The organism is Vibrio mediterranei (assembly GCF_900088415.1).
GTDB classification, from domain to species: domain Bacteria; phylum Pseudomonadota; class Gammaproteobacteria; order Enterobacterales; family Vibrionaceae; genus Vibrio; species Vibrio mediterranei.
This window is the reverse complement of sequence record NZ_FLLQ01000003.1, coordinates 1-113078: the sequence shown is the minus strand read 5'-3', so window position 1 is coordinate 113078 and position 113078 is coordinate 1. Positions and strand designations below refer to the sequence as shown.

Below are 113078 nucleotides of genomic sequence, written 5' to 3'. Positions count from 1 at the left end.
CAACTTATACTGCTTGAGAATCTCTACGGTCCCATGGGAAAGAGCGATCGAACGAGCGTCAAAGCCAGGGTGTGATTGGCTGTCCGAAAGAAATGGTTCGATAACAGCAATCTTCAACGCATGATTACTGCAGTAGTCGAGAGCCATAGCTAGAGTCGCCCCTGCCATTGCTCCTCCTGCAATTACAACATCATACTTATTTGACACTGCCTTTCTCCTTGATAAGACGGACGAACTAATTAGTGAATAGTCGGTGTTTCTGACGGTTTACTTGGTTTTACGCCAAACTCAGCATGAATGGTCAATGCACACGCTTTTACGTGCTCGATTACCTGCTCTAAAAGCTGAGCTTGTTCTTCTAGATCATCATCTTCATCGATGCCCAGTCTTGCGATTTCTTCCAAATCAGCAAGCGCTTCTTTGGCATCAGCAGATGCCTTTTTTAGAGGCGCATTAATTAAGCCCAGTCCGGAAATAAAGTGGTTTACCCATTCACTTAAACCATCGGCAATTTCAAAGACACTTGCTTCAACCTCTTCTCCAGGAATAAACAATGAAAGTTCAAAGCCCTGTTCTGCCGTCAGTTCTTTGATTGAAAAAGCGAGTAGAGATTTCGCCGTCGCCAGATTGGATTGCGGCCACCCCATACCATCATTGGTGTAATCGAAAATAAGTGGCTGCCAGCTGTCATCGCTCAGCCCTAATCCACCACTTACCATACCCACAAGCAAGCCATGAAGTTCCGCTGGCGATACCGCCAACCCTGCCTGTTGCAGCTCAGTAGCAATCGTAATGTAATTAGGTAGTGTTGTTTCACTCATAGCAATACTCGTTTCAATGAATTAGCACCATGTTTATGAATAAGCTCGCTATTCATAACATAGATTTTTGAATCTGACCTGCAATGCTATCACTTCCCACCTCTGGCGAAAACGCCATCCCACACGTTTCTGAGTAGCTTTTGTGCGAATTGTCGATTTCGTGTGTTGTTAGCCACGCAATTGGCACCGACACTACAGAAAAGCTTGAATCTTAATGCTCGTTTACCTATAGTTTCTTCCTCAACATTACCTAATGTGGTGATACTTAAAAGAGTTCTTGTCATTATGGAAAATCAAGCTGTCGAAGTCGAAATCTTGGGAAAACTGACACGGGTGAATTGCCCCCCAGATCAGAGAGAAACCCTGATTAAAGCAGCCCAAGACCTAGATAATCGATTGCAAGAAATGTCCCAAAGGACTAAAGTAACCAACGAGCTTAAACTGCTTACCATTGCTGCATTGAACATGTCGTATGAACTCAATAATCGTAGCGATGAGTCACAACAAGAAGTGGCACAAATGAACGAGCGTATGGAACAGCTCGCCGCATCTCTAGAAGATGCAATTAGTAAAGTAAAGCAAGGACAGCAAACCTAATTTTACCCTGGGGTGTACGTCAGTGGATTTAAGTCCCTGAGCCGATAAGCAATACCAAAGGGTTAGTATTTGATAACTATTGAGCAAGCTCGGCTCGTACCGAGAAGCCTACGGTTAACATTGCTGATCCGCCTTGAACCAGCTGGTTCAAGGGCCACAATCCTCAACGGCACTCTGGGGTATTCCTAATGTCTCTTTCTACAAGGCAACAAATACGTACTCTCGTACGCTCTCGTCGCCAATCGATAAACCAAGATCAACAAACCATCTACGCCAATAACTTAATGACAAGAGTTGGCGAATTGAGCATCCTTAGTACCGCCAGAAAAGTCGCGTTGTACCTAGCCACAGATGGTGAACTGGATACGTTACCGACCATTCAATGGTTTTGGCAACAGGGTATCGAAACCTATTTGCCAGTGATTCACCCCTTCTCAAAAGGTCAGTTACTTTTCCTTCGCTACGCTCAAGATACGCCTTTAGTCCTCAATCAATATAAGATTTTAGAGCCCAAGCTTGATCAGCGAGCTATTTGTCCAGTGTCCGAGTTGGATATTATCTTTACCCCTTTGGTCGCCTTTGATGATTCAGGTCAACGCTTAGGCATGGGAGGTGGATACTATGATCGAACGTTAGCTCCTTGGGAAAACACTGATTTAGGGCCGACTGCTATTGGCCTTGCGCATGATTGCCAACGAGTAGACACACTGCCTAGCGAGTCATGGGACATTCCACTAGCCACCATAGTCACACCAAGTAAGATCTGGCACTGGAACAAATAGCTTCCTACTTCACCTCCAAAGAGAAATAGAGCAATCGATTGCTGTTTTTCGCAGTTTTTTGTCATATCGCTATTTTTTCAGCGCATTTGTCGTCGAAATTGATATATAATTCGCCCGCATTTTCACCTTAAATCAAAACTGGGATTCAACCATGACTCAAGACGAGATGAAGAAAGCTGCTGGTTGGGCGGCACTAAAGTATGTCGAAAAAGATAGCATTGTTGGTGTTGGTACAGGCTCAACTGTAAACCACTTCATTGATGCACTAGGCACAATCAAAGAAGATATCAAAGGTGCAGTATCCAGTTCGATTGCTTCAACAGAGAAGCTAGAAGCGCTAGGCATTGAAGTCTTCGACTGCAACGATGTGGCTTATCTTGATGTTTACGTTGATGGCGCAGATGAAATCAACCCAACTCGTGACATGATCAAGGGCGGTGGTGCAGCACTAACACGTGAGAAGATCGTAGCCGCTATCTCAGACAAGTTTGTATGTATCGTTGATGGTACTAAGGCCGTTGATGTTCTTGGCCAGTTCCCACTACCTGTAGAAGTTATCCCAATGGCACGTTCTTACGTGGCTCGCGAACTAGTGAAACTTGGTGGTGACCCGGTTTACCGTGAAGGTGTGATTACAGACAACGGTAACGTCATTTTAGACGTACACGGTATGCAAATCACTGATGCTAAAGATATGGAAGACAAGATCAACGCTCTAGCAGGCGTGGTAACAGTAGGTTTATTTGCACACCGTGGCGCTGATGTGATCATTACTGGCACTCCAGAAGGTGCAAAAATCGAAGAATAAAGACTAAACGGGTTCTAATAGTACCTAGCAAAGCTGGTCAATATATTAAACGCGATTACGTCATTAGACTACAAACGGCACCTTGGGTGCCGTTTTTTCGTTTTTCTATAAGAAAATTATGCCTTATTCCGTAATTTTCTTACCCAACGTACAACTTTTTTGTTACTTTATTGGTCACAAGACGCACAAGGAAAACGTTTGCCTCAAGCAGTTGGAAGCTCCCTCCTCGATATTCTCACTGTCAAATGTGCGCTAATTAAGCCCGAATTTCCCATGTTAAGGATGAGTTAAATGGCCAAAGTTTCACTGGAAAAAGATAAGATAAAAATTCTGCTACTTGAAGGTTTACATCCATCTTCAGTAGAAGTTTTGCAAGCGGCTGGATACACCAATATCACCTATCATAAAGGCTCCTTACCAGAAGAAGAGCTGATTGAAGCCGTTAAAGACGTTCACTTTATCGGGATTCGTTCACGAACTAACCTGACTGAAGAAGTGATTAATGCCGCAGACAAATTAGTCGCAGTCGGTTGTTTCTGTATTGGTACCAACCAGGTTAACCTTGATGCTGCTGCGAAACGTGGCGTTCCTGTTTTCAACGCACCATTTTCTAACACGCGAAGTGTTGCAGAATTGGTTCTTGGTCAAATCCTGTTACTACTGCGCGGTATTCCTGAGAAAAACGCACTTGCCCATCGTGGAATTTGGAAGAAGAGTGCCGATAACTCATACGAAGCGCGTGGTAAGCGACTCGGTATCATTGGCTACGGTCACATCGGTACCCAACTTGGCATTATTGCTGAGAACTTAGGTATGCGTGTGTACTTCTACGATATTGAGAACAAACTATCACTTGGTAATGCAACTCAGGTTCATACCATGACTGAGCTACTCAATAAGTGTGATGTTATCTCTCTGCATGTGCCAGAGACCCCAGGAACCAAGAATATGATGGGAGCCGCTGAGTTTGAAAGAATGAAGCCGGGTGCCATCTTCATTAACGCTGCTCGTGGCACAGTAGTGGATATCCCTGCTCTTTGCGATTCCCTCGAAGCAGGTCACCTTGCAGGGGCTGCAATTGACGTATTCCCTGAAGAACCAAAGACCAATGCAGACCCATTTGAGTCTCCATTGATGAAATTCGATAATGTGATCCTAACGCCGCACGTCGGTGGCTCTACGCAAGAAGCTCAGGAGAACATCGGTGTAGAAGTGGCTGGAAAACTGGCGAAATATTCTGACAATGGCTCAACGCTTTCAAGTGTGAACTTCCCAGAAGTATCACTGCCAGAGCACACCGAGTGTTCACGACTATTGCACATTCACAAAAACCGCCCTGGTATTCTAACTCAGATAAACACCATCTTTGCGGATGAAGGTATCAACATCGCAGGTCAATATTTACAGACAGCTTCAGATATCGGTTATGTGGTTATTGATGTCGAAACAGCACGCTCTGAAGAAGCGCTGGCTAAGCTAAAGTTGATTGAAGGCACACTACGATCTCGTATTCTGCACTAAGCGAACAACAGCTAAAAAAACGCCCTGACTAGTCAGGGCGTTTTTTTATTTTCCAATTTGATAGGTAACATCCACTCGGTCACGAATAGTAATTACCGAATCTTGATAGCTATTAGACTCCATTTTACTATCCATCGCCATACTGCGCATCACTACGGGTTGGTTCATCGGTTGACGATATTCAATGCGCCATACTTTGCCAAGATTTTGATCAAATCCTTTCGCTAAAGAAGCAGCTTTGCTTTGCGCATCTTTAATGGCCGCCATGCGTGCCGCTTCCTGATATTGACCTTGGTCTTTCACTTTAAGTTGAATGTTGTCAACTTGGTTAATCCCTGATTCAAGCGCAAGATCGAGATAGTTATTAAGATTCTCTAAGTCCATCACCTGAACAGTCACTGTACGCGATGCACGATAGCCAACCAACTCAGGTTTACCTTTTTCTGGATAATGGTACTGAGGCGATAAGTACAGGTTTGAGCTCTGAATATCTTTCTTTTCGATGCCTTCAGACATCAAGCCAGAAAGAAACTTGTCTACCACAGAGTCAACACCTTGTTTTGCTTGGTCAGCATTCATTTGAGACTGTACAACTCGCACTGAAAACTCTGCCATATCTGGTGTTGCCTCTATCTCACCATAACCCGTGGTCGAGATATGAGGGAAATCCGGTTGGTTAGCAAAAACTGGCGCAGCAAACAGGGCAACCACTAATGTACCTAGTGCAAATGAGCGTTTCATTGAAGAGTCCTCGTTCTGTTTTTAACCTTTATACTCAAGATTAGGCATAAGTTGAGAATATAGGTTCCCTAAAAAGTAAACACTGACACAAACATGACGTTCCACTACTGAGGCAAGTACTGTCTCGCGTGACTAATAATGGCGTCTGAAACCTCACCAAGCACCCCACTTTCAAGTTGCCAGTGGTGCCAATAAATTTGATGAGACAGCAAAATATTCGGCGTAAGCTCAATTAACGCCCCCGATGCCAGTTCATCTTGAATTTGTAACTTGGGGATAAGACAGTAAGCCACACCGGCGACCGCAAGCTTCACAAAGGCTTCTGAGCTGCGCACCGTATGTTTGAGTATGCTGCCCGGCATAATATTAAAGTGTTGATTAACAAATCGCTGATGCATCTTATCATGTTGGTCAAAAGCCACTGCTGGCGCTTTAATTAAACTTTCTCGGTTCACTCCTTGGCTGAAGTAGCGTTTAATAAAGCTTGGGCTTGCCACACAAAGATAATCGACTCGCCCTAAATAGTCAGCCACACACCCAGGGATAGATTGCGACTCTAAACTTATTGCGCCGACCACTTCACCGTTTTTGAGCTTTTCGATGGTGCGACCTTCATCATCAACAATGAGATTGAGCTCAACTCGTTTCGCTTCCAAAAGCGGAAACAAACTCGGAAGCAGCCACGTCGCTAAGCTATCAGCGTTGGTTGCTAATGACACAGAAAGCGGTTTATCCCCCAAGTCAGCCGCGAGTTCTGGCACCAGTTCTTGCTCAAGTAGCCGCACTCGACGATATAAGCCTAAGAGCTTTTTCCCTACAGCGGTCGGTCTTGGTGGCTGCTCTCGAACAAGGACAGGCTGAGCCAGCCATTTTTCTAATTGCTTAACTCGCTGAGACACGGCAGACTGAGAAATATACAGGTGTTCTGCCGCTTTATCGAAGCTTCGTTGCTCAACAATTGCGTCCAACGCTTCGATCCATTTGTAATCTAATCCGCGCATAAATCGCCCTCTTTTTCATCGCTTTGATTACAAATCACACATCATAAGTATGACTTATTTCTCATTAATATTATTAACTATCCTAATCATAAACGAATCGCTATTCTCACGCTCTCTTTTATGCTGCGGTGAGGAAATTAAAGTGAATTTTTGGGTGCTTCTTCAAGGTTTCGGATTGGGCGCGACAATGATTATCCCAATTGGCGCTCAGAACGCTTACGTTTTAAATCAGGGAATTAGGCGTAATCATCATCTTACGACGGCAACGGTTTGTAGCCTGCTAGATATGACGTTTATCTCTTTGGGGATCTTCGGTGGCGGTGCGATATTATCGCAAAATGAATTGTTGCTTACCGGGGTAACGTTAGGCGGCATTGCATTTTTAACTGGCTATGGTCTGCTCTCTCTAAAGAGCGCTTTTAAAAAGCCATCGGCTCAAGAGTCTTCAGGTGAAGTCTTAGCTCGCGGTCGCCGCACTGTCGTTCTAGGAGCATTAGCGGTTACGGTATTAAATCCTCACCTGTATCTGGATACCGTGGTCATTCTTGGCTCCATTGGTGGTCAGTTTGAAGGAAATGATCGTATCGCTTTTGCAATTGGTACTGTACTCGCATCGTTTGTTTGGTTTTATTCCTTATCACTTGGCGCCGCAAAACTGGGACCAACCTTGTCTAAACCAAAAGTGAAGAAAGGTATCGACTTGGCAGTGGCCGCTATGATGTTTACTATCGCCTTGCTACTGACTAAAGGGTTGATGGCCTAACGATGGATAATACCCAGCAGATATATTTGACCAATGTCGCCCTACTCAATGAGCATGCTATTTCATTTAATCAATGGCAACATGAGCCTATTCTCGACTTTGCCACTGATGAACGAATTGCCAAAGAGCTAGGATGGACAGGCACTCATAGTAAGAGTCTATTTTTGAAGAAGAAAGGAGGCGGGTTTGCACTCTTTCTCACCGATAAAGATACCCGACTCGACAAAGCTCTATTGAAGCAAGCGGTGGGGAAGCGCACTTCAATTTGCAGCAACGAAGATATGACTGAACAAATAGGTTGTGTACCAGGAGCGGTCTGTCCTATTGGGTTACCAGACGAGATAATGATTGTCGTTGATAAGGCTTTGTTTTCAGCTCAGGAAGTCTTATACACCCCGGGGTTACCTGAATGGACTTTCGGTTTGTCAGGAACAGATTTACAACGAGTACTGTCTCTGCTGCCCAATGACATCATAGAAATAGACATGAAAAAAGGTGAAGCATAATGCTTCACCTTTTGCTTTTTTGACAATAAAACGCTGATTAGCTCTCAACTTTGTTCAAATGAACATCCATCTGAGGGAATGGAATTTCGATGCCTTCTGCGTCTAATGCTTCTTTGATCGCTTGGAGCGAATCAAAATATACATCCCAGTACTGCTCGGTACGAACCCAAGGACGTACAACAAAGTTCACTGAAGAGTCTGCAAGGGCTACAACGCCAATCGTAGTACCTGGCTCTTTTAGAATGCGCTCATCTGCCTCTAGTGTTCTACGAATCACTTCTTGAGTCTTCTTCAGATCTGCACCGTAAGAGACACCGATAACATGGTCGATACGACGCGTGGCATGGCGAGAGTAGTTCGTGATTGGTGAGCCAATAACCGAGGCATTAGGTACAACAACCATCTTATTGTCTGGCGTGGTAAGAATCGTTTGGAAGATTTGAATAGAGTCAACTGAACCAGCCACTCCACCGATCTCAACATAGTCACCTGACTTAAAAGGACGGAAACCCACAATCAAGACACCTGCGGCAAAGTTTGATAGTGAACCTTGCAGTGCTAGACCTATAGCTAAACCAGCGGCACCAATTACCGCTACCACTGACGCAGTTTGAACACCAATTCGGCTTAATGCGGCAATTAAAACAATAACGAATAATGTGTAACGAACAATACCGTGGATAAATTCAACAACGGCCTTATCCATTTTCTTCTTATGTAGCAATTTAGAAACGCTATTAGCCACCGCTTTTACAACGATGTTACCAATAAACAGAATCAGAATAGCTGAAATGATATTCACGCCATATTGAACAAGTAAATCGGAGTTGTTGGTTAACCACTGCTCCGCTTTCGACAATCCATCCACAATAGGTGCTTGGATATCAACTGACTCATTGGCCATATTGTTTTACCTCTTGAAAATATAAATAGTGCGTAGCGAACCTTAGCTAATACCACTGTACTATTAGCAAAGGCGCACTTGGTGAGATGCATTGAGAGTATGAATACCAATACACATTACTTAACAAAAGGTTACGCAAACATATGCGTTTATGCCAGTTTTTTTAAGCACAATCACATAATTTTCATCAGGCACAAAAAAAGCCGCTCTAAAGAGCGACTTTTTTCATCTTACTATCAGTTAAATCTTATACGATTTAATCTTATAGTACGTCGATAGCGTTTAGGTCAGCGAATGCTTTCTCTAGACGAGCAACCATTGAAGATTGACCAGCACGTAGCCATACGCGTGGGTCGTAGTACTTCTTGTTTGGCGCATCTTCACCAGTTGGGTTACCGATTTGACCTTGTAGGTAATCGTGGTTCTCAGCTTCGTAAGAACGGATACCGTCCCAAGTTGCCCACTGTGTATCAGTATCGATGTTCATTTTGATAACACCGTAGCCGATAGACTCTTGGATTTCTGCTTCAGTAGAACCAGAACCACCGTGGAATACGAAGTTTAGAGCGTTAGGTGCAATACCGAACTTCTCTGCACAGTATGCTTGAGAGTCACGTAGGATAGTTGGAGTTAGAACAACGTTACCTGGCTTGTAAACACCGTGTACGTTACCGAAAGAAGCAGCGATAGTGAAACGTGGGCTAACAGCGTGTAGTTTCTCGTATGCGTATGCTACGTCTTCTGGAGAAGTGTAAAGCTCAGATGCGTCCATGTGAGAGTTATCAACGCCATCTTCTTCACCACCAGTACAACCTAGTTCGATCTCAAGAGTCATACCCATTTTCGCCATGCGAGCTAGGTACTTAGCAGAGATTTCGATGTTCTCTTCTAGAGACTCTTCAGAAAGGTCGATCATGTGAGAAGAGAATAGTGGCTTACCAGTTTGAGCGAAGAACTCTTCACCCGCATCTAGAAGACCGTCGATCCAAGGTAGAAGTTTCTTAGCTGCGTGGTCAGTGTGAAGGATTACTGGGATACCGTAAGATTCAGCAACTGCGTGAACGTATTTTGCACCAGCAACTGCACCTAGGATTTGTGCGCCTTGACCTTCAAGCTTAACGCCTTTACCAGCGAAGAAGCCAGCACCGCCGTTAGAGAACTGAACAACAACTGGAGCTTTAACTTTAGCTGCTGCTTCAAGAACACCGTTGATAGAGTCAGTGTTAACTACGTTTACTGCAGGAAGAGCGAAGTTGTTCTCTTTAGCAACTTCAAATACTTTTTGAACGTCATCGCCAGAGATAACACCTGGTTTTACGAAGTCGAAGATCTTAGACATGGAATAAGTCCTATTTTCTGTCGTTTTAAATAAAAATTGGCAATCGTTTGCTCACAATGGGCGGCATTGTATCAAAGTTAATCACCCATTGCAGCATAGATAAAAGCGGACCAATAAGCCCGCTCTATAAAGATGATTATGCTTTAGCACGCTCTTCAAGCATTGCTACTGCTGGTAGTACTTTACCTTCAACGAACTCAAGGAATGCACCGCCACCTGTAGAGATGTAAGAAACGTCAGCTTTGATACCGAACTTGTCGATAGCCGCTAGCGTGTCACCACCACCTGCTACAGAGAAACCGTCTGATTCAGCGATCGCTTTAGAAATGCCTTCAGTACCTGCTTCGAAGTTCTTGAACTCGAATACACCTACAGGGCCGTTCCATAGGATAGTTTTAGCATCTTTTAGGATTTTCGCTAGTTCAGCTGTTGAATCTGGACCTAGGTCGAAAATCATATCGTCGTCTTGAACTTCAGAAACGTGTTTGATTTCTGCTTCAGCGTTCTCGTCGAATGCTTTTGCACATGCAACGTCAGTTGCCACTGGAATTGCACACTCATCCATTAGCTTCTTAGCAGTGTCTACTAGGTCTGCTTCGTAAAGAGACTTACCTACGTTGTGACCCGCAGCTGCGATGAACGTGTTCGCAATACCACCGCCAACAACAAGTTGGTCAGCGATTTTAGATAGAGATTCAAGAACCGTTAGCTTAGTCGAAACTTTAGAACCGCCTACGATAGCAACCATTGGACGAGCTGGCTTATCCATTGCTTTACCTAGCGCTTCTAGTTCGTTAGCTAGTAGAGGACCTGCACACGCAACTGGTGCGTTCATGCCAACGCCGTGAGTAGATGCTTGTGCACGGTGAGCTGTACCGAATGCATCCATAACGAAGATGTCACATAGTGCTGCGTATTTCTTAGATAGTTCTTCTTCGTTCTTCTTCTCGCCTTTGTTGAAGCGAACGTTTTCAAGAACAACAAGTTCACCTGTGTTTAGCTCAAGGCCTTCAAGGTAGTCTTTTGCTAGCTTAACTTCGCAATCAAGAGCGTCGTTTAGGTAGTTTACAACTGGTTGTAGAGAGAACTCTTCTGCGTACTCGCCTTCAGTAGGACGACCTAGGTGAGACGTAACCATTACTTTAGCGCCAGCTTCTAGGCAGTGCTTGATGGTTGGTAGAGACGCTAGGATACGCGCGTCAGAAGTTACTTTACCGTCTTTTACAGGTACGTTCAGATCCGCACGGATAAATACGCGTTTACCTGCTAGTTCCAGGTCAGTCATCTTGATTACAGACATGTTTAGTCCTCTCAACTAAAAAATAAATAAAGTTTTTGAAAACCCGGCTTCTTGCCAAGTTTTGGAAATCATCAACTGCTTACTTATATTGGGCTTATGAATATTAATTTCAAGCATCGAAATTAATATTTTCCCAAATTGCGCCCTTGATACTACTTGGACGCCTGCATTGCTAAAGCAGTGTCTAACATACGATTAGCAAAGCCCCACTCGTTGTCACACCAAACCAACATCTTGACCAAGCGACCATCGCTTACTCGGGTCTGTGTCCCATCGACAATGGCACTGTGTGGGTCATGGTTAAAGTCTATCGAAACCAGCGGTGCTTCAGTATAGTCAACAATGCCGTCTAATGTACACCGAGATGCGTTAATAATGACTTGATTTACGTCATTAACTTTCACATTCGTATTTATAGTTACACTTAAATCCATAGCGGTGACGTTAATTGTTGGCACTCTGACAGAAATTGCTTCAAATTTGTTAGAAAATTTCGGAAAAATGCGCTCAATACCTTTATGCAATTTAGTATCAACTGGAATGATAGAATGGCTCGCAGCACGCGTTCTTCGTAAGTCACTATGATAAGCATCAATAACTTGTTGGTCATTCATCGCCGAGTGAATAGTGGTAATGGTACCGGAATCGATGCCGAATGCTTCGTCTAACGCTTGAATGACAGGAACAATACAGTTAGTGGTGCAAGAGCCGTTAGAAACAATAACCTGCTCTTGTGTCAAGGAGTCATGATTCACACCATAAATAATAGTGTTATCAAGATCGTGTGAACCAGGGTGAGAAAATAGTACTTTTTTAGCACCCGCAGCGATATGTTCTAGGCCATCGGCACGGCAACCAAATACCCCAGTGCAATCCAAGACGATATCAACGTCCAAATTACGCCAAGGCAGCAAATTTATCTCAGCAGAGTGTAAAATTCGAATCGTATCGAACTTGCCATCGCAGTGATTAACATACAGGTGCTCTTGATCGTGAGAGATCTTCTTGGCAAATCGACCATGACTAGTATCGTATTGAAGCAAATGTGCCATTGCTTCAGGTTGAGCAAGCTCGTTGACCGCGACGACTTGTATTTTATCGTTTTTGCCGCTTTCATAGATTGCTCGAAGTACATTTCGTCCAATGCGACCAAAGCCATTAATAGCCACTTTTAACATCGCACTACATCCTTAGTTCACGTTATGAAGGTATGCATAGTAACCGATCAACTGTCATTTCGCATTAACAGTTGCGAGGCAAGTCTCCAAAACACGCCATCCGCTAAAAGTTCACTCTGCTACCATGATTAAAGGGGGCATCTCTCGTGCCATTTAACGACCTCGTTTTCACTGCACAGGAGGTGTCCCATGTTTACTGGTCAGCATTACTGCCAATCATGTAATAAAGAAACTGTTCATAACGAAGTCTTGATACGTAAACCAAGTCGCTATGACAAAGACCCAAAGATCCTTGGTCGAATTAAGTTATTGCTGCACGCGTTTATCAATGGCGGGCACTACTATGATATGGACCGCTATGTCACCTGCCAAATCTGTGGCAGACGCGAGTTGGATAACAAAGGTAGTGAATTTGAATAGCCATAAAAAAGCCGAGCTCTAAGGCTCGGCTTTTCATGTACTAACGGTGCTTATTGAGTCTTCTAATTAAGCAAGTAGCTCTTTTGCTGTGTTTACAACGTTTTCAGTTGTGAAGCCAAACATCTTAAACAGCTCACCCGCTGGCGCAGATTCACCGAATGTTGTCATGCCGATGATCTTGCCACCGAAGCCAACATACTTGTACCAGTAATCCGCAATACCTGCTTCAACAGCAATACGCTTAGTCACTGCCGCTGGAAGAACTGCTTCACGGTATGCTTCATCTTGCGCATCAAATACGTCAGTAGAAGGAAGAGACACTACACGTACCTTCTTACCTTCAGCCGTCAGTTCAGCGTAAGCGTTTGTTGCTAGCTCAACTTCAGAGCCAGTAGCGATAAGGATCAGCTCAGGTGTACCTTCACAGTCTTTCAGGATGTAACCACCCTTAGCAACATTGGCTAGCTGCTCTGCGTCACGATCTTGTTGTGCAAGATTTTGACGAGAGAAGATTAGCGATGTTGGACCGTCTTTACGCTCAATCGCGTATTTCCAAGCAACCGCAGACTCTACTTGGTCACATGGGCGCCATGTGCTCATGTTTGGCGTTACGCGTAGTGATGCGATTTGCTCAACCGGTTGGTGTGTCGGGCCATCTTCACCCAGACCGATAGAATCGTGAGTGTAAACTTGGATGTTTTGCACTTTCATCAGTGCAGCCATGCGCATTGCGTTACGAGCGTATTCCATGAACATTAGGAAGGTTGCACCGTAAGGGACGAAACCACCGTGCAGAGCGATACCATTGATGATCGCCGTCATACCGAATTCACGTACACCGTAGTGGATGTAGTTACCAGACGCATCGTCAGCCGTTAGCGACTGAGAGCCAGACCACATAGTGAGGTTTGATGGTGCAAGGTCAGCAGAGCCGCCCATGAATTCTGGAAGCATCTTACCGAACGCTTCTAGAGCATTTTGAGACGCTTTACGAGACGCAATGTTTGCTGGGTTCGCTTGAAGATCAGCAATGATCTTGCTTGCTTCTTGTTCCCATTGAGCAGGAAGCTCACCGTTCACACGACGCTTAAACTCAGCCGCTAGTTCTGGGTAAGCCGCTTCATAAGCCGCTAGCTTCTCGTTCCAAGCTGCTTCTTTTGCGCTACCCGCTTCGTTTGCATCCCACTCTGCTTTGATGTCAGCAGGGATTTCGAATGGACCGTGTTCCCAACCCAGGAATTCACGTGCTGCTGCAATTTCGTCGTGACCTAGTGGTGCACCGTGACAGTCGTGAGAGCCCGCTTTATTTGGTGAACCAAAACCGATGATGGTTTTAGTACAAATTAGTGTTGGACGAGGATCCGCTTTTGCCGCTTCAATCGCTGCATTGATTGCATCAGCATCGTGACCGTCTACTGCAGGAATTACGTGCCAGCCGTATGCTTCGAAGCGCTTAGGTGTGTCATCAGAGAACCAACCTTCCACTTCACCATCGATAGAGATGCCGTTGTCGTCCCAGAAAGCGATCAGCTTACCCAGACCTAGGGTACCCGCTAGTGAACACGCTTCGTGAGAGATACCTTCCATCAGACAGCCATCACCCATGAAGACATAAGTGAAGTGGTCAACGATATCGTGACCTTCTTTGTTGAACTGAGCTGCAAGAGATTTCTCAGCAATCGCCATACCAACCGCGTTAGTGATGCCTTGACCTAGAGGGCCAGTCGTCGTCTCGATACCTGGTGCGTAGCCGTACTCTGGATGACCTGGTGTTTTTGAGTGCAGTTGACGGAAGTTTTTAAGATCGTCAATTGATAGCTCGTAACCGCTTAGGTGAAGCAGAGAGTAAATCAGCATTGAGCCGTGGCCGTTTGACAGTACGAAACGGTCGCGGTCAGCCCACTCTGGGTTTGACGGGTTGTGATTTAGGTGAGAACGCCAAAGAACTTCAGCGATATCTGCCATACCCATTGGTGCACCTGGGTGACCTGAGTTAGCTTGTTGAACACCATCCATGCTTAGCGCGCGGATTGCATTAGCGAGTTGTTTACGAGAAGACATGTAGGCTCCTGAGTGCATTAAGCGAATTCCAAGTTTTTCATAAGCTGAACGAATAATCAGCGGCGCTATTGTCGCAAAGCCCCATACTCTCTGCAAACGTTTTACCGTCATTTTTTGGCTTTTTGCCGCGATAATGTCGTACTAAAGCGCGTTTCTTTGACAAAAACAGGCAAACGATTGGCTATAACTTAAAAGCAAAAATCGCTTGCTAATCGAACATTGATGAATAGAATAGACGTCTAGATGTAGATACACCTACAATATATCATTGAATTTTCTATAAGTGAGTACGATATTCTCACTTTAAAATGTAATTGGAGCTCTCATGGCTAAGCACCTGTTTACTTCTGAATCTGTATCAGAAGGTCATCCAGATAAAATCGCTGACCAAATTTCTGATGCGGTACTTGATGCAATCCTAGAACAAGACCCAAAAGCACGTGTTGCTTGTGAAACGTACGTTAAGACTGGCATGGTGATGGTAGGTGGTGAGATCACTACTTCAGCATGGGTTGATATCGAAGAATTGACTCGTGAAACTGTTCGTGAGATCGGTTACGTTCATTCAGATATGGGCTTTGACGCTGATTCTTGTGCGGTACTAAACACTATCGGTAAACAGTCTCCAGACATCAACCAAGGCGTTGATAAAGCAGATCCTAAAGAGCAAGGCGCTGGTGACCAAGGCATCATGTTCGGTTATGCAACTAACGAAACTGACATTCTAATGCCAGCTCCTATTACTTACTCTCACCGTCTTGTTCAAAAACAAGCGGAAGTGCGTAAGAACGGTACTCTACCTTGGTTGCGCCCAGACGCTAAATCTCAGGTAACGTTCCAGTACGATCAAGGTAAGATCGTTGGTATCGATGCCGTTGTTCTTTCAACTCAGCACTGTGATTCAATCTCTACACCAGACCTACGCGAAGCAGTGATGGAAGAGATCATCAAACCAGTACTACCATCAGAGTGGATCAACAAAGAAACTAACTTCTTCATCAACCCAACCGGTCGTTTCGTAATCGGTGGTCCAATGGGTGACTGTGGTCTAACAGGTCGTAAGATCATCGTTGATACATACGGCGGCGCAGCTCGTCACGGTGGTGGTGCATTCTCTGGTAAAGATCCATCAAAAGTAGACCGCTCTGCAGCATATGCAGCACGTTATGTAGCGAAAAACATTGTTGCTGCTGGCATGGCAGATCGTTGTGAAATCCAACTTTCTTACGCTATCGGTGTTGCTGATCCAACCTCTATCATGGTGGAAACATTCGGTACTGAAAAAGTATCTCACGACATCATCGTCGAAGCAGTACGTCAAAACTTCGACCTACGTCCATATGGTCTGCAAGAGATGCTAAACCTTCTTCAGCCAATCTATAAGAAGACAGCAGCATACGGTCACTTCGGTCGTGAAGAGTTCCCATGGGAAGCGACAGACAAAGCAGCAATCCTACGCGACTTTGCTGGTTTATAATCTGCCAACTCTGAACTAATACTCTAAAAAGCCTTCAAAATATTTTTTGAAGGCTTTTTTGTATTTATTGCTAACCATTTCAAACACTTTGTTGCAACATTGTTAAAAGTGGATATTGCAGCACGCGATTTATACCCTTCTAAAAATTGTGTTTTCTCACAACTCGGTTAATAGTTAATCAAAAGTGCCCTTGCAAACAGACCTTTTCAGGTCTGAGGTTCGTACTGTAAACAGAGCACTTATGAGGGGAAGACGCTAAACAACGACACTTTGCTAGATCTGTTCGTGCTGAATAACCAGCATCGTTAGCGCCATGCCCTGAGAAACGTAGGCCAGTTTGTCAAATCAGGGAGGACATATGCCTCGAACTGTAAATACCGACGACTTCCACAAGAAACACGAAGTCAGGGATCAAGATTACGCTAAAACTATTCCTTGCAATCAACTGAGTGTGTCAGCACCATTTCACTGGTTAGCACTTGGTTTGCATGACCTTATTCGGATGCCAATTATCAGCGCATTTTATGGCTTATGCTTTACTGCTGCCGCTGTCGCGATTGTGCTATTAGTACAATGGCAAGGAACTCATCTGGTCATCATGCCGAGTTTGGTGGTTTATATGCTCATAGGGCCATTTTTGGCACTTGGATTGTATGACGCTGCTTGGGAAAGAGAAAAAGGACACAAACCCAGTCTGTTCCACTCCATGAAAGCCATCGGTAGAAATTCCACCTCACAGTGGGCATTTGCTGTTTTACTCGCTGTAGCGATGATTTTCTGGATGAGAATCGCAGCCTTGTTGCACGCTCTCTACCCTTCTGTGCAAGGCGCCCCCTTGACTGATTTTGCACCATTTTTGATTACGGGTAGTGTTATTGGAGCTGTGATTGCTTCGATTATCTTCAGCATTTCAGCGTTCTCGATTCCACTCATGATGGAGAGACGCGTCGATGTGATGACCGCCGTGTTTACTAGCTTCAATGCGGTCAAATCGAATATACCAGCCATGATTGTTTGGGCGTTGGTAATCTGTGGCGGTATCTTGATTGGCTTCGCTACCTATGGCATTGGGATGATCATTACTATGCCAATCCTAGGCTATGGTACATGGCACGCTTATCACGAGACCATTAAGAAAAAACATCATCCTTAAGCCATCGAGCAATATATTGCAAACATAACCAATGTCTCTAGAATAACGCCCTCATTTGGGCGTTATTTTTTGATTGAGTTAAATGAAATCATCTCCATCCGAAGAGCTGCACTACCTCGCAGTAAAAAAGCTAGCACAATGTATCGAACAGGCTCGCCACTACTTAGAGCGAGACTTTCCTATGCCCGCCCTAAACTATCAACTTCGTGGCAAAGCGGCGGGAAAAGCCTACTTGCAAGCGTGGGAGATACGATTAAACCCTGTCTTGTTTGCCGAGAACCAACAAGCTTTTATCAACGAAGTGATTCCACATGAAGTCGCTCATCTCATTACGTTTGCGTGCTTTGGTCGAGTGCGCCCACATGGAGCGGAGTGGCAAATGGTTATGAGCCAAGTCTTTTCGTTAACACCGAAGACCACACATTCTATGAATGTTCAATCCGTTCAAGGTCGTACCTTCGAATACCGCTGTCAGTGCGACACTTTCCCCGTCTCCATAAGAAGACACAACAAAGTGATGCGTCAGCAGGCCAGTTATCGTTGCCGAAAATGTGGCAGCCAAATTGAATTCACGGGCAAACAATTCAGTTAAATTGAGGGTCTTTGCCGAGTAATCTACATATCTATCGGTAGATTAGGCACTTTTTGCGAGTTAAACTAGGTTATCTCAACCTTTTTAAAGACTTGCAATGAATCGTTATTTATCTTTTGTCTTGGCGCTATTCATCGGTTTAACCTCATTCTCAGCGCTTAGTGCTCCACCTAGTAGCTTTAGCAAAGCGAAGAAAGAAGCCGTCAAAATCTATGCGGATCACCCTATCAGTTTTTACTGTGGGTGTGATATTCAATGGCAAGGCAAAAGAGGCGTTCCAGACCTGTCATCTTGTGGTTATCAAGTCCGCAAACAGCAGAAACGTGCAAGTCGTATTGAATGGGAACATGTCGTACCCGCATGGCAATTTGGCCACCAGCGTCAATGCTGGCAAGAAGGTGGCCGGAAGAACTGCACTCGAAACGATAAAGCTTTCAAATTAATGGAGGCAGATTTACACAATCTCACACCGGCTATCGGTGAAGTCAATGGCGACCGCTCCAATTACAACTTCTCTCAGTGGAATGGTATTGATGGCGTCAGCTATGGCCGTTGCGAAATGCAAGTCAACTTCAAACAACGCAAAGTCATGCCACCAGACCGAGCTAAAGGTTCCATCGCTCGTACCTACTTATATATGAGTAAAGAGTACGGGTTTAAGCTATCCAAACAACAAACACAGTTAATGCAAGCTTGGAATAAAACTTACCCTGTCGACACTTGGGAGTGCACTCGCAATGAGCGCATCAAGCGTATTCAAGGCAACGATAACCCATTTGTGGCAGAAGCCTGTAAAAATCCTAGCTAAATCGAGACGCCAGCCCTTGTAATTTTAAGGGCGGGCATCCATCTTATACCTCTATACAGTTTTGTTCTTTGGAAGTTTTTATGCGTATACCTCGTATCTATCACCCTGAACTAATCCACGCTTTAGGGACTCTTGCACTAAGTGAAGATGCCGCTGGCCATGTGGGCCGCGTATTGCGCATGAAAGAAGGTCAAGAAGTGTTGTTATTTGATGGCTCGGGCCATGAATTTCCAGCCACTATTACTCAGATTGGCAAAAAGAATGTGGACGTCGACATACAAGAAAAAGTGTCGGCCAGCATAGAATCACCTTTGGATCTGCATTTAGGTCAGGTCATTTCTCGTGGTGACAAAATGGAGTTCACTATTCAAAAGTCGGTTGAGTTAGGCGTCAATACCATCACCCCGCTTATCTCAGAGCGCTGCGGCGTTAAGCTCGATGCTAAACGCTTTGAAAAGAAACTGCAGCAATGGCAAAAGATTGCTATCAGTGCTTGCGAACAATGCGGGCGTAACACCATTCCTGAAATTCGACCGATTATGTCGTTAGAGCAATGGTGTGCAGAGCCATCGGAAGCCCTTAAGCTCAACCTACATCCAAGAGCGAAATATTCAATCAATACCTTGCCAGAACCTGTTACTAAGGTTCGCCTGCTTATAGGCCCTGAAGGAGGTCTATCGGCGCAAGAAATTGAAATGACAGAACAATATCAATTCGAAGAAACCCTGCTTGGTCCTCGTGTTTTGCGAACAGAAACGGCGGCATTAACAGCCATCACTGCACTGCAAGTACGCTTTGGCGATTTAGGTTAACGGGAGAAAAATAATGCTCAAACTCGGTATCGTGATGGATCCAATTTCATCCATCAACATTAAGAAAGATTCTAGTTTCGCAATGATGTTGGAAGCCCAACGTCGTGGTTATGAAATCCATTATATGGAAATGAACGATCTGCATTTAGATCAAGGTACAGCCGTTGCCGATACCAAGATTGTCACGCTGAAAGAAGACCCAAATGGTTGGTATGAATTCACTTCTGAGCAAACTATTGAGCTGTCAGAACTTGATGCCGTATTGATGCGCAAGGATCCACCATTTGATACTGAATATATTTACGCCACATATATCCTTGAGCGCGCAGAGGAGAAAGGCACATTAATCGTTAACAAGCCACAAAGTCTACGTGACTGCAACGAAAAGCTGTTCACAGCTTGGTTCCCGGAGCTTACTCCAACGACGATTGTGACTCGCAAAGCCGAGAAGATTAAGCAGTTCCGTGACCAGCATGGTGACGTTATTCTTAAACCACTAGATGGTATGGGCGGAGCCTCCATTTTCCGCGTTAAGCAAGATGACCCTAACGTGTCCGTTATTATTGAAACATTGACCAATCATGGTCAAAACTACGCGATGGCACAGACTTTTGTTCCTGACATCAGCAATGGTGACAAGCGCATCCTTGTCGTTGATGGAGAGCCTATGCCATATTGCTTAGCTCGCATTCCAGCGAAAGGTGAAACGCGTGGTAACCTGGCTGCAGGTGGTCGCGGTGAAGCTCGTCCCTTAAGTGAGACAGACAAGCAAATAGCCGAAGCCGTTGCTCCAACTTTAAAAGAGAAAGGCCTAATATTTGTAGGTCTGGATGTGATTGGCGACAAACTAACTGAAATCAATGTAACCAGCCCAACTTGCATTCGTGAGATTGAGGCAGCCTTTGACATCTCTATTACTGGCAAGCTGATGGATGCCATCGAGCGCCGTTTAGGGAAGTAACCGTGGGAGAGGCCATGATGAACCTAGCCAACCATTTTCTTGTTGCTATGCCAGGGATGCAAGACCCCTACTTTCAGCGCAGTGTCATTTATGTGTGTGAACATAATGAAGAAGGCGCAATGGGGATTATGATCAATACCCCTATTGATGTCACCGTTGCCAACATGCTCAAGCAAGTGCAGGCCGAGTTGCCCATTGCCTCTCAAACTACTCACAGTAAGAGCCTAGATGAACCGGTGCTAAATGGAGGGCCGGTGTCTGAAGATCGAGGTTTTATCCTCCATAAACCCAAAGATAAATATCAATCAAGCATACAGATCACGGACAAGGTTTCCGTCACGACCTCAAAGGATATTCTGGCGGTACTCGGTACTGATGCACAGCCTGATAACTACCTGGTCGCTCTCGGCTACTCTGGATGGAGTGCCGGCCAACTTGAATCTGAGTTGGCTGAGAACTCTTGGTTAACCATTGAAGCTGATCCGAGCATCATTTTCGATACTCCAGTCGAAGAAAGATGGAGCACCGCCGTTGCTATGCTTGGCATTGATATTGCCCAGTTATCCACGCAAGTCGGGCATGCCTAACCTCCCGAACCGTTTACTGCACGACGTAAGAGACAAAACACTATGACATCCAGAACCATTATCGCCTTCGATTATGGAACCAAGAGTATTGGTAGCGCCATTGGTCAAGAAGTCACTGGCACTGCAAGTCCACTGAAAGCCTTCAAAGCCAAAGACGGCATTCCAAACTGGGATGATATTGAGGCTATGCTCAAAGAGTGGCAACCAGATCTGATCGTTGTTGGTTTACCAACGGATCTGCATGGCAAAGCACTGGAGGAAATTACCGCACGAGCGAAAAAGTTTGCTAATCGAGTTCATGGCCGGTTTGGGCTTCAAGTAGAGTTGCACGATGAACGTCTGTCCACCGCGGAAGCGCGAGCAGAATTATTTGAGATGGGCGGTTATAAAGCTCTGTCGAAAGGCAATGTCGACTGTCAGTCAGCGGTAGTTATTTTAGAAAGCTGGTTTGAAGCGCAATGGGCTTAAGCTTAGTAACAAAAAAGGATGACCAGTGAGTCATCCTTTTTAATCAATTATGTCTACTCAACCTACTAAGGTCGTTAATTAAACATGTAATTAATCGACTTTCAATTCTTGAAGCATTGACTCTGGCAGAGCCAGTTCGTCGTTTTTGTTTACTTGAATACCCGCTGCAATAATCGCTTCTGCGATGGCTTTTGCCTCTTCTAAAGAGTGCATAGCCGCTGTACCACACTGATACTCATTCAACTCAGGAATCTTGTTCTGGCTTTCTACTTTCAGAACGTCTTGCATCGCGCTTAACCAAGCGTCCGCTACTTGTTGCTCTGAAGGTGTACCTATTAAGCTCATGTAGAAACCTGTACGACAGCCCATTGGAGAAATATCGATGATTTCAACAGCATCACCATTTAGGTGTGCACGCATAAAGCCAGCGTATAGGTGCTCAAGCGTGTGGATGCCTTTCTCAGAAAGGATATCTTTGTTTGGCGCTGTGAAGCGTAGGTCAAACACAGTGATAGTGTCGCCTTTTGGGGTTTGCATTGTTTTCGCTACACGTACGGCTGGTGCGTGCATCTTTGTGTGGTCTACCGTGAAGCTATCCAGTAGTGGCATGATTGATTCTCCTTAGCGTTACTCACCGCAAAAGCCGTGAGTAAGTGATTAGTGGCTCGATTGTAAGGGGCTACACCAAGAGGTGCAACCTCGCTTACTTGTGAATCGCCTGCATACGTTCTGGGGTGAGATACGCAAAATAGTTCGTTAAGAAATCATCGAAGCTTTCTTTGTCTGAAGCTTCAATCACTTTCTGAACTTCAACCGACCGAATCACTTCCGTTTCCATAAGGTCAGACGAATAAGCATGATATTGATGATCTAAGTTCTTCTGGCGGTATTCTTTACCAAGCTCGCAACCCACTTTACCTAGACCACCTAATGCCTTTGTTTTCTCGAGTAAACGGCCAGAAATGGACAGTTCAGGGTCGTCGTTCCAAGCTTCCAGTGTGTCACACACTTTTTGATATTCGTTGCCACCGTGAGCAGCATCCATATGTTTAGCGATTTCTCGAAGGTCGACAAACACACGTTTTACCCATGATTGGCTATCAAGCACTTCACCGTCACAACCGATTTTCAGTTCAAGACCAACTTGTCGGCCTTCAACAATCACTTTGTTCCAGTTTTCACGCCAGCATTCAAGTTCACAATTGTCCATAGGCTCAGAGTCTTTCAAAACGCACCAGGTTAAGAAGAGATCTAAGAAACGAATCTGATCCGCAGTAATTCCAATTGGACTAAATGGATTCACATCTAAAGAGCGAACTTCAATATACTCAACACCTGCGCGTGATAACGCTTCCGATGGTTTTTCACCGCTTTGAGCCACACGTTTAGGACGAATCGGAGCATACAGCTCATTCTCAATCTGCAACACATAGTCGTTAAGCTGGCGATACTCACCTTCTACTTTTACGCCAATCTTAGCGAAATCTTCAGAAGGTGTGTGGATCGCTTGGTTTAGCCCTTCAAGATACTGGTCAAGGCTGTTAAAACCAATTTTAAGTGCACTTTGTGCGCTATTGGTATAACCCAAATCACTCAGTCTCAGCGACGTTGCTTTTGGCAAATAGAGCGTGCCGCCCACTTTCTCAAATGGCAGTTTAGTCTCCTTTCCTTGCAGGAAAGACGAGCAAATGGCCGGTGACGCACCAAAGAAATAAGGAATTAACCAGCCAAAACGGTAATAGTTTCGGATAAGACCGAAGTAGGCTTCCGATTTCGCATCTTGGCGTGCTTTTTCGTCTTGCTCACCAAATAGCGCATCCCAGAATGACTCTGGGAATGAGAAGTTAAAATGCACGCCGGAAATGATCTGCATTAAGCTACCGTAGCGATGCTTTAGTCCTTGACGATAAAGTGTCTTCATACGTCCAGAGTTCGAGCTGCCATATTGAGCTAAGGCGATATCATCTTCACTGCCCACATAACAAGGCATAGACAGTGGCCACAATTTCTCGTTGCCTAATTTTGTCTGAGTAAAATGATGGATATCAGATAACTGATTGATCAGCGTATCAACATCACGAGAAACTGGAGTAATAAACTCCAGTAGTGACTCGGAGAAATCCGTCGTAATGTATTCGTTCGTTAGGGCTGAGCCTAGCGCCTCTGGATGTGGCGTTGTCGCTAAGTGGCCATCGTCGGTATAACGCAACGATTCCCTTTCCACACCTCGTCCAAACTGTTTAAAAATGGCTTGGTCTTTAGCAACTTGATCCAGTCGCGCAGCAAATTTAGTCACAATGCGATTCGCTTATAGTTTGTTATTCCAATTGAAAGCTGGGGACACCATACACGCTATCTTATTGAATAAACAAGAGCCGATGCCACCCATCCCTTCTATATGGTCACTCTATTGTGAGATTTCAAGTTCTTCAATTGGAATATTCAGTTTCTCAAGTTGCGGTTTTAGACTCTTCGCATCTCCCACAACTATGATTTGGTATTGGTTCGGATCGAACCACTTCGCAGCTAGCTCGTTAAGCACCGATTTGTCGACCGATTCTACAATGTCATTGCGCTGCTTGAGGTAATCCTTATCCAAACTATAGGTTAAAATTGACGACAACAAACTGGCTTTTTGACTTGGTGTTTCGTAAGTCAATGCATCTTGTTGTCCCACAGCTAGGCGCATAAACTCTAGCTCTTCATCGGTCATACCATTTTGGCTATAGTCTTTTAACTCTTTAATGAGCTCCTCAATAGAAGGAATCGTCGCGTTGGCTCTCACTTGAGCACTAAAGACAATCGCACCTATTTCACGATTACTCGCGAAATAGCCACTCGCACCATAGGTGTAGCCTTTGTCCTCTCGCAAATTCTGATTGATCCTGCTGTTGAAGTTACCCGCCAAATTAAAGTTAGCCAGTCGACTCAAATACAGCTCGCCCGTTGCGTCAAACGGCAACCCTCGGCGCACCAAACGTACAATACTTTGTGGTGCTGCTGGCTTATCTACCAAGAAGATATGTTGACCAGTTAAAGGCGCTACAGCTTCCGGACGAATCAGTGGTGCCGCTTCTCCGTTCCAAGACTGCCAAAATGCCAATTGCTTCTTGATCTGTTTCTGGGAAATATCGCCGACCACAACTATTTGAGCCCCTTGTGGTGTGTAGTGCTTGCGATAGAAGCGCTTCACGTCATCAAGCGTAATTGAAGCAATCGACGCTTCAGTACCATCAGATGAGCGGCCAAATACAGAGTCTCCAAACAACACCTCTCTTGTCGCTTGTGATGCCATCCAGCTTGGTTTCTGATGTTGGTAAACCAAGCCTTCTAGCATTTGTGCTTTCAAGCGGTCAAAGTCTTGCTGTTTCATGGCAGGGTGGAATAGCGCATCCTCGAGCAGCGCTAAGGTCTCTGGCAAGTTCTTCGCTAGAGCCGAGACCGACACGCGTGTGGTGTAAGCTCCTGCGCTAAACCCAATTCGGCTACCTAATCGATCGAGTTCTGCTTGCAGTTCTTCCACGCTACGTGTTGTGGTTCCTTCCTCCATCATCGAAGCTGTTAGCCCCGCTAAGCCTTCTTTTCCTCTCGCAACATAGCGATCGCCTGCAGGCAATTGGAAGTGAATCTCCACCGTTGGTGTTTCTCGTGTTTCTGTACCTAGTAGCTCACTGCCATTATCAAACTGCAAGCTGTAAAGTGCTGGCATCTTAGCTTTAACCCCTTCAGCTACTTTAGGCATAACGCTGCGATCAAAGGTGTCAACAGGTCGTCGGAATACCAATTGCTCTTCCGTCACTTTGCTATATTTCGGTAATGTTCTCGGCGGAGTCACGAAGTTAGCAGGCTCTACCGCCATATCTTTACGGCCTTTAGGCACCACACTCAAGGTGACTTTATGCTTATCGTTGATGAAGGTGTTGTAAGCATTAGCTACATCCTGAGGAGTAACCGCACGTATCTGCTTTAATTGCTGTTCTAAGCGATCTGGTTGACCAAAGAAGGTTTCGTTAGAGGCTAACTGTGAGACCTTACCTTTGACACTTTGCAGTGCGAAAACAGCGCCTGATTCAGAAAGGCCCGTGATCTGTTTCAGCCTCTCTTCACTGATGCCTTGTTTTTCAAACTCACTTAACGTCGCTAACAACTCGTTGTATAGCGCTTTTAGACCATCTTTATCTGTTGAAGCACCCATGGCGTACACGTAGAAGTTACAAGCTAGCTCATTACAATCGTTGAATGCCCCAGCATCGAGTGCCTTTTGCGTTTTGATCAGTTTTTGATACAACAAGCTATTGGTGCCACCACCGATGGCGTCAGCCATTGCCTCAAGCACGGCTTGATCTTTTGCGCCTCGATAGCTCGTCGTAGGCCAACCAATCACTACCATCGGCTGACGAATACGATCTTCTAACGTCACGTAACGATCGTTTGGCAACACAGCTGGCTGTTTTGGATCTTTGTCGACTTCAGGTCCTCTCGGAATAGAACCGAAGTATTTTTCTACCCATGCCAATGTTTGTGCATTATCGATGTCACCACCAATGGTGAGCACGGCATTATTTGGTCCATACCAACGTAGGAAAAATGCTTTAAGATCATTCACGTCAACACGATCAAGATCTTCAACATATCCAATTGGCTGCCAAGAATAGGGGTGCCCTTCAGGGAACATGGCTTCACCCATTTTCTCCCATATCAGGCCATAAGGACGGTTATCGTAGTTTTGAGCACGTTCGTTCTTCACCGTATCACGCTGAATTTCAAATTTTTTCTGAGAAACTGCCCCAAGCAAAAAGCCCATACGATCCGCTTCAAGCCACAACATTTTCTCTAATTGATTAGATGGCACGGTTTCAAAATAATTAGTGCGATCGCGCGTGGTCGTACCGTTTAAAGTGCCACCCGCTTCAGTAATGATCTTAAAATGTTGCTGATCACCGACGTGTTCTGAACCTTGAAACATCATATGTTCAAAGAAGTGTGCGAAACCGGACTTTCCGACCTCTTCACGAGCCGATCCCACATGGTAGGTGACATCCACATGTACTAAAGGATCCGAGTCATCGGGTGCTAAGATAACAGTGAGGCCATTTTCCAAACGGTATTTAGAATAAGGAATCATGACCTTATCTGGGTCAGCTTTGGCCTCTTCAATTAAAGTGACACCTTTAGGTAAAGCACTACTGGCTTGATTTGACGGTTCGTTACTACTGCAACCGTATAGAAAGACCAGCGATAGAACGCCGAGCCAGATCTTTTTCATAAATGCTCCTTAGAAAAGACCGTAAAAGATAGCGGTCAGCGCGATATAACGTAGCGCTTTACCAATCGCAATAAGCACAACACATGGCAGAAACTTCATCCGCAGCCAACCTGCTGCTAAACACAAAGGGTCGCCAATGACGGGTAACCAACTCAACAATAACGTCCAGTAGCCATATTTCTGTATCCATGCCATGGCTTTATGACCATGTTTCTCTTCCTGAGTTCGATTTGGCAACCAAATACCAATCCAGTAGTTGGTTAATCCCCCAAGAGTATTACCTATGGTAGCAACCAAAATCACCATGGCCGGTGTGTATTGTTGCAAACTTAAGGTTGCCACTAGCCCGGCTTCTGAACCACCTGGAAGTAAGGTCGCACTTAAAAACCCAGAAATAAAAAGAACCGCGAGTGCGGAGTCGGCAAACCATGACTCCGCTAGGTATTGAGAAAATGTTTCTAGCATTGCATATCAAGTAGGACTTTGCCGCGAGTGCGACTGGTTTCGACTTGTTGATGAGCCTCAACCACTTGTGAATAAGGGAAAACGTGCTGAATTTCGGTTTTTAACAGTCCAACACCTACCATGTACAGTAAGGTTTCCATTTGTTTGGTATCGGGAGACACTAGCATTCCACTCGCTTCAAAGCTAAGAAGTTTGGCTTTTTCGCATACTAGCTCTGCCGTAATCGTCGGAATGGTGATAACTCTAGCATTATCTTTAAGACACTTAAGTGCATCTAACGCGACATCACCACCGACTAGGTCAATCAGTACATCGACATCGCTTAGTCGCTCTGAAGCTGGCGCGAATTCATAATTGATAGCATGAGCGCCTAATGTAGCCAAATAATCGAGATTGCGCTCACTGCAAGTGGTGTACACCTCTGCTTTAGTCGCCACTGCTAGTTGAACCGCGATGTGACCAACGCCACCTGCACCCGCTAGGATTAACACTCGCTCGCCCTCTTGCACCTGAGCTTTATTAATTGCTTGTGCTGCTGTTTGCCCAGCCAATGGCAACGCTGCTGCTGCCTCTAAGGTAACCGTGTTAGGCAACGCAGTAAGCTCTGTTTCGGGTACACACACATATTGACTATAACCACCCGCACGAAGAGGAAACCCAATAAATCCCACGACCTCTTGACCTACTTCAAACGCCTGTGCGCCTTCACCTAAACCAGCAATTGAGCCCGAGATATCATAACCCGGTACCCAAGGTAAGTTATCTTTGTTTTCAGCTGCCGCCCACCCCAATCCAGCACGCGTCTTCACATCAATAGGATTAATGCCAGCATAGGCGACTTTTACCAGCACCTCACCGGCTTTTGGTTGAGGAATATCGACCTCCTGAAATGCCAATACTTCTGCTGAACCAAATTCTGGGATGACTATTTGTTTACACTTCATCGCGGCTTCCTCTTCCAATTTGAGATTCCATAGTAACGAAATACCTGTTTGAGTCTAGATTATCTTTTCATCAACCCACATCCAGTATGTAATAAATTCAATCACTTTTGTGACTCATTATCTTGGCCTGATAACCAAAGATAAAAAAAGGGGGAGCCTAAGCTCCCCCGATTAATACAATATGGATTCGCATTTAGCCTACCAGAGCTAACAAGATACCTGCAGCTACTGCGGAGCCTAATACGCCAGCTACGTTAGGACCCATTGCATGCATCAAAAGGAAGTTTTGTGGGTTAGCTTGTAAGCCCACCTTATTTACGACACGCGCAGCCATAGGTACCGCAGAAACACCAGCTGCACCAATCAACGGGTTAATATCTTCTTTAGAGTATTTGTTAAGCAGCTTCGCCATTAACACCCCAGCCCCAGTACCGATACTAAAGGCAACAGCGCCGAGAGCGAGAATACCCAAGGTCTCAAAATTTAGGAACTCTTCTGCTTGAAGCTTCGAGCCCACACCAAGACCTAAGAAGATCGTCACAATATTGATGAGCTCATTTTGTGCCGTTTTCGATAATCGGTCGACAACGCCGGCCTCTCGCATCAAGTTACCCAGACAGAACATACCCACTAAAGGTGTTGCTGAAGGGAGGAACAAGATAGTCATCAACAAGACGGCCAATGGGAATAATATCTTTTCACCTTTACTAACATGGCGAAGTTGCGCCATCTTAATAGTACGCTCTTCTGGCGTGGTCAGTGCTTTCATAATCGGTGGCTGGATAATAGGAACCAATGCCATGTAGCTATATGCAGCGACCGCAATTGCACCGAGAAGATCCGGTGAAAGTCGGCTTGCTAAGAAGATAGCTGTTGGACCATCCGCACCACCGATGATGGCAATGGAAGCAGCATCTTGCATCGAGAACTCCATACCCGGTACATAGTTCAGCAAAATTGCACCAAACAAGGTAGCGAAGATACCAAACTGAGCCGCAGCCCCTAACCATAAGGTTTTCGGGTTAGCGATTAATGCTCCAAAGTCAGTCATTGCTCCGACACCCATAAAGATGAGTAATGGGAACACGCCAGACTCGATACCGATATAATAGACGTAGTACAGCAAACCACCCGGCTCGGTAAAACCAGCATTTGGAATGTTCGCTAAAATAGCGCCAAAGCCAATAGGTAAAAGTAGTAGTGGTTCAAAGCCCTTACGAATCGCTAAGAACAGCAAGGTGCATCCGACCAAGATCATGCAGATTTGGCCGAATTCAAAGTTAGCGATCCCTGTTTCTGACCATAAGGTCATCAATCCTTCCATGGTGCTCCCTTACGCTAAGCTAACAAGAGGTGCGCCTACAACAACAGCATCACCTTCTTTCACGTGTACATCTTGAACCACGCCGCTTTGCGCAGCACGCACTTCTGTTTCCATCTTCATCGCTTCTAAGATAAGTAGCACATCACCTTCTTGAACCTGAGCACCAGATGCAACATTAACTTTAAAGATATTCCCCGCTAACGGAGCAGAAACCGCTTCAACATTCGTTGCAGCTGCAGGAGCTGTAGTGGTGGCAGGTGCTGCGGACGCTGGAGTCACTGAAGTAAGCTCACCTTTGGGACCCACTTCAACATCATAAACCTGACCATCGACTTTCACGCTATAAGACTCAATACCCGCGGCACTTGCTGCTGGAGCTGCAACAGGGGCAGCAGGTTTTGCTTCTTCTTTACCTGGAGCTGGCTCAAACGCATCAGGATTATGGCGATTCTTCAGGAACTTAAGGCCCACTTGAGGGAAGAGCGCATAAGTAAGTACATCATCCACTGTATCTTCTGCAAGAGAAATACCATCGGATTTTGCTTTTTGCAGCAGATCTTCCGTCAATGTGTCGAGTTCCGCTTCCAATAAATCAGCTGGACGACAGGTAATCGCGTGGGCACCATCAAGCACTTTTGCTTGAAGTTCAGCGTTAACTTCTGCTGGTGCCTTACCGTATTCCCCTTTAAGTACACCAGCTGTCTCTTTAGTAATGCTCTTATAGCGCTCACCCGTTAATACGTTGATCACCGCTTGAGTACCAACGATCTGTGATGTTGGCGTCACCAAAGGAATAAAGCCAAGATCTTCACGAACTCTTGGGATTTCTTCGAGAACTTCATCAATACGATCCGCTGCACCTTGTTCTTTTAGCTGCCCTTCCATATTGGTCAGCATGCCACCTGGAACTTGCGCAATAAGGATACGTGAATCAACACCTTTCAGTTGCCCCTCCCATTTCGCATACTTCTTACGAACTTCACGGAAATACGCTGCGATAGGTTCAATCTGCTCGAGCTTAAGATTAGTATCACGTTCAGTGCCTTGCAGCATTGCCACAACGGTCTCTGTAGGCGTGTGGCCATAAGTCTGACTCATTGAAGAGATAGCCGTATCTAGAATATCTATCCCAGCTTCGACTGCTTTAACCGCCGTTGCCGTTGATAGCCCGGTTGTTGCATGGCAATGCAGCGCCAGTGGCACTTCACATGATGATTTTATGCGTGAGATTAGTTCTTCGGCTTCATAAGGTTTAAGTAAACCAGACATGTCTTTGATACATAAAGAATGGCAACCTAAATCTTCTAAGCGCTTGGCTAAATCAACCCATGTATCCGTGTTATGTACAGGGCTTGTCGTATAAGACAGTGTACCTTGCGCGTGAGCACCAACATCTACAGCAGCTTTTACCGCTTTTTCGAAGTTGCGTACATCATTCATCGCGTCAAAAATACGAAACACGTCCATACCATTGGCATGGGCACGTTCAACAAATTTTTCGACCACATCATCAGCATAGTGGCGGTAACCCAATAGGTTTTGTCCGCGCAATAGCATCTGCATTGGTGTGTTTGGCATGGCTTTTTTAAGTTCGCGTAAGCGCTCCCAAGGATCTTCACCCAAGAAACGAATACACGCATCAAAGGTGGCTCCCCCCCACGTTTCTAAAGACCAATACCCCACTTTATCGAGCTCGGCTGCGATAGGTAACATATCTTCAATACGCATCCGCGTTGCGAACAGAGACTGGTGGGCGTCACGAAGTACCACGTCCGTGATAGCTAGTGGTTTAGACATGCTCATTAACTCCTTTTAAGCTTTAACTCAATCTATTTAGCGGCCGAAGTGCGGTATTGATGAACAGCGGCAGAAATCGCTGCAACAACACTTGGGCTAACACCATTTGAGGGGGATTGTTGTGTTTTAATTTTTGTAGGAACTGCGATCGGTTCGGGCACTTCTTCTGGTACCAATTTCGACATTAACCGAACGAGATAAACGAGGATTGTTAGGAATACAAATACAACAGCCATACCCGTGAACATTAGGGCGGCTGCGTCTCCTAGCAGGCTTCCAATATTAGTCATGTTGCGTCCTTTCTTTGTCATCCTGACAAGTTACTCAATCATAAAACGTGGCGTCACTGCACACAGATTGACAAGCAATGGTTCTTGCATTGATCCATTGCAAGAGGTCTAGGATTATCTCGATTGGTGAAAGTTTGTCAATTTTGTTTAATCTACAGTCGTCATTAAAACGTCATTCAAATGAAAAACTATGATGAGCACGACAATTTATGGTGTATTTGTACTTACACAGAACTTCATACTATGACTCAACCATAGATTTCAACATAAACAAACTGGGGTTGGAAAACTGAGACAGGCTTAAAATTACCGCGATTTATCCTTAAAAAACATCACGTTGTAATCATAAGGTTATTGATATGATAAATTTTTGTTAATAAAAAACCCCGCCTAAGCGAGGTTTCTAAATAATGGCGCGCTCGGAAGGATTCGAACCTTCGACCGCCTGGTTCGTAGCCAGGTACTCTATCCAGCTGAGCTACGAGCGCGCAACAGGTCTTTGTACAGCTTATGCTATAACAGGCGTTGAATTAAGTTCTCACTTAAGTCTTTTACCTAAATAAATGGCGCGCTCGGAAGGATTCGAACCTTCGACCGCCTGGTTCGTAGCCAGGTACTCTATCCAGCTGAGCTACGAGCGCGCAACAAGTCTTTGTACAGCTTATGCTATAACAGGTGTTGAATTAAGTTCTCACTTAAGTCTTTTACCTAAATAAATGGCGCGCTCGGAAGGATTCGAACCTTCGACCGCCTGGTTCGTAGCCAGGTACTCTATCCAGCTGAGCTACGAGCGCGCAACAAGTCTTTGTACAGCTTATGCTATAACAGGTGTTGAATTAAGTTCTCACTTAAGTCTTTTACCTAAATAAATGGCGCGCTCGGAAGGATTCGAACCTTCGACCGCCTGGTTCGTAGCCAGGTACTCTATCCAGCTGAGCTACGAGCGCGCAACAAGTCTTTGTACAGCTTATGCCGTAACAGGTGTTGAATTAAGTTCTCACTTAAATCTTTTACCTAACCTATCATTCGAAAAGAATGGCGCGCTCGGAAGGATTCGAACCTTCGACCGCCTGGTTCGTAGCCAGGTACTCTATCCAGCTGAGCTACGAGCGCGCAAGGTTGTGAAGCATATCACATTTAATTTCTTTTTGAACAAAAAAATTGACTGAAACAGTCAATAAATGGCGGTGAGGGAGGGATTCGAACCCTCGATACGGCTACAAACCGTATACTCCCTTAGCAGGGGAGCGCCTTCAGCCTCTCGGCCACCTCACCGCAGTATTTCTTTCCGAAGAGAGAAATGGCGCGCTCGGAAGGATTCGAACCTTCGACCGCCTGGTTCGTAGCCAGGTACTCTATCCAGCTGAGCTACGAGCGCGCAATATGTTCAATAAGAACAGTGTTATACAACACTTCGCAAGAATGGCGGTGAGGGAGGGATTCGAACCCTCGATACGGCTACAAACCGTATACTCCCTTAGCAGGGGAGCGCCTTCAGCCTCTCGGCCACCTCACCGTCTTGCGGAGGCACATATTACGATTTACCAAAAATAAGTCAAACATTTTCTTGGTAAAATTAGGAAAAAACAGACTAAGCGTTGGCAAATTAACCAAACCACCATTTAATCGTAGCTTTCCTACACAAAATCCGACTTAGTGCCTCTATTAAGCGACGAATTTTGTGCAACAAAAAGGCCGGCATAACGCCAGCCCTCTCAGTTTGGATTAGTAGTTGCCTGAAGCAACGTTACCATTTCCTTTTTCCGCCTGAATGCGCATGTAAATTTCTTCACGATGCACTGAAACTTCTTTGGGAGCGTTAACACCAATGCGAACTTGGTTACCTTTAACACCTAGTACAGTAACAGTGACTTCATCACCAATCATCAACGTTTCGCCAACACGGCGAGTCAGAATCAGCATTCTTTGCTCCTTGAGTATTCTCTAATTATCTTGCTACGAAACTTATTATCCAACAAAAGTTATATTTTCGTAAACTATCTTATGAAAAGTATTTACCCCAAATGTACCTGTTTTTCTTCTCTCATAACGGATTCACTGGTGATAATGTAGTTATCATGCAGTACGTTAGCCGCTTTGTCGATAGCTCCCGGTTCCATTACTAACGTAATTGAGTGCTTATCCTCACAAAAGTGTAGAACAGATATGTCTGATAAGTTGAGAAGTTGTTGATATTGTGATGCTTGCGCCTTTGCATCGGCGCCAACAAGCGTCAATAACGCAACCTCTTGAGTCGCTACCACTTTCTCATCAATAACCAGTCGAAGCTTATCGCAACACTCTTGGCCCACTAACAATTGCTTGTAGGTGGAATCTGTCACCCAATGGCAATCATCAACCCCTAGCATTTGGCGCTGTTTATCAACGATATCAGCGTGCTCTGCCATCATACATAGAGCCATTATTTGTTTTCGTATTGCTAAGCCGCTAATTCCAGGCCTCGATTCCATGCCAGCTACTAAGGTCCCTTCGCCCGGTTCGAAACTCGACAACACACGAAGCGGCACTTGATGTTTCCATGCATAAGCAACACAAGGCAAATGTAAGACTTTCGCCCCTTTGTGTGCCATTTCATGCATGGTAGGAAAATCAATGGTATCAAGCCTTTCTGCTTTACTGACAATTCTTGGGTCGCAACTGTAAACGCCATCAACGTCTGTGAATATCTGACACTCTTGAGCTTCAAGCGCTCCGGCTAACGCGACCGCCGTCGTATCAGAGCCACCTCGACCTAGAGTCGTAATGTCACCAATTTCATTCACGCCTTGAAAGCCCGCCACAATGACAATTTTGTCCTGAGCCAAATAGTCATCAATCACACTGGTATCAATACTACTAATCGTTGCGTTGTTGTGGTTGTTGTTAGTGGTAATTCTTGCCTGTCCGCCAGTGAGAGAAACCGCAGCGTGTCCAAGTTTACTTAACGTCATGGATAGCAATGCCATAGAAATTTGCTCACCGGCAGATAACAAGACATCCAGTTCACGAACATTGGGTACTTTGTCGATCTGTTTAGCCAGATCAACCAATCGATTGGTTTCTCCTGACATCGCAGATACGACAACAACAACTTGTTTGCCCGACGCTTTAGCTCGAATTACGTGCTCTGCAACATTGTGAATGCGTTCTACAGAGCCAACAGAAGTTCCACCGAACTTTTGCACGATTAGTGGTCTTTTCACCAGTCTTCACCTTCCCAAGACAACTTTACGTTGTCGATTTTTGAAATTACGGCCAATTTAGCCGCTCCCTTATATTAAGCGACGTCCACACGCACACTTATTAAATCAGCTCTTCAGCAGAGTATTATGCAATTCGTACTTTAAATGCACCGAGACCAAAAGCAACAATGCCCAATCAACGTACATTGATTGGGCATTTTATGATGTCGATTAAAGAGTTATAGACGCTCTTCTAACCAGCTACGAATCGATTTTAACGCTTCAGGTAGCGCTTCAACATCAGAGCCCCCTGCTTGCGCCATATCAGGACGACCACCGCCCTTACCGCCAACTTGCTCGGCAACCATCTTAACAAGGTCGCCTGCTTTTACTTTGCCTGTAAGGTCTTTCGTCACACCTGCAATCAAACCAATTTTGCCATCTGCTACGTTCGCAATAAACGCAATACCGCTGCCCATTTGGTTTTTCGCATTGTCCATCATAGTACGAAGGTTCTTGCTATCAGCACCTTCTAGAGCTGCAACAAGAACTTGCGTACCCGCAATCTCTTCTACTTTGCCCATAATGTTGGCACTTTCAACCGCTGCAAGTTTATCTTTCAGTTGCTGAATCTCTTTTTCTAATGACTTAGCTTTACTTGCCGCATCAGTTAGTTTCTCTTCATATTGAGAAGCTTGAGCTTCGATAGCGTCTAGTGCCGCTTCACCAGTGACGGCTTCGATACGACGAATACCAGCAGCAATACCACCTTCCGATGTAATCTTGAACAGACCAATATCACCTGTATTGCTTGCGTGAATACCACCACAAAGCTCAGTTGAGAAGTCACCCATAGATAGAACACGAACTTCGTCATCGTACTTCTCACCAAACAGAGCCATCGCTCCTTTGGCTTTCGCTGATTCGATATCCATCACGTTAGTTTCAATAACGTGGTTAGTGCGAATCTGCGCGTTAACCAGACGTTCAACTTCTTTGATCTCTGCTTTCGTCATCGCTTCTAAGTGAGAGAAGTCGAAACGTAAGTTATCAGGCTTCACCAAAGAACCTTTCTGTGTAACGTGCTCACCAAGTACTTGGCGCAGTGCAGCGTGCAACAAGTGAGTTGCAGAGTGATTCAATGAAATAGCAGCACGACGCTGTGCATCAACAATCGCCTCGACTTCATCACCTTTTGCTAGAACACCTTCGACAAGCTCACCATGGTGTGCAATCGCGTTGCCCAGTTTTTGGGTATCTTCTACTTTGAATAGACCTGCCGCTGTTTTCAGTACACCTGCATCACCACACTGACCACCTGACTCTGCATAGAACGGCGTTTGTTCTAGCACCACAATTGCTTTGTCGCCCGCTGATAGCGCATCAACTTCTGCGCCTTCAACAAACATAGCAGCAACAGAACTTGAACCTTCTGTGCCTGTGTAACCGCAGAATTCAGTGTCGGTATCGACTTTAATCGCAGCATTGTAGTCCGTGCCAAACTGACCGGCTTCACGAGCACGCTGACGCTGTGCTTCCATCGCTTTCTCAAAGCCTTCTTCATCGATAGTAAACTCACGTTCACGAGCCACATCGTTAGTTAGATCTGCTGGGAAGCCGTAAGTGTCATAGAGCTTGAATACTGTCTCGCCATCAAGAACCTTTTCATCACCAAGGTTATCAAGAGCTTCTGTCAGGATTGTCATACCACGTTCAAGAGTACGCCCGAAGTTCTCTTCCTCGATGCGAAGTACTTTTTCAACAACGGCTTGTTGCTTCTTAAGTTCTTCGCCCGCACTCCCCATAACAGAGGCAAGAGTACCAACAAGCTTGTGGAAGAATGCACCTTGCGCACCGAGCTTGTTACCGTGACGAACTGCACGGCGAATGATACGACGTAGTACGTAACCACGACCTTCGTTAGATGGCATCACACCGTCAACGATTAGGAATGAACATGAACGGATATGATCTGCAATTACACGTAGAGATTGGTTTGATAAATCTTGGTAACCAATAACTTCAGCTGCTGCTTTGATCAATGTTTGGAACACATCGATTTCGTAGTTTGAGTGAACGCCTTGCATGATGGCAGAAATACGCTCAATACCCATACCAGTATCAACCGATGGTTTAGGTAGCGGTTCCATAGTACCGTCTGCATGACGGTTGAACTGCATAAATACGTTGTTCCAGATCTCGATGAATCGGTCACCATCTTCTTCAGGAGTACCAGGACGACCACCCCAGATGTGCTCACCGTGATCATAGAAAATTTCTGTACATGGACCACAAGGACCAGTATCACCCATTTGCCAGAAGTTGTCTGACTCGTATGGCTTGCCGCCTTTCTTGTCGCCAATGCGAACAATGCGATCCGCTGGCACGCCAATTTGCTTGTTCCAGATTTCAAACGCTTCATCGTCGGTTTCATAAACCGTTACAAGTAGGCGATCTTTTGGCAGTTTCAACGTTTCTGTTAAGAACTCCCAAGCAAAGCTGATAGCATCTTCTTTGAAGTAGTCACCAAAGCTGAAGTTACCCAGCATCTCAAAGAAAGTATGGTGACGAGCAGTGAAGCCAACGTTCTCAAGGTCGTTGTGCTTACCACCAGCGCGAACACAACGCTGGGCCGTAGTGGCACGAGTGTAGTTACGCTTTTCTAAGCCAAGGAAACAGTCTTTAAACTGGTTCATACCGGCGTTGGTGAAAAGCAGAGTTGGGTCATCGTGTGGAACCAACGATGAACTGTCTACGATTTGGTGCCCTTTGCTCTCAAAGAACTTAAGGAACGCGTTGCGAACCTCGTCTGTGCTCATGTACATGCAGCTCTTCCTGAAATAATTCGAGTTAGATTTTGGGGACGTATTGTAACCCCATGAGTAAGGATTCGCCTAGTATTCTGGTAAAAAAGGCAGGAAACTGGAAGAAATTAGAGATTAATCGCGTTAGGACAAGTGGTTGCAGGTGAACTAAGGATTCTCAAGAGCATTTAGTGCATAGTTAATCTGTTCAAATGTGTAACCTCGATACTGCAAAAAGCGCACTTGTTTGGCGTATTCTTTCGGATCTTTTGATTTTCCGAGTCGAAACTTTTTCTCCGCCGTTGTTTTAGCCAACTCAAACCAGTCCACTTGCTCCTCTAACATCGCTTCATCAACGACAGAATCTGAGACGCGCTTTTGGTTTAATTCTTGGCGAATTCTACGCTCACCATGACCCTTGTATACATGCTGACGAATTTGGCTCTTGGCAAAACGCAAGTCATCCAAATAGCGACAATCACGACAAAAATCTAACGCCGCTTCTACTTCAGATTCTTCGTAGCCTTTAAAAGCAAGTTTTTGATAAAGCTCATACTCACCATGATCTCGACGACTCAACAATTGAATCGCGGCTTCTTTCGCTGACAATGATGGTGGTTTTCGTTGAAACATAGTCACTCGACGAACAAAGTACAGATACAACAAAGCCCTGCTCTGCAGGGCTTATCTCAATGAGGTTGTTAACGCTTACAACTCTTCAGCTGGCGCTTCACCTTGCTCTGGAGCTTCTTCCAGTGCTGGTGTTAGTAGCATTTCACGAAGCTTCGCATCAATCGTTTGTGCCGCTTCTGGGTTTTCGCGAAGGAATTTACATGCGTTCGCTTTACCTTGACCAATCTTATCGCCGTTGTAGCTGTACCATGCACCCGCTTTTTCAACAAGCTTGTGCTTAACGCCTAGGTCAATAAGCTCGCCATAACGGTTGAAACCTTGGCCGTATAGAATTTGAGTCTCAGCTTGTTTAAATGGTGCTGCAATCTTGTTCTTAACAACTTTGATGCGAGTTTCGTTACCAACAACCTCGTCACCTTCTTTGATAGAACCAGTACGACGAATATCAAGACGAACAGACGCGTAGAACTTAAGTGCGTTACCACCTGTTGTCGTTTCTGGGTTACCAAACATAACACCAATCTTCATACGGATTTGGTTGATGAAGATACACATACAGTTAGACTGCTTAAGGTTACCAGTTAGCTTGCGCATCGCTTGAGAAAGCATACGCGCTTGAAGACCCATGTGGCTATCGCCCATTTCACCTTCAATCTCTGCTTTTGGCGTTAGAGCCGCAACAGAGTCGACTACCATCACGTCAATAGCACCAGAGCGTGCTAGTGCATCACAGATTTCTAGAGCTTGCTCACCTGTATCTGGTTGAGAGACAAGTAACGAATCAATATCAACACCAAGCTTCTTCGCGTAGATTGGGTCTAGGGCATGTTCTGCATCGATAAACGCACATGTTTTACCTTGCTTCTGTGCCGCGGCAATACACTCTAGCGTTAACGTTGTTTTACCTGATGATTCAGGACCGTAGATTTCTACGATACGACCCATAGGAAGACCACCAGCACCTAGAGCGATATCTAGAGAAAGTGAACCTGTTGAAATGGTTTCAACGTCCATGGTGCGGTTATCACCAAGGCGCATAATCGAGCCTTTACCAAATTGCTTTTCAATCTGACCTAATGCAGCGGCTAACGCCTTTTGTTTATTCTCGTCCATTACTTTCTCCACAACTATCCTTTACGGATATAGGCTCTACGCAAGTTACTTGCTTTGGCAGTTTTCTAATTAGTGAGCGATGCATAAAAGCATCGCGATATGGTTTTATTATACTGTTGATTCATACAGTGTCTATACCTGTATGAAAATTTTTCCGACACAAACAGCAAATCGTTGATGCCGCGAGTGTTATTTTGTTAACAGTAAGGCTCGTCTTCCAATACGTGACGATACAATATCAATAGCGCATGCATTACAGCTTGCTGACGTACTGCGGCTCGGTCACCTTCAAACAAACAGGTTTCGACCTTGAGCCAACCTTGTTGTGAAGCCCACGCAAAGCAAACGGTTCCTACCGGTTTGTCTTCACTCCCCCCTCCAGGACCAGCAATTCCACTAATGGCAACGCTAAGCGTCCCTTTAGAATGCTGCAGCGCACCCTGTGCCATTTCAACAACAACGGCTTCACTCACCGCTCCATTCTGTCCAAGGGTTTCAGTTGCGACGCCAAGCATATCGATTTTTGCGTCGTTGCTGTAAGTAACAAATGCTCGATCAAACCACGCAGAGCTACCAGCAATATCAGTGATTGCCGTCGCCACACCGCCACCAGTACAAGACTCCGCGGTCACAAGGATATGATTTTTCTGTTCGAGTAACGCGCCTAGGTTGAAACTTAACTCTTCAATAGTGTTCATCTAGCAAACTCCTAAACAACTCAATGTTTGACAACGACCCCAAGCCATAGAGCCACTTTTTTATATTCCCTTTTCGCTCACGTCGGTTTCACGTATCCTAAGCAGCAATTGAAACAAGCAGCTAAAGATGTGACAGTGAAAGCGGAACAAAAACATACGCCAATGATGCAGCAATATCTGAAACTCAAAGCCGAGAATCCAGATATCCTGCTTTTCTACCGAATGGGTGATTTTTACGAGCTCTTTTATGACGACGCGAAACGTGCGTCTCAACTGCTCGATATTTCTCTAACCAAACGGGGCGCATCCGCGGGCGAGCCTATTCCAATGGCCGGTGTCCCTTTCCATGCCGTGGAAGGCTACTTAGCAAAACTGGTTCAACTGGGCGAATCTGTCGCTATCTGCGAGCAAGTTGGCGACCCTGCTACCAGTAAAGGTCCAGTAGAGCGTCGCGTGGTTCGAATTGTCACGCCAGGAACCGTTTCAGATGAAGCCTTACTATCGGAACGATTGGATAACCTAATTGCCGCAATCTACCACCAAAACGGTAAATTTGGCTATGCCACGCTAGATATTACCTCAGGTCGCTTTCAACTTTGTGAACCTAGTACCGAAGAAGCGATGTTGGCAGAACTGCAACGCACGGCACCTAAAGAGTTGTTATTCCCTGAGGATTTTGAACCCGTTGAACTGATGGCTAACCGCAATGGTAATCGCCGTCGTCCAATTTGGGAGTTTGAGATTGATACGGCAAGGCAGCAACTGAATCAGCAGTTTGGTACCAAAGATCTTATTGGGTTTGGGGTCGAGAAATGCGAACTTGGACTCTGCGCTGCAGGTTGTTTAATTCAGTATGTTAAAGATACTCAGCGCACGGCTCTACCACACATCCGTTCATTGACGCTAGTGAGCCAAGACCAATCTGTAGTACTTGATGCAGCCACGCGTCGCAACCTTGAGCTAACTCAGAATTTGTCGGGCGGACAAGACAACACGTTAGCCGAAGTCTTGGATCACACCGCAACAGCAATGGGTAGCCGAATGCTGAAGCGCTGGATCCATCAACCGATGCGCTGTATTAAGACTTTGAACTATCGCCTTGATGCTATCTCAGAACTCAAACAAGATGCGTTGTATACCGAGCTTTCGCCTACGTTGAAACAAATTGGTGATATCGAGCGTATCTTGGCACGTTTGGCACTTCGCTCTGCAAGGCCACGAGATATGGCTCGATTACGCAGTGCTCTGAACCTCTTGCCCGAGCTGGCACTAAGTCTTGAAACCGTTGCTCACCCATACTTGCTGCAACTGGCTCAATACTCCGCACCTATTGACAGCATGGCAGAACTGCTTGAGCGCGCTATCAAAGAAAACCCACCCGTAGTAATTCGCGATGGTGGCGTCATTGCTGATGGCTACAATGCCGAATTGGACGAGTGGCGTGATTTAGCTAATGGTGCGACGGCTTACCTTGAGAAACTGGAGCATGATGAACGAGATCGCCACGGTATCGACACCCTGAAGGTTGGTTACAACAATGTACACGGCTTCTACATTCAAGTCAGTCGCGGTCAAAGTCACCTAGTACCACCGCACTATGTGCGCCGCCAAACCTTGAAGAATGCCGAACGCTATATTATTCCAGAGTTAAAAGAGCATGAAGATAAAGTGCTTAACTCTAAGTCTAAAGCGTTGGCAATTGAGAAGAAGCTATGGGAAGAGCTGTTTGATTTGTTGCTGCCACAGTTGGAGCAACTGCAAAATCTAGCTTCAGCGCTATCGCAATTAGACGTTTTGCAAAACCTAGCTGAGCGTGCTGAAAGTCTCGATTATTGTCGCCCAGTCCTCAGTGACAATGCCGGTATTCTGATTCAAGGTGGCCGCCACCCTGTCGTTGAACAGGTGATGGATGAGCCATTCATTGCCAACCCTATCTCGCTCAACCCAGAGCGAAAAATGTTAATCATTACCGGTCCGAATATGGGTGGTAAGTCGACCTATATGCGCCAAACGGCACTGATTGCACTGATGGCTCACATTGGCTCTTATGTCCCTGCAGAGTCCGCTGAAATCGGTTCACTGGATCGCATCTTTACGCGTATTGGGGCATCCGATGATCTTGCCTCTGGTCGTTCTACGTTCATGGTCGAGATGACCGAAACGGCAAACATCTTACACAATGCGACAGAAAACAGCTTGGTGTTAATGGATGAAATCGGCCGTGGTACCAGCACCTATGACGGTCTATCGCTAGCGTGGGCAAGTGCTGAATGGCTAGCGACCAAAGTTGGCGCTATGACCTTGTTTGCGACCCACTATTTTGAACTGACCGAAATGCCAAACCAGCTACCACATCTCGCTAACGTTCACCTTGATGCGGTAGAGCATGGTGACTCCATCGCCTTTATGCACGCGGTTCAAGAAGGAGCGGCGAGTAAATCCTACGGCCTTGCTGTCGCCGGATTGGCCGGTGTACCAAAAGCGGTCATAAAGAATGCGAGACAAAAACTCACTCAGTTGGAACAATTAGGTCAAAAGCCAACGACCAACGATTCTCCACAAGTCGACATTGCCAATCAGTTGAGTTTGATTCCAGAGCCAAGCGAAGTTGAAGAAGCTCTGGCACAAATCGACCCCGACGATCTAACACCGAGACAGGCATTGGAAGAGCTATATCGTCTGAAACGTTTGTTATAGAAGTAACGACTTGCTCTCTTGTTGAGATTTTTAGCAAGAGAGCAAACTTGATTATGCACTCATAATTGTCATAACTAGCAATGTTGAATGCCAGATAACAAATAAGACTATATCGCTACATAACTTCATAGCTACATAGCTACATGAGTCACGCAAAGTGATTGACTTAACGCCACACCAAATTCCTGCACTTGCCCATCTAAATTTACTATCAGACTGTACAAGTCATCTGGATTAGGCTGACTCGGATCAGCATATTTAGGTGCTTCAACCTGAAACAGAGCCGATGCTTGATGTGCTCGAACATCAATAGGCAAATGTAATGTCATACCGTTAAATCTGACTGACGCTGATACTAAACCTGCACGGTAGGTACGATAATGAAGGTCGACTTTAAACTCACAGCCACCACCATGGTGCCAGATCTGTTCCATTGCTACATGCTCTAACCTAACATGTGGAATAAATTGCAAATAAGGCATTTGCCATACACCGATACGTGTCTCGGTTGCAGGTTTGGTAACAGATAAAGAACACTGCGGCGCTTCATCAAGATCAATCAACAAGTCTTCTTCATCATACTCTAAGAACAAGATTTCAATGCGATTGGGTCCCTGTTGTAAATGGGCTCTTACTTCGCGACGATACGTCGCTTCACTGCCATCACAATCCAACACTGCACGACCATTAATACGAATTTCTGCATAATGCTCAACACCACCGACCACCAAATCGACCGCCGGATTCTGCAACTCTTCTTCCGTTAACTCAAAGTCATGCATGAGGTGCCATTCTTGGTTGGCAATCATTTCTTCGGTAAGCTCTGAAGGTAAGACCTGACTTAAAGCGCCTGGGAAAGAGAGATCATCTTGAGGTATAGAGAGATCAGTAAGTGGGGACAGCTGCCATAGGCCAGCCAAATTCTTTTTCATGGTGTGAATTGACCTAGATCATATTTAGCGCAGTATAATCAAATCCGTTATCGAAAGATAGTTGAACCCACCAGATAGCAAAAAGGCCAGCTAAGCTGGCCTTTCAACAACAATTAAGGCTTACTCTTCGTCGCCTTCATCTTCATCGGTATAAAGAGCATCTTCGCCCTCGTAGTATGTACCCCAACCGTCATAGATGATGTCGTACTTCTCAGCTAAGTGCACTAGCTTTTCAACTTGTGCGTCAATTTGCTCTGCATTCAGAGTCGATTCCATTGTCGCGTCGCAGCACAACAGTTTGTTACCGTCTTCGTCTTCGGTCTCTTCCGCTTCTAGCACTTCGAAGCCCATTTTGAACGCTTCAACAACCGCCTTCTCTAGACGATCGAAATCTTCAGCAAACAGGTGGTGTTCGATCTCATACAATGCCTCTGGATCACTTCCATCTTCAATTAAGGCCTGAATGATATCGCGAGTTTCTTCCTTTTGAATTTCGATCAAATCTTCAACGGACATATACTCATCTTGTTGAGACATAAAGTGCTCCAGCTATAAATAGGTTATCGGCATGAATGATACGAGAAGTCAGCTGAAATCGAAAGATCAATCCGAGATCTTTCCTGACTATTTTTCAGTTATCGAACTCAAACCGAGCAAGATCGAGATCACAGAAACATAATTTTAACATTTCATTACTTACCTCTGATTTCAGCATAAACTTAGACAAAAGCCATAGCTAATCAGCAACAATCGCCCAGAAAGGTTATGAGGCAATTTTGCATATCAAACACTCTATTCTTAAGTTTGACCTGGTTTTGCTTTAGTCACAATACCCAATATTTTCTGCAAATTTTCGTTTTTTTATGCAAATATCACTCATGAATATTGTATTGAAACTGCTCAAGAGGCCTGCATACTCAAGCAAGAATTCACAGAAACTAGCACAACTCTCTCATAAAAACTTTATCTGCATTTCTCTACTTAAATCCACAATATCACTGCAATTTTAAGCTTTCGCAGTAACAAACACTGACATTTTGACTTGCATCTTGATAACAAGCTTGTCATAAATAGCGCAATCAAAACTGAAAGGAATCACAATGAGTAAGTTGTACGTTGGGTCGGAAGTAGGCCAGTTACGCCGTGTATTGTTAAACCGTCCAGAACGCGCCCTAACCCACCTCACGCCATCAAACTGCCATGAACTACTGTTTGATGATGTACTGGCTGTAGAAGCCGCTGGTGAAGAGCATGACGCTTTTGCCAATACATTACGCAGCCAAGATGTGGAAGTACTGCTGCTTCACGATTTATTAGTAGAGACTCTTGCCGTCCCTGAAGCGAAGGAATGGCTTCTCGAAACGCAGATTTCTGATTTCCGTTATGGTCCTATCTTCGCTAACGAACTTCGTAACTATCTGACAGAAATGGACGACGAGCACTTAGCAACTATTTTGTTGGGCGGCCTCGCATACTCTGAGCTACCAATCAAAACCCCTTCTATATTACAAAAGATGAGTAAGCCGCTTGATTTTGTCATTGAGCCACTGCCAAACCACCTTTTCACCCGTGATACCTCTTGCTGGGTGTATGGTGGCGTATCGTTGAACCCAATGATGAAGCCCGCTCGTCAACGCGAGACAAATCATCTAAGAGCTATTTATCGCTGGCATCCAACCTTCGCAGGTCAAGACTTCATTAAATATTTCGGCGATGAAGATCTTCATTATGATAACGCCAACATCGAGGGCGGTGACGTTCTTGTTATTGGTAAAGGTGCTGTATTAATTGGTATCTCTGAGCGCACCACCCCACAGGGCGTGGAAAACTTGGCGGCGAATCTATTTAAATCCGGACAAGCGTCTCAGGTCATTGCCATTGACCTTCCGAAACATCGCTCTTGCATGCATCTTGATACCGTTATGACTCATATGGACGTGGATACCTTCTCAGTGTACCCAGAGATCATCAACGACAAACTGGATACTTGGCGTCTAACCGCCGACAGTAAAGGCCAAATGCAAGTTGAAAAATTACCTAACTATCTTAAAGCCCTAGAAAGTGCGCTTAACGTTGATCAATTGAAGATCATCACTACGGGTGGTGATAACTACGAAGCAGAACGTGAGCAATGGAATGATGCTAACAATGTGCTCACCGTCAAACCCGGTGTCGTTATCGGCTACGAGAGAAATGTGTATACTAATGAAAAGTATGACAAAGCGGGCATTCAGGTCCTAACCATCCCAGGTAATGAGCTAGGACGTGGTCGGGGCGGAGCCCGTTGTATGAGCTGTCCAATCGAACGAGATGGCATATAAACATAATTATTTATCAAACGCCCCTATTAGGGGCTTTTTTTGCATTAAATTAAAATATTTATTCACAATAAAAGAATTTTTATGTATAAATAAACCAAGAAACTAAATAAAAGGGTACGAATCATGGCTTACAACTTACGAAATAGGAATTTTCTCAAGCTTCTCGACTATTCACCAAAAGAGATTCAGTTTCTTCTCGACCTGTCTAAAGATCTTAAAGCCGCTAAATATGCCGGCACTGAGCAAAAAAAACTGGTAGGGAAAAACATCGCATTGATCTTCGAAAAAGCCTCGACTCGTACCCGATGTGCTTTTGAAGTTGCCGCTTTTGATCAAGGTGCTCAAGTCTCTTATATTGGCCCTTCCGGCTCCCAAATAGGCCATAAGGAATCGATGAAAGACACGGCTCGTGTACTAGGTCGTATGTACGATGGCATTGAGTATCGTGGTTTTGGACAAGATATCGTTGAAGAGCTAGGCGCTCACGCTGGCGTACCTGTTTGGAACGGTTTAACCAATGAATTCCACCCAACGCAAATTCTCGCTGACTTTTTAACCATGTTAGAGCACGGCAAAGGCAAGTTATTACACCAAATTAAATTTGCCTACTTAGGGGATGCTCGCAACAACATGGGGAACTCTCTAATGGTCGGGGCCGCAAAAATGGGAATGGATATTCGTTTGGTTGCGCCAAAAGCTTTTTGGCCAGAGCAAAGCCTCGTTGATGAATGTCAGACCATCGCATTATCAACAGATGCTTCGATTACTCTCACCGAGGACGTACAACAAGGTGTAGCCGATTGTGACTTCTTGTATACGGACGTTTGGGTCTCTATGGGCGAGTCAGCCTCGGCGTGGGAAGAGCGTATTGCCTTAATGAAACCGTATCAGGTAAACATGGATATGATTAAAGCTACCAATAACAAAGATGTGAAATTTATGCACTGCTTACCTGCTTTTCATGATGACCAAACCACAATAGGTAAAGAAATCGCCGAAAAATATGGCTTGAATGGTCTCGAAGTCACAAATGATGTATTCGAGTCGGATTACTCCATCGTGTTCGATGAAGCCGAAAACCGAATGCACACCATCAAAGCCGTCATGGTCGCCACATTAGGCAGCTAGTCAAATTCACTTGCAGTTTAACGATAAACCTTTGATGTAATCGCTTGCGCTCACGATTTTTAGGCGTATAATTCTCCGCAATTTGTCTGGGGAACAATCAATGGCGCAAGCGAGTTTTACAACACATCACGCTCTCGATAAGCTTTTTGCTTATCACGCACCGTTATTATTTCCTGTTGATTACTAAACCTCCCATTATGGGGGTTTTTTTTATGCCTGCATTCCTAGCTGTGATTGAGCGTACGCCTTTCGCACTTGGAATATCCATCTGGTCTGGTTTTAACTATAGGGAAGATAAACATGGCGAATACGCTCTTTCAAAAGCACATTATCTCAATTCCAGAGTTGTCACGTGATGAGCTAGAACTCATTGTACAGACAGCCGGTCAACTAAAATCAAACCCTCAACCTGAACTCATCAAAAACAAGGTTGTTGCTAGCTGTTTCTTTGAACCTTCAACACGTACGCGTCTGTCATTTGAAACCGCCATTCAACGTATCGGCGGAGACGTGATTGGTTTCGATAGCGGTGGTAATACCTCGCTTGCTAAAAAAGGTGAAACACTGGCAGATTCAGTTCAGGTTATTTCGTCTTATGTTGATGCGTTTGTCATGCGTCACCCACAAGAAGGTGCGGCACGTCTGGCTTCTGAATTCTCAAACGGTGTGCCAGTTATCAACGCAGGTGATGGCGCCAACCAACATCCAACACAAACACTGCTAGACCTATACAGCATCTACGAAACCCAGGGTCGTTTAGATGATATTAACGTTGCCTTTGTTGGTGATTTGAAATACGGCCGCACGGTACACTCGTTAACGCAAGCCCTAGCGAAATTCAATAACGTTCGCTTTTTCTTTATCGCTCCCGATGCACTTGCGATGCCTGACTATATCTGTGAAGAGCTTGAAGAAGCTGGCATCCAATTTAGCCTGCATACCGACATGGAAAGTGTAGTATCTGAACTGGACGTCCTATACATGACGCGAGTACAGAAAGAGCGTTTTGATGAGTCTGAGTACGCGCACATTAAATCGGCTTATATTCTCTCTGCTGATACATTGAAAGGCGCGCGCGATAACTTGAAAGTGCTTCATCCGTTGCCACGAGTTGACGAGATTACTGTCGACGTAGATAAAACGCCTTATGCGTATTATTTCCAACAAGCTGAAAACGGTGTGTACGCCCGTGAAGCTCTACTCGCTCTAGTTCTAAACGAAACGCTTTAAGGAGGATTGATCATGTCTAAAGAAACCCAGTTGCAAGTAGAAGCAATTAAAAACGGCACGGTTATCGACCATATTCCAGCAAACATTGGCATCAAAGTTCTCAAACTGTTCGCTATGGATCAATCCAAACAGCGTGTCACGATTGGTCTAAACCTTCCTTCTTCAGCATTAGGTTGTAAGGATCTATTAAAGATAGAGAACGTGTTTATCACTGAAGAACAAGCGAACAAGCTGGCACTCTATGCACCACATGCTACCGTCAACCAAATTGAAAACTATGAAGTGTGTAAAAAACTGGCGTTAAAACTGCCAGAAACAATCACGGGAGTATTCGAGTGCCCTAATAGCAACTGCATTACTCACAATGAACCCGTAGACAGTAGCTTCAAGGTGTTCGAGAAACATCAAGACATTCGTCTCAAATGCAAATACTGCGAAAAAGTCTATTCGCGTGAGATCGTTACTGAAAGCTAAGAATGACACGATTATTAATCAAGCCTACATATTGTAGGCTTGATTTTTATTGAGCCTAGAGGCAGTCTAGACTCTCTTTGAATTCACAGAACAATGGATAAAACGATGACAAAAGTACTTCATACAGAATCTGCGCCAGCAGCAATCGGTCCTTACGTGCAAGGTGTCGACCTTGGTAACATGGTACTGACTTCAGGTCAGATCCCAGTAAATCCGCAAACGGGTGAAGTGTCAGAAGATATCGCTGAGCAAGCACGTCAGTCTCTAGACAACGTAAAAGCAGTTGTTGAAGCATCTGGCCTAACGGTTTCAGACATCGTAAAAATGACGGTTTTCGTTAAAGATCTCAACGACTTTGGTACAGTAAACGAAGTGTATGGTAAGTTCTTTGACGAGCACCAAGTGGCTAACTACCCTGCGCGTTCTTGTGTTGAAGTTGCTCGTCTTCCTAAAGATGTGAAGATTGAAATCGAAGCTATCGCAGTACGTAAGTAAGTTCTGCTATGTATTAAAAAAGGGTTGTCATTGACAACCCTTTTTAGTGTTATTTTTTGCTGTTTAACTCAGCAACTTCAGCATCAAGCTGCTCTAGCTTCTCTGCCATCTGCTCTCGGCATACATTCGCCAGTTTTCTCACATCTTCTTTGCCGTAGCCTTCGATAGAGATAGGTGGCAGCATCTCAACGATGATATGACCATTATCCCACTTATTAAGCTTTAGATGGCTCGTACTGCTACACACAATAGGAATGATTGGTGTCTTTGCCCCAATCGCTGCATGAAAAGCACCCGTTTTGAATGGCAATAAGCCGCGTCCACGAGAGCGTGTACCTTCCGGGAACATCCAAACTGAAAGGTTACTTTTCTTCATGCTATCAACAACTTGGTCAATCGTACCTTTCGCTTTACTGCGGTTAGCACGATCAATCAGAATATTACCTGTTAAATAATAAAGCTGACCAAAGAATGGCATCCATAGCAGGCTCTTTTTACCAACAGTTACCACATTTGGTGTAACGGCAGAAGATACCGTAAACAAATCCCAGTTGTTCTGGTGATTAGCGATATAGATGTGTTGACCGCGTTTGTAGGCATCTTCAGGTAAACGAAGATCGAGTTTAATACCAAAGATCTTCGACATAGCGCCAAAATAACGCCCGAACGTAAACACGTGTTTAGGATTTCTCGGACTCAGTAAACAGTAACCACATCCAAATACGAACATAATTACCGCAAATATCGCCACTGCAATGCAGCGTAGGAAAGCAACCATTTTGGTCTCCGCTAATGGCTTCAAAAAAAAGCCGAAACCTTAAGATTTCGGCTATTTATAATCTATCGTTATTATTCAGCAGAACCCGCGATACGTGTGATGTTAGCACCTAGTGCAGACAGCTTATCTTCAATACGCTCATAACCACGATCGATATGATAAATACGGTCTACAATTGTCTCACCATGCGCAATACAACCAGCGATAACCAAGCTTGCCGAAGCTCGCAGGTCAGTCGCCATCACTTGTGCACCACTCAATGATTCAACATCACCACAAATCACAGTGTTGCCTTCAATTTCTGCTTTTGCGCCCATACGCATTAGCTCAGGAACGTGCATAAAACGATTTTCAAAAATCGTTTCAGTAATCACACCGCCACCTTTTGCCATCATATTAAGCAAAGTAAACTGAGCTTGCATATCTGTAGGGAAGCCTGGGTGTGGAGCAGTACGAATTGAAACCGCTTTAAGCTCTCTGTCGGTCATATCCAGTGAGATCCAGTCATCGCCAGTCTCGATCTTAGCTCCAGCTTCTTCTAGCTTAGCCAATGCCGCCTCTAATAGATGAGCATGAGTATTGCGACAAACAATCTTACCGCCTGATACCGCCGCCGCTACTAGGAAAGTGCCTGTTTCAATGCGATCTGGAACAACAGAGTGCTTGCCACCACCAAGACGTTCTACACCTTCGATAGTGATAGTATCAGTACCTGCTCCAGTGATTTTTGCACCTAGCTTGTTCAAGAAATCAGCAGTATCGACGATTTCAGGTTCACGAGCAGCATTATCAAGTACGGTAGTACCTTCAGCCAATGTTGCAGCGCACATTATCGTGATAGTCGCACCAACACTCACTTTGTCCATCACAATGTGAGCACCTTTCAATCGACCTTCCACTTCCGCTTTCACATAACCATCTTCTAGTGTGATGGTGGCACCGAGCTGCTCAAGACCATGAATATGTAAATCTACCGGACGCGCACCAATGGCACAGCCACCAGGAAGTGAAACTTGTCCTTTGCCAAAACGAGCAACCAGTGGACCTAATGCCCAAATCGATGCACGCATGGTTTTCACCAAGTCATAAGGTGCACACAACTCGTTAATCTCGCTACCATCAACATGAACAGAACCATTGCGATGCACTTTGGCACCTAAACGGCTAAGTAGTTTCATTGTCGTATCAATGTCACGAAGATGTGGTACGTTGGCCACTTCTACAGGCTCTTCAGCCAGAATAGAAGCGAATAGAATAGGTAGTGCTGCATTTTTAGCACCTGAGATCGACACTTCGCCAGATAACGGCTGATCCGATCCAATAACTCGAAACTTATCCATTAATAAACCTTACAAAGACATCAGCTTTTTATCACGAGCCCACTCTTCTGGAGTATAGGCTTTAATTGAAACTGCGTGGATGTCATTACGCTGAATATAATCCATCAGAGGACCATAGATCATCTGCTGCTTTTTAACTCGGCTCATGCCTTCAAATTGAGCATCTACCGCAATCACTTCGTAGTGGCTACCTTCACCTTTCACATGTAGCTCTTCTAGGTTCAATGCGTTTTGTAATAGTTCCTGTACTTTTGTGCTATCCACAAGATACTCCTAAATGTGTTTCTCAATAACTGATTCAACGTTATACAGCTGAAACAGTATTTTCAGCTCATCCGGCACGAAGCTGAGCATTATATGACACTTTCGATTTTTTGCATGCTCTAATAAGTGAATTAGCATCACCAATCCCGCAGAATCGAAACGTTTTACTTTATCTAACGCCAATTCAATCTCAGGCTCATCAAAACTAACACTTTGAATAGTATTCCAAAGCTCAGGTACAGTATCGCGATCAACGTTACCAATTAGCTCAAAAACACCTGCGTTACGAACCACTAATTTAGTGTCCATTATTTTTTGCTGCCTTCAAAACGAATCGGCGCCTGTGCCAACTGCTCAAGTTCTTCTGCTACCGCTAATATACCATCTTGACGAATTTTACTATTCCATTCAGATTGCTTACTAGAGAGTAGACTAATGCCTTCCGCAATCATATCAAAGGCTTTCCATTCGCCGGTTTTCTTATCCTTTCTGAGTTTAAACTCGAGATTAATATTAGGTCGAGGTGAGTCCATAATCGTGACACGAACACCAATAATAGTCGTCTTATCATCAATTTTTGGTTCCGGGCCAAATTGAATATCCTGTCCGGTGTATTGAGTTAGAACCTGTGCATAAGAAGTAATCAAGTACTCTCGAAATGCTTTGGCAAACTCTAATACATCCTCTCGTTTAGCACCTTTTAAATTAGGCCCCAATAGCTTCAATGCTGCGTAGCGATCATTCACGTAAGGCATCAGCTCTTCTTCGACTACCACCTTAAGATAATCAGGATCTTTCTGAATTTGCTCTTGCTCATTTGCTAAACGGGTAAACGTTTTATCGGCGACTTTCTGCATCATGTCATAAGGCTTGCTGGCATCAATTTCATTAGCATGCAGACCAAATGAGAGCATCAAGGCACTAAATATCAGTAAACATTTGTTGAACATTACTTTACTCCTTTTTCTCATCAGAACCGCCAATGCTATAGAGCACTTGACCTATCATATCCTCAAGCACCAACGCTGATTTGGTATCCTCAATTCTGTCGCCATCAGCCAAGTACCCTTCATCATCAAAGATAAACCCAGGTACCAAACCTATATATTGCTCACCAATCAACCCTGACGTTAGTACTTGCGCGCTCGAAGTATCTGGGAAATGGTAGTCGGAGCTAATAGACAAAGTTACTACTGGCAAATAGCTCTCTTTATCAAGGCTAATATCACTAACTCGACCGATAACGACGCCGCCAACTTTCACAGGAGAGCGAACTTTTAGGCTACCAATATTATCGAACCTTGCTTCCAGCTTATAAGTATCCCCTGAGCCCAATCCTTTCACGTCAGCAACCTGAAAAATCATAAACAAGATTGCGCAAAGTCCGATGATGACAAAACTGCCTACCCACAATTCTAACTTTCTGGTTTGTTGCATTGAATTGTCCTTTATTCTTAATTGCCAAACATCAGTGCTGTAAGCACAAAATCTAATCCCAATACCGCCAGTGATGAGTGCACGACGGTTCTCGTTGTCGCCTGACTAATACCTTCTGAAGTCGGTATGGCATCATAACCATTAAACAGCGCAATCCACGTCACCGTAATCGCAAACACCAAACACTTAATGACGCTATTACCAATGTCTCGACCCAGTTCCACTGACGACTGCATCGCTGACCAAAAACTGCCGTGATCGATACCTTTCCAGTCCACACCAACCAGTTGGCCACCCCAAATACCTATCGCCATAAAGATCATGGCCAAAAGTGGCATGGAAATAACTCCGGCCCAAAAACGAGGTGAGATCACTCGTTTAAGAGGATCAACGGCCATCATTTCCATACTCGATAACTGTTCAGTGGCTTTCATTAAACCAATTTCAGCAGTCAGTGCCGAACCTGCACGACCAGCGAATAACAGAGCGGTGACGACAGGACCCAATTCTCTTAATAGCGATAACGCCACCATCTGCCCTAAACTGCCCTCCGCCCCATAATCGACGAGTACCACATATCCTTGCAGACTTAGGACCATACCGATAAACAGCCCTGATACCATAATGATGGCCAATGATTGCACACCAACGTTATGTAACTGTTTTATTAATAGTGGGAAGTGCTTTTGGGGCTGCGGTTTGGAAAACAGAACGCCAAATAGCATAAAGGTTGCCCTACCCCAAGATTGGCAAAGAGATAAGGTTCGCTGGCCGACTTTTTGGATCCATATTGATGGAAGCGACATATTAGAACAGCTCCTCAGTTAATGCCTTTGCTGGATAACGGAATGGAACTGGTCCATCGGCTTCGCCGAGTAAGAACTGTTGGACTCGAGTGTCAGGGTTACTTCTTAACTCATCAGGAGTACCACAAGCAACAACTTTTCCATCAGCGAGCAAATAAACCCAATCTGCTATGGACATAACTTCGGGAACATCATGAGAAACAACAATAGAAGTAAGGTCTAGTGCTTTATTCAACTTACCAATAAGCTCCACTAACACGCCCATCGTTATAGGGTCCTGACCAACAAAGGGCTCATCGTACATGATTAATTCCGGGTCAAGGGCAATAGCTCTTGCGAGTGCCGCACGTCTTGCCATACCTCCAGAAAGCTCACTTGGCATAAGTTGAGATGCCCCACGTAATCCGACAGCCTCTAACTTTAGCAGTACTAAAGTACGAATCATCGATTCACTCAGTTCGGTATGCTCACGCAAAGGAAACGCGACGTTGTCAAAGACATTGAGATCGGTAAATAGAGCACCCGATTGGAATAGCATGCTCATTTTTTTACGAACATGGTAAAGACGTTTTCTAGAAAGCGTAGGAATATTGTCGCCTTCGAACCAAATCTCCCCATGGTCAGGCGAGATTTGTCCACCGATCAGGCGAAGTAATGTCGTTTTACCAATTCCCGATGGTCCCATGATAGCTGTTATCTTACCTTTTGGTACATGCAACTCGACGTCATCAAAAATGACGTGTGAGCCACGCGCAAAAGTCAATCCCTTTACGGAAACCAAGTCATTGTTTGACATACATTTCCTTATCATCCTAACAATAGTCCTATGATCAACAATAATAATGACACAAGCGGACAATTAAAACCCTTATATCCAAATGGTTGGGTAATGACAGAGTCAAACCCAATTACAACAAACTTGCGCCGTCACGAGCATTTATAACTTCTCTCTTCACGTTAGCTTATCTATTAGCGTATTAGCTTCGGCGCACTATTGTTATTTTATTTGTTGATTAGCTTCCATTTTGGCCGACAAACCGTCAAAATTAGCCGCCAAATGTCTCAGAAAAATAGAAGTGGATAAAAACATGCTTGAAGCCGTAGTGTTTCTGATAATTGGACTGGTTTTTCTCGTTTGGAGTGCTGATAAATTAGTATTCGGCGCCGCGGCACTGGCACGCAATGTGGGTATCTCACCACTAGTTATCGGTATGACTATTCTTGCTATGGGGTCATCAGCGCCAGAAATGATGGTTTCGGCCACCGCCGCCCTAGAGGGGAAAACGGATACTGCGGTTGGTAACGTGCTAGGCTCCAACATCGCCAATATTGCGCTTATTCTTGGTATTACGGCCATGATTAAGCCTCTTTCTATTTCATCTGCGGTTCTGAGACGCGAGCTACCTTTAATGATTGCGGTAACGCTTATCGCAGGTCTTATTCTTTGGGATAGTCACCTTGGTTTTTATGAGGGAATTATTCTATTTGCCTTATTTGGCGCATTTATCCTTGCCATGCTTCGTATCAGCAAAGCAGAAAAAGAGAGTGGCAACAATGACGCCATGCTAGAAGACCAAGAGTCCGAAATTCCAGAAGGTGTGAGTAACGCTAAAGCAGCCATGTGGGTGGTGATTGGCCTAATAATCCTCCCTATCGCAGCAGATAGACTGGTAGATAGTGCGGTAACGATCGCTCAATATTTTGGTATGAGCGACCTTGTTATCGGTCTAACGATTATCGCGATTGGTACCAGCTTACCTGAACTGGCTGCTTCTCTGGCTGGTGTTCTGAAAGGCGAAGATGATATGGCGGTAGGTAACATCATAGGTTCAAACGTCTTCAACATCCTCGCCGTTATGGGTATTCCAGGTATCATTAATCCTTCTATACTCAGTGAACATGCTATGGGCCGTGACTTCTGGGTTATGCTGGCCGTTTCGCTATTACTGGTTGTAATGGCACTAGGCAAATCTAAGAGCATTAATCGAATTGAAGGCTTTATTTTGTTCGTGCTATTTCTTGGTTATCAGGTTTATCTATTCGCTAATATGGCAGCTTAGGGGCGGTTATCATGTCTGGTTTTGATTATGTTAGCGCTGCAAAGCGTGTTTTAGATACCGAAGTACAAGCACTTCAACACCTTGAGCGCTACTTTGACAAGCAATTTGAATCGGTATGTGATGCGATTCTCAACCACCAAGGCAAGGTTATTGTCATGGGGATGGGTAAATCAGGGCACATTGGTAAAAAAATTGCGGCTACGCTTGCTAGCACTGGCACATCTGCGTTTTTTGTCCACCCAGGAGAAGCTGCTCACGGCGATTTGGGTATGATTGAAGCTCGCGATCTCGTTATCGCCATCTCTAACTCCGGTGAGTCACACGAAATCATTAGTTTGTTTCCAGTCTTCAAGCGCCTTGGTATTACTACCGTAAGCATGACTGGAAAACCTGAATCTAACATGGCAAAGCTCTCTGATTTTCACTTGCAAATCACTGTGCCTAAAGAAGCGTGTCCACTTGGTTTAGCACCGACTTCTAGCTCGACGGCAACTCTGGTCATGGGAGATGCATTAGCCATCGCCCTATTAGAAGCTCGTGGCTTCGGTGAAGAAGACTTTGCTCTGTCTCATCCGGGCGGCGCATTGGGTCGTAAGTTACTACTTAAACTGAGTGATATCATGCATTCAGGTAAAGCGCTGCCTGTCGTCGGTCCACAGACCTTGGTACGCGACGCACTACTAGAAATTTCCGATAAAGGACTTGGCATGACAACTATCGTGGACAACGATATGAACTTGCTAGGTATCTTTACCGATGGAGACTTGCGACGTATTCTTGATAAACGAGTCGATATTCATGACACCACCATTGGCGAGGTCATGACCGTTAACCCAACTACTGCTGCGCCTAATATGCTAGCGGCTGAAGGGTTAAACTTAATGCAATCGAAGAATATTAACGGCCTTGTACTGCTCGATGACAACAAAGTCGTGGGTGCACTCAATATGCATGACTTATTAAAAGCAGGAGTAATGTAGTGTCTAAACAAGTTGAAACGCTCTATGGGTTGGTGGCTTCATCCACTTACGATAAAGCAGCAGACATCAAACTCCTGATTTGCGACGTGGATGGCGTCTTCTCCGATGGTTTGATTTATATGGGCAACCAAGGTGAAGAACTTAAAACCTTTCATACTCGTGACGGTTACGGTATTAAGGCTTTAATGAGTGCAGGCGTAGAAGTCGCCATCATTACAGGCCGTCGCTCACAGATCGTTGAGAATCGTATGACCGCACTGGGTATTTCTTTGATTTACCAAGGGCAAGATGACAAAGTCGCCGCTTATCAAGACATTTGCCAAAAGCTTGCTATCCCAGCATCGAAAACTGCTTACATCGGTGATGACCTTATCGATTGGCCTGTCATGGAACAGGTCGGCTTAAGCGTCTGCGTGGCGGATGGACATCCACTGCTCGCCAGAAAAGCGGATCACGTCACTACGATTCCAGGTGGACGCGGTGCAGTTAGGGAAGTTTGTGATCTGATCCTAGAATCAAAGGGAGAACTAGAGCTTCACAAAGGTCTTAGTATATGAGTTTGTCTCGTATTCTTTATAGTCTACTTGCCATTATTTCTATTGGGTGTGCTTACTACTTGTACACCAACGATGACTCACGTGTACTCCAAGTTGTTCCAGATCTTGAGTTGCCAGCGTTTAGCGGTACGAATTTACACAATATTTCATACAGTGATACTGGTGTTCGTAGCTATAGTATTACCTCTTCACATTTAGAGCATTTCTCCAAAAAAGGAGAAACCGTGTTTGAACAACCCATATTGCGTATTTTTGCTAATGGTACGACTCAAGAATGGGAAATTTCTGCTGCAAAAGCGATTTTGGATAAACATGAAGTGCTAACTCTTTATGATGATGTAGTCGCACGAAATTTGCTTCCGGACTCAGGGTTTGACACTCTATCGACTCAACGAATGAGCATACAGTTAGATAACCGTGACTTCTGGGCCAACACAGACGTTCTCATGTTGGGACCACAATTTGAAACCCGCGGACAAGCAATGAAAGGAAACTTTGCTGACAATCTCGCGGAGCTATATAACAAAGTGAATAGTAAATATGAAACTCTCGCACCTTAGTCTTAGTCTTTGCCTACTGCTTCCAGTCTCTGCGTTCGCTCTTTCGACAGATACTGAACAACCAGTTTATATCGACTCCGACACTCAACAGCTTGATATGAAGAGTAATCGAGTCACATTCGCGGGCGACGTTAAGTTAAAACAAGGCAGTATTAACATTAATGCCGCAAAAATCGTGGTCACTCGCCATCCGCAAACTGGCGCTATTCAGGTAATAGAGGGCTTTGGGAACTTAGCTACATTTTCCCAACTAACAGATGATGGAAAAACTCTCTATGGCGAAGCAAAAAAACTGCATTACTCATTAAAGGATGATCAGTTAACCATGACTGATCAGGCTATGTTGTCCCAAGATGATAGCGTGATCCGTGGCACCACCATTAAGTACCGAATCTCATCACAGAAATTAGTAGCGGACGGCAATGCCAATGAACGCGTTTCAACAGTCCTTCAACCTCAGCAAGTTCAAGAGAAATAGATTCAGCTATGGCGTTATTGAAAGCGACACATTTAGCAAAAAGCTATAAAAACCGTAAAGTGGTCTCAGACGTTAGCCTTTCGGTTGAGTCTGGTCAGATAGTGGGATTGCTGGGCCCTAACGGCGCAGGTAAAACTACGTCGTTTTACATGATTGTAGGTCTGGTTGCCCGTGATGAAGGCACCATCACTATTGACGGGGAAGATATTAGTATTCTCCCAATGCATAGCCGCGCCAAAATGGGCATTGGCTACCTGCCACAAGAAGCCTCCATTTTCAGAAAGCTCAGTGTTGAGAACAACATTATGGCAGTGCTTGAGACTCGTAATGAGATCACTCAAGAAGAGCGACAAGATAAACTAGAGGACCTGCTAGATGAGTTCAATATTCAGCACATTCGGAAAAGTGCTGGTATGGCGCTGTCTGGCGGCGAACGTCGACGTGTCGAAATTGCTAGGGCTCTAGCCGCTAACCCACAGTTCATCTTACTGGATGAGCCATTTGCGGGTGTCGACCCAATTTCAGTGATTGATATCAAGAAGATCATCGAGCACTTGCGCGATAGAGGCTTGGGAGTTCTTATCACCGACCATAACGTTCGTGAAACCTTAGATGTGTGCGAAAAAGCATACATTGTGAGCCAAGGTCACCTAATTGCTGAAGGAAGTCCTGAAGATGTTCTCAATAATGAACACGTAAAACAGGTTTATCTCGGTGAACAATTCAGACTATGATTTAATAGGCTTGGATAAAATTTTAATAATAGGCTAGCAATACTGCATGAAACCCTCATTACAACTCAAGCTAGGTCAACAGTTAGCAATGACGCCCCAGTTGCAACAAGCAATTCGCTTGCTGCAGTTGTCGACGCTCGATCTGCAACAAGAGATTCAAGAGGCCCTAGACTCAAACCCATTACTTGACGTGGAAGAAACCGCGGAAGAAGCACCGCCTTCTAATGAGGAAAAGTCGAGCCCTGAAAGTAAAGAAGAAGCATCTGCAGAGCCAGTTAGCGAACCAGAGCCGAAAGACAGTTCTGAACAAATTGAAAGTTCTGAAATATCGACAGAACTTGAAATGGATACTACATGGGATGATGTCTATAGCGCCAATACCGGTAACACGGGCATTGCCGCTGATGATGACATGCCAATATATCAAGGTGAAACCACACAGTCTCTGCAAGACTACTTAGTTTGGCAATTAGACCTCACGCCATTTACTGAAACGGATCGTGCCATCGCCTTAGCCATCATTGATGCTGTCGATGATTACGGCTATCTGACCCTATCCTGTGAAGAGATTCTCGACAGTGTCGATATTGAGGATGTTGAGCTTGATGAGATTGAAGCAGTAAGAAAACGCGTTCAGCAATTCGATCCACTAGGCGTTGCTTCTCTTAATCTGCAAGATTGCCTACTACTGCAACTCGCCACTTTCCCTGAAGATACTCCATGGCTCACTGAAGCTAAGTTGGTCTTGTCTGATCACATCGATCAATTGGGTAACCGTGATTACAAACTCGTAATTAAAGAGACTAAGCTTAAGGAAGCGGATCTTCGAGAAGTTTTGAAGCTCATCCAACAGCTTGACCCTCGACCAGGCAGTAAGATCACGCCTGATGAAACTGAGTACGTAGTGCCGGATGTCTCCGTATTCAAAGACCGCGGAAAATGGATAGTTCAGATTAACCCTGACAGTGTTCCAAGACTTAAAGTGAATCAACAATACGCGAAACTCGGTACAGGCAACAGTGCTGACAGCCAATATATTCGCTCTAATTTGCAGGAAGCGAAATGGTTGATTAAGAGCCTTGAAAGTCGCAATGAAACTTTGCTCAAAGTAGCTAAGTGTATTGTCGAGCATCAACATGACTTTTTCGAATACGGTGAGGAGGCAATGAAACCAATGGTTCTCAACGATGTTGCCCTTGCTGTAGACATGCATGAATCGACGATTTCTCGAGTTACCACTCAGAAATATATGCATACCCCACGCGGCATTTTTGAGCTGAAGTATTTCTTCTCAAGCCACGTATCGACCGACAATGGCGGCGAGTGTTCCTCGACAGCCATTCGAGCACTAATCAAGAAGCTTGTTGCTGCAGAAAATCCAGCCAAGCCATTGAGCGATAGTAAAATCGCAGCGCAACTAGCTGACCAAGGAATTCAGGTTGCTAGACGAACAATAGCGAAATACCGTGAGTCGTTGGGCATTGCCCCTTCCAGTCAGCGTAAACGCCTACTTTAAGGCCAATAACTAAGAAGGAAAGTCTATGCAAATTCAAATTGAAGGCCACCACGTCGATGTCACTGAGTCAATGCAGGACTACGTTCAGAGTAAATTTCAAAAGCTGGAACGCTTTTTCGATCATATAAACAGCATTAACGTCATATTAAAAGTTGAAAAATTAAACCAGATCGCAGAAGCTACGCTCCACGTTAATCAAGCTGAAATTCATGCGGCGGCAAATGATGAGAATATGTACGCTGCCATTGACGGGCTTGTCGATAAGCTCGTTAGACAATTGAATAAGCATAAAGAAAAATTAAGTAATCACTAAAATGCAAATAAGTGAAGTATTAACTCTGGACTGCACCAAAAGTGCAGTCCCTTGTACGAGTAAAAAGCGCGCCCTAGAAATTATTAGCGAAATCGCTGCAGAACATACTGGTCAAAACTCTACCGAACTGTTCGAGTGCATGCTGAGCCGTGAAAAAGTGGGCAGCACTGGAATTGGCAATGGTATCGCTATTCCTCATGCCAGAATGCATGACAGCGATAAAGCTGTTGCGGTGTTACTTCAGTGCCAAGCGCCGGTTGACTTCGACTCTATTGATAACCGCCCAGTTGACCTTATGTTCGCACTGCTAGTTCCAGATGCGCAGTGTAAAGAACATTTAAAGACTTTGTCATGTATGGCAGAGCGATTAAATGATAAAACTGTCCTAAAGCAACTTCGTAATGCTCAATCCGATCAAGAGCTTTACGATATTATTGTTAGCCATTAGAACAAGCTGAGAAAAAATGCGATTAGTCGTTGTAAGTGGACATTCAGGCGCAGGTAAAAGTGTAGCGTTGCGAGTACTAGAAGATTCTGGTTACTACTGCGTTGATAATCTACCGATCGATTTACTGGAAGCCTTTGTGGATTCATCGAAAGATTCCCAACAAAGTGTTGCCGTCAGTATTGATATTCGTAACTTGCCTGACAACCTGAATAACTTAACCTCTAAGTTGAAACAATTGTCTAAGCAACACGACGTCAAAGTGCTTTTCCTTGATGCATCAAAGTCAGTGTTGTTAAAACGCTACAGTGAAACTCGTCGTATCCACCCTCTCTCTCAGCGAAAAGATAAACTGTCACTTGAACAGGCCATTGATCTAGAGCACACACTTCTCAAGCCCATCAAAGAGCATGCCGACTACACCATTGACTCGAGTGAGCAGTCCATACACGACTTAAGCGAAACCATTCGATTTGAATTAGAAGGTCAAGAGAAGAAAGATCTTGTCATGGTTTTCCAATCGTTTGGGTTTAAATATGGTATGCCAAGTGATGCCGATTACGTGTTTGATGTACGTTTTCTACCCAATCCACATTGGCAGCCAGAATTAAGACCAATGACTGGACTAGATGCACCAATTAAATCTTTCCTAGAAGCTTATCCTGACGTCATCGAGTTGAAACAACAAATTCAAGGCTTTGTTGAACGTTGGCTACCTTTACTTGAAAAGAACAATCGCAGCTATCTGACTGTTGCAATTGGTTGTACCGGCGGTAAACACCGCTCTGTTTATATCACTCAGCAGATTGGTGAATATTTTGCTCAGCTCGGCCATCAAGTAAAAATTCGTCACGCATCGCTAGAGAAAAACAACTAACAGGAATCCAAATGTCACTATCTCGCACTGTTCTCATTCAAAATCGTCTTGGTTTGCATGCTCGAGCTGCGGTCAAGTTAGTCGAACTAGCGCAGAGCTTCGAGGCAACCGTGACAATTTGTAATCATGAACAGAAAGAAGCGACTGCAGATAGCGTAATGGGCCTTCTTATGCTCGAGTCGGCTCAAGGTGAGAACATCACCATTAAAGCGTCAGGAAACCAGGCTGAGGATGCTCTGCAAGCAGTCTGTGAGTTGGTTGAACACCGTTTTGACGAAGACGAATAGATTCCGCACACTTTTCTGTTTTATTTCCACTCTCCGATAACTTCTTCGTGCCCTGTAGGTTACTTGAACCCAAAATTAAGCTACTATTCAGTACATTAAAAAGCAGTTGAGTGTAGGGGGCATCCATGGCAGAGCAAATAGAATTCGATCAAGCTCACCAAACCCTCCAAGAAGTCAGTGAAGCGCTAGAAAATGGCCGCTTCGTTTACGTAAGAAGACAACTTCAGGACATGGAGCCTGAAGATATTGCCCATCTTCTAGAAGCCTCTCCACGTAAAAGTCGTGAAGTCCTGTGGCAACTCACCGACCCTGAAGACTATGGTGAAATCCTTGATGAACTCAATGAGGACGTCAAAGATAGTCTTGTCTCCAAAATGGCGCCAGAAAAGCTGGCTGAAGCAACGGAAGGCATGGACACCGATGACGTAGCTTATGTCCTACGTAGTCTGCCTGATACCGTCTCGCGCGAAGTCCTGTCACAAATGGACACCGCAGACCGTTTGCGTGTCGAGACCGCCCTTTCTTACCCAGAAGATACCGCCGGCGGTATCATGAATACCGATGTAATCACTATTCGTGGCGATGTCGATGTCGATGTGGTTCTGCGTTACCTACGCATGAAAGGTGAGCTACCGGAAGCGACAGACGCACTGTATGTGATAGACGAAGAAGACATGCTGATTGGTCACCTCTCTTTGACCACACTTTTAACCACTCAGCCTGATGTCAAAGTCGTCGATGTCATGGACGATGCCGATGAGGCAATCCATGTTGAAACTAGCGATTCGGACGTTGCTTCGTTATTTGAACGACGCGACTGGGTCTCTGCCCCTGTTGTCGACAGTGAACACCACCTAGTAGGCCGTATCACCATCGATGACGTGGTCGATATTATTCGTGAAGACGCCGAACACTCGATGATGAGTATGGCTGGTATGGATGACGATGAAGATACCTTTGCGCCTGTTGTGAAATCTGCTCGTCGACGCAGTGTTTGGCTGGGCGCCAATGTACTTGCCGCTTTAGCAGCAGCATCTGTCTCCAATATGTTTGAGGCCACACTAGAGCAGATGGCAGCAATAGCTGTATTGATGACCATTGTACCTTCCATGGGAGGGGTTGCAGGTAACCAAACCGTTGCCCTAGTAATCCGAGGCTTAGCTTTGGGTCATATCGGTGACAGTAACCGTCGAGAACTGCTACTCAAAGAAGCCGCCATCGGCTTTCTCAATGGTATCCTCTGGGCCCTAATTATCGGTGGTATCGTAGTAGCTTGGAAAGGTGATTGGATGTTAGGCGGGATTATCTCTGCCGCCATGATGACCAATTTACTGGTTGCTGGCATTGCTGGCGTTACCATCCCTATTCTGCTCAAAAAAATGAATATAGACCCTGCCTTGGCGGGCGGAATGGCCCTTACGACCATTACCGATGTTGTTGGTCTTTCGGTCTTCTTAGGCTTAGCCACCATAATGATCGGCTAATACCAGATACAAAAAGGGCGTAACCAGTAGGTTACGCCCCTTTTTCTCTATTTGAGATTTACTCACCAGCGACTTTCATTGATTCCAACAGGATAGAGCCCGTTTGAATTTGTGAGCGCGTTTCAACATCACTGCCAACTGCCACAATTTGCTTGAACATTTGCGCCAGATTACCAGCAACAGTAATTTCCGAGACTGGGTATTGGATTTCTCCATTTTCGACCCAGAATCCTGCAGCACCGCGAGAGTAATCACCAGTAACGATATTTACCCCTTGCCCCATCACTTCGGTTACCAGCAGGCCAGTGCCAAGCGTTTTCAACATGGCATCAAAATCTTGTCCTGTCGACTTAACAAACCAGTTATGAATACCTCCAGCATGTCCTGTTGGCGTCATATTCAGTTTGCGCGCAGCGTAACTAGTCAGTAAGTAGGTCGCCAATTTGCCGTCAGTGATAATATCTAAATCTTGAGTTGCCACACCTTCGTTATCAAACGGACTAGACGCTAAGCCTTTAAGTAGGTGAGGTTTTTCTTCAATAGCAAACCAATCTGGCAGAATCTGTTCACCTAGTTTATCTAACAAGAACGACGACTTACGGTATAAATTACCGCCGCTAATCCCCATTACTAAGTGTCCCATAAGGCCAGTCGCAACATCATTGGCAAAAAGCACTGGGTATTGACCCGTTTTGACTTTTCTAGGGTCTAGACGCTCAACTGTTTTAATAGCAGCCTTCTCACCGACCAACTCTGGTGTCCACAAATCATCACGGTGACGAGCAAGAGTATAACTGTAGTCACGCTCCATATCGCCATTTTGACCTTGGCCAATGACACTACAGCTAATGCTATGACGGCTAGACGCATAACCAGCCAACAGGCCATGGGAGTTACCATAGACCTTAACGCCATAGTGGCTGTCGTAACTGGCACCATCACTCTGCTTTATTTTGTCACTGTAAGCTAATGCTGCTTTCTCAGCAGCAATTGCTTTTTGCGCAGCCACATCGGGATTTGGCTCATCTGGATGGAAGAGATCAAGGTCTGGGATATTCGTTACCAACAACTCTTTCGGAGCTGGCCCTGCAAATGGGTCTTCGGAGGTGTACTGGGCAATATCCAGTGCAGCAGCTACCGTTTGTGCAATGGCTTTTTCACTCAAATCAGAGGTTGAAGCACTGCCCTTACGCTGTCCACGGTATACCGTGATACCCAGCGCACCGTCACTATTAAACTCTACGTTTTCCACTTCACACATGCGCGTGGAGACGCTTAAGCCAGTGCTCTTAGTAATAGCGACCTCAGCGGCATCTGAATTTACTGAAGCCATATCCAGCGCTTTAGCAACAGCGGCTTCTAGCTCAGCTTGCTGCTGAGCAACTTGCTCTCTTACATCCATAATCCATCTAACTTTTATCGTTTAATTGAGACTAGAATAACAAGGTTTTCGCATTCTCCCCAGATTTCTTGCTAAAATAGCCAATATTCGTAATGAGATAGTGATATAGGCAGTAAACATGGCCCGCAAAAATCAGAAAGCGCCTTGGGAAGAGGAAGAAGAAATCATTTGGGTAAGCAGAACCGAAATGAAAAACGACATGGAAGAGTTGCAAAAACTCGGTGAAGAGTTAGTTGGACTAAAGCCTGCTGTGTTGGATAAGTTTCCTCTTAGTGAAGATCTGAGAGAAGCGGTCGCCGATGCCCAGCGCTTCAAGAACGAAGCTCGACGTCGCCAACTGCAATACATTGGTAAGCTGATGCGTACCGAAGACCCTGAGCCAATTCAGGCGGCTCTCGACCGTGTACGTAACAAGCACTCACAATCTACTGCGGCACTTCACAAGCTTGAACAACTGCGTGACCGTATTGTAGAGCAAGGCGATGAAGCCATCGCGGATGCACTTGAGTTGTACCCAAACCTCGACCGTCAGCGTCTACGCCAACTTGCTCGTCAGGCCAACAAAGAAAAGAAAGCTGGAAAGCCTGCAAAAGCATTCCGTGAAATTTTCCAAGCACTTAAGCACGAAGAAGAACAAGAGTTCTAACTTCAATGCTCAATTTAAGACTATCAAGGCAGCGTAAGCTGCCTTTTTTATATCCATAAAACGCTAATGCGCCGCTTTTACAAACCGCGCGAGCTCTTGATTGTCATGTTGCGCCGTCAACGCCGAGATGTCTCCTTCAGCAGTGATGATGCCATGACTAAGGTAGGCAAACCGGTTGGCAATGGCTCTGGCATCACTAAGGTGATGCGTCACCATAATAACTGTCGCTTGTTTTTCTTGAGCTAGAGAGCGAACAACCGACAGCATTTCTTTACGAAGTACCGGGTCCAACGCCGAAAACGGTTCGTCAAGTAGCCAAATCGGGTGAGGCTGAACAAAGCAACGGGCTAAAGCCACTCGCTGCCTCTGCCCACCGGAAAGCTCAGACGGTAAACGTTGAATCTTATCAATAAGACCCACCTTGTCTGCCGCATCTCGCACTCGCTGTTGATCTTCTGCAGTTAGTTTAAGGGCTGGATTGAGTCCTAGAGCGATATTATCGAACACTGAAAGGTGCTCGAATAAGTTGTGCTCTTGAAACAACATAGACAAAGGCCGCAGGTGAGGCTGCTTAGATTGAATCTCTTCATCATCGACAGATATCGTTCCCGATTCAGGCTGACAAAACCCCGCTATAAGCGCCAACAGTGTCGATTTACCTGCACCACTGGGCCCAATCAACGCCAACACATCACCTTTTTCTACTGAGATAGAAAACCGAAACCAATCACTGTGGTAGCGATAGTCGACATGATCCATAGTTAACATTATGATTTCTCTCGCTCGGTCGATACAGGTCGTAACAACGACTCCGTTAAGGTAAATACACCAATACTCAATATAAACAGCACTAGGGATACTACAGCCGCTGCTTGCAATTGATAGCTACCCATCAGCTGATACAGGTAAAGCGGTAAGGTATTAAAGTTCTGACTTCCAAATAGCGCGATAACAGTAAGATCGCCCATGGAAAGGACAAAGCTAATCGAGAAAGCATGCAATATCGGTGCGCGGATTGCTCTCCATTCCATTAACCAAAATCGTCGAATGCCATGCAGTCCCAAACTTTGCCAAAGCAGGTGATATTGCTTGGCTAACCTCAACATTGGCTGATTAAGTGTTTTGATAACATACGGCAGCGCCATCAAAGCATTCACAACGACAACGATCCCAAACGCAAGACTAAACACATTGGTCATTCCGCGAAGCATTAGAAAAGTCGCTGTACTCAATACCAACGCGGGTGTCACCAAAATAACCGTACCAACAAACTCCACGCCATCCGCACGGCCATAGTGAGACTTTATTCGTAACATTCGTGAACTACTCAATAGCACAATGCCAACCACTAACGCGATACTAGCAGCCATGATTGCCACTTGTAACGAGGTCATAACTGCCGACCAGAACTTGCTATCAGCAAGCACTGACCACAATTTCTCATTCAGTCCACTTGCAACAATGGCAATAAGTGGCGGAATGACCAGCATTAGGGTTGCCATGATCCAAAAGCTATCCCAGCACTTTTTCAACCATGAGTCTTGAGGTTGAATGGTTGGCATGTCGCTATAATTGGTTTTACCCTCCAAGTCTCGACTGAATTTGCCAATAAACAGCACCAGTAATGCGCAAATTAACATTTGCCATAATGCCAGAACCGCTCCGGTTTGTAGGTCAAAATCAAACTTGATCGCTTGATAAATCGCTAGTTCAATCGTAGTGGCTTTCGGACCGCCACCTAACGCCATGACGGTTGCAAAACTGGTAAAACACAACATGAAGACTAAGCCAATAACATGAGGTAAATGTGCTTTGAGTCGTGGCCACTCCACTAATCTAAAACACTGCCAGCTGTTCATTCCCAAGTGCAGTGCTAACTTGCGCTGCTCTAGTGGAACACTTTCTATCGTCACTAAAAGCAAACGAGTTGCAAAAGGCAAATTAAAGAATACGTGTGCCAGCAAAATGCCGTTTAAACCATAGAGAGAAAACGGCATAGAATCATTCGAAGTGAGCCACCATTGAGCAATAACGCCTTGATTGCCATAAATGGCGACAATGCCAAACACACCGACCAGGACTGGCATCACCAAGGTGGTCGCAAACAATTTGAGCAGCCATGATCTTCCCCAAAAATGGCGACGAGAAAACGCATGTGCCACTGGGATAGCAAGCCCTACACTTAGCAACGTTGATAGACTTGCTTGCCAAAAGCTAAATTTGGCTACGTGCTGGTAGTATGGGTCCGTAAACAGCAGAGCAATATCAGTCATTGACGAGTAGGAAAGCAGTGTCCACAACGAAGCCAGCACATATATGGCAATGAGCAAAGCAATCACTAAACCTGATTTTGGTATTTGGGTCACAATAACCTCAATGGAGAAGTAGACACGATAACGATTCATTACACCAGTGAAGCTCTGGTGCAGTATTGGCTTGCCCCTGCTTGTACAGGGGCGATAATCTGTAGGTTTTCTTAGATGCCAATACTACTTAATCAGCGCAGACTGCCACTCGCGAATCCAAGCTTTACGGTTATTCGCCACTTCATCTGGACTAAATGTCAGCGCCTCACTTGGAATGGTTAAGCTATCAAAACCTTCAGGTAGCTTGCTCTCAACAACAGGATACATCCAGTTGCCTGTAGGGATTTTTGATTGAAAGTCTTCTGAAACGATAAATTGCATAAATTCATCAGCTAACTTTTGCTTATCACTGCTGGCCACTTTAGCCGCCACTTCCACCTGAGTGTAATGGCCTTCCGAAAAGTCTGCGGCTGCAAATCGCTTATCTTGCTCGGCAATAATATGGTAAGCCGGAGAGGTCGTGTAAGAGAGAACCAAGTCAGACTCTCCCTCGAGGAACATAGAGTACGCTTCCGACCAACCTTTGGTCACAGTTACGGTCTTTTTCGCTAGCTTTTGCCATGCCTCACTGGAGTCATCACCATAAACAGACTTCATCCAAAGTAAAAGTCCTTGACCCGGAGTTGAAGTGCGAGGATCTTGATAAATCACCTTAAGGTCATCACGTTGCTCAACCAACTCTTTCAGGCTTTTCGGTGGATTCTTTACCTTTTCTTTGTTGTAAACAAACGCAAAGTAACCGTAATCGAAAGGAACAAAAACATCGTCACTCCAGCCGTTTGGTAACTCAAGCGCAGAAAGATCAGCATTGTGTTTAGCCAACAAGCCAGAGGCTTTCGCTTCACTCATTAAGTTATTATCGAGACCAAGTACGACATCGGCTTGGGAGCTGGAGCCTTCTAGACGCAGGCGGTTTAGAATCGAGACACCATCATCTAGTGCAACAAAGTTGAGATCGCATCCACATTTAGCTTCAAATGCTTTTTCAATCGCTGGACCAGGGCCCCAATCTGAAGCAAACGAATCATAGGTATAAACGGTAAGTGTGTTCGCCGTAGCGAGTTGAGAGGCACTTAGAAGTGTCGTTGCCAAAGCAAGTTTAGCGAGTTGATGTACTTTCACTGGTTCTATCCTTAGATATATATTTTTATATTATATGATCCAGAAAAAGCCTCCATAGAACGGAGTTCTCATCCCTACGCCAGCATTATCTGGATCAGGTATACGGGTGTCAGGTATTACCTTCTCTCAGCACCACTGCTAGTGCACCCCGTGAGTCACAACCTTTAGAAAGCGAATTGTAACCTTTTCGTCACAGATTCGCCAAATCTATCCCTAACTCGTTTGATTGATGTGGATTTATCGCTGATCGTAGCCCCAGCGAGGCACGAGAGTTTGGTCGATACCCATATGGTCAAGCACACGAGCCACAATAAAGTCGACCAAATCCTCAATAGATTCTGGCTGATGATAAAAACCAGGCGCAGCTGGCATGATGGTCACGCCCATTTGCGAAAGTTTGTGCATGTTTTCTAGATGTATGGTTGAAAATGGCGTCTCGCGTACCACTAAGAGAAGTTGACCACGCTCTTTCATTACCACGTCAGCGGCACGTTCAATTAAATTGTCCGACATCCCATGAGCAATCGCAGCCACACTACCAGCCGAACATGGGCAGACGATCATCTGTTTGGGCGCTGCCGACCCGGAAGCCACTGGTGAAAACCAATCTTCTTTACCACACACTACCAGCTTATCTGGCGAGCAATTCAGTCTTTGTACTAGTGCTTTGTGCGCGGCATCCGGACCGCTCGGCAGTTTAATATTATGTTCAGTCGCCAACACCACTCTCGCAGCGGAAGAGATCAATAAGTACACGGTATAATCTTGAGCTAACAAACACTCAAGGAGGCGCATCCCATAAGGAGCGCCAGATGCACCAGTAAATGCCAGCGTGATCGCTTTCTCTACGGGTTTCATTACGCTAATGCCTCTAATAATTTTTGATGAATACCACCAAAGCCACCATTGCTCATCACCAGAATTTGATCGCCTGGTTGAGCCTGTTCAACAATGGCCTGCACCAGCTCATCAATAGAGTCACTGACTTTGGCTGGTTGCGAGCATGAGTGAGCAATCTCTTCTACTGACCAATCAATATTGTCGGGTTGGAATAAGAACACCGCATCGGCTTGAGTGAGCGACTGCGCTAATGTCTCTTTGTGCACGCCGCGTTTCATGGTGGCACTGCGTGGCTCTAAAACAGCAAGGATTCGCTGCTTGCCGACCTTGTTACGTAAACCACCTAAAGTCAGTTCAATTGCCGTTGGATGATGGGCAAAATCATCGTATACCGTGACTTGATTCACTTCGCCCTTCAGCTCCAAGCGTCGCTTGGTATTGATAAACTTGCCTAGTGCTTCGCACGCAAGATCCGGAGTCACGCCAACATGCCTTGCTCCAGCAATAGCCATCAGGGCGTTATCGACATTATGGTCACCCACTAGCTCCCACTTCACTTCCCCGACTTTGCTGCCATGCAGGTACACTTCAAAATGCGAACCATCACGCTTTAACTTGTGAGCATGCCAATCCGCATTCTCTCCCGTGTGTTCCACTTCACTCCAACACCCTCTTCCTAGTACGTCACCCAACGCCTTATCTTTACGTGGAGCAAGGATGCGGCCGTTTCCAGGAACAGTGCGGACTAAATGATGAAACTGTCGCTTGATGGCTTCAAGATCGTCAAAAATATCCGCATGATCGAACTCAAGATTGTTCATAATGAGAGTGCGTGGATGGTAGTGAACGAACTTAGAACGTTTGTCAAAAAAAGCACTGTCATACTCATCCGCTTCCACCACGAAAAACATAGATTCACCCAAACGAGCTGACTGACCGAAGTTGCCTAATACCCCACCGACTAAGAAACCCGGTTGATAGCCACAATCTTCAAGAATCCAACTTAACATGCTGGATGTGGTAGTTTTTCCATGAGTCCCTGAAACAGCGAGCACCCAGCGATCATGCAAAAGAAACTCTTGTAACCACTGTGGGCCAGAAGTGTATTTCAGATTATGGTTAAGCACGTACTCAACGCAAGGGTTGCCACGACTCATCGCGTTACCAATGACGACAAGGTCTGGAGCAGGATCGAGCTGGGCTGGGTCAAACCCTTCGATAATCTCTATGCCTTCCGACTCCAATAATGTGCTCATTGGTGGATAAACGTTAGCATCACTGCCTGTAACTCGGTGTCCCAACTGCTGGGCCAATACCGCAGCGCCTCCCATGAAGGTACCGCAAATACCCAGAATATGAATATGCATAGTTCGCTCTCTTAACTCTTTGCGTCTAATTTTACGCTATTGTCGCTATATATACCCAAAGCGTGCGTCAAAAGCGAGAAAGTTAGCGGTTAGGGAAATAAATGTGACATTCATCATACAAAACGGAGCGTGTTACGGTTACTTCATTACCATTAAAAAGTTCTGCCACCTACAATACACATGTGTGTTGATGAATACCCCCAATAAACGCAATCGTTTGGTTGCCACATTTCTCTCACACACTACCCCCAAGAAAATAAGCAGAAAAGTTAAGGATATAACATGTCTGAAATGCGCACCCTTGGCGAATTCATTGTTGAGAAACAAACTGATTTCCCCCACGCTAGCGGTGATTTATCTTCCCTTTTGTCTTCGATTCGACTCGCTGCCAAAATCGTAAACCGAGAAATTAACAAGGCAGGCCTTGCTGATATTACTGGTTCTGTAGGCTCTGAAAACGTTCAAGGTGAAGCTCAACAAAAACTCGATGTCTATGCTAACGACAAATTTAAAGCCGCTCTGGAAGCGCGTGACCAAGTTTGTGGCGTTGCCAGTGAAGAGGAAGATGAGGCAGTAGCATTTAACAAAGAGCTCAACAAAAATGCCAAATACGTCGTACTAATGGACCCACTTGATGGTTCATCGAACATTGATGTCAATGTATCAGTAGGTACCATCTTCTCTATCTATCGTCGCGTTTCACCGGTTGGTACTCCTCCGACTCAAGAAGACTTCCTACAACCGGGCAACAAGCAAGTTGCAGCAGGCTATGTGGTGTACGGCTCGTCGACTATGTTGGTTTATACCACGGGTAAAGGCGTAAACGGATTTACTTACGACCCATCGATCGGTACCTTCTGCCTATCTCATGAAAATATGATGATCCCTAAAGATGGCACCATCTATTCCATTAACGAGGGCAACTATATTCGCTTCCCTATGGGTGTGAAAAAGTATATCAAGTACTGCCAAGAGAATGTGCCAGAAGAGAAGCGTCCATACACGTCTCGCTACATTGGCTCCTTGGTATCTGACTTCCACCGCAACCTGCTTAAGGGCGGCATCTACTTGTACCCAAGCACGCAAAGTCACCCAAGTGGTAAACTGCGCCTACTGTATGAGTGCAACCCAATGGCTTTCATCATGGAGCAAGCAGGCGGCTTAGCATCGGATGGCACTCAACGTATCATGGATATCAAGCCTACCGAGCTTCACCAGCGAGTCCCATTCTTCGTCGGCTCAAGCCGAATGGTTGAAAAAGTCGAGTCTTTCCTAGAAGAATATAAAGACCAATAACTTCGAAGTGCCTCTCAATAGAGGCACTTTTTGTTTTAAAACTAACCAAGTATACTCTTTGTAAACGATTCGTGTTTCAGCCCTCTATTTCCTCCTTAAAGGAATAATGAATACAGAAAAGGAAAGTCAAAATGAGCTTAAACAATGTCCCTGCAGGTAAATCATTACCTGATGATATCTATGTAGTGATTGAAATCCCGGCTAACGCCGATCCAATTAAATACGAAGTCGACAAAGACTCTGGTGCTGTTTTCGTTGACCGCTTTATGTCAGCACCTATGTTCTACCCATGTAACTATGGTTACGTAAACGAAACGCTTTCTCTTGACGGTGATCCGGTTGACGTGTTGGTACCGACACCTTATCCGTTAATGCCTGGTTCAGTAATTCGTTGCCGTCCAGTAGGCGTACTTAAGATGACCGACGAATCTGGTGAAGATGCAAAAGTCTTTGCCGTACCTCATAGCAAGCTTTCTAAAGAGTACGACCACATTCAAGATGTAGGTGATATCCCAGAGCTACTCAAAGCTCAGATCACGCAGTTCTTTGAGCGCTATAAAGAACTCGAAGCGGGTAAGTGGGTCAAAGTCGATGGCTGGGCCGATATTCAAGCGGCAAGAGAAGAGATTGAAACTTCCTTTGAGCGCGCTAAGTCGAAATAACGCTCGCTGAATACATGAAAAAGCTCTCTAAATTAGAGAGCTTTTTGCTTGGGCTTAGAGTAAAGGAGCTAATAGCCGTAGCGGCCACGAGAAGCTTTGCCATTGTTATACCAGGTTCGAAAAGTTGGTTTGATATCATCACAAATGCCACGATACATTTCCCCTCGCTTTCCCAAGATGCTTGGGTCTTGTTGACAGTATTCGATACGACCTTCTTCATAGCCGTTAGAATAGGCCTGGTATAAATCTTCCGTGAAGTCTATGGTAGTTGAAGATTGTAACTGTTGAACTGACAGTTTCTCATACCCTAGAAGAGCTTGCTCCTGACCGTACTGCTGCCAGTCTTGAGGCATAACAGAAGTAAGAGAAATTTGTTGAGCACAACCCGACATGATTAGTAAGCCAATGATGAATAACAGCCTCATACAATCCCCCCAGCACTAATTGCTAGCGCTTAGCGCGAGCATTTTTACCACGCCAATACTCATCGAGATACATTCGGTCTACATCGTTACAAATACCGTAATAGATTTTTCCATTTCTTCCTAAGACAAACGGATCTTGTTTACAGTATTCACTCTTACCTTCTTGATATCCTTTGAGATACGCTTTGTATTGACTAGCTGTGACGTCAGGCACTTTAGAGCGTAGCTTCGTTTCTGGTTCAACAATATAGCCCTTCAACGCCCATTGCTCGCCAAACTGTTGCCAGCTCATATCACTCTTGTCAGTGGGAGGCTGTAGTTGGACACAACCCGCTAACAGCCCTCCAATTATTAACAACAACCAAGGCCTCATATTACCCTCTCTATTCCGCTTGTTACTTCATAAGTATACGAGAAAAAGCGCGAATCGATTACGTTGTGCGGCGGCGCAGCAACGGCTCGTGTTAATCCACTTCAAACTGATACAGGAAGGTTACAGAGCTATAAAGCCCAGACACCGCTTCAACGTAAAAGTCTTCAATGATTCGATAGCGTATGGTGAATTCACCAAGGGAGTTAAAAATACCTACCCCATATTTCACTTGTAGCCCTGGCAGAACATACCCACTCACGGTTACTTGAGAGTCATTACCACTACCTGCAGTATCAAGCTGTAAGTCTTGTACACCAAAAGCTTGGCCAATATCGCCGACCACTTTACCACTGCGAGCTAAACTCAAACCAATCAAGGTCGTGGTTAGTGCATTACCACCTGTTTCGCCATCAATATCTTGGCCACGTAACAAGTAAGAAAGGGCATTTGCTTGTGGCATAGTTGGATCAGAGAAAATCTCGATTTTAGGCTCTGATGCCAAACCGGTTACTTTTACCCCAGCTTTAACATCATCAGCTGTGGTCTCTGGGTTTCGTATCGCGGTAATATTGACGTAAGGCTGATCAACAGGCCCAGTCATTAGGATTTTACCTTCTTCAATCAACAAGTCTTGACCAAATGAAGTATACGAACCGTTGATGATATTGACTTCACCTTGAACAAATGGCCCTTTATCTTTTTGGGAAACTTGTAATCGCCCTCTTAAGTCACCCTTTAAGCCAAATGCAGATACACGAAAATCATTACCGATGTTAATCACAACATCACTTTCGATATTGAAAGGAACCACTGCTTCTTTGTCGATAGGCGTCATATCAGGGTTGAGTAGTACTTGGTCACTGGATACCGACACTGCACTCTGGGGCAGTTCCTCAACTAAAATTCGTCCCCAAGGCAAGCCTATCGTACCCGTTACTTTCGCCAGCTGTGGGTTGGCCTCGATGGTCATATCCGGGACAACCTTAACTTTCACCATCGGTGGCACTTCGACATTCAACTCATCGGCAAACACTCTCAATTTGGTGCGCCATGCATTGAGATCCTGCCAATTACCCTCACCGGATAATTGCAGTTCGCCATCATCAGTCTGAATTTTCGCATCTAAGTTGGCGTCATAACCATTGAAAGCAATGTTCACACCACCCGACTTCACTTGAATTGGCGAAATGTCACCTTGAAGGGAAAGGTCCGAAATGGAAAAGTCACCAAACAACTGCGGATGTAGAGCATCCCCTTTAATTTTGATGTTTGAATCAAGATTCGCTTTGAGCTTATTGAACTCTCCAATAACAGGCTGCAGGAAGTCCAAGTTAAACGTAGAAAGGTTGATCTCACCCTCTATCTTTTTATTGTCTGCGAGCACATCAGGTAAGGTCACTTGACCAGAAAGATCGCCGTTATCTGTTACGTCTACTAACCAACTGGCTTCGAGCTTATCATCCGCTAAATTCGCCGATACATTCACCTTATCCCAGCCTATGACAAGAGGCGCTTCTAGTGTTTGCGTGACCTTGCCCTTCGGCAGGCTCACATCCAGCTTAACTTGCGGAGCAACCTCTGGCGCCCACTTTGCCCACACCGTCACATTAGCGGTCCCTTCCACATTGGTATTTTTAGGAATGTAAGCATCAAGCTGTTTAAAGTTGAAATTCTTCACTGTGACTAAGGCTTCACCTGACGTCCCTGCTTGGATGTCTTTTTCCAAACACACTTTCGAGTCAGCTTGTGCCCAACAGTGCGCCGAGACATCTGCCACTTGTTTATCGATATCCACTTTGATATCGATAGGATCCACCAAATCAAGCGGCCCTTGTTCTGACTCTAAATGGACGTCAGCAAGTCGCCCAGTCCAAACAAGGTTTGGCTTATCCTGAAGAGAACCGTCTAAGTCAATCTTTGCAGACAGGAGGTTGGAAACAAGATCTAATGACAGTGTATGCCGTGCTTGGGTACCACTTAAGGCAAGATCCACACTCTCCACAACCTGTTCTTGATAAGTAACCCCAGAAGCCTTTAGTGAGAGGTTCGCCTGAGCTTGCTCAAGAGGTAAAGGTTTCGCCTTACCGGATAAAGATAAGCTATCGATACTTGCTTCTTGTTTCCATTTTACTTTTTCTACTTTGAGATCGGTGGCAATATCAGGTTCTAACATCGCCCCTTTAATACCCACCGTCCCTTTCAGAAGACCAGTGAGATCTGGAACCGATTTCGCTAAGTCAGGAAAATCGATGCGAACATCCATATTCCAATCCTTATCGAGGGTTCCTTTTGCACTTAGTTGGTTTGGACCATGAGCGACTGACAGCCCTTCAGTCCTGACTTTATACTTGCCCTTGCCAGAAGTGTCTGCAGCTTCTAGTTGCCCTTTAACGTTTAGCGGGTAATTACGAAGTACGCCAACAATATCAAGAGTAGGAACCGACACGTCCCAACCACCAGCCTCTGTAAGTTGGCCACTGGTGACAATATGGCCGCTAATGTCGCCTTCTGCCTCTGGCCATTGAAGACCTGGTTGAATGTGTGTGAGGTTAATATCCCCTTTCCAGTTTATCGGCGACTCCCAGTTCGCCATAACCTGACCAGTAATGTTGCCACCTAAGCTATCAATGGAGAGCTCACTTAGGTCAATTTGCTTCAAGTCACCCTTACCAATCAACTGGACTGCCACATCTGGAATGTCCTTACCTGATGCTTGAGCGTTTAGAGCAACGTCATACCCTTCCAATGAGCCTTTCGCTTTCAAGCTTTCAATAGCAACTTGATAATCACTTTTACCGGTTAATGGCCACGTCGCTTTTGCATCACTGATCGTGGCATCAAACGGAAGTGTTGGTTCCAGTGGCTGCAACTCTCCATTTAAGGCACCAGTGATTAGCCCGGAAAACTGACTATCTAGAGATAGCTTTTCAACGCTTCCTTTAGCCTCTAGTTGTAACCTCTGACCCGCCAAATCTGTTTGTTTGAGATGAGCCGTAAGGAACAGGTCTAATGGGTAGCCCTGATTTAAGGTGATGTCTCCATTAAGAAGGGCATCCACTTGCGGCATGTCTAGCTGTAGTTTATCCACATGAACATCGTGTTCACCTGCTCGGCCCACCAACTGCAAATTATTGACAATGACAGGCTCATCTTGCTCAAGTTTAAAGTCTTGAATTTCGATTCCCGCAATATTAACGAAGAGCGGAATTAATACCTCTGGTAGCTCGATAGCCTGAGGCTTGGTCTCCTGTTGAGGCTCTTGTGGTTCTGCACTGGTCTCATCCGACGGCGCTAACGCTACTCTCGGTGATTTTAGTAAGGTATCACCGACCGTGAGCTTGGAACCGGTCATTGCGAGAGACGTAGAAAAAACATCCCAATTCACTTTAGTGCCTAAGATATCCAAATTGATATCACTAAAGTTCACCTTACCGATCGCAATTGGAATGGGTGTTGAGATTGACGTTAGCGGCTCGCTTGGCTCGGTAGAAGGCTCACTTGGTGCGACTTCAGGCATCGAAAAGTTCAAACCCGTTATCGCCAGTTCATTAATACATACCCTAGGATCGCTCAAGCAGTTGAGATCAACGGCCAACGTCAATGACTGAGCGTTAAGATCAATATGGAGACTCTCGTCGACAAAACTGACTTGGTTAAGAGTAAACCTGGGGAATAGTGAGCCCTTGGCTTCCGACACCTGTAACTGAGGCAGCGCTTTGTTTACCCCCCAAAGAATGCTGTTCAACCCAGCATTAGTGAACATAGCGAAGGCCAGCGTTGCCACAATAAGTAGTATCAACGTCGCAAAGCCGATAGAGACCCACTTGGTCACTCGCCAAACTTTTAACATCATAATTCTGGCCCTAAACTAAAGTGAATACGCCATTCTGCTTGCGGTTTCTGATCTACCCCCTTTGCATAATCAAATTTCACCGGGCCAACAGGCGATACCCAACGGATACCGAAACCGGCACCACGTTTCCACTCTGGACTATCATTAAATGCATCACCAACATCGAAAAACGTCGCTGCCCACCAATTTCCAGTAATACGATATTGATACTCTAGTGTACTGGTCGCCAAGTATTGGCCACCGGTCTTATTACCGACATCATCCTGAGGAGAAATACTCTCATAGTCGTAACCTCGGATACTGTTATCACCACCCGCATAGAATCGTAGTGACGGTGATAACTTAGAAGGGTCACTAGCAATGTTGGCACCAACATCCACTTTAAAAATACCACGATGATTTTCACCAATACTGGAAATCCATGTGGACGTTCCACGCATGCGGAACACGGAAGTTTCTGAGAGGGCGCGCTCGTCGCCGACTTCAAACATGATGGTCTGTTTGTTACCACTCATCGGCAGTACACCACCTCGAGACACCACTCGTGAATACGATAGGCCAGGTAAGACGAACTGACCTAACTCACCTTGCGTATTGAACTCGTAGTTCTCCACCAAATAACGTAGATAAGCGGTGCGATGCCAACCGCTATCGAGCACCCAGTGACGCTCGAAGGCCAAGTTGGATTCCAAAGTCTTTTTATCACTTCGGTTTACGTTTTTTAGACCATATTGAATGAGATAGTAATCTTTCAGCACATCATCCAAAGGAATCTTGTAGCTTGCGGTCACCTGTTGTTCAGGAATAGAGAGATCAAGACTGGTATTAAAGCTGTGGCCATGTTCGTTCAGCCATGGTTTTTTCCACTTGAACTTAACTTTTGCCCCCACATCAGTGGAGTAACCAAGACCCGTTTCAAATTGGTTTTTTACTTGCGGGGCCAATGACACCTTCATAGGTAACTCTCGGCCTTTACCTACTTGCGATAAGTCAGGCTCAACGAATACCGATGAAAACCATTCGGTATTAGATAAGTTCTGGTTATGGATACCGACTTTAGAGGCAAGATAATCATCCCCTGTTTTATATGGTTGTAATGATTCTACTTTTTGAATATCGATCTGACTGCCGGTGATGGTGGTTTTGCCAAATTGATAGCGAATCCCACTATCGTAATGCAATCGAATAAAAGCTTGGTTAAGTTCAGGGACCACTTCGAGTCGGCTCAGCACATATCCGCCATCGAAGTAACCTTTTTGCAAAGCAAGATTACGAATACTTGATTTCATCGCATCGTATTGGCTGTGGTTTAAAATGACACCTTCTTTAAGAGGCGTCAGTCGGATAAGACGCAGAAAATCTTCATCGCTCTTCGCTTCACCAGAGATATCAATATCAACCAATTTGATTCTCGTCGGCTCACCTGCATTGACGTTTACAATCAGCTCAGAGTCCTTATCGTCCACGGAGAACTCGATACGGGCATTGTAATAACCCACCGCATTCAGGGCTGTATTGATTTCTTTGGTTAGGCGAGATTGAAATCGAAGTGACGTTGAGTATTCACTGGGCTCAATAGCGGATATGTAGGCATCAACATTATCCTTCAATGCACCACTTAAACCATTAATATCCAATGACACACCATCTTTTGCCATCGCTAAACTCGATGACAGCAACAGAATTAGCGGTGGTAATACTCTCTTTATCATGCTTTATTGTTGAGACTGTGATTCGTTGTTTTTGTATTGAACTGGAATGATAACCCCGATCAATTTAGAAGTCTGTAGTCACCACCCACATGATGACAGATTAGCGTTATTTTATTGATGGTTTTCAGAAACTTCGTACACTCAATAATAGTCCAAAAAGGAGCCTATGATGCGTAAAACGGAAATGATATCAGCAGACCAAGCTCTACCGGGGCGTGACCATGCCATCGCAAAAATGGAGCCACACTTCATCAATCAATCTGACCTCAATGCCTCACTTCATGAGCATCAACAGTCTGTCGTTATCGGCCTTGGTTGCTTTTGGGGAGCCGAGCGTGTGTTTTGGCAGTTAGACGGTGTTGTCTCGACATCCGTCGGCTATGCGGGTGGCTACACTCCAAATCCGACCTATGAAGAGGTCTGTTCTGGAAATACGGGGCATACTGAAGTGGTGCGTGTTGTATTCGACATTCGGGTAACCTCTTTGACAGACATACTCAAAGTCTTTTGGGAGAAACACGATCCAACGCAAGGAATGCGTCAAGGGAACGATATTGGTACTCAGTACCGCTCTGCTATTTACGTTAATGATGAGCAACAGCTTTTGACAGCGCAACAGACTCAGCAACAATACCAACAGGCACTTGGTGATACTTCCATAACAACAGAAATTGCCTTACTCAATCACTACTACCTTGCTGAGGTATACCACCAGCAATATCTCGCTAAGAACCCTAATGGGTATTGTGGAATTGGTGGTACAGGCGTCTGTTTTCCTCCTCAATAATCAGACGGCGCACAACAAAAAACGCTCTTGGTTTCACACCGAGAGCGTTTCTAAAAAATTCTATTGATATATCTGTTCTACATCGCGAGCGCAGCAATCTCGATGTTAATCTCTTTAAATGCATCGAGTTTTTGTTTGTCACCGACCTCTGGTAGTAACACTTTGCCGTTATCGAACCGAAACACCCCGATACCCGCAATAAAAAACTGTCCCTTAAAAAGCGTTTTAACAAATTTAGCAATTTGTCTCGGACGATAAACCGTAAACTTTCGCAGCATAACCTAACCTCAATATCCGTTTGAGTACAACCATCATGTTCTCGCTTTATGCGAGTGTTGTCGCAATATTTTTTGCGCTCGGGACAAGTATACAGCATATTTATTCGTTCACAAAAGATAAATTAACATCTTTGCAACAAACTATAAATTACTGTTATGCTTGGTATGATTTTATCAAGTAAAGGACATCTCTTGGTCAAATCGCACCAATAACATTGTGGTAATTCCTAGGTTAACCTATGGTATGCCGCTCAACACAAAGTAATGGAAACAATTACAATGAAACTAAAGCCTCTCCTAACAATAGCTATGCTGTGTTTACCCACTCTTGCTATGGCCACGAATTTACAAGTTGGTGGCAACGCACGCTCAATATCTGTGAAGGATCATGGTGAGCTTATTCTCAACAATGATGCAATTACTTACCAAGCGTGGAGCAGTAAAGATATGCTTGGCAAAGTACGAGTTATTCAAGCCATCGCTGGCCGTAGTAGCTCAAAAGAGATGAACGCCCCACTAATGAAAGCCATTACGGATGCAAAATTTCCAGAAGACAGCTACCAAACCACGACAATTATCAACCAAGATGATGCGATGTGGGGCACAAGCTCCTTTGTCAAATCTTCAGCTGAAGACAGCAAGCAAGAATTCCCATGGTCATCCATGGTGCTCGATAAACACGGCCTAGTTGCCAATGCATGGCAACTCAAAGAAGATAATTCAGCAATTATCGTTCAAGATAAGCAAGGCAAGATTCTGTATGTTAAAGAAGGCGCTTTAACAGATAGTGAGGTTCAAGAAGTGCTGACGATGATCAGCGATAACCTATAACCTCTCGCTATGTTGAAATCACAATGGGAGCAAAGTCGCTCCCATTGTTTTTTTCCTGTTAGAAACCCAAAGCGGACCATTGTTTACGTTGGTAAATATTTTGATTTGTTATAACATAACAAATCAAAATTAAACGAGAACAAGTCGCATGTCGCTGATTCAACCGATGAAAACAGGTTCTAAGCTAAGAGCTGCATTGTGCTTAAGCTTGCTGCTGCTTGCTCTCAATGCCCTATCCATCGAGCACAGCTACGATTCTCACATCGACCACCAGGAACATCATTGCCCTTTATTTACCAAAGGCTCCCATTCACTTCCCGTCAGTCTTTTCCATGCAGCGTCAGTGGTTGTTTCTCATTCAAGATTGATCAATATAGATAATAGTGTCTGCCATTCAAAGCCGGAGTGCATCAGTGCACGCTCACCGCCTTTGCTTACCTAGATTCACTAAAATCATCTATTGTTATCACAGACTAAAATTTAAGGAATCCCAATGAAACTTAAGATGACTCTATTAGCTGGACTCGTAGTCTCCCAATTTGCGGTGGCAGAAGAAAACTTCCGACAACACGATGCCCATGTTCACGGCCATGTCGAGTTCAATATTGCTCAAGATGGACAAGACCTTTTGGTGGAGATTACGGCTCCTGGCGCGGATGTAGTCGGCTTCGAGCATGCCCCGAAAACTGACGCAGAAAAAGCGGCGCTTACCAAAGCCAAAGCGACACTCAACGACGTAAATAACCTACTGATCCTACCAAAGGCTGCTGGATGCCAGCTCGTGGATGCGGATATTGATAACACGCTAGAGTCTCATCAAGGCCATGATGACCACGATGACCACGATGACCATCACAACCATAAAGATCATGATGATCATAAAGGTCATGACGACCACCACGATCATGACCATAAAGAACACGATGATCACAAAGGTCATGACGACCACGACCACGACCACGACCACGACCACGACCACGACCACGACCACGACCACGACCACGACCATCATGATGGACATGGTGAGTTCAACGTGCAATACCAATTTACCTGTAGTGATTTCAGTGAGTTAAACCAAATTGACACAAAATGGTTTAGCTACTTCCCTGCAACTGAAAAAGTCTCTGTTAACCTGTTAACGGACACAGCACAATCTGCAACTGAACTAACCTCTGGCAACACTGTCATTAAACTGTAAGCATCTTGCCCTAAGAAGTAGCTTTGCTCTCTTAGGGCATCTTCTTGGATAAGAGGACATTATGGCTAGAGTAATCGAACTCACCGATCTCACTTTCAAATGGCACCCAGAACAAGCCCCCACACTCGATATTCCTTCACTCACTATAGAACAGGGTGAACATCTATTCTTAAAAGGACCAAGTGGCTGCGGGAAATCGACCTTATTGGGACTACTCACTGGTATCAATACAGCAACTTCAGGCAATGTTGTCGCTCTGGGACAGTCACTACAATCCTTATCTGCCAGTGCTAGAGATAAATTTAGGGCGGATCATATAGGCTATATATTCCAACAGTTTAACCTGCTGCCGTATCTCTCTGTCATTGATAACGTCACTTTACCTTGCCGGTTTTCTCAAGTCAGAAAAAACAAGGTAGCGGGCCCTTTAGAGCAAGAAGCCAAGCGGCTTCTCGAACACTTAAGGCTGCCTTCACACCTTCTCAACAAACCAGTGATTGAGCTCAGTATTGGTCAACAACAACGTGTGGCCGCCGCACGTGCCTTAATTGGTCAGCCTGAATTTCTTATTGCCGATGAGCCAACTTCGGCTTTGGATCACGATAACCGAGAAGCTTTTATCGAATTACTTATGGAACAAGCCAACCAAGCTCATTCCACGCTGATCTTTGTCAGCCACGACCCGACGCTCGAATCCCTATTTACGCGAAGCGAAAATTTACTGGATATCAACCAAGCGAGAGCATTATGAGTATTACATTGAAACTAGCTTGGAAAAGTCTTCTCAACCGAAAAACCACCGCATTATTAACCGTTATGACAGTGGCGATTTCGGTTATTCTTCTCATGGGTGTTGAACGTATTCGAACTCAAGCAAAAAGCAGCTTTGCCAACACGATTTCAGGTACAGACCTCATCGTCGGTGGTCGTTCTGGCCAAGTGAACCTGCTGCTCTACTCTGTCTTTCGTATTGGTAATGCCACCAATAATATCGATTGGAAAAGCTATGAAGAGTTTAGCCAACATCGCGCTGTTGACTGGGCAATTCCCATTTCTCTTGGAGACTCACACAAAGGTTTTCGAGTCATGGGAACTAATCACAGCTATTTCGAGCATTACCAATATGGACAGAAGCAACATTTAAGCTTCTCTTCAGGCCATGAGTTTAATGGGCTATTTGAAACCGTGCTGGGCTCGGATGTTGCCAAATCCCTAGGTTATGATATTGGCAGTGAAATCATTATTGCGCACGGCATCAGTGATGTCGGCTTTAGCCGTCATGAAAACCTCCCTTTCAAAGTGGTCGGCATACTCGCCCCAACAGGGACACCAGTCGATAAAACTGTTCATGTTTCTCTTGAAGCAATTGAAGCGATACATGTCGGTTGGGAATCTGGTGCAAATCTGGGTAACACACCAAGCAAAGAACAGCTGGAACAGATTGACTTCCAACCAAAGCAAATCACGGCCATGTTGATAGGTCTTAAGAGCAAGATTCAGACTTTCGCTCTACAAAGACAGATTAATACCTATAAGCAAGAACCACTAAGCGCCATTCTTCCAGGTGTCGCCTTGCATGAATTATGGGGCATGATGAGTGTGGCAGAACAAGCGTTGCTTATCGTCTCTATTTTTGTTGTCGTCGCAGGTTTGATGGGAATGCTCTCGAGCTTACTGACTAGTTTACAAGAGAGACGAAGAGAGATGGCGATACTACGTGCCATGGGAGCTAGACCACGACACGTATTCACCTTGTTGGTCAGTGAGGCCACCGTTCTAACTTCTGTCGGTATCATTTGCGGTATTGGTGGCATGTATGCCATGCTAGCGGTCGCTGCGCCAATCATCACTGCAAACTACGGTATCAATATTGCGCTAACCGCAATTACTGCTCATGAGTGGATGTTGCTAGGGTTTGTTCAAATCGCAGGAATGATCATTGGATTCTTCCCTGCACTGCGCGCGTACCGACAATCATTAAGCGATGGCATGACCATCCGAATTTAGCGAGATTGACATGAAAATACTGCCTAAACTCGTTGGCATTCTATTATTAACGATAAGCATGCTAACGCCACATATGGCGTTAGCACAGGATGAATCTGATCTATTAAAACTCGATTGGATCGATTTGATCCCCGAGAAAGAACGCAACCAGTTTGATGCGATGGGCATGCCTGCCATTGATCACTCTGGCGGTGTAATGGAGCAATCAAAATTGGGCTCTGTCCGACAAGAGCTTAATGGCAGTATGGTCAAGATCCCTGGCTTTGTTATTCCACTTGAAGGCGATGAAGACATGGTGACTGAATTTCTATTGGTTCCTTACTTTGGCGCCTGTATTCACGTACCGCCACCGCCACCAAACCAAATCATTTATGTAAAGTTTAAAGAAGGTGCACCTGTACATCGTTTGTGGGATGTTATTTACGTGGTAGGAACATTGAAGACGGAAACCATCAATTCTGAGCTCGCTGAAACTGCCTATCTGATTGATGGAATCCGTATTGAAGATTATGACGATGATTAGAATGCACGCTGAATAGCGTAGAGGCGTTAAAAGTAAACATTTCGTTAACAGTGCTAGCTTGTCATATTGCCAATCAATCTTCTACTTAGCTGATGAAAGTAGATAGATAAGCTAGCACTCCGAGATAAACACATAGCAATAATGCTACCGAAACGTGTTTTTTAACTCTATTCTCTCCTGAGTGACTCATAAAGCCCTCCTTAGTTACACCTCAAATTTAACAAAAATTTATCATTTATCCCAGCGTTTTTTACAATATGATGGCCGTTATTGTTAATTCGGAAAATAGCTCACATAAATAGAACTAGTCAGCACCATAAAATATCGCTAAATTGATGATCAATCGTACAATTTTACTGCCTATCTTGAATTCGTTTTTATGAGCAAATTACCTGCCGATCAGCAATCACAAACTACCGAGCCAAACACGCAGAACGAACAGGCTCACAAAAAAAGCCACCATATGAAGGACAGTGGCAGCAGAATACGTGCTATTGCTCAAGCACATAGTTTGGACGCATTGATTGCAGAGGAAACCCCAAGTAAAAGCCTATTTGAACGCGCCATGTTGCGCGAAAAGCAGAGTAAAGAGCAGCGACAAAAGAACTTAGAACAAATTGTGAAAGCCGCGCTGACATCGTGCAAGAATGAAGTGGCAGGAGAGCCAGACTTTGACTGGCTGGTGCGTTATTTCGACATGGCTAAGGAAATTCACAACAGCTCAATGCAAAAGCTATGGGCACAGGTGCTAAAACGGGAGGTGACCAATCCTGGTTCAACTTCAATGAAAGCTCTAAAAGCCCTTAGAGACATGACGCCAAAAGAAGCACAAACTCTACAACGCGCAGCTTCTTTGGCTTGCAGTTTTGGTACCGATACTAGCCGAAAACTACTACTTGGTATTCGCCATCAGGCAGGGTTATTTAGCTTTTCTAAACGCGAAAGCCTTGATGAACTAAGCCTAGGTGAATTTCAATTTCCCTATTCCAGCCTGTTATTACTTGTTGAGCTCGGCATCCTGCTCGCCACCGAATTAGAGTCTGGTGAAATCACCAAAGAGCCCGCACTTAAGCTCAGTTATCAAGGTAAAGAAATGACGTTGCAGCCAAAGCATAAAGGCATCACGTTAACCTACTACCGATTTACCCCAACAGGTAACGAGTTGTGCCAATTGCTTGGAAACCGTAGCAATAACCAGTACCGCGATAAACTGCTAGAGTTACTGAATAGAAAGTTCATTGTGAAGGGTGACACGGCCAACTCGTTTCATCATACGGTTTAGCGAATGATACTTCGCTCAGTCAGTGCCTGAATACACTGTTCAACCAGTTCCTCAACTTTATATGCGTCGGCATTTAAATGAATTTCGGGTTCGATGGGTTGTTCATATTCAGAATCTATCCCGGTGAAATTCTTGATTTCTCCCGCTCGTGCTTTCTTGTATAACCCTTTAGGATCCCGCGCTTCACAAACCGCCAAGCTCGCATCAACAAAGACTTCCAAGAATTCGCCTTGAGGTAATAGCTCACGCACTAAAGCTCGCTCTTCTCGGTGAGGAGAGATAAAGGCTGAGAGCACGATAAGACCCGCGTCCGCCATCAATTTTGTTAGCTCACCAACTCTTCGAATGTTCTCTCGTCTATCTTGCTGAGAAAAGCCTAGGTCTCGACAGAGCCCGTGTCGCACATTATCGCCATCTAGCAAATAGGTGTGATAACCGCGTTGCGTAAGTTCAGTTTCCAGAGCGCCTGCCACCGTTGATTTTCCAGCACCGGAAAGCCCCGTAAACCACAACACTACTGGCTGCTGATTTTTTAAGGTTGCACGCTCTGACTTGGTTACCTGATGCTGATGCCAAATAACGTTTTCATCTTTGTTTATTTCGGCGCTTGCCAGTGCACTATTTGACATAGTAAGTCCTTGTAAAAATACTTAAAACGGGAAGAAATAGGGAATAAGTGCCAATACCAAAACGGAATAGACAATAGAGATAGGTATCCCAATTCTCATGTAATCTTTCAGTTGGTAATTACCAACGCTATAAACCAGTAGATTAGTCTGATAACCATAAGGAGAGATAAAACTCGCGCTCGCACCAAACAGCACAGCCATTATGAAAGGCATGGGATCAACGCCGTAGCCGACCGCCATACTGTAGCCAATGGGAAACGCCAATGCCGCGGCAGCATTATTGGTCACCAATTCGGTTAGAATAAGTGTCACTAAGTAAGTGGCCACTAATGCTCCAAATACGCCCCAACCATTGAATAGCTCGATAAACATCGCTCCCATGCGCTCAGAGAGGCCAGTAGATATCATCAACTGCGCGATAGACAACGCCGAGCCAACAATCACCACAATGTCGACCGGAAAGCGACGCCTTAGCTCGCCAATATTAACGATGCCAAAGGCCAGAACCGCGATTAGATACAGTGCTAGCCCCTTAATTATGGGGAGAATGTGAGTGAGTGCTAACGCAATCACAGCAACAAAACCAAGCAGCACGTAACTCGATTTAGCAAAATCAAGTTTGGCACTGGAATCTAAGTCATTGACCAGCACAAACTCTTTTCGATGTTGGCGACGAGCCTGTTCGAACCCTTTACCAGGCGCCAACACCAATGTATCTCCGGCCTGTAAGATAATATTGCCGAGACCACCTTCCAGTCGTTCATGACCACGCCGAATCGCCACCACAACCGCATCAAAACGGTCACGAAAATGGCTCGATTTAAGCGTGTTATTACAGAAGGTCGCCGATGAGCTGACCACCACTTCCAATAGGTTCTGTCCGTTGAGATGGTGCTGTCCGAAAAACGTCAAACCCTGAATTTCTTGAAGAGTAGCAACACTTTCCACATCACCACAAAACAGCAGACGATCCTTAGCTTGAAGGACAAAGTTAGGGTCAACTGAAGCCAGAGTTTCACCATCTCGTACCACTTCGGCCAAAAACAACTTTCGTAATGCCCTGAGATTGTTCTCTGCGATACTTCGTCCCACTAGTGGTGAGCCAGGCTCCACTCGAGCTTCCAAAAAGTAGGGCAAATCATCTTGATTCGCATCATCATAATTAGGCAGAAGATAACTTAATGGAATCAGTACCAATACTCCACCAACTAAGACACTAAGTCCTATCCAAGTTGGTGCGAAAAAGTCCAAACTGGGTAAGCCCACATCTTCGACGAAGCTATTGATTATAAGGTTGGTAGAAGTACCAATTAGCGTCAGTGTGCCTCCAAGGATAGCCGCATAAGATAAAGGAATAAGCAGCTTTGAAGGGGCATGACGCTGGTTGCGCTTAATAGCGCCAATTAATGACACAACAACAGCGGTATTGTTGGTAAAAGAAGAGAGCAAAGCCGTAGAGACCCCAAGCTTTGCCACCACTGAGCCTAAACGGCCTGTAGCAATGGAACGACTGACCCAACTGATCAATCGCGTTTTTTCTAACGCGGCGGATGAAAGAATCAGTAGCACCAATGTTAATAGCGACGAATTCGTAAAATTGGTCGCTATCGCATTGAGCTCTAACATACCGGAAATAAACGCGATAAACGCAGCACCAGCAAAGATAAGGCTCGGTTTTATCTGGGTCGCGATCAAGCAAGCAATGATAGACATCAACAGTGCTAGCACTACTCCTTGTTCCCACATATCCTTCCCCTTACTACTTAATGCTACGTTGTATTGATTTCACGTCGCAATGGTTCCTACTAACCAAGATGTTAGATATTGGCATCCCACTCAGGGAAGTGCTTCATAATGAGTGCTTTCAGTTCTTTCTCAAATGCCCCCATGCGCTCTTGAGGTGAACATTGTTCTTCAGCTAATGCTTCACGAACCAAGCCTGCACCTACTGTTACATTAGTGAGTCGATCGATAACAATAAAACCACCCGTATCTTGCACCGCATCATAACTATCTACCGCAACTGACTCTGTAAGTGACCACTCACATAAACCAATGCCGTTGAGAGGCAAAGCGTCAGTATCAAAAGACTTAAGTGTATTAATGTCATATTGATGACGAACACCTTCTAGCTGACCCTGAGTTTTCTTGCCTGCAATCTTGATGTCATAGCTTTTACCTGCAGCCAAAGGCTCATCAGTCATCCAAACCACATCAGCAAGCAGACGATTTGACGACACCACTTTCGCGTTTTGTTTCACAATCAAGTCACCGCGACTAATATCGATCTCATCACTTAAAGTCAGCGTTACTGCTTGACCAGCAAATGCGCGAGGCAAATCACCATCGAAGGTCACAATACGTTCTACACGTGATGTTTTCCCAGAAGGTAGTGCTTTGATTTCATCGCCAACCTGTATTTCTCCTGAACCAATGGTGCCAGCAAAACCGCGAAAATCGAGGTTAGGTCTATTCACATATTGCACTGGGAATCGGAAATCTCCATTCTGCTTCTCTTGGTCGATATCGACTTTTTCTAGCAGATCAAGCAGTGGCTCTCCTTGATACCAATCCATGTTGTTGCTCAAGTCGACCACGTTATCGCCTTCTAAAGCAGAGATAGGAATCATCTGGATATTGATGTCTTTACCTAAGTTTTCCGAAAACGTTAGGTATTCATCACGAATTGCTTCGTAACGCTGTTGAGAGAAGTCCACTAGGTCCATTTTATTAACCGCGACGATAAAATGCTTAAGACCCAACAAGCTCGAAATAAACGAATGACGACGCGTCTGATCCAATACTCCTTTTCGAGCATCGATCAAGATAACCGCAAGATCACAGGTCGACGCACCGGTCGCCATGTTACGAGTGTATTGTTCGTGCCCTGGCGTATCGGCAATAATGAATTTTCGTTTCTGGGTTGAGAAATAACGGTAAGCCACATCGATGGTAATACCTTGTTCGCGCTCTGCTTGCAGACCATCAACCAATAAGGCCAAATCAGGCTTCTCACCCGTTGTTCCCACTCGTTGACTATCAGAGTGAACTGCCGCCAATTGATCTTCATAGATTTGCTTAGAGTCGTGGAGTAAACGACCAATTAAGGTACTCTTACCATCATCAACCGAACCGCAGGTCAGGAATCGGAGTAAAGATTTGTGTTGATGCTGATTCAGGTAGCCTTCAATACCTAGTTCAGCAAGTTGTGCTTCTACTGCGCTATTCATAATCTGTTCCTTCGATCCTTAAAAGTAGCCTTGACGTTTCTTAAGCTCCATCGATCCTGACTGATCGTGGTCGATCGCTCGTCCTTGTCGCTCACTGGATGTAGCCACTAACATTTCTTCTATGATGCCTGTCAGTGTGTTCGCTTCCGATTCAACGGCACCCGTTAATGGATAGCAACCTAATGTTCTAAAGCGTACGCTCTTATGTTCCACAGTCTCATCAGAACCAATCTCCATGCGATCATCATCAACCATGATCAGCATGCCATCACGCTCGACAACGGGACGTGGGGCTGCAAGATAAAGTGGAACGATTTCGATATTCTCTAAGTAAATGTATTGCCAAATATCAAGCTCAGTCCAGTTAGACAATGGGAATACACGAATGCTTTCCCCTTTATTGATTTGACCGTTGTAGGTTTTCCACAGCTCTGGACGTTGGTTTTTAGGGTCCCAAGTATGGTTCTTATCACGGAAAGAGTAGACTCGCTCCTTAGCTCTCGACTTCTCCTCATCACGTCTTGCACCACCAAACGCTGCATCAAAACCATATTTATTTAACGCTTGCTTAAGTCCCTGCGTTTTCATGATATCGGTGTGCTTTGAAGATCCGTGTACAAATGGACTGCACCCCATCGCAAGCCCTTCTGGATTCTTGTGAACCAAAAGCTCAAATCCATATTTCTCTGCAGTGCGATCGCGAAATTCGATCATTTCTTTGAATTTCCAATCGGTATCAACATGCAGCAACGGAAATGGGATTTTTCCGGGATAAAATGCTTTGCGAGCTAAATGCAGCATGACAGAAGAGTCTTTGCCGATGGAGTACATCATGACTGGATTATCAAATTCGGCAGCCACTTCTCGGATGATATGGATGCTTTCGGCTTCCAATTGTTTTAGGTGTGTGAGTCTTTCTTGGTCCATGTGTTGTGCTTCCTTTTTCTATGTCGGCCACACTGTGACCAACACAAGACTGATTCAATAATGACTGTGATTAGGCGCGCTGACTTGCGACTCGTTGGTTTGGCTGAACCTCATCATGCTCTCGATTAAACCACGATAGCTCGTCAGCAAGAGAGACGACTTCTCCTACAACAATAAGTGACGGTGATTCAGCCTGTTGCGCTAACTCAGGTAAATTCGATAACTGGCCACGCAACACTTTTTGTGAACGCTGAGTCCCACGTTCAATAATTGCGACTGGAACGGCGTTACTACGACCGTGCGCAAGCAGTTGTTGCTGTATGTAGTCGGACTTCATCAGTCCCATATAGATGACAAGCGTTTGGTTACCCCTAGCGAAGGTTGACCAATCCATATCATCAGCGTCAGGCTTTAGATGTCCTGTAACAAACAATGCAGATTGCGCGTAGTCGCGATGAGTAAGCGGGATGCCTGCATACGCTGTCGCACCTGCCGCTGCCGTGATACCAGGAATAACTTGAAATTGGATGCCTGCTGCCGCGAGTACCTGCAGCTCTTCGCCGCCACGACCAAATACGAAGGGGTCACCACCTTTAATACGTGCGACCTTATGTCCACTTTGCGCAAACTCTACCAATAATTGATTGGTCTTCTCTTGCGGAACACTGTGGTGACCAGCACGCTTACCTACACAAACCAAAATGGTACTTTCCGGCACCAACTCCATGATGTCATCAGAAACCAGGTAGTCGTAAAGCACGACATCCGCTTGTTGAAGTAGATTAAGAGCCTTCAGGGTAAGTAACTCAGGATCGCCGGGGCCTGCACCAATTAGCGCAACTTCACCCGCTCGTAATATTGAACTTGGCAACTTGGGCTTACGATAACTGCTCACCAAAGTTGGTGTGGCTACCTTGCCCGTTGGGAGTGGTTGAGACGAATCCATAATAACAATCCTTCGCTAGTCGAATGATGGCATTATGACCACTCCTCTATATTACCTGAAATTCTAAAATTTCATTTTTTATTCCAAAAGTCACTAAGGAGATTTTATTAGCGCAGAACAATGTGAATTTTTGATCCATCTTCCGCCCGATTTTGCCGAATGGAACTAGGCTTGAAACAAAAGTTGCGAGATGTGTATCAGATTGCACTTGAGTGTGCATTTAAGATCACACTTTTTATGTATACGTAAACTTTCTTACACAACAAATTGCTACACTTAGCAAGTTTAAAATCAATTACCCCTACAAAGGATATGAAGATGAAAGTGGCAGTGAAACCTATTTCAATTGCAGTTCTTGGTGGCATGCTAGCGATGGCGGGCCCAGCAATGGCAGATGAAATTAAGCTCCGAATTATCGAAACAACTGACATTCACACCAATGTCATGGACTATGACTATTACAAAGATAAACCAACTCAGAAGATTGGTTTAGCTCGAGCTGCCACACTAGTAAAAGAAGCGCGTAATGAAGTAACGAACAGTGTTCTCGTTGATAACGGTGACCTTATTCAAGGTAGTCCGATGGGCGATTATATGGCGTCTAAGGGCATCAAGCCTGGTGAAACACATCCAGTCTACAAAGCGATGAATCAATTGGACTACGATGTTGGTAACATCGGTAACCACGAGTTTAACTACGGTCTAGAGTTTTTAGCGACAACATTGGAAGGTGCTAACTTCCCGTACGTCAGCGCTAACGTATTTGATAAGAAAACGGGCGAACACTACTTCAAGCCTTATTTAATCAAAACACACACCTTCAAAGACACTGATGGCAATGCTCACGAAGTTAAAGTTGGTTATATCGGCTTTGTTCCACCACAAATCATGGTATGGGATAAGAAGAACTTAGAAGGTAAAGTTTTCGCCAAAGACATTAAAGAAACCGCTGAAAAGCTCGTCCCTCAAATGAAAAAGGAAGGCGCAGACATTATTGTTGCGATTCCTCACTCTGGCGTTTCAAGTGACCCTTACAAAGCTGGCGCAGAAAACTCGACCTATTACTTATCTGAAGTAAACGGTATTGATGCCATTGCATTTGGTCACTCTCATGCCGTGTTCCCTGGTAAAGGTTTTGACAATATTCAAGGCGTTGATAACCAAAAAGGTACCATTAACGGTGTTGCAGCGGTTATGCCTGGCCGTTGGGGTAGCCACGTCGGTGTGATGGATCTTGTGTTAGAACAAGATGGCGATAGCTGGAAAGTCGCGGAAGCGCAAACAGAAGCACGCCCTATTTTCGACGCTACCAATAAGAAACCACTTGTTGACGCTGATAAAGGCATCGTTAGCGCAGTCAAAGAAGATCACAATGCAACACGCGACTTCGTTAATCAACCTATTGGTAAAGCGAATGACGTGATGTACAGCTTCCTTGCTCTAGTTCAGGATGATCCTACGGTTCAAATCGTCAACTTAGCGCAAAAAGACTATGTAGAGACCATGATTCAAGGTGATCCGGACCTAGATGGTTTACCGGTACTTTCTGCTGCAGCTCCATTTAAAGCCGGTGGTCGTAAAAATGACCCAGCAAACTTCACTGAAGTAGAGTCAGGTCAGCTTACATTCCGTAACGCAGCCGACCTTTATCTCTATCCAAATACACTAGTTGCTCTGAAAGTAACCGGTAAAGAAGTCAAAGAGTGGCTTGAGTGCTCTGCTGGCCAATTCAAGCAAATTGATGTGACATCAAGCCAGCCTCAATCGCTTATCGATTGGGATGGTTTCCGCACTTATAACTTTGATGTTATGGACGGGGTAAACTACCAGGTCGATGTCAGTAAGCCTGCTCGTTATGATGGTAACTGCAAACTACTTGATGGTAACAGTGAGCGAATCGTAGATCTTACCTACAACGGTAAACCAATCGACATGAAACAAACCTTTATCATTGCGACTAATAACTACCGTGCATACAGCAACAAGTTCCCTGGTACAGGCAGTGATTTCATTGCGTTTGATTCACCGGATGAAAACCGTACTATCGTGGCCAACTACATCTCTAAAGTTAGCCAAGAAAAAGGTGAAGTCACACCAAGCGCAGATAACAACTGGCGTTTTGCTCCTATCAAAGCGGATGTTGCATTAGATGTTCGTTTTGAAACATCACCATCGGATAAAGCGGCACAGTTCATCGAGGACAAAGGTCAATATCCAATGAAGAAAATCGCTACTGATGATGTCGGTTTCGCGGTTTACCAAATCGATCTACAAAAATAATTAAGTTAATCGATATTAAGCCACGCATAATGCGTGGCTTTTTTTTTGCTGTCCGTTTAGTCTAAGAAAAAACAGTGACAAGTGAGAACTATGATTAATTGGAACACTAAAACCTTTACCCAGCTAACCACACTTGAGTTGTATGAACTGTTGAAGCTTCGAGTCGACGTGTTTGTCGTAGAGCAAACCTGCCCTTACCCTGAGTTGGATAATCATGACCAAGTTAACGGAGTTCATCATTTAATGGGCTATGATGGCGACACTCTTGTCGCATGTGCAAGACTATTACCCAAAGGCACTACTTACGACTATGTGAGTATCGGTAGAGTCGCAACTAAAGCGTCACATAGAGGTGGCGGACTTGGTCATGATCTCATTGTTCAAGCCAAGCTGGAGTGCCAGCGTCTTTGGCCTAATGAAACCATAAAGATTGGCGCACAATCTCATCTACAAAAATATTATTCGCGACACGGTTTTGAAGCTTGCTCTGAAGAGTATCTGGAAGACGATATCCCCCATATAGATATGAAACTTCTAAAATAAACAAAGGGGCCAATATAGGCCCCTTTGTTTATTGAATTGCTCTTAATTACTTCGTTGTCACTTACTACGACCGAAGCCTCCATCTGATAGTCTAAAGAACATGATGGACTGATCGCCACGTTCAATTTGTAGAATATCGAGATTACCTTCTGGGCTGAATTTGAACCGAATCAACTGACCTTGCTTAATACGACTTAACGGTTTGTCGCTTCCTTCTATTCTTGCTAACGAATTCAGGTCGGCCATAGATAACTGGTTTTTACGAAACACCTGCGCCAGTGTGTCACCTTTTTTGACGGTATACTCACGCCAATTGGTTTCTACTACCTGCTCAGACTGCACGCTGGAGGGTTGTTCGCTAAGAGACTCGGTATTAACACTTACAGCGATTCGCTGATTGGCCAGAGTCGCTTGAGCGGTTTCGTTCTTTTTGGTTGGGATGAGTAGTAATACCACCAATAGAGGAATTAGAACACTTAATAGACGTCGATGAAGACGTGGAAGTCTCATCCAGAACGCCTTAATTTTTGACGTCCATTGTGAAACATCAGGCTTATTTATTTTCTTTAAGCTCGAAAAGTCGAGAGCCTGCCATTTGTCCTTTAGCACTTGAACGTGGTCAACTTTTTGCTTCTTTCTTTGACGACGATTCATTACATTCCGTCTCCTAATAAACAACCGCTTCAGTTTAAAAAAACCTGCGTTTAGAGTATAGGAAAATCGCAGGAATTACCTTTTATAGCAGTCAAATGTCACAACTTTAACAACGAAAACGAATTAATTAGTAAAAGTTGGTTAGAGCGTTTCGGTTTCACACTAGAACTGGTATCCTTTCACCTTCATTCGAATAGCAAGAGAGACCGTCATGTCTGACGTGAAATTAGAAACTGTAGAACAGAAAGCAAGCTATGGTATTGGTCTACAAATGGGCCAACAACTTGCAGGTAGCGGCCTTGAAGGCCTAAACGTAGACGCAATCGCTAAAGGCATTGCAACTGCGCTAACTGGTGACATGCCAGAAATCGAAATCGACGCAATCAATGCAGCTCTTCAAGAGCTTCACACTCGTGCAGAATCAGCTCGTCAAGAAGCGGCGAAAGCAGCGGCAGCAGACGGCGAAGCTTTCCTAAAAGACAACGCTCTACGTTCAGAAGTAACTGTTCTTGAGTCTGGTCTTCAATACGAAGTAATTACTGAAGGTACCGGTACAGTACCAACGGCAGAGAACACAGTACGTGTTCACTATCACGGTGAACTAACAGACGGTACTGTCTTCGACAGCTCAGTATCTCGCGGTCAGCCTGCAGAGTTCCCTGTGACTGGCGTAATTAAAGGTTGGGTTGAAGCACTTCAACTAATGCCAGTAGGTTCTAAGTGGAAACTATACATCCCTCAAGACCTAGCATATGGTGAGCGTGGCGCTGGTGCTGCTATCCCTCCATTCGCTGCTCTTGTATTTGAAGTAGAGCTTCTAGACATCCTAGCGTAATGTCACATTTAAATTGAATCTAAAGCAGTGCTATTAAGCGCTGCTTTTTTTTACGCTATGCTTTAACTATCAATAATTAATAGGACAAAGCATGACTAAAAGTGTGATTTTAACCTTAGCGATAACTACCACCTTCTCATTCAATAGCTACGCCGAATTCGATATATCTGGCGTTAGTTCTGACTCTGCGAGTAGTCTATTAAATAGCGCCTCTCAATTGGCTCAAACTAACTCACCAGTTGTCGACAACTTAGTTAAAGAGCTGTCGATTTCACCACAACAGGCAGCAACAGGCACTGGTGCGCTGCTTTCTCTAGCTAAAAATCAGTTGGGCTCAGGACAAGGGAGTGAATTGAATTCACTAATTCCAGGGCTAAGTTCACTCACAAATAGTAGTTTGTTCAGTTCCGTAGAGAATATGGAAAGTGTTAAAAATGCCTTTGCATCAGTAGGATTGGACCCAGCTTTGATCTCCCAGTTCACACCTGTGATTTTGGATTATCTGGGTACACAGGGCGCGAGCAGTGGCTTAATGAACTCGTTGGGTAGCTTATGGCAGCAATAGTCAACATTGCTACGCTATGTTCTATCGATAGCAAATTCTATAGATACAAAAAAGCCGAGCATAAATGCTCGGCTTTTCAGTTCTTACGAACCTACTGATTACTCAGCAGCAGCTTCTTCAGATGCTTCTGGGCGATCTACAAGCTCAATGTAAGCCATTGGAGCTTTATCACCAGCACGGAAGCCAGCTTTTAGGATACGAGTGTAACCGCCCTGACGAGCAGCAAAACGTGGACCTAGTTCGTTGAATAGTTTCGCAACTACTTCGTTATCACGAGTACGTGCAAATGCTAGACGACGGTTAGCAACACTGTCAGTCTTAGCTAGTGTAATCAAAGGCTCAACTACGCGACGTAGCTCTTTTGCTTTAGGCAATGTAGTCTTGATTACTTCATGACGTACAAGAGAGCTAGCCATATTGCTGAACATCGCTTTGCGATGGCTGCTGTTGCGGTTGAGTTGACGACCACTCTTACGATGGCGCATGACCTAATCCTTCTAACTAGTATCGATTAATCTTCAGCGATAGACGCTGGTGGCCAATTTTCTAGGCGCATGCCCAGAGAAAGACCACGTGATGCAAGTACGTCTTTAATCTCAGTAAGAGATTTTTTACCAAGGTTTGGCGTTTTAAGTAGCTCAACCTCAGTACGCTGTACAAGATCACCGATGTAGTGAATCGCTTCTGCTTTTAGACAGTTAGCAGAGCGAACTGTTAGTTCAAGATCGTCTACAGGACGCAGTAGAATAGGATCGAACTCCGGCTTCTCTTCCTTCTCCTCAGGAACACGTACATCACGAAGATCTACGAATGCATCCAATTGCTCAGCTAGGATAGTAGCTGCGCGACGGATAGCTTCCTCAGGTTCTAGAGTACCGTTCGTTTCCATATCGATAACAAGCTTGTCTAAGTCAGTACGCTGCTCAACACGTGCCGCTTCTACAGCGTAGGCAATTTTGTCTACTGGGCTGTAAGTTGCGTCAACAAGCAAACGACCGATTGGACGCTCATCTTCTTCAGTATGGATACGAGCTGAAGCTGGAACGTAACCACGACCACGTTCAACTTTGATTCGCATAGAAATCTCAGCGTTGTCATCCGTTAGGTGACAAATAACGTGCTCTGGGTTAGCGATCTCTACATCACCATCATGGGTGATGTCACCTGCAACAACAGGGCCTGAGCCTGATTTGTTCAGTGTAATAAACACTTCATCTTTGCCTTCAGCAACGCGAACAGCTAGGCCTTTCAAGTTTAGAAGTATCTCAAGGATATCCTCTTGAACGCCTTCTTTAGTGCTGTACTCGTGCAGAACGCCTTCGATTTCAACTTCTGTCACTGCACAACCTGGCATAGACGAAAGTAAAATACGGCGAAGTGCATTACCTAGAGTGTGACCAAAGCCACGCTCTAATGGCTCAAGAGTTACTTTTGCGTGTGTCGTGCTGATCTGTTCGATGTCAACAAGACGTGGCTTAAGAAATTCTGTTACAGAACCCTGCATTGTGTCCTCTCTTTAGTTTAAACCTTACTTAGAGTAAAGCTCGACGATCAAGTGTTCGTTAATGTCAGCAGATAGATCTGAACGCTCAGGCATACGCTTGAATGTACCTTCCATCTTGCCAGCATCTACTTCAATCCAAGTTGGTTTTTCACGTTGTTCAGCAACTTCTAGAGCCGCTTTAATACGAGCTTGCTGTTTAGCTTTCTCGCGGATAGAAACAACGTCGTTAGCCGCAACTTTGAAAGAAGGAACGTTTACAACTTTACCGTTAACTAGGATAGCTTTGTGGCTAACTAGCTGACGTGCTTCTGCGCGAGTTGCGCCAAAGCCCATGCGGTAAACTACGTTATCTAGACGACCTTCAAGAAGCTGAAGTAGGTTTTCACCAGTGTTGCCTTTAAGGCGAGCTGCTTCTTTGTAGTAGTTACGGAATTGTTTTTCTAGAACGCCGTAGATACGACGAACTTTTTGCTTCTCACGAAGCTGAACGCCATACTCAGATAGACGACCGCGACGAGCGCCGTGTACACCTGGTGCGTTATCAATTTTACACTTGGTATCGATCGCGCGTACACCAGACTTAAGGAATAAGTCAGTACCTTCGCGACGGCTAAGCTTCAGCTTAGGACCCAAATATCTTGCCATGATTCTTCTCCAATTATCCTAGAAACGTTATACGCGACGTTTCTTAGGTGGACGACAACCGTTATGAGGGATTGGTGTCGCGTCAACGATGTTCGTGATGCGGAAACCAGCAGCGTTCAGTGCGCGAACAGTAGATTCACGACCTGGACCTGGACCCTTAACCATAACTTCCAAGTTCTTAAGACCGTATTCTTTAGCCATTTCAGCACAACGCTCAGCAGCAACCTGTGCAGCGAACGGAGTAGACTTACGAGAACCGCGGAAACCTGAACCACCTGCAGTAGCCCATGCTAGAGCGTTACCTTGACGGTCAGTGATAGTTACGATTGTGTTATTGAAAGAAGCATGGATGTGCGCAACGCCATCTGCAACTTGCTTGCGTACGCGCTTACGAGCGCGAGTTGGTTGTTTAGCCATTGTACTCTACCTTCCCGATTATTTCTTGATCGGCTTACGCGGACCCTTACGGGTGCGAGCGTTGGTTTTAGTACGCTGTCCACGTAGTGGTAGACTGCGACGATGACGAAGACCACGGTAACAGCCAAGGTCCATAAGACGCTTGATGTTCATTGATACTTCACGACGTAGATCACCTTCTACAGTGTACTTAGCTACACCATCACGCAGTTGATCGATCTGCTCTTCAGTTAGTTCACTGATCTTAACATCTTCAGCAATACCCACTTCAGCTAGGATAGCTTGAGAGCGAGTTTTACCGATGCCGTAGATCGCAGTTAGTGCGATTACAGCGTGTTTTTGATCAGGAATGTTAATGCCTGCTATACGGGCCATTATTCACTCCTAGTGTTTCTTAAAAAGAATAGCCGCAGCAAAGCCCGTTATGGATACGCTGCGGAGTGCTACTTCTTTTGCACGCAAAAGGTAGGCCGAGGAATATACTCGACCATACCTTTAATTTCAAGTAAAAATTTCTGCTTAATTAGCCTTGGCGCTGTTTGTGCTTTGGCTCACTGCAGATAACACGCACAACACCGTTGCGCTTGATAACTTTGCAGTTACGGCAGATTTTTTTAACGGAAGCACGAACTTTCATTGCTAAACTCCGTAAATGAAATCTGAGACTACCGCCGGATTAACGGCCGTAACCTTTCAGATTTGCTTTTTTCAACACAGAATCATACTGTTGTGACATCAGATGAGTCTGTACCTGTGCCATAAAGTCCATAATTACTACCACTACGATTAGTAGTGAAGTACCGCCGAAGTAGAAACGAACGTTCCACGCGACCATCATGAACTCGGGAATCAGACAGATAAAGGTAATATATAGAGCACCTGCAAGGGTAAGTCTAGTCATTACTTTATCAATATACTTAGCTGTCTGCTCACCTGGGCGGATGCCGGGTACGAACGCACCAGACTTCTTCAAGTTATCTGCTGTTTCACGCGGGTTGAATACCAACGCCGTGTAGAAGAAACAGAAGAATATAATCGCTGCAGCATAAAGCATTACATACAACGGTTGACCTGGGCTAAGAGCCAATGACACGTCAGTTAACCAACCGAACGCGCTGCTCTCACCATTTTGGCCAAACCACTGAGCCAATGTTCCTGGGAACAGGATAATACTTGATGCAAAGATTGCTGGAATAACACCTGCCATGTTGATTTTCAACGGTAGGTGCGTGCTTTGTGCAGCAAACACTTTACGGCCTTGTTGGCGTTTTGCATAGTTAACGACGATACGACGTTGACCACGCTCCATAAAGACCACAAAGTAAATAACTGCGAAAGCAAGTACAGCAATCAACAGCAGAAGAAGTACGTGCAGTTCACCTTGACGCGCTTGCTCGATTGTTTGACCGATTGCCGAAGGCAATCCAGCAACAATACCTGCAAAGATCAGAATGGAAATACCATTACCGATTCCACGCTCTGTAATTTGTTCACCTAACCACATTAAGAACATGGTACCAGTTACTAAACTTACGGTAGCAATTAGCGTAAACATGGTTTGGTTGATAACAACCAGATTATTGACCATGTTTGGAAGGCCAGTTGCGATACCTATTGCCTGGAATGTTGCAAGTACAAGCGTACCATAACGCGTATATTGGCTAATCTTACGACGCCCTGCCTCACCCTCTTTCTTGAGCTCGGCTAACGCTGGATGAACTACAGTTAGCAACTGGACAACAATCGAAGCCGAAATATACGGCATGATGCCCAGTGCTAAAATAGATGCACGCTCTAATGCACCACCGGAGAACATGTTAAACATTTCTACGATGGTACCTTTTTGCTGTTCGAACAAATCGGCAAGTACAGCCGCGTCAATACCAGGAATCGGCACAAAAGAGCCAGCGCGGAACACTAAAAGTGCACCAATTACAAATAAAAGGCGCGACTTGAGTTCGTTTAAGCCGCTCTTAGCACTACTAAAATCTTGTCCTGGTTTCTTAGCCATCTGTACCTCGTCCCTCGAGATTAATCCTCGATTTTACCGCCTGCAGCTTCGATTGCAGCTTTAGCGCCTTTAGTCACGCGTAGACCTTTAACAGTCACAGCTTTGTTGATTTCACCTGAAAGAACAACTTTTACAAATTCGATGTTCTTAGTGATAACGTTAGCTGCTTTAAGGCTGTTTAGGTCAACAACATCACCAGTTACTTTCGCTAGCTCAGCTAGACGAACTTCAGCAGACACTAGGCTCTTACGAGAAGTGAAACCGAATTTAGGTAGACGCTGTTTCAAAGGCATTTGACCGCCTTCGAAGCCTGGACGAACACTGCCGCCAGAGCGTGATTTTTGGCCTTTGTGACCACGGCCACCAGTTTTACCTAGGCCAGAACCGATACCACGACCTACGCGCTTCTTAGAAGGCTTAGAACCCGCAGCCGGTGATAGAGTATTCAAACGCATTCTGATTACTCCTCAACTTTAACCATGTAGTAAACCTTGTTGATCATACCGCGTACGCACGGAGTATCTTCAAGTTCTACTGTGTGGTTGATTTTACGAAGGCCAAGACCCTTTAGACACGCTTTGTGCTTAGGTAGGCGACCAATTGAGCTCTTAGTTTGAGTTACTTTGATAGTTGCCATGGTGTTCTTACTCCGAAATAGCTTCAACAGTTAGACCACGTTTAGCAGCAACCATTTCTGGTGACTTCATGCTGTCTAGAGCGTCGATCGTTGCACGAACGATGTTGATAGGGTTCGTAGAACCGTATGCTTTAGATAGTACGTTGTGTACACCTGCAACTTCTAGTACTGCACGCATCGCACCACCTGCGATAACACCCGTACCTTCTGCTGCTGGCTGCATGTAAACTTTAGAGCCAGAGTGGCGACCTTTCACCGGGTGGTGAAGAGTGCCTTCGTTAAGCGCTACAGTAACCATGTTACGACGCGCTTTTTCCATTGCTTTTTGAATCGCAGCAGGTACTTCACGGGCTTTACCGTAACCGAAACCTACACGACCGTTACCGTCACCAACTACTGTTAGTGCAGTGAAGCTCATGATTCGACCACCTTTAACCGTCTTAGAAACACGGTTAACTGCGATTAGCTTTTCTTGCAAATCACTAGCTTGTTGTTGTTCTTTAGCCATCTTCCAACCCTACCTTAGAATTTCAGACCAGCTTCGCGAGCAGATTCTGCTAGCGCCGCTACTCGACCGTGGTATTGGAAACCAGAACGATCGAATGCAACAGCAGATACGCCTTTCTCAAGCGCGCGCTCAGCAACAGCTTTACCTACTGCTTTAGCTGCATCGATGTTACCAGTACTCTTAACTTCTTCACGAATTGCTTTTTCTACCGTAGAAGCGGCTGCGATTACTTCAGAGCCGTTCGCTGCGATTACTTGAGCGTAAACGTGACGAGGAGTACGGTGTACTACTAGGCGAGTTGCACCCAGTTCTGCAATCTTACGACGTGCACGTGTAGCACGACGGATGCGAGATGCTTTCTTATCCATAGTGTTACCTTACTTCTTCTTAGCTTCTTTAGTACGCACATTTTCATCTGCGTAACGAACACCTTTGCCTTTATAAGGCTCAGGCTCACGGTAAGAACGAATGTCAGCCGCTACTTGACCAACAAGTTGCTTGTCACAACCAGTGATCACGATTTCAGTTTGGCTTGGACATTCAGCTTTAATACCCGCTGGCAACTCGTGCTCAACTGGGTGAGAGAAGCCTAGTGTTAGACCTACAGCGTTGCCTTTGATAGCAGCACGGTAACCTACACCTTTAAGAGTTAGCTTCTTAGTAAAGCCTTCAGTAACACCAACAACCATGTTGTTTACTAGTGCACGAGCAGTACCTGCTTGTGCCCATGCGTTAGCAACACCGTCGCGTGGACCGAAAGTAAGGTTGTTCTCTTCTTGCGCAATAACTACAGCGTTGTTTAGAACGCGAGTTAGTTCGCCTTTAGCGCCTTTAACGGTAATTTCTTGACCGTCAAGTTTCACCTCTACGCCAGCTGGAATAGCGACAGGTGCCTTAGCAACACGAGACATAATCTACTCCTATTAAGCTACGTAACAGATGATTTCACCGCCAAGACCTGCTTTACGCGCAGCGCGGTCTGACATCAGACCCTTGGAAGTAGAAACAACAGCAATACCCAAACCGCCCATCACAGTTGGTAGCGAGTCTTTGTTTTTATAGACACGCAGACCAGGACGTGAAACACGTTTGATTTGCTCAATTACAGGTTTTGCTTGGAAGTACTTAAGTGTAACTTCTAGCTCTGGTTTTGCTTCGCCTTCAACAGCGAAGTCAACGATGTAGCCTTCAGCTTTCAGTAGTGCAGCAATTGCAACTTTAAGCTTTGAAGAAGGCATTTTTACAGCAACTTTGTTTGCTGCCTGACCGTTACGAACGCGGGTCAGCATATCCGAAATCGGATCTTGCATGCTCATAAGATTTACTCCAAATGATTAAGTGGCAATTACCAGCTAGCCTTACGAAGTCCAGGAATCTCGCCTTTCATGCAAGCTTCGCGAACTTTGATACGGCTTAGACCGAACTTACGTAGGTAACCGTGTGGACGACCAGTTTGGTTGCAACGGTTGCGCTGACGTGAAGCACTTGAATCACGTGGAAGAGACTGCAGTTTAAGAACCGCATTCCAACGATCTTCTTCAGATGCGTTTACATCGCTAATGATAGCTTTAAGAGCTGAACGCTTTTCAGCAAATTTAGCTACTAGCTTCGCGCGTTTTACTTCGCGCGCTTTCATTGATTGTTTAGCCATAACAGTAACCCTTCACCTTACTTACGGAATGGGAAGTTAAAGGCAGCCAGCAGAGCTCGGCCTTCCTCATCGTTTGCAGCAGACGTCGTAATAGTGATGTCTAGGCCGCGAACACGGTCTACTTTATCGTAGTCGATTTCCGGGAAGATGATTTGCTCGCGAACGCCCATGCTGTAGTTACCGCGTCCGTCAAAAGACTTAGCGCTAACGCCACGGAAGTCACGTACACGTGGAAGTGCGATAGAGATTAAACGCTCTAAAAATTCCCACATACGTTCGCCACGCAAGGTTACTTTACAACCAATTGGGTAGCCTTCACGAATTTTGAAACCTGCAACAGATTTACGCGCTTTAGTGATAAGTGGCTTTTGACCAGAGATCGTTGCCATATCAGATGCTGCGTTTTCTAGCAGTTTCTTATCGTTGATTGCTTCACCAACGCCCATGTTTAGGGTGATTTTCTCAATCCTAGGGACTTGCATGACGCTTGAGTAGTTGAATTGTTTGGTCAATTCAGCAACTACAGACGACTTGTAGTAATCATGCAGTTTCGCCATAGTAGAACTCCAAATTACTTTCTAATTAGTTAGAAACAGTTTCGCCGTTAGACTTGAAGAAACGAACTTTCTTGCCATCTTCGATACGGAAACCGATGCGGTCAGCTTTACCAGTAGCCGCGTTAAAGACTGCAACGTTAGAAGCATCAATAGCTGCTTCTTGTTCAACGATGCCACCTTGTTGACCAAGAGCCGGTACAGGCTTCTGGTGCTTCTTAACAAGGTTGATACCTTCAACGATAACTTTACCGGTTGCTAGAACCTTAGTTACTTTACCTTTCTTGCCTTTATCTTTACCAGCAAGAACGATTACTTCGTCATTACGACGGATTTTAGCTGCCATGTTGACGCTCCTTACAGAACTTCAGGTGCTAGTGACACAATTTTCATGAATTTCGCGTTACGAAGTTCACGAGTCACAGGACCAAAGATACGTGTGCCGACTGGTTGCTCAGTAGTGTCGTTTAACAATACACAAGCATTACGGTCGAAGCGAATGACAGAACCGTCTGGACGACGAACGCCTTTACGGGTGCGAACAACTACCGCCTTCAGAACATCACCTTTTTTAACTTTACCGCGAGGAATTGCTTCTTTCACAGTAACTTTGATGATGTCGCCGATGTGTGCATAACGACGGTGTGAGCCACCCAGAACCTTAATACACATTACCTTGCGCGCGCCAGAGTTATCTGCAGCGTCAAGTGTACTTTGCATTTGGATCATTGTTAGTGCTCCGCTAAATATTAAAAACTAGACCCTCTCGGGTCGGGCTGCCTCTTTAAAGGGACGCGAATTGTACCACCCTTTTTTGTGATTGGGTAGACAAAAAATAAGCGGCCCCAAAAAAAATTTGGAGCCGCTTGATTTTCATAAAAAAAACGATTAAATCTTCGCTTTTTCTACAATGCTAACCAAAGTCCAAGACTTCATCTTAGACAGTGGACGGCACTCACGAACTTCAACTGTGTCGCCAATGCCACACTCGTTGTTTTCGTCATGTGCGTGTAGTTTAGTCGTACGCTTTACGAATTTACCGTAAATTGGGTGTTTAACCATGCGTTCGATTGCAACAACAATAGACTTGTCGCCTTTGTTGCTAATTACACGACCTTGTTGAGTACGGATTTGTTCGCTCATTATGCGCCTGCCTTCTCAGTCAAAACAGTTTTCACACGTGCGATATCACGGCGTACAGCTTTCAGAGTATGAGTTTGCTGTAGCTGACCAGTTGCAGCTTGCATGCGCAAGTTGAACTGTTCGCGTAGCAAATTCAAAAGCTCAGCGTTAAGCTCTTCAACGTTTTTTTCGCGTAGATCTTGTGCTTTCATCACATCACCTGCTTAGTTACAAATGTAGTTTTGAACGGCAGTTTGCGAGCCGCTAGGCGGAACGCTTCACGTGCCAACTCTTCAGGTACACCGTCCATTTCGTACATAACCTTACCAGGTTGGATTTGGGCTACCCAGTACTCAACGTTACCTTTACCCTTACCTTGACGAACTTCTAGTGGTTTTTCTGTGATAGGCTTGTCTGGGAATACACGAATCCAGATTTTACCTTGACGCTTAACGTGACGCGTCATTGCACGACGAGCCGCTTCGATCTGACGAGCAGTAAGACGACCACGACCAACAGCCTTAAGACCGAATGTGCCGAAGCTTACGTCTGTACCTTTAGCTAGACCACGGTTGCGACCAGTCTGAACCTTACGGAACTTAGTACGTTTAGGTTGTAGCATCTGTCGACTCCTTACTTACGGCCTTTGCGCTGCTTCTTAGGCTTATCGCCTTTTGGCTCTACAGCGTTAGCTGCTGGCATACCGCCTAGAATCTCACCTTTGAAGATCCAAACTTTAATGCCGATCACACCGTATTGAGTGTGAGCCGAAGAAGTTGCGTAATCAATGTCAGCACGTAGAGTGTGTAGAGGCACACGGCCTTCACGGTACCACTCAGAACGTGCGATTTCAGCGCCGCCTAGACGACCGCTTACTTCCACTTTGATACCTTTAGCGCCAAGACGCATAGCATTTTGTACCGCACGCTTCATAGCACGACGGAACATAACACGACGCTCAAGTTGAGACGCGATGCTATCAGCCACAAGTTGGCCGTCTAGCTCAGGCTTACGTACTTCAGCGATGTTAATTTGCGCTGGTACACCTGCGATTTTAGCTACAGCAGTGCGTAGCTTCTCAACGTCTTCGCCTTTCTTACCGATAACAACGCCAGGACGAGCAGTGTGAATAGTCACACGGATGCTCTTAGCTGGACGCTCGATAACGATGCGTGAAAGAGACGCTTTTGCTAGTTCCTTAGTAAGGAACTGACGTACCTTGAAGTCGCCGTCTAGGTTGTCAGCGAATTCTTTGGTGTTAGCAAACCATGTAGCATTCCAAGGCTTAACGATGCCAAGACGAATACCATTAGGATGTACTTTCTGACCCATTGCTTATCTCCTAGTCTTAAGCGTCTGCAACAACAACAGTGATGTGGCAAGAACGCTTCAAGATACGGTCCGCACGGCCTTTTGCACGAGGCATAATACGCTTCATGATTGGGCCTTCATCTACGAAGATTTTAGCGACTGATAGATCGTCGATATCTGCACCTTCGTTGTGTTCCGCATTCGCGATTGCTGATTCAAGAACTTTCTTAACTAGTACAGCAGCTTTTTTGTTGCTGAAAGTTAGTAGTTCAAGAGCTTGATCCACGTTTTTACCGCGGATTTGGTCTGCAACTAAGCGAGCTTTCTGTGGAGAAATACGAGCAAAGTTATGTTTAGCGATAGCTTCCATCATCTACTCCTTATTTCTTCTTAGCTTTCTTATCAGCAGCGTGGCCGCGATAAGTGCGAGTTGGTGCAAATTCGCCCAGCTTGTGACCGATCATTTCTTCGGTTACGAATACTGGTACGTGCTGACGACCATTATGGACAGCGATGGTCAAACCAATCATTGATGGAATGATCATTGAACGACGGGACCAAGTCTTAACAGGCTTTTTGTCTCCGCTTTCCACCGCTTTCTCTACCTTCTTCAGCAAGTGTAGGTCAATAAATGGACCTTTCTTGAGAGAACGTGGCATGGCGATTCCTCTTTATAGATTACTTGTTACGACGACGTACGATGTACTTGTCAGTGCGCTTGTTCTTACGAGTCTTAAAGCCTTTAGTTGGCTGACCCCAAGGAGATACTGGGTGACGGCCACCAGAAGTACGACCTTCACCACCACCGTGTGGGTGGTCTACCGGGTTCATTACCACACCGCGAACGGTTGGACGAACACCGCGCCAGCGGCTAGCACCAGCTTTACCTAGTTCGCGTAGCATGTGCTCAGCATTACCTACTTCACCGATTGTTGCACGGCCTTCAGATAGTACTTTGCGCATTTCGCCAGAACGTAGGCGTAGAGTTACATATGCACCATCGCGAGCGATGATTTGTGCGTATGCACCTGCAGAACGAGCAATTTGTGCACCTTTACCAGGTTTCAGTTCAACACAGTGTACTGTAGAACCTACTGGGATGTTGCGCATCGGCAGAGTGTTACCTGCTTTGATAGGCGCATCAACACCAGACTGGATAGAGTCACCCGCTTGGATGCCTTTTGGTGCAATGATGTAGCGACGCTCACCGTCTGCGTACAGAACTAGAGCGATGTTTGCGCTACGGTTTGGATCGTATTCTAGGCGCTCAACTTTCGCTGGGATGCCATCTTTAGTACGTTTGAAATCAATCAAACGATAGTGATGCTTGTGACCACCACCGATGTGACGTACTGTGATACGACCGTTGTTGTTACGACCACCGTTCTTAGAGTTTTTCTCTAGAAGTGGAGCGTAAGGCTTACCTTTGTGTAGGTCAGCGTTAACAACTTTAACTACGTGACGACGACCAGGGGAAGTCGGCTTACATTTAACAATAGCCATTGTTTAACTACTCCTGTTATTCCGCACCGCCAACGAAGTCAAGATCTTGACCTTCCGCCAGAGTCACATACGCCTTCTTAACGTCGCTGCGGCGACCTTGACGTAGACCTTGACGTTTAGTCTTACCCTTAAGAATAAGAGTATTTACAGACTTAACTTCAACTTCAAATAGCTTTTCTACAGCTGCTTTGATCTCTTTCTTAGTTGCATCTTTAGCTACTTTGAAAACGATAGTGTTCGCTTTCTCTGCTGCCATAGTTGCTTTCTCAGAGATATGAGGAGCACGTAGAACTTTTAGGATACGCTCTTCAGTGATCATGCTAGCATCTCCTCAACTTGCTTAACTGCTTCTGCAGTAATTACAACTTTGTCGAACGCGATTAGTGAAACTGGGTCGATACCAGCAACGTCACGTGCGTCAACTTTGTATAGGTTACGAGCAGCTAGGAATAGATTCTCATCTACTTCGCTAGTCACGATAAGCGCATCTGTTAGCTCAAGCTCTTTTAGCTTAGCTACAAGCTCTTTGGTTTTTGGAGCTTCTACAGAGAAGTTATCAACAACGATTAAACGCTCTTGACGAACTAGCTCAGAAAGAATGCTCTTCATAGCTCCGCGGTACATTTTTTTGTTTACTTTTTGGCTGTGATCTTGTGGTTTCGCAGCAAAAGTAACACCACCTGTACGCCAGATAGGGCTACGAATTGTACCAGCACGAGCACGGCCAGTACCTTTTTGACGCCATGGCTTAGCGCCACCGCCAGATACTTCAGAACGAGTCTTTTGAGCACGAGTACCTTGACGAGCACCTGCTGCAAAAGCAACAACTACTTGGTGTACAAGAGCTTCGTTGAAGTCACGTCCGAAAGTAGTCTCGGAAACAGTTAGTGCATCAGCACCTTTAACCATCAATTCCATTACTTACTCCTAGACGTTAAGCTTTAATAGCTGGTTTTACGATCACGTTGCCGCCAGTTGCGCCTGGGACTGCACCTTTAATAAGAAGCAGATTGCGCTCAGCGTCAACACGTACGATCTCTAGGTTTTGAGTCGTTACACGCTCAGCACCCATGTGACCTGCCATTTTCTTGCCTTTAAATACGCGACCTGGAGTTTGGCATTGACCAATTGAACCCGGAGCACGGTGAGACAATGAGTTACCGTGTGTCATATCTTGAGTAGCGAAGTTCCAACGCTTAACAGCGCCTTGGAAACCTTTACCCTTAGATGTGCCAGTAACGTCTACTTTTTTTACGTCGTTGAAAAGTTCTACGTTTAGCTCAGCGCCAACTTCAAACTCTTCACCGTTTTCCAAACGGAATTCCCAAAGACCGCGACCTGCTTCAACACCTGCTTTCGCAAAGTGGCCAGCTTCTGGCTTAGAAACACGGCTAGCTTTCTTTTCGCCTGCAGTTACCTGGATTGCTGCATAACCGTCAGTATCAAGTGTACGTACTTGAGTTACACGGTTCGCTTCAACCTCAACAACTGTTACAGGGATAGAAACGCCTTCTTCGGTAAAAATGCGGGTCATACCCACTTTACGTCCGACTAGACCAATCATTCTTCTAATCTCCCTTAACCTAGGCTGATTTGAACATCAACGCCAGCAGCAAGATCAAGACGCATTAGAGCGTCAACAGTTTTGTCTGTTGGCTCAACGATGTCGATCAAACGCTTGTGAGTACGGATTTCGTACTGGTCACGTGCATCTTTGTTGACGTGTGGAGAGATAAGAACAGTGAAACGCTCTTTACGAGTAGGTAGTGGAATTGGACCACGAACCTGTGCGCCGGTACGCTTAGCTGTTTCAACGATTTCCGCAGTAGACTGGTCGATTAGTTTATAATCGAAAGCCTTTAGGCGGATACGAATACGTTGGTTCTGCATGAGACAGAGCTCCAATAATTAATTATTACACAAACAATATCGCCACTCATACTCGCGAAGGCGAGAGAATGCCGATTGATTTATGTGAAACCGTAGCACTCTAATTGAGCGCATTGTCAGCTAATTTTCGATTAGCCTACTATCAATGATAGCGGGTTAATTGTATTAACTGCGAACATAAGCTGAGTCTACGTTACTAAGTGATTTACCGAGGTAATCCACTTACTCCTCTTTGCTCATTGGTTCACAACTGGCTTAACCAGTGCGACGCATTATACAGATCACAAAAAGGTATGCAAGGGGTGAGGGAAAATTAATCAGAAATGTCATTTAAAAAGGGCTCAAGCTGGTTGCTTAAGCCCTTGGAAACCATTTGCCTCATTATTCTTCGTCGACGAACTGTGCTTGTAAGTAGTTTTCTATACCGACTTTTTCAATTAGTCCCAATTGAGTCTCTAGCCAATCGACATGCTCCTCCTCATCTTCGAGAATATCTTGGAACAGATCTCTTGAGACGAAATCGCGCGTATCTTCTGCATAAGCAATCGCATCTTTTAAGTCTGGTATCGCATCCATCTCAAGTTTAAGGTCGCACTCGAGCATCTCTTTGGTGTCTTCTCCGATCATGAGCTTCCCCAAGTCCTGGAGGTTGGGTAGACCTTCCAAAAATAATATACGTTCAATAAGATGATCAGCGTGTTTCATCTCATCGATAGATTCATGGTATTCCTTATCGGCTAGATGCTTTAGCCCCCAGTCTTTGTACATTCTTGCGTGAAGGAAGTATTGATTGATAGCAACGAGTTCATTGCCCAGTATTTTGTTGAGATGTTGAATTATGATTGGATCGCCTTTCATGACAAAACCCTCCTCTTTGGCTCATTAATAACTGTAGAACCTATTGGGGAGGTGTCAAAGAGACCAGACGAAGGTCTTGAGGTTAGCTTACTTTTGCAAGCTGAAGCGTCTGTGTTTCGCTCAAGATTTCTTTAGCTTGTTTCACACACTTACCACATTGAGAGCCAAGAGAAGTGCATTTTCTGATGGTGCGCATATCGCTGATACCCTCTTCGATAGCAAGCTTACGCAGTTTTTTATCAGAGATGCCGTGGCAAAGACAAACAAACATAATACAACCTTAAACAATTCACGGATATAAATATAAACGAGAATTGTTAGCATTACCAGTGCTATTTTTGGTTAAGCTGGCAGCAATCAGCTAACCCACTGAACAAGAAATAGATTTAGTTGCACAAAAAAAGAGGAGCCTAAGCTCCTCTTTTTATGTTTATTGCGATTATCAACTAAATATTAGTCGAAGATCTTAGCAACAACACCAGCACCTACTGTACGGCCACCTTCACGGATAGCGAAACGTAGACCTTCGTCCATTGCGATTGGAGCGATTAGCTCAACTTGCATTTGGATGTTGTCACC

The 113078-nt window shown here is 45.1% G+C and carries 129 protein-coding genes, 8 tRNA genes, 1 other RNA gene and 1 riboswitch (1 of these 139 running past the window's edge); of the genes, 49 read left to right on the top strand and 89 right to left on the bottom strand.

Annotation, left to right across the window (positions count from 1 at the left end; genetic code table 11):
• Together ubiH and VME0621_RS10470 are read right to left on the bottom strand one after the other, a co-directional pair.
• Window positions 1-207 carry the 5' portion of a 2-octaprenyl-6-methoxyphenyl hydroxylase gene (ubiH, locus tag VME0621_RS10475; protein ID WP_082795475.1) on the bottom strand. The gene continues 987 nt to the left of window position 1, outside the view, so the window shows 207 of its 1194 coding nt (coding positions 1-207); its start codon is at window positions 205-207; its stop codon lies beyond the left edge, outside the window.
• Window positions 208-239: 32 nt separating this feature from the next.
• On the bottom strand, window positions 240-821 hold the full coding sequence (locus VME0621_RS10470) for a YecA/YgfB family protein (RefSeq protein WP_062456616.1): 582 nt from the start codon (window positions 819-821) through the stop codon (window positions 240-242).
• Window positions 822-1106: 285 nt separating this feature from the next.
• Here VME0621_RS10470 and VME0621_RS10465 point away from each other — a divergent pair, with 285 nt between their 5' ends.
• The 5 genes from VME0621_RS10465 to serA all read left to right on the top strand — a co-directional run bounded on the left by VME0621_RS10465 (window position 1107) and on the right by serA (window position 4529).
• Window positions 1107-1418: a cell division protein ZapA gene (locus VME0621_RS10465; protein ID WP_031494009.1), complete on the top strand. Its 312-nt coding sequence runs from the start codon at window positions 1107-1109 to the stop codon at window positions 1416-1418.
• Between the two features lies 1 nt (window position 1419).
• A non-coding RNA gene (ssrS, locus tag VME0621_RS10460) (6S RNA) lies at window positions 1420-1603 on the top strand.
• A gap of 3 nt (window positions 1604-1606) precedes the next feature.
• Window positions 1607-2200 carry a 5-formyltetrahydrofolate cyclo-ligase gene (locus VME0621_RS10455; RefSeq protein ID WP_062456613.1) on the top strand — a complete coding sequence of 198 codons (594 nt, stop codon included), beginning with the start codon at window positions 1607-1609 and terminating at the stop codon, window positions 2198-2200.
• 151 nt (window positions 2201-2351) lie between these two features.
• Entirely contained in the window at window positions 2352-3008 is a 657-nt protein-coding gene (gene rpiA / locus VME0621_RS10450) for a ribose-5-phosphate isomerase RpiA (protein WP_006075606.1), read from the top strand.
• Window positions 3009-3299: 291 nt separating this feature from the next.
• Window positions 3300-4529 (top strand): phosphoglycerate dehydrogenase, encoded by a 1230-nt coding sequence (serA, locus tag VME0621_RS10445; protein WP_062456611.1) that lies wholly within the window; start codon window positions 3300-3302, stop codon window positions 4527-4529.
• A 45-nt stretch (window positions 4530-4574) separates the two neighbouring features.
• On the opposite strand, the gene VME0621_RS10440 is transcribed toward serA, so the two are convergent.
• Window positions 4575-5270 carry an oxidative stress defense protein gene (locus VME0621_RS10440; RefSeq protein ID WP_038228953.1) on the bottom strand — a complete coding sequence of 232 codons (696 nt, stop codon included), beginning with the start codon at window positions 5268-5270 and terminating at the stop codon, window positions 4575-4577.
• A gap of 104 nt (window positions 5271-5374) precedes the next feature.
• Window positions 5375-6271: a LysR family transcriptional regulator ArgP gene (locus tag VME0621_RS10435; RefSeq protein ID WP_006075602.1), complete on the bottom strand. Its 897-nt coding sequence runs from the start codon at window positions 6269-6271 to the stop codon at window positions 5375-5377.
• 142 nt (window positions 6272-6413) lie between these two features.
• Between VME0621_RS10435 and VME0621_RS10430 the strand changes: the two genes are divergently transcribed.
• Both VME0621_RS10430 and VME0621_RS10425 read left to right on the top strand, forming a co-directional pair.
• The gene (locus VME0621_RS10430; RefSeq protein ID WP_062456608.1) at window positions 6414-7034 is read left to right on the top strand and encodes a LysE/ArgO family amino acid transporter; all 621 of its coding nucleotides are present in this window, start codon (window positions 6414-6416) and stop codon (window positions 7032-7034) included.
• Window positions 7035-7036: 2 nt separating this feature from the next.
• A complete protein-coding gene (locus VME0621_RS10425) occupies window positions 7037-7540 on the top strand; it encodes a YbaK/EbsC family protein (RefSeq protein WP_038228947.1) in 504 nt (167 codons plus the stop codon).
• Window positions 7541-7577: 37 nt separating this feature from the next.
• Here VME0621_RS10425 and mscS read toward each other — a convergent pair whose 3' ends face one another.
• From mscS to epd, 4 genes are all read right to left on the bottom strand, one after another.
• A complete protein-coding gene (mscS, locus tag VME0621_RS10420; protein ID WP_038228944.1) occupies window positions 7578-8444 on the bottom strand; it encodes a small-conductance mechanosensitive channel MscS in 867 nt (288 codons plus the stop codon).
• 262 nt (window positions 8445-8706) lie between these two features.
• Entirely contained in the window at window positions 8707-9783 is a 1077-nt protein-coding gene (gene fbaA, locus VME0621_RS10415) for a class II fructose-bisphosphate aldolase (RefSeq protein ID WP_031494713.1), read from the bottom strand.
• 136 nt (window positions 9784-9919) lie between these two features.
• Window positions 9920-11083 carry a phosphoglycerate kinase gene (locus VME0621_RS10410; RefSeq protein ID WP_006075685.1) on the bottom strand — a complete coding sequence of 388 codons (1164 nt, stop codon included), beginning with the start codon at window positions 11081-11083 and terminating at the stop codon, window positions 9920-9922.
• A 152-nt stretch (window positions 11084-11235) separates the two neighbouring features.
• A complete protein-coding gene (gene epd, locus VME0621_RS10405; protein WP_062456605.1) occupies window positions 11236-12261 on the bottom strand; it encodes an erythrose-4-phosphate dehydrogenase in 1026 nt (341 codons plus the stop codon).
• Window positions 12262-12450: 189 nt separating this feature from the next.
• Between epd and VME0621_RS10400 the strand changes: the two genes are divergently transcribed.
• Entirely contained in the window at window positions 12451-12681 is a 231-nt protein-coding gene (locus tag VME0621_RS10400) for a hypothetical protein (protein WP_038228938.1), read from the top strand.
• 66 nt (window positions 12682-12747) lie between these two features.
• Here VME0621_RS10400 and tkt read toward each other — a convergent pair whose 3' ends face one another.
• The gene (gene tkt / locus VME0621_RS10395) at window positions 12748-14760 is read right to left on the bottom strand and encodes a transketolase (RefSeq protein WP_062457019.1); all 2013 of its coding nucleotides are present in this window, start codon (window positions 14758-14760) and stop codon (window positions 12748-12750) included.
• Between the two features lie 307 nt (window positions 14761-15067).
• On the opposite strand from tkt, the gene metK reads away from it, so the two are divergent.
• The 8 genes from metK (at window position 15068) to ruvX (ending at window position 21600) form a co-directional block, all read left to right on the top strand.
• Complete coding sequence (gene metK, locus VME0621_RS10390; RefSeq protein WP_006075173.1) at window positions 15068-16219, top strand: methionine adenosyltransferase; 1152 nt, start codon at window positions 15068-15070, stop codon at window positions 16217-16219.
• 358 nt (window positions 16220-16577) lie between these two features.
• Window positions 16578-17372, top strand: coding sequence for a DUF2189 domain-containing protein (locus VME0621_RS10385; protein ID WP_006075172.1), 795 nt, complete (start codon window positions 16578-16580; stop codon window positions 17370-17372).
• Window positions 17373-17454: 82 nt separating this feature from the next.
• Window positions 17455-17964 (top strand): SprT family zinc-dependent metalloprotease, encoded by a 510-nt coding sequence (locus tag VME0621_RS10380; RefSeq protein WP_062456602.1) that lies wholly within the window; start codon window positions 17455-17457, stop codon window positions 17962-17964.
• 97 nt (window positions 17965-18061) lie between these two features.
• A complete protein-coding gene (locus VME0621_RS10375; RefSeq protein WP_038228930.1) occupies window positions 18062-18772 on the top strand; it encodes an endonuclease in 711 nt (236 codons plus the stop codon).
• An 80-nt stretch (window positions 18773-18852) separates the two neighbouring features.
• Window positions 18853-19584 (top strand): 16S rRNA (uracil(1498)-N(3))-methyltransferase, encoded by a 732-nt coding sequence (gene rsmE / locus VME0621_RS10370; protein ID WP_062456598.1) that lies wholly within the window; start codon window positions 18853-18855, stop codon window positions 19582-19584.
• A 13-nt stretch (window positions 19585-19597) separates the two neighbouring features.
• On the top strand, window positions 19598-20545 hold the full coding sequence (gene gshB / locus VME0621_RS10365) for a glutathione synthase (RefSeq protein WP_038228926.1): 948 nt from the start codon (window positions 19598-19600) through the stop codon (window positions 20543-20545).
• A gap of 17 nt (window positions 20546-20562) precedes the next feature.
• On the top strand, window positions 20563-21132 hold the full coding sequence (locus tag VME0621_RS10360) for a YqgE/AlgH family protein (protein ID WP_062457016.1): 570 nt from the start codon (window positions 20563-20565) through the stop codon (window positions 21130-21132).
• A gap of 42 nt (window positions 21133-21174) precedes the next feature.
• Window positions 21175-21600, top strand: coding sequence for a Holliday junction resolvase RuvX (gene ruvX, locus VME0621_RS10355; RefSeq protein ID WP_006075166.1), 426 nt, complete (start codon window positions 21175-21177; stop codon window positions 21598-21600).
• Between the two features lie 90 nt (window positions 21601-21690).
• On the opposite strand, the gene luxS is transcribed toward ruvX, so the two are convergent.
• The 22 genes from luxS to pncC form a co-directional block, all read right to left on the bottom strand.
• Window positions 21691-22209: an S-ribosylhomocysteine lyase gene (gene luxS, locus VME0621_RS10350; protein ID WP_031493706.1), complete on the bottom strand. Its 519-nt coding sequence runs from the start codon at window positions 22207-22209 to the stop codon at window positions 21691-21693.
• Window positions 22210-22303: 94 nt separating this feature from the next.
• Window positions 22304-23896: a glutamate--cysteine ligase gene (gene gshA / locus VME0621_RS10345; protein ID WP_062456595.1), complete on the bottom strand. Its 1593-nt coding sequence runs from the start codon at window positions 23894-23896 to the stop codon at window positions 22304-22306.
• Between the two features lie 111 nt (window positions 23897-24007).
• Entirely contained in the window at window positions 24008-26866 is a 2859-nt protein-coding gene (locus VME0621_RS10340; protein WP_062456592.1) for a M16 family metallopeptidase, read from the bottom strand.
• A 9-nt stretch (window positions 26867-26875) separates the two neighbouring features.
• Window positions 26876-27331, bottom strand: a complete 456-nt coding sequence (locus VME0621_RS10335) for a YqaA family protein (protein ID WP_031495418.1) — start codon at window positions 27329-27331, stop codon at window positions 26876-26878.
• Window positions 27325-28275 (bottom strand): NADP-dependent oxidoreductase, encoded by a 951-nt coding sequence (locus tag VME0621_RS10330; protein WP_062457014.1) that lies wholly within the window; start codon window positions 28273-28275, stop codon window positions 27325-27327. Before VME0621_RS10330 ends, VME0621_RS10335 begins: the two co-directional genes overlap by 7 nt.
• 193 nt (window positions 28276-28468) lie before the next feature.
• Window positions 28469-29599, bottom strand: a complete 1131-nt coding sequence (locus VME0621_RS10325; RefSeq protein ID WP_006075160.1) for a sodium ion-translocating decarboxylase subunit beta — start codon at window positions 29597-29599, stop codon at window positions 28469-28471.
• A gap of 9 nt (window positions 29600-29608) precedes the next feature.
• A complete protein-coding gene (oadA, locus tag VME0621_RS10320) occupies window positions 29609-31396 on the bottom strand; it encodes a sodium-extruding oxaloacetate decarboxylase subunit alpha (RefSeq protein ID WP_038228922.1) in 1788 nt (595 codons plus the stop codon).
• Window positions 31397-31428: 32 nt separating this feature from the next.
• A complete protein-coding gene (locus VME0621_RS10315; protein ID WP_006075158.1) occupies window positions 31429-31686 on the bottom strand; it encodes an oxaloacetate decarboxylase subunit gamma in 258 nt (85 codons plus the stop codon).
• Window positions 31687-32097: 411 nt separating this feature from the next.
• Window positions 32098-32174, bottom strand: a tRNA-Arg gene (locus VME0621_RS10310).
• Between the two features lie 76 nt (window positions 32175-32250).
• Window positions 32251-32327 (bottom strand) — tRNA-Arg (locus tag VME0621_RS10305).
• A 76-nt stretch (window positions 32328-32403) separates the two neighbouring features.
• A tRNA-Arg gene (locus VME0621_RS10300) sits at window positions 32404-32480 on the bottom strand.
• Between the two features lie 76 nt (window positions 32481-32556).
• Window positions 32557-32633: transfer RNA gene (locus VME0621_RS10295), tRNA-Arg, on the bottom strand.
• A gap of 89 nt (window positions 32634-32722) precedes the next feature.
• A tRNA-Arg gene (locus tag VME0621_RS10290) sits at window positions 32723-32799 on the bottom strand.
• 69 nt (window positions 32800-32868) lie between these two features.
• Window positions 32869-32961 (bottom strand) — tRNA-Ser (locus VME0621_RS10285).
• Window positions 32962-32987: 26 nt separating this feature from the next.
• Window positions 32988-33064: transfer RNA gene (locus VME0621_RS10280), tRNA-Arg, on the bottom strand.
• Window positions 33065-33109: 45 nt separating this feature from the next.
• Window positions 33110-33202 (bottom strand) — tRNA-Ser (locus tag VME0621_RS10275).
• A 209-nt stretch (window positions 33203-33411) separates the two neighbouring features.
• On the bottom strand, window positions 33412-33609 hold the full coding sequence (gene csrA / locus VME0621_RS10270; protein WP_004415691.1) for a carbon storage regulator CsrA: 198 nt from the start codon (window positions 33607-33609) through the stop codon (window positions 33412-33414).
• Window positions 33610-33701: 92 nt separating this feature from the next.
• Window positions 33702-34889: an aspartate kinase gene (locus VME0621_RS10265; RefSeq protein ID WP_062462237.1), complete on the bottom strand. Its 1188-nt coding sequence runs from the start codon at window positions 34887-34889 to the stop codon at window positions 33702-33704.
• A 218-nt stretch (window positions 34890-35107) separates the two neighbouring features.
• Window positions 35108-37693 carry an alanine--tRNA ligase gene (gene alaS, locus VME0621_RS10260; protein ID WP_062462240.1) on the bottom strand — a complete coding sequence of 862 codons (2586 nt, stop codon included), beginning with the start codon at window positions 37691-37693 and terminating at the stop codon, window positions 35108-35110.
• Between the two features lie 147 nt (window positions 37694-37840).
• Entirely contained in the window at window positions 37841-38305 is a 465-nt protein-coding gene (gene recX / locus VME0621_RS10255; protein ID WP_038228916.1) for a recombination regulator RecX, read from the bottom strand.
• 75 nt (window positions 38306-38380) lie between these two features.
• A complete protein-coding gene (gene recA, locus VME0621_RS10250; protein ID WP_006073329.1) occupies window positions 38381-39418 on the bottom strand; it encodes a recombinase RecA in 1038 nt (345 codons plus the stop codon).
• A 197-nt stretch (window positions 39419-39615) separates the two neighbouring features.
• Complete coding sequence (pncC, locus tag VME0621_RS10245; protein ID WP_062462243.1) at window positions 39616-40116, bottom strand: nicotinamide-nucleotide amidase; 501 nt, start codon at window positions 40114-40116, stop codon at window positions 39616-39618.
• A gap of 135 nt (window positions 40117-40251) precedes the next feature.
• On the opposite strand from pncC, the gene mutS reads away from it, so the two are divergent.
• Window positions 40252-42813: a DNA mismatch repair protein MutS gene (mutS, locus tag VME0621_RS10240; protein WP_062462246.1), complete on the top strand. Its 2562-nt coding sequence runs from the start codon at window positions 40252-40254 to the stop codon at window positions 42811-42813.
• A 131-nt stretch (window positions 42814-42944) separates the two neighbouring features.
• Here mutS and VME0621_RS10235 read toward each other — a convergent pair whose 3' ends face one another.
• On the bottom strand, window positions 42945-43745 hold the full coding sequence (locus VME0621_RS10235) for a glycosyl hydrolase 2 galactose-binding domain-containing protein (protein ID WP_062462249.1): 801 nt from the start codon (window positions 43743-43745) through the stop codon (window positions 42945-42947).
• A 120-nt stretch (window positions 43746-43865) separates the two neighbouring features.
• On the bottom strand, window positions 43866-44282 hold the full coding sequence (gene rraB, locus VME0621_RS10230) for a ribonuclease E inhibitor RraB (RefSeq protein WP_006073319.1): 417 nt from the start codon (window positions 44280-44282) through the stop codon (window positions 43866-43868).
• Between the two features lie 563 nt (window positions 44283-44845).
• On the opposite strand from rraB, the gene arcA reads away from it, so the two are divergent.
• The 5 genes from arcA to VME0621_RS10205 all read left to right on the top strand — a co-directional run bounded on the left by arcA (window position 44846) and on the right by VME0621_RS10205 (window position 49393).
• On the top strand, window positions 44846-46066 hold the full coding sequence (arcA, locus tag VME0621_RS10225) for an arginine deiminase (protein ID WP_006073318.1): 1221 nt from the start codon (window positions 44846-44848) through the stop codon (window positions 46064-46066).
• Between the two features lie 123 nt (window positions 46067-46189).
• Window positions 46190-47194 (top strand): ornithine carbamoyltransferase, encoded by a 1005-nt coding sequence (argF, locus tag VME0621_RS10220; protein WP_062462252.1) that lies wholly within the window; start codon window positions 46190-46192, stop codon window positions 47192-47194.
• Between the two features lie 300 nt (window positions 47195-47494).
• Window positions 47495-48424 (top strand): aspartate carbamoyltransferase, encoded by a 930-nt coding sequence (pyrB, locus tag VME0621_RS10215; RefSeq protein ID WP_006073315.1) that lies wholly within the window; start codon window positions 47495-47497, stop codon window positions 48422-48424.
• A gap of 12 nt (window positions 48425-48436) precedes the next feature.
• Complete coding sequence (pyrI, locus tag VME0621_RS10210) at window positions 48437-48898, top strand: aspartate carbamoyltransferase regulatory subunit (protein WP_006073314.1); 462 nt, start codon at window positions 48437-48439, stop codon at window positions 48896-48898.
• Between the two features lie 105 nt (window positions 48899-49003).
• Window positions 49004-49393: a RidA family protein gene (locus VME0621_RS10205; protein ID WP_038228906.1), complete on the top strand. Its 390-nt coding sequence runs from the start codon at window positions 49004-49006 to the stop codon at window positions 49391-49393.
• 49 nt (window positions 49394-49442) lie between these two features.
• On the opposite strand, the gene VME0621_RS10200 is transcribed toward VME0621_RS10205, so the two are convergent.
• The 8 genes from VME0621_RS10200 to mlaF all read right to left on the bottom strand — a co-directional run bounded on the left by VME0621_RS10200 (window position 49443) and on the right by mlaF (window position 54814).
• The gene (locus VME0621_RS10200) at window positions 49443-50171 is read right to left on the bottom strand and encodes a 1-acylglycerol-3-phosphate O-acyltransferase (RefSeq protein ID WP_006073311.1); all 729 of its coding nucleotides are present in this window, start codon (window positions 50169-50171) and stop codon (window positions 49443-49445) included.
• 71 nt (window positions 50172-50242) lie between these two features.
• Window positions 50243-51511, bottom strand: a complete 1269-nt coding sequence (murA, locus tag VME0621_RS10195; RefSeq protein WP_062462255.1) for a UDP-N-acetylglucosamine 1-carboxyvinyltransferase — start codon at window positions 51509-51511, stop codon at window positions 50243-50245.
• 9 nt (window positions 51512-51520) lie between these two features.
• A complete protein-coding gene (gene ibaG, locus VME0621_RS10190) occupies window positions 51521-51775 on the bottom strand; it encodes a BolA family iron metabolism protein IbaG (protein WP_006073308.1) in 255 nt (84 codons plus the stop codon).
• 9 nt (window positions 51776-51784) lie between these two features.
• On the bottom strand, window positions 51785-52087 hold the full coding sequence (locus tag VME0621_RS10185) for an STAS domain-containing protein (RefSeq protein WP_370736769.1): 303 nt from the start codon (window positions 52085-52087) through the stop codon (window positions 51785-51787).
• Entirely contained in the window at window positions 52084-52725 is a 642-nt protein-coding gene (gene mlaC, locus VME0621_RS10180) for a phospholipid-binding protein MlaC (RefSeq protein ID WP_062462262.1), read from the bottom strand. Before mlaC ends, VME0621_RS10185 begins: the two co-directional genes overlap by 4 nt.
• A 4-nt stretch (window positions 52726-52729) precedes the next feature.
• The gene (gene mlaD, locus VME0621_RS10175) at window positions 52730-53212 is read right to left on the bottom strand and encodes an outer membrane lipid asymmetry maintenance protein MlaD (RefSeq protein ID WP_062462264.1); all 483 of its coding nucleotides are present in this window, start codon (window positions 53210-53212) and stop codon (window positions 52730-52732) included.
• 17 nt (window positions 53213-53229) lie between these two features.
• Window positions 53230-54018, bottom strand: coding sequence for a lipid asymmetry maintenance ABC transporter permease subunit MlaE (gene mlaE / locus VME0621_RS10170; protein ID WP_062462267.1), 789 nt, complete (start codon window positions 54016-54018; stop codon window positions 53230-53232).
• Window position 54019: 1 nt separating this feature from the next.
• Window positions 54020-54814, bottom strand: coding sequence for a phospholipid ABC transporter ATP-binding protein MlaF (gene mlaF / locus VME0621_RS10165; RefSeq protein WP_006073291.1), 795 nt, complete (start codon window positions 54812-54814; stop codon window positions 54020-54022).
• A gap of 292 nt (window positions 54815-55106) precedes the next feature.
• Between mlaF and VME0621_RS10160 the strand changes: the two genes are divergently transcribed.
• From VME0621_RS10160 to mgtE, 12 genes are all read left to right on the top strand, one after another.
• Window positions 55107-56078, top strand: coding sequence for a calcium/sodium antiporter (locus VME0621_RS10160; protein ID WP_006073285.1), 972 nt, complete (start codon window positions 55107-55109; stop codon window positions 56076-56078).
• Between the two features lie 8 nt (window positions 56079-56086).
• Window positions 56087-57058 (top strand): KpsF/GutQ family sugar-phosphate isomerase, encoded by a 972-nt coding sequence (locus tag VME0621_RS10155; protein ID WP_096443081.1) that lies wholly within the window; start codon window positions 56087-56089, stop codon window positions 57056-57058.
• On the top strand, window positions 57058-57615 hold the full coding sequence (gene kdsC, locus VME0621_RS10150) for a 3-deoxy-manno-octulosonate-8-phosphatase KdsC (protein ID WP_038228899.1): 558 nt from the start codon (window positions 57058-57060) through the stop codon (window positions 57613-57615). Before VME0621_RS10155 ends, kdsC begins: the two co-directional genes overlap by 1 nt.
• The gene (gene lptC, locus VME0621_RS10145; protein WP_038228897.1) at window positions 57612-58175 is read left to right on the top strand and encodes an LPS export ABC transporter periplasmic protein LptC; all 564 of its coding nucleotides are present in this window, start codon (window positions 57612-57614) and stop codon (window positions 58173-58175) included. Before kdsC ends, lptC begins: the two co-directional genes overlap by 4 nt.
• Window positions 58156-58653 carry a lipopolysaccharide transport periplasmic protein LptA gene (gene lptA / locus VME0621_RS10140; RefSeq protein ID WP_038228895.1) on the top strand — a complete coding sequence of 166 codons (498 nt, stop codon included), beginning with the start codon at window positions 58156-58158 and terminating at the stop codon, window positions 58651-58653. The genes lptC and lptA overlap by 20 nt, the downstream gene beginning before the upstream one ends.
• Window positions 58654-58661: 8 nt before the next feature.
• Window positions 58662-59387 carry an LPS export ABC transporter ATP-binding protein gene (gene lptB, locus VME0621_RS10135; RefSeq protein ID WP_006073275.1) on the top strand — a complete coding sequence of 242 codons (726 nt, stop codon included), beginning with the start codon at window positions 58662-58664 and terminating at the stop codon, window positions 59385-59387.
• Between the two features lie 46 nt (window positions 59388-59433).
• The gene (locus VME0621_RS10130) at window positions 59434-60903 is read left to right on the top strand and encodes an RNA polymerase factor sigma-54 (RefSeq protein ID WP_062462273.1); all 1470 of its coding nucleotides are present in this window, start codon (window positions 59434-59436) and stop codon (window positions 60901-60903) included.
• A gap of 25 nt (window positions 60904-60928) precedes the next feature.
• Window positions 60929-61216, top strand: a complete 288-nt coding sequence (hpf, locus tag VME0621_RS10125; protein ID WP_038228892.1) for a ribosome hibernation promoting factor — start codon at window positions 60929-60931, stop codon at window positions 61214-61216.
• Window position 61217: 1 nt separating this feature from the next.
• Complete coding sequence (gene ptsN, locus VME0621_RS10120) at window positions 61218-61664, top strand: PTS IIA-like nitrogen regulatory protein PtsN (RefSeq protein ID WP_006073263.1); 447 nt, start codon at window positions 61218-61220, stop codon at window positions 61662-61664.
• A gap of 16 nt (window positions 61665-61680) precedes the next feature.
• Window positions 61681-62538 (top strand): RNase adapter RapZ, encoded by an 858-nt coding sequence (rapZ, locus tag VME0621_RS10115; protein WP_038228889.1) that lies wholly within the window; start codon window positions 61681-61683, stop codon window positions 62536-62538.
• A gap of 11 nt (window positions 62539-62549) precedes the next feature.
• Window positions 62550-62825 (top strand): HPr family phosphocarrier protein, encoded by a 276-nt coding sequence (locus VME0621_RS10110; RefSeq protein ID WP_006073260.1) that lies wholly within the window; start codon window positions 62550-62552, stop codon window positions 62823-62825.
• A gap of 125 nt (window positions 62826-62950) precedes the next feature.
• The gene (gene mgtE, locus VME0621_RS10105; RefSeq protein ID WP_062462275.1) at window positions 62951-64309 is read left to right on the top strand and encodes a magnesium transporter; all 1359 of its coding nucleotides are present in this window, start codon (window positions 62951-62953) and stop codon (window positions 64307-64309) included.
• A 58-nt stretch (window positions 64310-64367) separates the two neighbouring features.
• On the opposite strand, the gene pmbA is transcribed toward mgtE, so the two are convergent.
• Window positions 64368-65711 carry a metalloprotease PmbA gene (gene pmbA / locus VME0621_RS10100; RefSeq protein ID WP_038228887.1) on the bottom strand — a complete coding sequence of 448 codons (1344 nt, stop codon included), beginning with the start codon at window positions 65709-65711 and terminating at the stop codon, window positions 64368-64370.
• A 118-nt stretch (window positions 65712-65829) separates the two neighbouring features.
• Between pmbA and yjgA the strand changes: the two genes are divergently transcribed.
• Window positions 65830-66357: a ribosome biogenesis factor YjgA gene (gene yjgA / locus VME0621_RS10095; protein ID WP_006073257.1), complete on the top strand. Its 528-nt coding sequence runs from the start codon at window positions 65830-65832 to the stop codon at window positions 66355-66357.
• Between the two features lie 63 nt (window positions 66358-66420).
• On the opposite strand, the gene thiQ is transcribed toward yjgA, so the two are convergent.
• From thiQ to mpl, 5 genes are all read right to left on the bottom strand, one after another.
• Window positions 66421-67125 carry a thiamine ABC transporter ATP-binding protein gene (gene thiQ, locus VME0621_RS10090; RefSeq protein WP_062462278.1) on the bottom strand — a complete coding sequence of 235 codons (705 nt, stop codon included), beginning with the start codon at window positions 67123-67125 and terminating at the stop codon, window positions 66421-66423.
• Complete coding sequence (gene thiP / locus VME0621_RS10085; protein ID WP_172427878.1) at window positions 67125-68723, bottom strand: thiamine/thiamine pyrophosphate ABC transporter permease; 1599 nt, start codon at window positions 68721-68723, stop codon at window positions 67125-67127. Before thiP ends, thiQ begins: the two co-directional genes overlap by 1 nt.
• Window positions 68724-68846: 123 nt before the next feature.
• The gene (gene thiB, locus VME0621_RS10080) at window positions 68847-69815 is read right to left on the bottom strand and encodes a thiamine ABC transporter substrate binding subunit (protein WP_231892938.1); all 969 of its coding nucleotides are present in this window, start codon (window positions 69813-69815) and stop codon (window positions 68847-68849) included.
• 84 nt (window positions 69816-69899) lie between these two features.
• Window positions 69900-70006: riboswitch (TPP riboswitch) on the bottom strand.
• Window positions 70007-70082: 76 nt separating this feature from the next.
• A complete protein-coding gene (locus VME0621_RS10075) occupies window positions 70083-70703 on the bottom strand; it encodes a flavin prenyltransferase UbiX (protein ID WP_038228881.1) in 621 nt (206 codons plus the stop codon).
• Window positions 70703-72052, bottom strand: a complete 1350-nt coding sequence (gene mpl, locus VME0621_RS10070) for a UDP-N-acetylmuramate:L-alanyl-gamma-D-glutamyl-meso-diaminopimelate ligase (protein ID WP_062462283.1) — start codon at window positions 72050-72052, stop codon at window positions 70703-70705. Before mpl ends, VME0621_RS10075 begins: the two co-directional genes overlap by 1 nt.
• A gap of 282 nt (window positions 72053-72334) precedes the next feature.
• Between mpl and fbp the strand changes: the two genes are divergently transcribed.
• The gene (gene fbp / locus VME0621_RS10065) at window positions 72335-73348 is read left to right on the top strand and encodes a class 1 fructose-bisphosphatase (RefSeq protein WP_006073244.1); all 1014 of its coding nucleotides are present in this window, start codon (window positions 72335-72337) and stop codon (window positions 73346-73348) included.
• 131 nt (window positions 73349-73479) lie between these two features.
• The gene (ppa, locus tag VME0621_RS10060) at window positions 73480-74010 is read left to right on the top strand and encodes an inorganic diphosphatase (protein ID WP_062462285.1); all 531 of its coding nucleotides are present in this window, start codon (window positions 73480-73482) and stop codon (window positions 74008-74010) included.
• A gap of 68 nt (window positions 74011-74078) precedes the next feature.
• Here the strand turns inward: ppa and VME0621_RS10055 are convergent, their stop codons facing one another.
• The 4 genes from VME0621_RS10055 to tamA all read right to left on the bottom strand — a co-directional run bounded on the left by VME0621_RS10055 (window position 74079) and on the right by tamA (window position 80373).
• Window positions 74079-74435: a DUF2799 domain-containing protein gene (locus tag VME0621_RS10055; RefSeq protein ID WP_062462288.1), complete on the bottom strand. Its 357-nt coding sequence runs from the start codon at window positions 74433-74435 to the stop codon at window positions 74079-74081.
• 22 nt (window positions 74436-74457) lie between these two features.
• Window positions 74458-74808 carry a DUF2799 domain-containing protein gene (locus tag VME0621_RS10050; RefSeq protein ID WP_006073240.1) on the bottom strand — a complete coding sequence of 117 codons (351 nt, stop codon included), beginning with the start codon at window positions 74806-74808 and terminating at the stop codon, window positions 74458-74460.
• A gap of 91 nt (window positions 74809-74899) precedes the next feature.
• Window positions 74900-78658, bottom strand: coding sequence for an autotransporter assembly complex protein TamB (gene tamB, locus VME0621_RS10045; protein ID WP_062462338.1), 3759 nt, complete (start codon window positions 78656-78658; stop codon window positions 74900-74902).
• Window positions 78658-80373, bottom strand: coding sequence for an autotransporter assembly complex protein TamA (gene tamA / locus VME0621_RS10040; RefSeq protein ID WP_062462291.1), 1716 nt, complete (start codon window positions 80371-80373; stop codon window positions 78658-78660). Before tamA ends, tamB begins: the two co-directional genes overlap by 1 nt.
• Window positions 80374-80539: 166 nt before the next feature.
• Here tamA and msrA point away from each other — a divergent pair, with 166 nt between their 5' ends.
• Window positions 80540-81160 carry a peptide-methionine (S)-S-oxide reductase MsrA gene (gene msrA / locus VME0621_RS10035; RefSeq protein WP_062462293.1) on the top strand — a complete coding sequence of 207 codons (621 nt, stop codon included), beginning with the start codon at window positions 80540-80542 and terminating at the stop codon, window positions 81158-81160.
• 77 nt (window positions 81161-81237) lie between these two features.
• On the opposite strand, the gene VME0621_RS10030 is transcribed toward msrA, so the two are convergent.
• On the bottom strand, window positions 81238-81438 hold the full coding sequence (locus VME0621_RS10030) for a DUF1107 family protein (protein WP_006073236.1): 201 nt from the start codon (window positions 81436-81438) through the stop codon (window positions 81238-81240).
• A gap of 279 nt (window positions 81439-81717) precedes the next feature.
• Between VME0621_RS10030 and VME0621_RS10025 the strand changes: the two genes are divergently transcribed.
• From VME0621_RS10025 to VME0621_RS10000, 7 genes are all read left to right on the top strand, one after another.
• Complete coding sequence (locus VME0621_RS10025) at window positions 81718-82269, top strand: YtfJ family protein (RefSeq protein ID WP_062462296.1); 552 nt, start codon at window positions 81718-81720, stop codon at window positions 82267-82269.
• Window positions 82270-82417: 148 nt separating this feature from the next.
• Window positions 82418-82711 carry a DUF2607 family protein gene (locus VME0621_RS26155; protein WP_082795561.1) on the top strand — a complete coding sequence of 98 codons (294 nt, stop codon included), beginning with the start codon at window positions 82418-82420 and terminating at the stop codon, window positions 82709-82711.
• A 51-nt stretch (window positions 82712-82762) separates the two neighbouring features.
• Complete coding sequence (zrgA, locus tag VME0621_RS10020) at window positions 82763-83467, top strand: zinc uptake protein ZrgA (protein WP_062462299.1); 705 nt, start codon at window positions 82763-82765, stop codon at window positions 83465-83467.
• A gap of 61 nt (window positions 83468-83528) precedes the next feature.
• The gene (locus VME0621_RS10015) at window positions 83529-84218 is read left to right on the top strand and encodes an ABC transporter ATP-binding protein (protein WP_062462302.1); all 690 of its coding nucleotides are present in this window, start codon (window positions 83529-83531) and stop codon (window positions 84216-84218) included.
• Window positions 84215-85474: an ABC transporter permease gene (locus VME0621_RS10010; protein WP_006073230.1), complete on the top strand. Its 1260-nt coding sequence runs from the start codon at window positions 84215-84217 to the stop codon at window positions 85472-85474. Before VME0621_RS10015 ends, VME0621_RS10010 begins: the two co-directional genes overlap by 4 nt.
• A gap of 58 nt (window positions 85475-85532) precedes the next feature.
• Window positions 85533-85997, top strand: a complete 465-nt coding sequence (locus tag VME0621_RS10005; protein WP_062462342.1) for a DUF3299 domain-containing protein — start codon at window positions 85533-85535, stop codon at window positions 85995-85997.
• A 379-nt stretch (window positions 85998-86376) separates the two neighbouring features.
• On the top strand, window positions 86377-87279 hold the full coding sequence (locus VME0621_RS10000; RefSeq protein WP_062462304.1) for a TIGR03899 family protein: 903 nt from the start codon (window positions 86377-86379) through the stop codon (window positions 87277-87279).
• Here the strand turns inward: VME0621_RS10000 and cysC are convergent.
• The 5 genes from cysC to cobA all read right to left on the bottom strand — a co-directional run bounded on the left by cysC (window position 87276) and on the right by cobA (window position 93011).
• On the bottom strand, window positions 87276-87908 hold the full coding sequence (cysC, locus tag VME0621_RS09995; RefSeq protein WP_006073221.1) for an adenylyl-sulfate kinase: 633 nt from the start codon (window positions 87906-87908) through the stop codon (window positions 87276-87278). The two genes, VME0621_RS10000 and cysC, sit on opposite strands and share 4 nt — an antisense overlap.
• A 21-nt stretch (window positions 87909-87929) precedes the next feature.
• Window positions 87930-89654 (bottom strand): SLC13 family permease, encoded by a 1725-nt coding sequence (locus VME0621_RS09990; RefSeq protein ID WP_038228867.1) that lies wholly within the window; start codon window positions 89652-89654, stop codon window positions 87930-87932.
• A 71-nt stretch (window positions 89655-89725) separates the two neighbouring features.
• The gene (gene cysN, locus VME0621_RS09985; RefSeq protein WP_062462307.1) at window positions 89726-91138 is read right to left on the bottom strand and encodes a sulfate adenylyltransferase subunit CysN; all 1413 of its coding nucleotides are present in this window, start codon (window positions 91136-91138) and stop codon (window positions 89726-89728) included.
• Between the two features lie 18 nt (window positions 91139-91156).
• On the bottom strand, window positions 91157-92065 hold the full coding sequence (gene cysD, locus VME0621_RS09980; protein WP_006073216.1) for a sulfate adenylyltransferase subunit CysD: 909 nt from the start codon (window positions 92063-92065) through the stop codon (window positions 91157-91159).
• Between the two features lie 70 nt (window positions 92066-92135).
• Window positions 92136-93011, bottom strand: coding sequence for a uroporphyrinogen-III C-methyltransferase (cobA, locus tag VME0621_RS09975; RefSeq protein WP_096443069.1), 876 nt, complete (start codon window positions 93009-93011; stop codon window positions 92136-92138).
• 318 nt (window positions 93012-93329) lie between these two features.
• Between cobA and cpdB the strand changes: the two genes are divergently transcribed.
• Window positions 93330-95291: a 2',3'-cyclic-nucleotide 2'-phosphodiesterase gene (cpdB, locus tag VME0621_RS09970; protein ID WP_062462310.1), complete on the top strand. Its 1962-nt coding sequence runs from the start codon at window positions 93330-93332 to the stop codon at window positions 95289-95291.
• A gap of 90 nt (window positions 95292-95381) precedes the next feature.
• On the top strand, window positions 95382-95834 hold the full coding sequence (locus tag VME0621_RS09965; protein ID WP_031494177.1) for a GNAT family N-acetyltransferase: 453 nt from the start codon (window positions 95382-95384) through the stop codon (window positions 95832-95834).
• A 57-nt stretch (window positions 95835-95891) separates the two neighbouring features.
• Here VME0621_RS09965 and VME0621_RS09960 read toward each other — a convergent pair whose 3' ends face one another.
• Window positions 95892-96488 carry a LysM-like peptidoglycan-binding domain-containing protein gene (locus VME0621_RS09960; protein ID WP_038228859.1) on the bottom strand — a complete coding sequence of 199 codons (597 nt, stop codon included), beginning with the start codon at window positions 96486-96488 and terminating at the stop codon, window positions 95892-95894.
• Window positions 96489-96699: 211 nt separating this feature from the next.
• On the opposite strand from VME0621_RS09960, the gene bamJ reads away from it, so the two are divergent.
• Both bamJ and VME0621_RS09950 read left to right on the top strand, forming a co-directional pair.
• Complete coding sequence (gene bamJ / locus VME0621_RS09955) at window positions 96700-97323, top strand: BamJ family beta-barrel-assembly machinery protein (RefSeq protein ID WP_062462312.1); 624 nt, start codon at window positions 96700-96702, stop codon at window positions 97321-97323.
• A 91-nt stretch (window positions 97324-97414) separates the two neighbouring features.
• Complete coding sequence (locus VME0621_RS09950; protein WP_038228855.1) at window positions 97415-97888, top strand: DUF2780 domain-containing protein; 474 nt, start codon at window positions 97415-97417, stop codon at window positions 97886-97888.
• A gap of 98 nt (window positions 97889-97986) precedes the next feature.
• Here VME0621_RS09950 and rplQ read toward each other — a convergent pair whose 3' ends face one another.
• From rplQ to VME0621_RS26150, 31 genes are all read right to left on the bottom strand, one after another.
• Window positions 97987-98373, bottom strand: coding sequence for a 50S ribosomal protein L17 (rplQ, locus tag VME0621_RS09945; protein ID WP_031493230.1), 387 nt, complete (start codon window positions 98371-98373; stop codon window positions 97987-97989).
• Between the two features lie 26 nt (window positions 98374-98399).
• The gene (locus tag VME0621_RS09940; protein ID WP_038228852.1) at window positions 98400-99392 is read right to left on the bottom strand and encodes a DNA-directed RNA polymerase subunit alpha; all 993 of its coding nucleotides are present in this window, start codon (window positions 99390-99392) and stop codon (window positions 98400-98402) included.
• A 24-nt stretch (window positions 99393-99416) separates the two neighbouring features.
• Complete coding sequence (rpsD, locus tag VME0621_RS09935; protein ID WP_031493229.1) at window positions 99417-100037, bottom strand: 30S ribosomal protein S4; 621 nt, start codon at window positions 100035-100037, stop codon at window positions 99417-99419.
• A gap of 27 nt (window positions 100038-100064) precedes the next feature.
• Entirely contained in the window at window positions 100065-100454 is a 390-nt protein-coding gene (rpsK, locus tag VME0621_RS09930; RefSeq protein ID WP_001118870.1) for a 30S ribosomal protein S11, read from the bottom strand.
• A gap of 18 nt (window positions 100455-100472) precedes the next feature.
• Window positions 100473-100829 (bottom strand): 30S ribosomal protein S13, encoded by a 357-nt coding sequence (rpsM, locus tag VME0621_RS09925; protein WP_005450559.1) that lies wholly within the window; start codon window positions 100827-100829, stop codon window positions 100473-100475.
• Window positions 100830-100977: 148 nt separating this feature from the next.
• Complete coding sequence (gene rpmJ, locus VME0621_RS09920; RefSeq protein WP_000868186.1) at window positions 100978-101091, bottom strand: 50S ribosomal protein L36; 114 nt, start codon at window positions 101089-101091, stop codon at window positions 100978-100980.
• A 39-nt stretch (window positions 101092-101130) separates the two neighbouring features.
• A complete protein-coding gene (secY, locus tag VME0621_RS09915; protein WP_006075579.1) occupies window positions 101131-102465 on the bottom strand; it encodes a preprotein translocase subunit SecY in 1335 nt (444 codons plus the stop codon).
• A gap of 20 nt (window positions 102466-102485) precedes the next feature.
• A complete protein-coding gene (rplO, locus tag VME0621_RS09910; protein ID WP_006075578.1) occupies window positions 102486-102920 on the bottom strand; it encodes a 50S ribosomal protein L15 in 435 nt (144 codons plus the stop codon).
• A 5-nt stretch (window positions 102921-102925) separates the two neighbouring features.
• Window positions 102926-103102, bottom strand: coding sequence for a 50S ribosomal protein L30 (gene rpmD, locus VME0621_RS09905; RefSeq protein WP_004410429.1), 177 nt, complete (start codon window positions 103100-103102; stop codon window positions 102926-102928).
• Between the two features lie 7 nt (window positions 103103-103109).
• Window positions 103110-103610 carry a 30S ribosomal protein S5 gene (gene rpsE / locus VME0621_RS09900; RefSeq protein ID WP_006075577.1) on the bottom strand — a complete coding sequence of 167 codons (501 nt, stop codon included), beginning with the start codon at window positions 103608-103610 and terminating at the stop codon, window positions 103110-103112.
• Between the two features lie 14 nt (window positions 103611-103624).
• Entirely contained in the window at window positions 103625-103978 is a 354-nt protein-coding gene (gene rplR / locus VME0621_RS09895; protein ID WP_038228845.1) for a 50S ribosomal protein L18, read from the bottom strand.
• Window positions 103979-103987: 9 nt separating this feature from the next.
• Entirely contained in the window at window positions 103988-104521 is a 534-nt protein-coding gene (gene rplF / locus VME0621_RS09890) for a 50S ribosomal protein L6 (protein ID WP_038228841.1), read from the bottom strand.
• A gap of 12 nt (window positions 104522-104533) precedes the next feature.
• Window positions 104534-104926, bottom strand: coding sequence for a 30S ribosomal protein S8 (rpsH, locus tag VME0621_RS09885; RefSeq protein WP_004738788.1), 393 nt, complete (start codon window positions 104924-104926; stop codon window positions 104534-104536).
• Between the two features lie 29 nt (window positions 104927-104955).
• Entirely contained in the window at window positions 104956-105261 is a 306-nt protein-coding gene (gene rpsN, locus VME0621_RS09880; protein WP_038228838.1) for a 30S ribosomal protein S14, read from the bottom strand.
• Between the two features lie 17 nt (window positions 105262-105278).
• On the bottom strand, window positions 105279-105818 hold the full coding sequence (rplE, locus tag VME0621_RS09875; protein WP_038228835.1) for a 50S ribosomal protein L5: 540 nt from the start codon (window positions 105816-105818) through the stop codon (window positions 105279-105281).
• Window positions 105819-105843: 25 nt separating this feature from the next.
• Window positions 105844-106161 (bottom strand): 50S ribosomal protein L24, encoded by a 318-nt coding sequence (gene rplX / locus VME0621_RS09870; RefSeq protein ID WP_006075571.1) that lies wholly within the window; start codon window positions 106159-106161, stop codon window positions 105844-105846.
• Between the two features lie 11 nt (window positions 106162-106172).
• Entirely contained in the window at window positions 106173-106544 is a 372-nt protein-coding gene (gene rplN / locus VME0621_RS09865; RefSeq protein WP_006075569.1) for a 50S ribosomal protein L14, read from the bottom strand.
• Between the two features lie 159 nt (window positions 106545-106703).
• A complete protein-coding gene (gene rpsQ, locus VME0621_RS09860; RefSeq protein WP_006075722.1) occupies window positions 106704-106958 on the bottom strand; it encodes a 30S ribosomal protein S17 in 255 nt (84 codons plus the stop codon).
• Window positions 106958-107149 (bottom strand): 50S ribosomal protein L29, encoded by a 192-nt coding sequence (rpmC, locus tag VME0621_RS09855; protein WP_004736737.1) that lies wholly within the window; start codon window positions 107147-107149, stop codon window positions 106958-106960. Before rpmC ends, rpsQ begins: the two co-directional genes overlap by 1 nt.
• Window positions 107149-107559, bottom strand: coding sequence for a 50S ribosomal protein L16 (gene rplP / locus VME0621_RS09850; protein WP_006075723.1), 411 nt, complete (start codon window positions 107557-107559; stop codon window positions 107149-107151). Before rplP ends, rpmC begins: the two co-directional genes overlap by 1 nt.
• An 11-nt stretch (window positions 107560-107570) precedes the next feature.
• Entirely contained in the window at window positions 107571-108269 is a 699-nt protein-coding gene (rpsC, locus tag VME0621_RS09845; RefSeq protein ID WP_006075724.1) for a 30S ribosomal protein S3, read from the bottom strand.
• A gap of 16 nt (window positions 108270-108285) precedes the next feature.
• Complete coding sequence (rplV, locus tag VME0621_RS09840; RefSeq protein ID WP_031495620.1) at window positions 108286-108618, bottom strand: 50S ribosomal protein L22; 333 nt, start codon at window positions 108616-108618, stop codon at window positions 108286-108288.
• Between the two features lie 10 nt (window positions 108619-108628).
• Window positions 108629-108907, bottom strand: coding sequence for a 30S ribosomal protein S19 (gene rpsS / locus VME0621_RS09835; protein WP_031495622.1), 279 nt, complete (start codon window positions 108905-108907; stop codon window positions 108629-108631).
• Between the two features lie 19 nt (window positions 108908-108926).
• A complete protein-coding gene (gene rplB / locus VME0621_RS09830; protein WP_031495624.1) occupies window positions 108927-109751 on the bottom strand; it encodes a 50S ribosomal protein L2 in 825 nt (274 codons plus the stop codon).
• Window positions 109752-109767: 16 nt separating this feature from the next.
• Entirely contained in the window at window positions 109768-110070 is a 303-nt protein-coding gene (gene rplW, locus VME0621_RS09825; protein WP_031495626.1) for a 50S ribosomal protein L23, read from the bottom strand.
• Window positions 110067-110669 carry a 50S ribosomal protein L4 gene (gene rplD / locus VME0621_RS09820; RefSeq protein ID WP_038228833.1) on the bottom strand — a complete coding sequence of 201 codons (603 nt, stop codon included), beginning with the start codon at window positions 110667-110669 and terminating at the stop codon, window positions 110067-110069. The genes rplW and rplD overlap by 4 nt, the downstream gene beginning before the upstream one ends.
• A 16-nt stretch (window positions 110670-110685) precedes the next feature.
• Entirely contained in the window at window positions 110686-111315 is a 630-nt protein-coding gene (gene rplC, locus VME0621_RS09815) for a 50S ribosomal protein L3 (RefSeq protein WP_006075756.1), read from the bottom strand.
• A gap of 14 nt (window positions 111316-111329) precedes the next feature.
• Window positions 111330-111641: a 30S ribosomal protein S10 gene (gene rpsJ / locus VME0621_RS09810; RefSeq protein ID WP_031495630.1), complete on the bottom strand. Its 312-nt coding sequence runs from the start codon at window positions 111639-111641 to the stop codon at window positions 111330-111332.
• A 381-nt stretch (window positions 111642-112022) separates the two neighbouring features.
• Window positions 112023-112499 (bottom strand): bacterioferritin, encoded by a 477-nt coding sequence (bfr, locus tag VME0621_RS09805; protein ID WP_038228832.1) that lies wholly within the window; start codon window positions 112497-112499, stop codon window positions 112023-112025.
• 82 nt (window positions 112500-112581) lie between these two features.
• On the bottom strand, window positions 112582-112770 hold the full coding sequence (locus VME0621_RS09800; RefSeq protein WP_062462315.1) for a (2Fe-2S)-binding protein: 189 nt from the start codon (window positions 112768-112770) through the stop codon (window positions 112582-112584).
• 182 nt (window positions 112771-112952) lie between these two features.
• Window positions 112953-113078, bottom strand: a 126-nt coding sequence (locus VME0621_RS26150; protein ID WP_481087204.1) for an EF-Tu C-terminal domain-related protein, incomplete at its 5' end; no start/stop codon positions are given.

Excerpts from the sequence above, each read along its gene's own strand:
- VME0621_RS10470 (WP_062456616.1), bottom strand. The coding sequence starts at position 821 with ATGAGTGAAACAACACTACCTAATTACATTACGATTGCTACTGAGCTG.
- VME0621_RS10465 (WP_031494009.1), top strand. The coding sequence starts at position 1,107 with ATGGAAAATCAAGCTGTCGAAGTCGAAATCTTGGGAAAACTGACACGG.
- VME0621_RS10455 (WP_062456613.1), top strand. The coding sequence starts at position 1,607 with ATGTCTCTTTCTACAAGGCAACAAATACGTACTCTCGTACGCTCTCGT.
- rpiA (WP_006075606.1), top strand. The coding sequence starts at position 2,352 with ATGACTCAAGACGAGATGAAGAAAGCTGCTGGTTGGGCGGCACTAAAG.
- serA (WP_062456611.1), top strand. The coding sequence starts at position 3,300 with ATGGCCAAAGTTTCACTGGAAAAAGATAAGATAAAAATTCTGCTACTT.
- VME0621_RS10440 (WP_038228953.1), bottom strand. The coding sequence starts at position 5,270 with ATGAAACGCTCATTTGCACTAGGTACATTAGTGGTTGCCCTGTTTGCT.
- VME0621_RS10435 (WP_006075602.1), bottom strand. The coding sequence starts at position 6,271 with ATGCGCGGATTAGATTACAAATGGATCGAAGCGTTGGACGCAATTGTT.
- VME0621_RS10425 (WP_038228947.1), top strand. The coding sequence starts at position 7,037 with ATGGATAATACCCAGCAGATATATTTGACCAATGTCGCCCTACTCAAT.
- mscS (WP_038228944.1), bottom strand. The coding sequence starts at position 8,444 with ATGGCCAATGAGTCAGTTGATATCCAAGCACCTATTGTGGATGGATTG.
- fbaA (WP_031494713.1), bottom strand. The coding sequence starts at position 9,783 with ATGTCTAAGATCTTCGACTTCGTAAAACCAGGTGTTATCTCTGGCGAT.
- VME0621_RS10410 (WP_006075685.1), bottom strand. The coding sequence starts at position 11,083 with ATGTCTGTAATCAAGATGACTGACCTGGAACTAGCAGGTAAACGCGTA.
- epd (WP_062456605.1), bottom strand. The coding sequence starts at position 12,261 with ATGTTAAAAGTGGCTATTAATGGCTTTGGTCGCATTGGACGAAATGTA.
- VME0621_RS10400 (WP_038228938.1), top strand. The coding sequence starts at position 12,451 with ATGTTTACTGGTCAGCATTACTGCCAATCATGTAATAAAGAAACTGTT.
- tkt (WP_062457019.1), bottom strand. The coding sequence starts at position 14,760 with ATGCACTCAGGAGCCTACATGTCTTCTCGTAAACAACTCGCTAATGCA.
- metK (WP_006075173.1), top strand. The coding sequence starts at position 15,068 with ATGGCTAAGCACCTGTTTACTTCTGAATCTGTATCAGAAGGTCATCCA.
- VME0621_RS10385 (WP_006075172.1), top strand. The coding sequence starts at position 16,578 with ATGCCTCGAACTGTAAATACCGACGACTTCCACAAGAAACACGAAGTC.
- VME0621_RS10380 (WP_062456602.1), top strand. The coding sequence starts at position 17,455 with ATGAAATCATCTCCATCCGAAGAGCTGCACTACCTCGCAGTAAAAAAG.
- VME0621_RS10375 (WP_038228930.1), top strand. The coding sequence starts at position 18,062 with ATGAATCGTTATTTATCTTTTGTCTTGGCGCTATTCATCGGTTTAACC.
- rsmE (WP_062456598.1), top strand. The coding sequence starts at position 18,853 with ATGCGTATACCTCGTATCTATCACCCTGAACTAATCCACGCTTTAGGG.
- gshB (WP_038228926.1), top strand. The coding sequence starts at position 19,598 with ATGCTCAAACTCGGTATCGTGATGGATCCAATTTCATCCATCAACATT.
- VME0621_RS10360 (WP_062457016.1), top strand. The coding sequence starts at position 20,563 with ATGAACCTAGCCAACCATTTTCTTGTTGCTATGCCAGGGATGCAAGAC.
- ruvX (WP_006075166.1), top strand. The coding sequence starts at position 21,175 with ATGACATCCAGAACCATTATCGCCTTCGATTATGGAACCAAGAGTATT.
- luxS (WP_031493706.1), bottom strand. The coding sequence starts at position 22,209 with ATGCCACTACTGGATAGCTTCACGGTAGACCACACAAAGATGCACGCA.
- VME0621_RS10340 (WP_062456592.1), bottom strand. The coding sequence starts at position 26,866 with ATGAAAAAGATCTGGCTCGGCGTTCTATCGCTGGTCTTTCTATACGGT.
- VME0621_RS10335 (WP_031495418.1), bottom strand. The coding sequence starts at position 27,331 with ATGCTAGAAACATTTTCTCAATACCTAGCGGAGTCATGGTTTGCCGAC.
- VME0621_RS10330 (WP_062457014.1), bottom strand. The coding sequence starts at position 28,275 with ATGAAGTGTAAACAAATAGTCATCCCAGAATTTGGTTCAGCAGAAGTA.
- VME0621_RS10325 (WP_006075160.1), bottom strand. The coding sequence starts at position 29,599 with ATGGAAGGATTGATGACCTTATGGTCAGAAACAGGGATCGCTAACTTT.
- oadA (WP_038228922.1), bottom strand. The coding sequence starts at position 31,396 with ATGTCTAAACCACTAGCTATCACGGACGTGGTACTTCGTGACGCCCAC.
- VME0621_RS10315 (WP_006075158.1), bottom strand. The coding sequence starts at position 31,686 with ATGACTAATATTGGAAGCCTGCTAGGAGACGCAGCCGCCCTAATGTTC.
- csrA (WP_004415691.1), bottom strand. The coding sequence starts at position 33,609 with ATGCTGATTCTGACTCGCCGTGTTGGCGAAACGTTGATGATTGGTGAT.
- alaS (WP_062462240.1), bottom strand. The coding sequence starts at position 37,693 with ATGTACATGAGCACAGACGAGGTTCGCAACGCGTTCCTTAAGTTCTTT.
- recX (WP_038228916.1), bottom strand. The coding sequence starts at position 38,305 with ATGTTTCAACGAAAACCACCATCATTGTCAGCGAAAGAAGCCGCGATT.
- recA (WP_006073329.1), bottom strand. The coding sequence starts at position 39,418 with ATGGACGAGAATAAACAAAAGGCGTTAGCCGCTGCATTAGGTCAGATT.
- pncC (WP_062462243.1), bottom strand. The coding sequence starts at position 40,116 with ATGAACACTATTGAAGAGTTAAGTTTCAACCTAGGCGCGTTACTCGAA.
- VME0621_RS10235 (WP_062462249.1), bottom strand. The coding sequence starts at position 43,745 with ATGAAAAAGAATTTGGCTGGCCTATGGCAGCTGTCCCCACTTACTGAT.
- rraB (WP_006073319.1), bottom strand. The coding sequence starts at position 44,282 with ATGTCTCAACAAGATGAGTATATGTCCGTTGAAGATTTGATCGAAATT.
- arcA (WP_006073318.1), top strand. The coding sequence starts at position 44,846 with ATGAGTAAGTTGTACGTTGGGTCGGAAGTAGGCCAGTTACGCCGTGTA.
- argF (WP_062462252.1), top strand. The coding sequence starts at position 46,190 with ATGGCTTACAACTTACGAAATAGGAATTTTCTCAAGCTTCTCGACTAT.
- pyrB (WP_006073315.1), top strand. The coding sequence starts at position 47,495 with ATGGCGAATACGCTCTTTCAAAAGCACATTATCTCAATTCCAGAGTTG.
- pyrI (WP_006073314.1), top strand. The coding sequence starts at position 48,437 with ATGTCTAAAGAAACCCAGTTGCAAGTAGAAGCAATTAAAAACGGCACG.
- VME0621_RS10205 (WP_038228906.1), top strand. The coding sequence starts at position 49,004 with ATGACAAAAGTACTTCATACAGAATCTGCGCCAGCAGCAATCGGTCCT.
- VME0621_RS10200 (WP_006073311.1), bottom strand. The coding sequence starts at position 50,171 with ATGGTTGCTTTCCTACGCTGCATTGCAGTGGCGATATTTGCGGTAATT.
- murA (WP_062462255.1), bottom strand. The coding sequence starts at position 51,511 with ATGGATAAGTTTCGAGTTATTGGATCGGATCAGCCGTTATCTGGCGAA.
- mlaC (WP_062462262.1), bottom strand. The coding sequence starts at position 52,725 with ATGTTCAACAAATGTTTACTGATATTTAGTGCCTTGATGCTCTCATTT.
- mlaD (WP_062462264.1), bottom strand. The coding sequence starts at position 53,212 with ATGCAACAAACCAGAAAGTTAGAATTGTGGGTAGGCAGTTTTGTCATC.
- mlaE (WP_062462267.1), bottom strand. The coding sequence starts at position 54,018 with ATGTCGCTTCCATCAATATGGATCCAAAAAGTCGGCCAGCGAACCTTA.
- mlaF (WP_006073291.1), bottom strand. The coding sequence starts at position 54,814 with ATGTCAAACAATGACTTGGTTTCCGTAAAGGGATTGACTTTTGCGCGT.
- VME0621_RS10160 (WP_006073285.1), top strand. The coding sequence starts at position 55,107 with ATGCTTGAAGCCGTAGTGTTTCTGATAATTGGACTGGTTTTTCTCGTT.
- lptC (WP_038228897.1), top strand. The coding sequence starts at position 57,612 with ATGAGTTTGTCTCGTATTCTTTATAGTCTACTTGCCATTATTTCTATT.
- lptA (WP_038228895.1), top strand. The coding sequence starts at position 58,156 with ATGAAACTCTCGCACCTTAGTCTTAGTCTTTGCCTACTGCTTCCAGTC.
- lptB (WP_006073275.1), top strand. The coding sequence starts at position 58,662 with ATGGCGTTATTGAAAGCGACACATTTAGCAAAAAGCTATAAAAACCGT.
- VME0621_RS10130 (WP_062462273.1), top strand. The coding sequence starts at position 59,434 with ATGAAACCCTCATTACAACTCAAGCTAGGTCAACAGTTAGCAATGACG.
- hpf (WP_038228892.1), top strand. The coding sequence starts at position 60,929 with ATGCAAATTCAAATTGAAGGCCACCACGTCGATGTCACTGAGTCAATG.
- ptsN (WP_006073263.1), top strand. The coding sequence starts at position 61,218 with ATGCAAATAAGTGAAGTATTAACTCTGGACTGCACCAAAAGTGCAGTC.
- rapZ (WP_038228889.1), top strand. The coding sequence starts at position 61,681 with ATGCGATTAGTCGTTGTAAGTGGACATTCAGGCGCAGGTAAAAGTGTA.
- VME0621_RS10110 (WP_006073260.1), top strand. The coding sequence starts at position 62,550 with ATGTCACTATCTCGCACTGTTCTCATTCAAAATCGTCTTGGTTTGCAT.
- mgtE (WP_062462275.1), top strand. The coding sequence starts at position 62,951 with ATGGCAGAGCAAATAGAATTCGATCAAGCTCACCAAACCCTCCAAGAA.
- pmbA (WP_038228887.1), bottom strand. The coding sequence starts at position 65,711 with ATGGATGTAAGAGAGCAAGTTGCTCAGCAGCAAGCTGAGCTAGAAGCC.
- yjgA (WP_006073257.1), top strand. The coding sequence starts at position 65,830 with ATGGCCCGCAAAAATCAGAAAGCGCCTTGGGAAGAGGAAGAAGAAATC.
- thiQ (WP_062462278.1), bottom strand. The coding sequence starts at position 67,125 with ATGTTAACTATGGATCATGTCGACTATCGCTACCACAGTGATTGGTTT.
- VME0621_RS10075 (WP_038228881.1), bottom strand. The coding sequence starts at position 70,703 with ATGAAACCCGTAGAGAAAGCGATCACGCTGGCATTTACTGGTGCATCT.
- mpl (WP_062462283.1), bottom strand. The coding sequence starts at position 72,052 with ATGCATATTCATATTCTGGGTATTTGCGGTACCTTCATGGGAGGCGCT.
- fbp (WP_006073244.1), top strand. The coding sequence starts at position 72,335 with ATGTCTGAAATGCGCACCCTTGGCGAATTCATTGTTGAGAAACAAACT.
- ppa (WP_062462285.1), top strand. The coding sequence starts at position 73,480 with ATGAGCTTAAACAATGTCCCTGCAGGTAAATCATTACCTGATGATATC.
- VME0621_RS10055 (WP_062462288.1), bottom strand. The coding sequence starts at position 74,435 with ATGAGGCTGTTATTCATCATTGGCTTACTAATCATGTCGGGTTGTGCT.
- VME0621_RS10050 (WP_006073240.1), bottom strand. The coding sequence starts at position 74,808 with ATGAGGCCTTGGTTGTTGTTAATAATTGGAGGGCTGTTAGCGGGTTGT.
- tamB (WP_062462338.1), bottom strand. The coding sequence starts at position 78,658 with ATGTTAAAAGTTTGGCGAGTGACCAAGTGGGTCTCTATCGGCTTTGCG.
- tamA (WP_062462291.1), bottom strand. The coding sequence starts at position 80,373 with ATGATAAAGAGAGTATTACCACCGCTAATTCTGTTGCTGTCATCGAGT.
- msrA (WP_062462293.1), top strand. The coding sequence starts at position 80,540 with ATGATGCGTAAAACGGAAATGATATCAGCAGACCAAGCTCTACCGGGG.
- VME0621_RS10030 (WP_006073236.1), bottom strand. The coding sequence starts at position 81,438 with ATGCTGCGAAAGTTTACGGTTTATCGTCCGAGACAAATTGCTAAATTT.
- VME0621_RS10025 (WP_062462296.1), top strand. The coding sequence starts at position 81,718 with ATGAAACTAAAGCCTCTCCTAACAATAGCTATGCTGTGTTTACCCACT.
- VME0621_RS26155 (WP_082795561.1), top strand. The coding sequence starts at position 82,418 with ATGTCGCTGATTCAACCGATGAAAACAGGTTCTAAGCTAAGAGCTGCA.
- zrgA (WP_062462299.1), top strand. The coding sequence starts at position 82,763 with ATGAAACTTAAGATGACTCTATTAGCTGGACTCGTAGTCTCCCAATTT.
- VME0621_RS10015 (WP_062462302.1), top strand. The coding sequence starts at position 83,529 with ATGGCTAGAGTAATCGAACTCACCGATCTCACTTTCAAATGGCACCCA.
- VME0621_RS10010 (WP_006073230.1), top strand. The coding sequence starts at position 84,215 with ATGAGTATTACATTGAAACTAGCTTGGAAAAGTCTTCTCAACCGAAAA.
- VME0621_RS10005 (WP_062462342.1), top strand. The coding sequence starts at position 85,533 with ATGCTAACGCCACATATGGCGTTAGCACAGGATGAATCTGATCTATTA.
- VME0621_RS10000 (WP_062462304.1), top strand. The coding sequence starts at position 86,377 with ATGAGCAAATTACCTGCCGATCAGCAATCACAAACTACCGAGCCAAAC.
- cysC (WP_006073221.1), bottom strand. The coding sequence starts at position 87,908 with ATGTCAAATAGTGCACTGGCAAGCGCCGAAATAAACAAAGATGAAAAC.
- VME0621_RS09990 (WP_038228867.1), bottom strand. The coding sequence starts at position 89,654 with ATGTGGGAACAAGGAGTAGTGCTAGCACTGTTGATGTCTATCATTGCT.
- cysN (WP_062462307.1), bottom strand. The coding sequence starts at position 91,138 with ATGAATAGCGCAGTAGAAGCACAACTTGCTGAACTAGGTATTGAAGGC.
- cysD (WP_006073216.1), bottom strand. The coding sequence starts at position 92,065 with ATGGACCAAGAAAGACTCACACACCTAAAACAATTGGAAGCCGAAAGC.
- cobA (WP_096443069.1), bottom strand. The coding sequence starts at position 93,011 with ATGGATTCGTCTCAACCACTCCCAACGGGCAAGGTAGCCACACCAACT.
- cpdB (WP_062462310.1), top strand. The coding sequence starts at position 93,330 with ATGAAAGTGGCAGTGAAACCTATTTCAATTGCAGTTCTTGGTGGCATG.
- VME0621_RS09965 (WP_031494177.1), top strand. The coding sequence starts at position 95,382 with ATGATTAATTGGAACACTAAAACCTTTACCCAGCTAACCACACTTGAG.
- VME0621_RS09960 (WP_038228859.1), bottom strand. The coding sequence starts at position 96,488 with ATGAATCGTCGTCAAAGAAAGAAGCAAAAAGTTGACCACGTTCAAGTG.
- bamJ (WP_062462312.1), top strand. The coding sequence starts at position 96,700 with ATGTCTGACGTGAAATTAGAAACTGTAGAACAGAAAGCAAGCTATGGT.
- VME0621_RS09950 (WP_038228855.1), top strand. The coding sequence starts at position 97,415 with ATGACTAAAAGTGTGATTTTAACCTTAGCGATAACTACCACCTTCTCA.
- rplQ (WP_031493230.1), bottom strand. The coding sequence starts at position 98,373 with ATGCGCCATCGTAAGAGTGGTCGTCAACTCAACCGCAACAGCAGCCAT.
- VME0621_RS09940 (WP_038228852.1), bottom strand. The coding sequence starts at position 99,392 with ATGCAGGGTTCTGTAACAGAATTTCTTAAGCCACGTCTTGTTGACATC.
- rpsD (WP_031493229.1), bottom strand. The coding sequence starts at position 100,037 with ATGGCAAGATATTTGGGTCCTAAGCTGAAGCTTAGCCGTCGCGAAGGT.
- rpsK (WP_001118870.1), bottom strand. The coding sequence starts at position 100,454 with ATGGCTAAACAACCAACTCGCGCTCGTAAGCGCGTACGCAAGCAAGTT.
- rpsM (WP_005450559.1), bottom strand. The coding sequence starts at position 100,829 with ATGGCCCGTATAGCAGGCATTAACATTCCTGATCAAAAACACGCTGTA.
- rpmJ (WP_000868186.1), bottom strand. The coding sequence starts at position 101,091 with ATGAAAGTTCGTGCTTCCGTTAAAAAAATCTGCCGTAACTGCAAAGTT.
- secY (WP_006075579.1), bottom strand. The coding sequence starts at position 102,465 with ATGGCTAAGAAACCAGGACAAGATTTTAGTAGTGCTAAGAGCGGCTTA.
- rplO (WP_006075578.1), bottom strand. The coding sequence starts at position 102,920 with ATGCGTTTGAATACTCTATCACCGGCTGCGGGTTCTAAGCCTTCTAAG.
- rpmD (WP_004410429.1), bottom strand. The coding sequence starts at position 103,102 with ATGGCAACTATCAAAGTAACTCAAACTAAGAGCTCAATTGGTCGCCTA.
- rpsE (WP_006075577.1), bottom strand. The coding sequence starts at position 103,610 with ATGGCTAAAGAACAACAACAAGCTAGTGATTTGCAAGAAAAGCTAATC.
- rplR (WP_038228845.1), bottom strand. The coding sequence starts at position 103,978 with ATGGATAAGAAAGCATCTCGCATCCGTCGTGCTACACGTGCACGTCGT.
- rplF (WP_038228841.1), bottom strand. The coding sequence starts at position 104,521 with ATGTCTCGTGTTGCTAAGGCACCTGTCGCTATTCCAGCTGGCGTAGAG.
- rpsH (WP_004738788.1), bottom strand. The coding sequence starts at position 104,926 with ATGAGCATGCAAGATCCGATTTCGGATATGCTGACCCGCGTTCGTAAC.
- rpsN (WP_038228838.1), bottom strand. The coding sequence starts at position 105,261 with ATGGCTAAACAATCAATGAAAGCGCGCGAAGTAAAACGCGCGAAGCTA.
- rplE (WP_038228835.1), bottom strand. The coding sequence starts at position 105,818 with ATGGCGAAACTGCATGATTACTACAAGTCGTCTGTAGTTGCTGAATTG.
- rplX (WP_006075571.1), bottom strand. The coding sequence starts at position 106,161 with ATGGCAGCTAAAATCCGTCGTAATGACGAAGTAATCGTTCTTGCTGGT.
- rplN (WP_006075569.1), bottom strand. The coding sequence starts at position 106,544 with ATGATCCAAATGCAAAGTACACTTGACGCTGCAGATAACTCTGGCGCG.
- rpsQ (WP_006075722.1), bottom strand. The coding sequence starts at position 106,958 with ATGAGCGAACAAATCCGTACTCAACAAGGTCGTGTAATTAGCAACAAA.
- rpmC (WP_004736737.1), bottom strand. The coding sequence starts at position 107,149 with ATGAAAGCACAAGATCTACGCGAAAAAAACGTTGAAGAGCTTAACGCT.
- rplP (WP_006075723.1), bottom strand. The coding sequence starts at position 107,559 with ATGCTACAACCTAAACGTACTAAGTTCCGTAAGGTTCAGACTGGTCGC.
- rpsC (WP_006075724.1), bottom strand. The coding sequence starts at position 108,269 with ATGGGTCAGAAAGTACATCCTAATGGTATTCGTCTTGGCATCGTTAAG.
- rplV (WP_031495620.1), bottom strand. The coding sequence starts at position 108,618 with ATGGAAGCTATCGCTAAACATAACTTTGCTCGTATTTCTCCACAGAAA.
- rpsS (WP_031495622.1), bottom strand. The coding sequence starts at position 108,907 with ATGCCACGTTCTCTCAAGAAAGGTCCATTTATTGACCTACACTTGCTG.
- rplB (WP_031495624.1), bottom strand. The coding sequence starts at position 109,751 with ATGGCTATTGTTAAATGTAAGCCGACTTCCCCTGGTCGTCGTCACGTA.
- rplW (WP_031495626.1), bottom strand. The coding sequence starts at position 110,070 with ATGATCACTGAAGAGCGTATCCTAAAAGTTCTACGTGCTCCTCATATC.
- rplD (WP_038228833.1), bottom strand. The coding sequence starts at position 110,669 with ATGGAATTGATGGTTAAAGGTGCTGATGCACTAACTGTTTCCGAGACT.
- rplC (WP_006075756.1), bottom strand. The coding sequence starts at position 111,315 with ATGATTGGTCTAGTCGGACGTAAAGTGGGTATGACCCGCATTTTTACC.
- rpsJ (WP_031495630.1), bottom strand. The coding sequence starts at position 111,641 with ATGCAGAACCAACGTATTCGTATCCGCCTAAAGGCTTTCGATTATAAA.
- bfr (WP_038228832.1), bottom strand. The coding sequence starts at position 112,499 with ATGAAAGGCGATCCAATCATAATTCAACATCTCAACAAAATACTGGGC.
- VME0621_RS09800 (WP_062462315.1), bottom strand. The coding sequence starts at position 112,770 with ATGTTTGTTTGTCTTTGCCACGGCATCTCTGATAAAAAACTGCGTAAG.